The sequence below is a fragment of the Candidatus Omnitrophota bacterium genome (assembly GCA_030688425.1).
In the GTDB taxonomy this organism is placed as follows: Bacteria; Omnitrophota; Gorgyraeia; order Zapsychrales; family JANLHA01; genus JAUYIB01.
In genome coordinates, this window is the sequence record JAUYIB010000010.1 from 1 (window position 1) to 115,343 (window position 115,343).

Sequence of the window (115,343 nt, forward strand, 5' to 3'; positions counted from 1 at the left end):
AGCGCTTAACGGCCTCGGTAATCTTGCGCACCGCTTCGTCCTGGCCGCGGACGCGTTGTTTCAGCCCCTCTTCCATCCGCTGGAGCTTTGCCGATTCGCCCTCCAGCATCCGGGTCACCGGATTATGCGTCCAGCGCGCCACCACCATCGCCACGTCCTCGGGCCCCACTTCCTCGCGCAAAATCCGGCGCTCCGCTTGGAGCTTCTTCAATTTGCTTTCCTTAACTTTCAGCGCCTTGACCAGTTCGGGAATTTTGCCGTAGCGAATCTCCGCCGCCCGCGAGAGGTCGGCCTTCTGCTCGGCCTGCTCGGCTTCCAGGCGCAAGGCTTCAAATTCGGACTTGGTCTTCTTAATGTCGGCCACCAATTCTTTCTCGTTTTTCCAGCGGACTTCCAGCTCGCCGAACTTTTCTTTGAGCTCACCGACCTGCTGCTCAATTTCTTTAATCCGCGCCTTGGCGACGCGGTCGTCGTTGAGGGCGACTTCTTTTTTTAACGCTTCTTTTTCCACTTCCAGGCGCATGATGCTGGTCTGGGCCTCCTCCAGCGCCGCCGGCTTGTTTTCCAGTTGGAGGCGCAAAGCCGAGGCGGCTTCGTCCACCAGGTCAATCGCCTTGTCCGGCAGGAAACGGTCGGTGATATAACGGTGCGACATGGTCGCGGCCGCGATCAGGGCGGCGTCCTGGATCCGGACGCCGTGATGGACCTCATAACGTTCTTTGAGTCCCCGGAGGATGGCAATCGTGTCTTCCACCGTGGGCTCCTCGACCAGGACCGGCTGGAAACGGCGCTCCAGGGCCGCGTCTTTTTCGATGCGCTTGCGGTATTCGTCCAGGGTCGTGGCCCCGACGCAGTGCAACAGGCCGCGGGCCAGAGCGGGTTTCAAAAGGTTGGATGCGTCCATCGCGCCTTCGGATTGGCCCGCGCCCACGATCGTGTGCAATTCATCGATAAACAGGATGATCTCGCCGTCCCGCGATTCGACTTCCTTGAGCACGGCCTTCAGGCGGTCTTCAAATTCTCCCCGGTATTTCGCCCCGGCGATGAGCGCGCCCATGTCCAGAGTGATCACCTTCTTGTTCTTGAGCCCCTCGGGAACGTCCCCTGAAAGAATCCTCTGCGCCAAACCCTCGGCGATCGCGGTCTTGCCGACACCCGGCTCGCCGATCAGGACCGGATTGTTCTTTGTCCGGCGGGACAAAACCTGGATCACGCGCCGGATCTCGTCGTCGCGGCCGATCACGGGGTCCAGCTTGCCCTTGCGGGCCAGATCCGTCAGATCGCGCCCGTATTTGTCCAGGGCCTGGTATTTATCCTCGGGGTTCATGTCCGTGACCTTCTGTCCGCCGCGGATCTGTTTTAAAATATTCAGAATATCATTCTCGCGGATTCCGTTGCGTTTGATTTCCTGGCTCAAAACCGTCGTGCCGTCCTGCGACAACGCCAAAAGGATGTGCTCCTGCGAAACAAATTCGTCTTTCATCTGCGAAGCGATCTTCTGCGACTGAGACAAAACACGGCTGACGGTTTGGGACAGGAACGCCCCCTGGCCTTCGACCTCCGGCCTTTTCTTCAGGTCTGCCTCGATCTTTGCGCGGAGAGATTCCAGCGACAATCCCAAGCGCTCCAGCAGAAGGGGAACAACGCCTTCCTTGTCCTTCATCAGGGCATAAGTCAGGTGTTCAGGCTCAACCTGCTGATGCTTGAATTCCGTTGCCAGGTCAAGCGCCGATTGAATGGCCTCCCGGCTTTTTTGGGTAAACTTATCAAGTCGTAACATGAAGAATCTCCTCTCGACCTGTCGCGGGCGGAATCCCGCTGGTCTCGATCACAATATGGGGGAGGGGGTTGCCCCTCCCCCGTGTCTGCAGCCACTTTATTCGGCTTTGATTTCAATTTGTTTTGTTTTTTCTTTTTCTTTTTTTGGCAGGACCAGCTCAAGGACCCCGTCCCTGTAAGTGGCCCTGATCTTGGTCTCATCCACCGGTGTTCCGATGGAAAGACTCCGCTCAAAAATCCCGCAGGATCGTTCCACCCGATGAAAATTCTTTTCCTTTTTTTCAACTTCAGACTTCCGTTCCCCGCGGATCATCAGCACGTCATTGTCCAGGGAGACGCTGATTTCTTCTTTTTTTAACCCGGGCATATCCGCCTTGATGATCACGTTGTCCTTGTCCTCCGCAACATCAATGGCAGGGATCAGCTGTCCCCTCGTGCCGTTCCAGCCTTTGCCGGTGATAGGGAAAAGCGAATACCCCAGCAGAGGAGATTCAAAGTCGAAAAACTCTTTGAACGGATCGTTTAATCGTTCCTGTTTCCATTTCATCAGTTCCATGGAACACCTCCTTTTTTATTTGGTTTCTATGAAATGAACATCCGTTAGCACTGGGGCGGCACGACTGCTAATTATCAGCCAAAAAAATTTACAGGATATCCCCCATCTCCAAAATCACCCTGATCCCGCTGATGTTCACCCGCTTTTCCTCCATCAGATAATGAATATACAACAACATTTTCACTTGCCCTGAAGAATAGCAGCGGGTCTTTTTCCCGATCCGCTTCGGCTTTACAATATCCATGTCATCCAATTTACGTAACGTCCACACAGGGATGTGCACCAGCTCGCTCACAACGCTGATGACGTACACCGGGTCATTGGCGTTGATCTTGATCTCAAAGCCATCCAAAGCGTTGGATGTTTTGCGCGTGGCAGCCATAGCGGGACCTCTCAATCTCAACGAGAATATATCATATTGTAATTAAAATGTCAATATATTTTAACTATGATAATTAGATATTCTAACTAACGCCTTGCAAGGGGGGCCACGCTCATAACGAGGATTTTAAAAACTTTCCGGCCAGTTGGTGGGGCAAGGCGGCGTGCAGAAATATTTTGTCGTTGTAGTATTTCACGGAGAACACCTGACCTTCTTTATGGGCCAGATTAATCAGATCCATCCGCATGATCGGCAGCGTGACCTGGACGTCCAATATAAGAGAAGCCGTCATTTCGCCGATCTTCTCGAGCAACTCCGCCAGGCGCTCCCCCTTCAGCGCCGAAATAGAAACGCTGTTCGGGAACATCTTCTCCAGCTCCGGCAACGAGGACTTGTCTTCCAGACGGTCGATCTTGTTCAACACGGTGATCACGGTTTTCTCGGCCACGTCCAGTTGCCCCAGGACGCTGACCACGGAATCGTATAAATTGCGAAACTTCGGATGGCTGACATCCACAACATGCATCAACAGGTCGGACTCAACGACTTCTTCCAGCGTGGCCTTGAAGGCTTCGATCAAATTGTGCGGCAACTCATGGATGAACCCGACCGTGTCGGAAAGGACCATTTTCTGGTGATTGGGGAGTGAAAACTGCCGGGAAACGGAGTCCAGGGTTGTAAAAAGGCCGTCTTTTGTGACCTGCTCCGCCTGGGTCAGTGTATTCAACAATGTGGATTTGCCGGCGTTGGTGTAACCGACCAAGGAAATCAGGGGGATCCCCTGGTCTTTCCTCTTTTTGCGCTTAGTCGCGCGGGCTAAAGCGACGTCCTTAAGATCATCTTTCAGTTTCGCGACCCTCTCCCCGATGCGGCGCCGGTCCACTTCCAGCTTTGTTTCCCCGGGCCCCACGGTCCCGATTCCGCCGCCCAGCCGCGAAAGCGCGATGCCCTTGCCGACCAACCGGGGCAGAAGATACTCCAATTGCGCGAGCTCCACCTGCATCCGGCCTTCCTGGCTGGAAGCCCGGCGGGCGAAAATGTCGAGGATCAACTGGGTCCGGTCAATGGTTTTGGCCTTGATGATCTCCTCCAGGTTCCTCTGCTGACTTCCTTTCAATTCATGACTGAACACCACCGTGTCCACTCCCTTGGCGGCCGCAAGGGCGGCAATCTCGTTGACCTTGCCTTCGCCGATCAGAGAGGTGGCCGATGGTTTGTCAATGCGGCAAAACACCTTGTCCACAACCTCCCCATGGCAGGCCAGCACCAGCTCCTCCATTTCCCGGGCCGTGTCCTCAATCGTCCAGAGTCCGCCGTTACGCTTATATTCAACGACGGCCAGCAAAACTTTTTCTTTGGAATTGATAGTCAAATTCAATGCCGGGATCCTTTCTCTTTAAGAATATCGAAAATCCCCGTCTGGGACAATATGTATTCCACAACTTTTTCAACCCCCGGGAACTTATCGACATCTATCCATTGCAACCGTTTGTCCTTGCGGAACCAGGTCAACTGCCGCTTCGCCAGATGCCGGGTGTTGATCTTCATCAGATATTTCGCCCGATCCAGGTCATATTGGCCGTCCAGATACCCCCACACCTCCTGGATCCCGATGATCGCCTCAGCCGTCGGGCTCAACGGTTTGGCCCGGAGCCGCCGGACCTCGTCAAGGAGGCCTTCTTCAAACATTTTGTCCACGCGGGCATTGATCGCCTCATACAGCACCCGGCGATCCCGGTTCAAGGCGAACACGGAAACATCATGATCCTCCCACAACCCCCGGCGGCTTTTTTGAAGTTCAGAAATGGGACGTTTCGTCGAAGCATACACCTCCAAGGCGCGGATGATCCTGCGCCGGTCCCCGGGATGGATCTTCTGAGCGGCCGCCGGATCAACCCCGGCCAGCGCCCTGTGCAAGGCGTCCACTCCCTCTGCGTCTGCCCTTGCTTCCAGGTGCGGACGTACACCGGGGGCTTTGCCAACATCCTCAAAAATCCCATCCAGCAAGACCTGCATGTACATCCCGCTGCCGCCCGCGACAACGGGAACTTTTCCGTCAGCCAAAAGGCGAGAAATTTCCCGAACAGCGGCAGCCCTAAAAGAGACGACATCAAATTTCTGCTCAACCGGCACATGTCCGATCAAATGGTGCGGGACCGTTTTGAGCACTTTCGGGGAGGGCTTGTTGGTCGCGATGGAAACCTCCCGGTAAACCTGCATCGCATCGCAAGAGATGACCTCACTGCCCAGCCGCCGGGCCAAGGCAAAGGCGACGTCGGTCTTGCCCACGGCGGTCGGGCCGACGACGAATAAAATTTTCTGACGAGGCATATCAGGGATAGATGCGGGTGGGATAACCAAGATCTGCAAGCTTTTTTTGAAGGCCCTGCGCTTCTCCCAGGCCGGAGAACTGCCCGATCCGGACGCGGTAGAATTTCTTGCCGGAATAGTCTTTGGTTTCGACAATATAGGCATACTCGCCTTTCAGCTTCAAGTCGCCAATGAGCCCCTCGGCCCTGCCGCGGTCCAGAAAAGACCCGACCTGGACGGAAAAGAACTGCTTTTCTTCGAGAAGCTGCCGTGCCAGATGGGCTTCCATGCCGTCAGGGAAGTCCGCGATGATTCTCTCGAGATAACCGCGGGCCTGGGGCCAGTGGGCCATTTTCAAATGGGCCCGCGCGAATTTCAGATAGATCAATCCCAAAAATTCCGACTGGGGGCTGGCCTTCAGGAGCGCCTCTGCCACGATCAGGGCATTGGCATGATCCTCTCCCAGCAAACAGGCGTCAATCAACCCGAGATAGGCTTTGTCCAGCAGCGGTTGCGATGGGAACCTGTCGATCAGAAGGCTGAAGGTCTCACGGGAATCTGGAATCTGCCCCAGGTTCAATTGGCTCAACCCCAAGTAATAATAAACAGCGTCCAGCTTGGGATACTCAGGATGAGCGGAGATAAACCCCTTGGCCAGGGATTCCGCCTTTTTATAATCCTGTTCAATGATCGCGGTTTCCATGTCGGAATAGGGATCATTGGAAAACCCGGAAAAAACGAAAAACACACACAAACCGGCCAAGGCGGATCGGATAGATAAAAACATTTTCATGGCTGTTATCTTAACAAAAACGCGGTTTTTTGGCTATGAAATTATACCCTGCGCAGAAACAGTGCGAACGGTGAACGGGGAGGTCAATCAAAAAGCCACCAGCGAAATTACCGCCGTCTTGACGGCATAGAACGCTGATGGGAATCGCGATCCCGGATGGCCTTACGCAACTCCTGGCGCTTCTCGGGAGGAAGGGACTGCCATTTCTCGCGTTTTTCTTTCATCCGCTCTTTTTGCTCCGGCGAAAGCGACTCCCACCGCTGGGAACGCTGCCGGAGACGAGCCTTCTCATCCGGGGGGAGGTTTTGCCAGCGCTGGTAACGTTCCTTAATCGCGGCCTGCTGATCTTCAGGAAGATTCTTGAAACTCTGCCACTTCTTGCGGATCTCTTCCTGGCGCCCGGGGGGAAGCTTCTGAAACCGCTGATACCGATTTTTGATCTTCTCTTTGCGCTCGGGATCCATGGATTGCCACTTTTCGTGACGACGGCGCAGGCGCTCTTTCTGCTCCTCGCTGAGGCTCTGCCATTTTTTCAATTTCTCGGGATCGACGTTTTTTCCCCTCAACGCCGGAGGCAGGACTTCGTCCTCGGCCGCGGCAACCCCGGGAATCCCCACCATCGGCACCCCCCACAGGAGGAGCCCCGCCAACACAACCATCGTCCATTTATTTTTCATCCTTGTCCTCCATGGATTTCTGCGCGACATCATATTCTTCCAGAAACTCAACCTCTTCATCCTGCAAAACGTCCCAATTCTCCAACAGGTCCATATTCTCGATGACCGCCAAATCTTCCGGCTTCACGGTCTTCTCATCCCCGGCCGCCTGCCCGGAAACCGCCAGCAGCAGGCCCAACCCCAGAATCGGCATCATCCCGGCCGGTTTCATGACACGCCTTCGGCCGGGGTCCCAGGGACCTCCAAACTTTCAATAACATCCATGTCTTCCCACAGATCCATCTCAGCAACGATCTCAAAGTTTTCAGCCAGATCGATATTTTCCACCATTTCCATGTCTTCCCCGGAAAGCCTCGTCAAAACCACCTCAGTTTGGTAAGTCCTCACGGACAAACGCAGGGTCATCACAGCGGTCACCGCCAAAACGGCAATCGCCGCATAAACCGGGACAAAGCGGACCTGCAAAGCCAAGGATTTGACCGCATCCGCGGCCTGCCCCAACCACGACTTTTCCTGTCCCAGCTGCGTCCAAAAACGGGAGATATAGCCGGGATCCGGTTCGACAGCGGACCATTGTTTCAATACATTCCAGGATTTTTCATAGGCAAGGACTTCTTGACGGCAGGACTCACACGAGGGCAGATGGTTCTTAACTTCTTCCCGTTCTGCGGGTTTCAAATCCTCGTCCAAATAGGACGGGATCATTTTTTTAACATTTTTGCAATTCATGTCTGCCTCCTGGACCTTTCAACACCCCAAACCATTAAAAGTTTCTTAATATTTAATGACGCATGATTTGCGGAATCCCGCTGCCCAGGCAAGAAGCGGGATGAACGCAAATCAGAGCCAGAATTAACCCCAGCCGGTTTGCCCTGCTAAGCGATGAGGGCAGCTGGGGTCAATCATTGTTTCCCCTGCACATATTTTCCAAGGGCGTTTCGCAAATTCTCCTTGGCCCGATTCAACAGGGATTTGACCGCTTTGACGGAACAATTCATGGTCCTGGCGATTTCCTCATAAGAAAAATCCTCATACCGGCGCAGGATGACGGCCAGCCGCTGATTCTCCGGCAACGCGTTGATCGCCTCCTTCACAGCCTTGGCCGCGTCTTCTTTGACCAAGGCCGCATCCGGCCGGGGGATGGAATGGTCCTCAAATTGACGCCGGAGCTCACCGTCCGATCCCGCAATCTCCTCGTCCATAGAGAACGTCCGATGGCGATTTCTGCGCAATTCATTAAGGCTGAGGTTTTTGGCGATGGTATAAAGCCAAGTCTGAAATTTGGCCTGGGGCTTGTAAGAGGGCGCGGTCTTGTAGACCCGGAGAAAGACTTCCTGGGTGAGATCCTCGGCAATTTCTTTGGATCCGACAAAACGGTAAATAAAATTGAGGACCCGCGCGTAATACTTGCGCATCAGGGTCTCGAACGACGCGGGGTCGCCCTTCTGGAACGCCGACATCAAAAGGACGTCGGGGTCGGAAAGATAATTTCTCTGCGGATCCTGGGGGGAAGAAAAAAACACGTCAGCCGCACCGCGGTTGGAATGGGTTGGGAATGACATACCCCGCATGATTTGCTGACGCAAATCATGGCTGCGGGGCCTTCGGTGGTTTGGCCCCTCTGGGCCAAACCACCCTGAGCCTAGTCGAACGGGTTCGGCCATCAAACTTATATTCGCCTACAGCTCCATAAGTTTGGACCTCATTAAGGCTTCAACGCGTTGGCCAAATCGGCGATGAGGTCGCGCGGATCCTCGATGCCGACCGAGACCCGGATGGTTTCGCGGGTCATGCCTGAGGCTTTGAGGGCCGCCTCTCCCATGGACGAGTGGCTCATGCTCCAGGGATGCTCGATCAGCGACTCGACACCGCCAAGCGATTCGGCCAGTGAAAAATACTTCAACCGGCTGAAAAAGCGCCGGAGAGGGGCCTTTTTGGTATTCAGCTCAAACGCCAGCATGCCGCCGAAACCTTTCATCTGTTTCCTGATCAAGGCCCTCTGGGGATGGCTCTGCAACCCCGGGTAGTAAACTTTTCTCACGCTGGAATGGCTTTCCAGGAATTTGGCGATCGCCAGGGCGTTGTCCTGATGGGCCTCCATCCGCTGGGCCAGGGTCTTGACCCCGCGCAGGACAAGCCAGGAATCGAACGGCGACTCGGCAACGCCGATCGCGTTGACAACATACCTGAGCTTCTGCTCGATCTCCTTATTCCCATAGACAATGGCTCCACCGACCACATCGCTGTGGCCATTGATATATTTCGTCGTCGAATGGACGATGGCATCGGCCCCAAATTCAAACGGCTTTTGAAAGTACGGAGACAAAAACGTATTGTCCACGATCGCCCAAAGCTGCTTCGTCTTGGCCAGGGCGATCACGGCGTCCAGATCCACAATGTTTAACAGCGGGTTGGACGGCGTCTCGATCCAGATCATCCTGGTCTCGGGCCGGATCGCTTTTTTCACGGCAGAAAGATCGCGCATGTTGACAAAGGAAAATTTGATCCCCATCTTGGGCAGGACATAAGCGAACAGACGGTAGGTCCCGCCGTAGATGTCATCGCCCGTGACCACGTGGTCGCCGGATTCCAGGAGAAACAGGGCCGCCGTGATCGCGGCCATGCCGGTCGCGGTCACGGAACAGCCGGTCCCGCCTTCCAGTGCGGCAATGTTCTCTTCCAGCGCCGAACGGGTCGGATTGCCGCTGCGGGTATAGTCATATCCCTTGTTCTTTCCCAGCTCGTGGAAATAAAACGTGGAGGTCGGATAGATCGGGGTGGTGACGGAGTTATAACTCGCGTCCTTATAAATCCCCGTATGAACGCTGCTCGTCCGCAAACCGATTTTTTGATGTTTCTTGGCCATGCTATTTCCCCTTGCGCGGCCAGGACCCGGCGTCCCGGACGCTGTTATTCTTAAGAAAGAATAATATACCTTTATCCATCAAGATAGTCAATGAGGGAATTCCAGGGCCGGTCAACTGTTTTTGGTGAAAACAAAGCCCCGCACCCGCCCGGTTTCTTCATCCAAGGCCTTTGATGTCATCCGGGACCGCTGCTCCGCATCGCACTCATCCTCAAACCGGACCGCCAGTTTCCAGGTGGGACGGGACCGGCTATGGACCTTGGACACGGGCTCCTGGCCAAGGTAGCATCCCTTTGTGTAGGACACAAAATCGTCTTCACTGACATTCAAAGCGAAGTCGTCTTGATAATCCACCCCCGGCCATGGGATATTGTGCCGCAAACGAAAAAGCAAGAATTCTCCATCGCTGACCGGGCACTCCCTGTCCCGGCGGCTGACCAGCAGTTTGCCGTGTTTCTGAGGGATGGCAAATTCATCGTTTTCGGCGGGAATATTTCCCTCAAGGTCGAAATAAACGCGGTGATCCCTTTTCTCAACCGTCACACCGCTCAAGCGCATGTAACGATCCAGGTGGCCCAAAACGGCGTCGACAAGAGGCCGCTCGATCACCGCAAGGACCTCATCGTCATTGAGCACCCGCTGGTCGAATGTCGCAATGATCTTGCCGTGAATATTCAGAAATGCGTTCCATGGCCTGTCCATGGCGTTGGACGTGAGGCCGCCGAGAAAGGCCTTCGCGCCATTCTTGAAAATCAGGACGGTCTTGTCAACGCGATAAAGTTTCATGAAAAGATTGGGGGTTCGGCGGACGCCGCCGGGATGATGATCACCAGGGGATCTCTTTGCGGTCCCGGAAAAACTTACCCCGGGGACCGCCGTCCGGAAGAGTCGCCAGCCAGACCGCGGTGTCGGCACCCTGCTCAACGGAACGCGTGGCGCCGGGGCCGCCCATGTCCGTCTTGACCCAGCCCGGGCACATGCTGTTGACCAGGATGTTACGGTCCAGCAATTCGTCGTTCAGCATCCTCGTCAGGGCGTTGAGGGCGGTCTTGGAAATCCGGTACGCCGGGTATCCCCCGTTCATGTCGGTCAGCTGTCCCATGCCGCTGGACATGTTGACGATCCGGCCGTAATCATGTTTGATCATGAGCGGGACGATGGCCTGGCACAGCAAAAGGGGACCATAGACATTGGTCACCATGGCGCGGGTGATGGTTTCGGCCTTCCCGTGAAAAATGCTCGGAAAATCTTCGGCATCGGCGTTGCGGCTGTCGGGAAAAATCCCGGCGTTATTAACAAGGATGTCGCAACGGCCGAATTCTCTCTGGATAAAAATCTGAAAATCCTCGATGCTCCCGGGGTGATCCACATCGAGCGGACAATAGCGGATGGAAAGCTCTTCCTTATGCAGAATTTCACACGCCCGCAGACCTTGCCCCTCATCACGGCTGGTCAGCACCACGAGAACACCCTGCCGGGCGAGCTGACGGCAAATCTCAAACCCGATTCCGCGGTTACCGCCGGTGACAACGGCGATTTTCTCTTTGATCTGTGCCATATGGCCCCTCCATTTCTTGCCGGAATTATTCTATGGCAGAATCATGCCAAATTCAATTGTCCCATTCAGCCGGAGACATAGCTGAGTTCCCGGCCAAGAACGACCTGCGGTTTCGCCGCTCCGCGGACAGCCCTGAACGGATACCGGTCCGGCGGCTCCGTCGGAGCACTCAAGTCCCCTGCGATCAACCACCGCACTTTTCCCCGTTTAATCCAAGGGATCAAATCATATTCATGCGGGTCCGCAACCCTGTCCCATCCCTGGCGGCCGTCTTGCGCGCGGAACCGGTATTCCAGACGGGCCCAGGACTGGGTCAGTGATCGTGGCGGCGGTTCGATTTCAGAAAAATACGCGATTGGATAGGCGATGTAGCCGCAGCGCATCGGGACCGCAGACACGACCACGGTCATTTTCGGCAAATCCAGGATCCTCTGGATCACGAATGGCACATCCGGCCCCGGACGGCATTCGAACAGCCCGCCCTGAGGCGGCAGGCCGTTAAGGTTCACGGCACCAAGAAGCAGACGGAAATGCCCACAACTCGCCGGCTCCGGCCTGGAACGCTGCGTCCTGTCCATCCACCAGAACCCTCTCAGATCGACGGGATCAAAAAGCCGCCGTAGCGTTTCCCCGCAGAACGGGCAACGGCTCAAGAAAACCGGCGGGATCCAGTCCCAATACTTTTCCACTAACGGCTCGATCCGGACATACAACGCGTTGCGCTCTTTTTCCAGCTCCTTCCATCGAGGGCTGGATTCGCGAAGCAGATTTTCTATGTCCTTCTCAACCCGCCGCATCTCGAGGATCAGGGCCTGGTGTTCCTTGATAATGGCGTCACGGCGGACGATGGACTCAGGGTGAAGTGGAAAGACATCCATGGGGAAGCCGGATCCTGTGAAGGGTGAATTTACTTGGGCAGGCTGAAGGGCGTGGAAGCGATCCGCTCGGCCCCGCTTTGATCAACGGCCCGGATGCGGAACACCCAGTCCTTGCTGCCGCGCAGGGATTTTTGAACGTTGATCCGGGCGATGTGCTGGTGGATGTGGGGCTCGGAGAGCGGGCCGGCAACGGCTTCAAATTGCCCCGGATTTTTGCCTTTGCCGATCTCAACGAAGAACTCCTTAAATTGTCCGCGCGCGGTGCCAAAAACATCGACGGAGATGACCTTGTCATGGATGTCCCGGTTCAGGCGCAAGGTTGTGAACATGAGGACCAGTTTCTCATCCGCGTCGGCCCGCAGGGCGGACGCGGCATTGAGAAGCCCGTGACCGGTCATGCCGTCCCAGCCCGGCTCGTTCATATCCGTGGCCGTCATCCGTATCATATCCGCGACCTGCTGATGTGTCAAATTCGGATTCTTGGCCCAAATCAGCGACGCGGTCGCGGCCACCATCGGCGTGGCAAACGACGTCCCGTCCTGGCGATAGTACCCTTCCTTGCGGATGGACGGTAGGACGTGCTTGTTGTCCTTCGAGCACAGGGAAAGGATCTGCTCGCCCGGCGCCACCAGCCCTAAGTTCGGCCCCCAGTTGGAGACCGTCGAGCGCACGCCGCTCATGTCGATCTGCCCGACCGCCAGGCCGTGCTTGGAGGAAGCCGGGCCGAATTCCATCAAATTGTCATTGCTGTTGCCCGCGGCGATAAAGACCAACGCTCCCATGGCGCTCGCCCGCTCAATGGCCTGCTGCTCCAGTTTGGAAACGCTCCGGGAACCCAGGCTGACGTTGATGATCTTGGCGCCGTGATTGACCGCGTAATTGATCCCCCGGTAAATGTTCAGGCTGTTCGTCACGCCTTCGTCGTCGGCCACCTTGACCGGCATGATCACCGCGCCGGGGTTGATGCCGGCGATGCCGATCCCGTTATTGGATTTGGCCGCGATGATCCCGGCGACAAAGGTCCCGTGGCCGCGGACATCGGTGAAATCATGGTTTTCGTTCAGGAAGTTCCAGCCATGGATGTCGTCCACGAACCCGTTCTTGTCGTCGTCAATGCCGTTGTCCGGCGTCTCCTTCGGGTTCGTCCAGAGATACTGCGGCCCGTCGGGATGCGTCGTGTCCAGCCCGGAATCGATCACGGCCACGACAACGTTCTTTTCCGAAGCTTCGACCACGTTCCAGGCGGAATTCGGATCGGATTCATCCGTAAAGCCGATCTTGCGCAGGCTCCACTGGTCCTGGACGGCCTCGGCCTTTGCCTTGCGCATCTCTTCCAGAGGATCGTCACTCCCTGCGCCGACCTCGCCACCGCCCATGCGCATCCCCGTGCCGAGAGGACTGGCCGCGATCTTTTTCATCCGCTCCTTCACCGCGCTCTTTTTCTTCCCCGCGTCCGGAGACAAATACAGCGGATCGTTCGGGATGATAATCCTGGGTTCTTCTTCCTTCTGCCCCTTCTTCTTTTTTTGGGAAGCGGCCACGCCGACGGCCTGGTCAACCCTGGATTTGATCTGGGATACCTTGGCCGCGTAGGACTGCATGTCCTTGAGCGGAAGCCCCGTGAATTTTTCGATATACGAGGAGAAATCGATCCCGCTTTTCTGGATGAATATGTCGGTCAACTGCTGGGCCGCGCCGAGCTTCTCGGTGATGATGCCCGGGTTGGCCTTGAACATCGCCTGGGTGATCGTGTCCACCAGGGCCCCGCTGGCGTCGTAAATCCGCAAAACTTTGTTGCGGCCTTCGTTCCCGCACGCCACGATCGGCCCTGTCACGGCCGGGCTGCCGGCCTGGTCCGCTTTCTTCAACTGCTCCTCATTAATATTTTCGCTTTCACCTTTTTTCTTGTCGGCCTTGCGCGCCTTCCCGGTGCCGCCAATGTCCTGGCTGGTAGGCATCCCCTCGGCTTCCGCCTGCTTGTCAGCCTCGTCGACAACGTCCCCGAAGCAGTCCGAGCCATAACTCCCACCGCCGGACAACTTGCTCCCCAAAAGGCCGGACAGCTGGTCCATGCTCATTTTGCCGGTGGTGGTCATCCCCATCGGCCCCAGGCCGACGTTAAACCCGCCCAGGAAATCCGTGACCGCCTTATACTGGCCGACGGTGTTCTGGATCATCCCGCTCGCCTTGTCCACCTTGGCCAATGCCATGACCGAGGCCGGCTTAAAAGCATCTAACGGGTTGGCTTTCCCAAGGACAAACCGTTCAAACGGCGTTTCCACAATGATGATGACCCACGTGACCTCAATCGTTGTGACGCGCATGCAGGTGTAGCACTGCTGTGTGGAACCGCGCTCGCGGGTCTGGGCGGTCGGGATGACATCACAGGATTCTTTGTTCAAATCAATGGGGACACACGGCCCCTGCCGGCACTCCCCGCCGCAGTTCGGGTCGGACGAAAACCCGCACGCCTCGCAAAAAGGTTTCTCTTTCTTGGGCACGCAGTTGTGGCAACGATACTCCTTGCCGCCGTGGGTCTCGACATGCTCGACGCATTCCTCCTGGTCCTGGTCACAGGCGTGGCTGTCGCAGGGGCCGAGGGCGCCGTCAACGCATTCATGAAGGTCCTCGGGCGGTTTCTTGCACTGCCAGCAGTCGCGTTCAAATCCGGGGTCCGGCTTGCCGTCGCCGTCCTTGTCCCAATCCGCGATGGGCGGGACCTCGCCCGGCGCGCCGCCGGCCTCATCATGTTCTTTTTTCTTTTTCGCGTCCCATTCCGCGCGCTCTTCATCGGAGATCTCGCCGTCCTTATCCTTGTCCTTCTCTTCGAAATCCTTCTCTTTAAAACCAGTGACATTGCCGTTGGCGTCCGTTTCTATATTATAATCCGACCAGTCCTGTGGCCCCTTGTCGGTCGGATCGCCCATGAACCCCTGTTTTTTCTTGATCTCCTGCAGTCTCTGCTTATCGGCCTCTAATTGCTCCGGCGACTTCGGCTTTCCGTCAGCGGTTTTATCACCCTCCAGATTGTTGAGCATGTTAAAGCGCTCTTCCGCATCCTTGCCGGACTGGTCCATCTGGACCGACTGTTTCCAATCCTTGAACTCCTGACCGCCCTTGGCCTTCATCTCGAAATATTTCTGGGTAAAAGCGGACTGTTCCTGCTTGTTGCCCACGGACGGTTTTTTGGCATCACAGGGCGCGGCCAACATCAAAAAGGCACAGGAAGCAAAACACAGGGCATAAAAAGGCGCCCATCCCCTGCGCAAGGGCCTCAGGGAACATGCGGCCTGTGTCTTGTGATTTATGACTTTTCTGTTTCCCATAAAATTTTACCGCTTATCTCGGAGCCAACTTCTGAATTTCCGGCAGCTCCGCGGTTCCCAACGGATAGAACGCGATGTCTTTGGGGTCTTTGATTTTCATGGCGTCGGTATTGATCTTGTCGCCGAATTCTTTCATGATCTCGCCGCGCTCGGCCTTGGCGAAATTCTGTTTCATCCCGTCGCTGGCACTTTTAATGAATTCCGTCGTCCCCTCTTCATGAACGTTGATCCGCGTCTGAAGCGCCCTCGCGTTATCGGCCCTTTCCGCCAACGTTTTGCCTTTCATGGGAACGATGCCTCCGGGATCAAGCACGACCACGCGCCATTCATCTGTTGTCCCCTCGATCTTTTCAAATCCGTAATTACCGGTGTGGTTATCCAGCCACGCGTAGCCGCTTTTATTCAATTCCTCGGTCGCGTCAATGAACGCTTTCGCCTGACCGTCGCTTAATTTTCCACCCTGGCTGGGCAGCATTTTGTCGGCACTGCCTTCGGGCAGACGCTCGACCACTTCAACGACTTTGCCGTTCAGCGGAGAATTCGGATCCTTGACCGTAACCGGCTTGCCTTCTTCCACAATGCGGATCGGGCCGCCGGGTTTCTGGACGTTTTGGACCGCCTTGCGCCCGGCCTGGTCGAGTTTTACAGCTTCGGTGATCCCGCCTTTGCCGGGTTCGGTGATACGGATCGCCTTCTTGGGGTCTGTGGCATCGGCAAAAACCGTGCTGGTACTGCCGTGGCCAAGCTCATCGCCGACATTCAACGTCATTGGCTTGCCGTCCGGGCCCTTGATCGTAGTCGAAGAATTCGGCGGAATCCCGGCGCGCGGCGGTGTACCGGCGTCCGGCGCTTTTAAAACGTCATCAAATTTCTGTGTTCCTGATCCCGGCGGCTGTAAAACATCGTCAAACTTTTGTGTCCCTGATCCGGGCGGCTGAAGAACGTCATCAAACTTCTGTGTCGCTGATCCCGGCGGCTGAAGAACATCGTCAAATTTTTGCGTCGCGCTTCCCGCTGCCGGAGACGAACCGGGAGCGTCGATCGCCGTTTTAATGTCATCATCGAGTATCGAACCGGCTTTGGGAGGGGATTGGGCGGAGCCGGCTCCGGAAGATAAACCGCCTTTGGGGGACGAAGGAACGGCATCGGTGACGACCCCGCCGGCCTTTAACGCGTCGTCGCTGGCTTTCATCGCGGCGCCGGCGGCACCGGCCGCGTTATCAACAGACTTATACGGCCATTGGACGCCCATGACGTTCTCGTAAAAATCCTGCATCTCCGCTTTCGTCGTCAGGCGGACAGGCGGACGGCCGTCGGGGAAAAAGACCGTAACCGGAGGATCCGGCGGTTTGACGGGAACGTGGTCCGGGTCAGGGATCCAGTCATCCTGGCCGCCGTGCTGAATAAAATCTTTATCGCCGCCGCTGATCTTGTCGTTGAGTTGGTTTCGCAGGTTCCCGCCGGAAGTATCAACGCCGTTCGCGTCAAATTTATTGCCCTCGCCGAAGGAAACATGTTCCATGCTCCCGTCCGGGGCTTTACGATAGACACCATGCAGATCGTAATCGCCATGGACCGCCTTGAAAATCTCGTTGCCGTTGGCATCGGTGGTCTTCATGAGGACGCGGCCCGTGTCCGGGTCGACCTTATAACCGCTCTGAAGCATGTCTTCGCCGTAATCCGCCCAGGACTTGAGCGCTTTCTGGTGCGCGGCTTTCAATTTATTGAGCTCGGTGAAATCGCCGGTCTTGACGGCTTTCGCGGCGGCCTTTTTGATCGCGAGGTCCCATTCCGCCGCCTGTTTGGCGTGCGTCGGGTCCACGACCAGCCCTTGGTCAGGGCCGACCTTGGCGGTCTTGGCTTTGGAGGACATCGGTTTTGGAACTTTGTCGGCGTCGCCGAAATATTTGACGCTGTCGGGATTGCCGTCGCGCACCAGGAGGAAGGAGTCCTTGTCCTGGGCGAATTCGTGCATGCGCTGGGCATGGTCTTTGCGGAAGCCCTGCTTTTTCTCAATGGCATCCAGCGCTCCATCGGTGAGCTGGGTCGGTTTCTTCCCCGCGGCAGGGGGAGCATCGGGAAGCGGCCGGGCATTGTCATAAGCTTTCGGCGGAGGCGGCGGTGCCCGTGCCGGCGGAGGCTCAACCTTGGCGGCCGGCGGCACATCATCGGCTTTCGCGGCAGGACCCGGCTGCGCCGGCGGTTCGGGATCGGGCGTTTGCTTGGGCGGCGCATCCGCGGCGGCTTCGCGTGGTGGCGGCGCGGCATCATCGACCTTCCCTGCATCGGCGGCCCCATCGGCAATATCATCCGCCGGTTTAGGCTTCGGCGCGTCGGGGTCCGGGATCCTGGGCGGCGGAGGCGCGTCAGGCGGTTTATCTCCATCGGCGCGCGGCCGGGTGCTGTCGGGCCGGTCAGGCGCGTCGGGCCTGTCGCCGCGCGGGCGCGTGCCCGGGGCTGCAGGGCCGTCATCCGGTGTCCGGACAGTCGGGCCATCCGGCGCGTCGGGTGTCCCTCTCGGGCGGGACCCGGCGCCCGCGGTTGAAGGCGGAGCGTCCGGCGTCTTGGGCGGCTTCAAAACATCGGGGGTTTCGACGGGCGTTGTGTCCGGCACACCGCTGGTGCCCGAACGCGCGCGGGTTCCCGCGCGGCCCGCATCCGCGACATCATCGGCTTTTCCGATGACGCGTCCGGCGTCAACGGCATCATCGCCTAAACCGACAACCGTTCCCAGGGCCCCCAAACCTTTGTCCGTCAGCACTTCCCCGATGACCATACCGCCGACTTGCCCGCCGGCCCTCGCAGTCGCGGCATCGATATCGCCGCTGCGTTCAATCTCCTTGAGCTTCTTGTCAATGGCCCCGCCCAGGGCAACGGTGGCCTTGATGATCCCGTCAAAGTTCGCGTTCTCTCCGACGGTGGTCAGCATGCTGTTGAGCTTGTCAAAGGAATCGGTCTCGACATCAAACCCGAGGTTGGTCAGATGCATCTCGATGGTCAGGTCAATGGCCCCCGCGCCCAGCACGGCCAGGTCTTTGACCGCCGAACCGATGCCCTCCACCAGGCCGATGCCGAAATTCACGCTCTTTTTCAGGGCCACATCCGGCCGAAGATTGTGCGCCGCTTCCTCGGCCAGCGATTCGGCAAACAGCCGCGCGAACGATTTGTCCTCACCTCTGGTCTTCGACCCCTCCGTGTACCTTTCTGTTGAATTCTGGATATTGGCGGCGATGTCCTCGGGGAGCTGATACCCGTTCTTCATGGCGTCCAGCTTTTCCGTGATGCCGTCCCGGTTGCCCTTGAGCTGTTCAAGCTTGCTCCTTAAATTATCCAGTTCAACGACGTGCTCGCTGCCGTCCGCGCGGACGCTCGTGCCGATCTTCCCTTCCTTCCACTGCTGTTCCAGCTCAGCGATCCGCCGCTCGGTCGCCGCGATCTCGTTATCGATGATCTTGCCGTACTCGTCGAGCTTGGAGACAAGGCCGGCATCGTCGATGGGGCCGACCCCGTCGTCAAAGTTGTCATGATGGCCGGTCTGGTACATCCGCTCTTCGACGTTTTTCAGGCGGGACTCATAGTTCTTGTCCCAATCCTCCTTGCCGCGCTTCATGTTGTCGAGCTCTTCCTGAAGCCGTTCGGCGGTCTCGTCGTCGCCCCGGGCCTTGGCCGCGGCGATCTCGTCCTCCATCTGCTTGAACTTCTCTTCAAAGGCCCTGTTGCGCTCGTCGCGGCTCGCCTTGATATGCTCGCGCTCCTCCCAGAGAGAGTAAAATTCATCGATACGATTGGCCTCTTCCTGGCGTCGGGCCCGCTCATCGACCGCGTATAATTTCTTCAGGTATGTTTTTCTGAGCTTCTCGAGTTCCTCATTGGCCTGCCGCTGCGCTTCCTGCAACTGCTTGTTCAATTGATCGCGCAGCCATTTTTTGTGCTTGAGCTGGGCTTCGAGCTTCTTGATGGCTTCATCGGCGTGGCGTTCCTGGGTGGCCCCGGATTCCTTGGCATCCTTATGGTGCTGGATCTCGCGCTCAATCAGACCGATCTCCCTGTCTAAGCGGTCGACGTGTTCTCTTCGGCCGCCGAGCTGTTCCTTGATCTCCCGGGCGCGCTGGTTGAGCTGATCGATGGCGTCCTTAAGCTCCTTGAGCCGGATCTTGCGCATCTCCTCCGCGGGATCAGGCCAGCGGGTGCGCGTGGCGTCGCGTTGGCGCTGCGCTTCCGCCTGGCGCTGTTCCTCCTCCAGCGCCTTGCGCTGGCGCTCCAGCTCTTCGAGCTCTTCCTGCCTTAACCGTTCCTGAAGGTCCGCAAGTTCTTTCTCATAGGCTTCCTTCTGCCTCGCGGCCTCGGCTTTGGTCCCGTCGCCTTCGCGCGGGTCGGATATGATCTCCTCACGGTCCTCAATGATCTCTTCGGTCTGCCTGATCCGGGTCTTTAAGGACTGGATCTCGGCGTTGTCCGGAGGCGAAGGAGGATTGCCTTCGGTCACTTCCGGCTTATTGACCTTCGGTTTGTCCGGCTGTTCGGGCGGATCGGTCTTGGGCTGTTGCGGCCTTTCCTGCGTGCCATCCTGTTGCTGCGGCTGGGCTTCCTGGCCTTCAGGTTCTTTCTCGCCGCCGGCCACCTGGCCGCCGCCACCGCCCGGCTGTTCCGGCGTTCCCGTCGGCGGATTGGGCTTCTGCCCGTCTGGGCCACCGCCTTCATCGCCGCCACTGGAAGTGGTGTCGCCGCCCTCTTTCCCGCCATCGGCCGGCTGACCGCCGCCCGCCTGAGCGCCGCCCGGCTGGCCTCCGCCCGGCGGACCTCCGGCCGGCGGACCTCCGGCCGGCGGAGCCGGCGGTTTGCCTCCGACCTTCTTGTTGACTTCTTCGCATTTTCCCGGATCCGGGCAGTTTTTCTTGCAATCGGCTTCCCAGTCATAACCCCAGCCGAGCTCCTCGCACGTCGGAGGAGGAGGAGGGGTCTTGCATTCATAGCAATGAACCCACTCCAGCGTGCCGTCCCATTCGAATTCCTGATATTTGCCTTTAAAAACACACGTGCCGTTCCAGCAGCCCAGCTTGCAATTTGTGTAAGTCATCCCGCCGCCGGCTTTTTGCCAGCACATATCCGGACGTTGTTTGCAATTCGTGCATTGCAGAGGTTCTAAATTGGGGCCGGTCGCTCCAAACGGCGAGCAGTAAAGCATGGGGTCGGAGTGACAGATGCCGCCGGGCTGGCACCAGGGATGGTCGGCCGGCCAGGCGGGCGGGGTGAGATCATAGCAGGTATCCGGAGACCCGGATGGGCATTCGTAGCAGTCGCTGCCATCCGAGCCTTTCTTCTTCCAGCGGCAGACGGTGCGGCAACTTTTTGCGCAGTTTTGAAGCGTATCAAGACCCTGGACCTCTTCATCCTCGGTGCAGGCGTTGCTCTCCCCACCTTCAGGGGCCATTTCGATGCCGCCGCGGCCGCCCAGATCATCGCCCACCTTGGCCTTGCGGAAGTAATCCTCTGTCTCTTTTAAATTGGCCTTGGTGCTCTCAAGATCTTTCAGGACCTTCTCTAAATAGGCCTTGGCTTCAGTGATATATTTACGGACATCATCAATCTGCTTTAATTCGCTCTTCTGGATATAATCTTTAAGATCTTTTAAATAGTCCTTCTGATCTTTGAAAACAGCGGGGTCCTGCGACAGCTCCCCGGGGAAATAATCGTAAGGGTTCTGTTTCTCCAGGGTTTGGGCGAGCAGCTGATGCTGCTTGGTGGCCGCGTCGATCTGGCTCATCAGTTCATCGCAGAACTTCATGGCCGCGTTGCCGTCCTTGGCCATGTGGTCGACCGCGGCCAAAAGGCCGTCCAGGTCCTGGATCTGCGATTCAACTTTGTTGATCATGCCGCCGACAGCCTTCCCCATACCGGCGACACGCTCGGCCATGGCGTCAGAGGCGGCATTAAAACCAGAGGCGATTTCGGGGGTTATGGATTCGTACTGGTCAAGGCCGGCGTAATTCTGGTCGAGAGTTTTATATAGCGTATCGATTTCATTGTACATCGCATCGATATCGCCGTACGCCTGGTCCACGGGAGCGTAAACGCCGTCCACCGCGTCCAGCATGGCATTGACCCTGTCCGCCGGGACAACGTTACTCAATTCCTCGGCCCGTTGAACGTCCTCAATGATCGTCCCGGCCAGGCCGTTCATTTTGTCAAACAAAAGGACCTGGTCGTCCGCTTCCTGGGGAGCAAAATCGTTTAAACCGCCCGGCCGGAAGGATGGTTCGTGCGCGATCTGCTTAAACCCGCCGTAAGGGTCAAAACTCCTGAGCATGGCAGGCTGGTTCCATTCGCTCCAGGGCGTTTCCGCAGTTTCATCAATGCCGCTTTTGAATGAAGGGGCAGGGCTTTCCCCCTGTCCCGCAAATTGGAGACCGCGGCCGGTTTCGATCCCCGCACCGGTCCCTCCCAAATCGCCTCCCCGGGAAGGGCCGATCTGGCGGCCTTTCAGGACGGCAGACTCACCAGAAACCTCTTGAATGGCCGAGCCCTTGATGATTTTTTCAGCATGGATGGACGAGACAAAAGAAAAACTCAGGAGGACAAAAGTAAAAACGAATGGAAACGCTTTGATGGAGGGAACGGCATTCCGCGATGCGGCAGGCCGAAAATGATGTTTCAATTCTTTATAAAGAAAATTCTTCATCTGGCGGCAAAGAAAAACGGACTGTCAAAAGGGTGATCCATCGAGCGTGAAAGAATGGGTAAATTTTTCTTTAGAGAAGAAACAGCTTGGGAGGAAAGGCTTTTCAACAGAGTCGTCATCTTAAGGGTTGAAAGCTGAAAAATCACCTTTTTAAAATATAGCAAAACATGAAAAAGGTCAACAAAATTATCTGAATCAGGATAGGAGACTTATTTTACAAAAAAATATTCTCACGCCATCTGCGACAAACGCCGCAGGACAGCCATAGCTGAGTCTATGAAACTGTCATACTCCTGCTCTTCCTTAAAATGCCTGGGAACGGACAGTTTCATCTCATTCTTGATCTCCAGGCTGGGATAAAAGTCCTTGGCCAGCAACAATGTATGCTGGATTTCGCTGGTCAGGAAGTTGCGGACCATATGGGGGTCCGAGCCCTGGATGATGAACTCCTGGTCAAACGCGGGATGCCCGAGCTGAATATCCTGCAAACCTAAAACTTTGACGGCCTTGTGCAAAACACTTTCGCGGTAAACATGGATTTTATAACCCTTCGGAATGGGAAAACGAAAAAACGCGTGCGTTCTTGGAGGTGAGTACCGGCTGCCGGCGGTCAGGTGGATCCGGATCTCGCCCCCCTGATCAGGGATCAAAATTTCAGGATACGAGAACAGCGTCGCCGGCTTGACCCGCCCGCCGCGTTTCGCGGCCTGGGCCTGCATCCACCGAAAATGCCGCTGCGTCTGCCTCCGGTGATAGAGAACCGCCGCCAGTATGATCACGACGAAAAGGGCGACCTGGGCCGCCAGCATCATCGTGATCTGGTCCGAAAGATTGTCCATGCGGCCCTCCTACCTTCGTCTCCGGCGGAAAAATCCTTTCCGGCGGCGCGGGGCCCTCGCCACGGCGGCGGGCTTCTTCTCCGGGGCCAAAAGCTCCTGCCGGTAAAGCGCGATCCCCTCAAAATCCACAAACCCCCTTTGGGGGGAAACCTTGACAAGCTTCACCCGCACCTTGTCCCCCACGTCCATCCCGTCGAACCGGCGCACCACCATGCCTTCGGCCGGCGGGTCCAGCAGCCGGACAAAAGTTCCCTTCTCGGTCGCCCCGGTGACGATGGCCTCAAACACCTCCCCGACCCGCGGCTCCAGCAGGACGGCGGACGCGATCTTGTGAATGAACCGTTCCACTTTTTTAGCGGCTTGGTCCCGGTCCGTGCACCAGGACGCGATGTCTTTCAATTCCGTTTTCGTGTACGGCAGCGGTTTTTTCAAGAGGACGCATTTGAGGATCCTCTGGACGATCAAATCCACATACCGCCGGTTGGGCGCAGTGGAATGGGCGTAATCCTCGACAGCCAGCCCGAAATGACCCTCGGACTTCTCCTGCGGATACGTGAAGTCGTACTCCGCCTTGCCGATAAGCTTGATGACGGTCAGCGACAGGTCCGGAAACTGCGCCGGATGGATCTGCCGTTCGCGCTCCAGAAAATCGGCCAGCGCCTTCGGGTCGGGATCGCGCGGCAGTTTCACGCCCAGGGCCAGTGCGACCTCTCGGATCTTGGGCCAGCGTTCCGGCTCGCGGACGACCCGCTGGATCAGCGGATAACCATGCTGCTTGATGAACGTGGCCATGACCCCGTTGGCCGCGACCATAAAATTCTCGATCAAATGATGGGCCCGGTTATCGTGCCGTTCCTTGAGCCCCAGGACCTTGCCGTTCTTGATGACCGGAACAACTTCAATGGTCTCGAACTCCATGGCGCCTTTGGCCTTGCGCAATTCCTGCAGGCGTTGGGACGCCCGGTCCTGGAGGCGGACCTGCGCGGCCAGCGCCGGGATCCGGACGATACTCTCCGGCAGAGGCCCCTTACCCTCGAGCCAATCCCCGACGGTCTCATAAACAAGCTTGGCGTGATTATGGACGAGCGCCCGGTAAACTTTCCCGCCGTGGACCCCGCCGTTGCGGTCGACGGCAAAATCCATGACAACCGCCAGCCGGTCCTGGCCGGGATTCAAGGACGTCAGGTCCGTGGACAGCCGTTCCGGCAACATCGGGAACGTCTGCACGGCCGCGTAAACAGAGACACCGTTCTTGGCGGCATGGCGGTCCACTTCGGAATTCCGGCGGACATAATGGTCGACATCGGCAATGGCCACCCGGACCCGGATCTCGTCATGCGGCAGAGACTCGCAAAAAGCGAGCTGGTCAAGGTCCAGAGAGTCTTCATTGTCGATCGAAGACCACAAGAGCTTGCGCAAATCCTGGATCCCCGGCTCCCGCGCAGAGGCCACCGTGTCAACGAGGTTCTTGGCCTCGCGGTGCACACCCGACGGAAATTTCCACAGAAACCCGTACTTCGACATGGTCTCGTGGGCCGCGGCATACAAATCAACGGAACGATGGGGTCTCATAATTGACCTGCACAGACGCATTCGCTTCTGGTGAATGCCGACCATTTGAAATCCGATTCCAGATACCCGTTCACCGTGCAGTCCTGACGGCACTGCTGGGCCTTTTCCTCAAACTGCTGGTTCCGGATCACCGAGAACCAGATCAAATACCCGATGACCGGCGCGATCAACACAAAAAGGATGACCGTTTGCAGCGAACCCTTTGTACGATGTTTTTTCATAGAGCCTCCACTCATTCGGTCAGTGACTTACGTTCACTAACGTTCCGTAAGTCACGACCTCATTAGAATTATTGTCGTTTTTGCAGGACGCGGATCAAGATGTATATCCCCACAGCCACCGCCAAGGTGATGATCAGCGTCCAGGAATCATGCAAACCGGGATTTTGGGAACCCATTGTTCTTCTCCCTTGCTTTAAACGCGCTTCAAAACCTCACGGTAACGGAAACAATCCATCGTATGGTCGTTCACCATGCCCGTGGCCTGCATGTGGGCGTAAATGACCGTCGGGCCGAGAAATTTGAAGCCGCGCGATTTCAAATCTTTCGCCAGGGCCTCCGCTTCAGGGGTGACCGCCGGGAGCTCTTTCAGGGACTTCCAGCGGTTGACGATCGGCTTGCCGTTGACAAAACCCCAGATGTATTTGGAAAACGTCCCGAATTCCTTCTGCACCTCCAGGAACCGCCTGGCGTTGTTGATCGCGGCCTCGATCTTGGCGCGGTTGCGGATGATGCCGGCGTTCCCCAAAAGCTTCTCAACGTCCTTGGCCGTGAACTTCGCGACCCTGACCGGGTCGAACCCGGCAAAGGCCTTGCGGTAATTTTCCCTCTTATAGAGGACCGTGCGCCAGCTCAGCCCCGCCTGCGCGGATTCCAGGACCAGGAACTCGAAAATTTTCCTGTCATCGAGCACCGGGACGCCCCATTCATCGTCATGGTAACGGATGTAAAGCTCGTCCCCGACGGCCGGCCAGGCGCATCGGGATTTCTGCGCGGGATCACTTTTTCTTCGCGGCACGGGGCTTCCTCTCTTTCAGATAATCTGCAATGACCTTATTATGGTCAAACGCGTATTTCAGCCTGCGCAAATCCCTGTAAGGGACGATCTTCAACCCCTTGGCGTCGTCGCCGAACTGCGGCTTGCCCTTGCCTTTGGCGATGAAAACCGTGCTGACCGTATGAAACCGGGGATCGCGGGAAGGGTCGGAATAAACGCGGAACTGCCGCAGGCCGGCCAGATCCATATTTGTTTCCTCCTTGGCCTCGCGGGCCGCGGCCTTTTCCATGCTCTCGCCGTAATCCACGAACCCGCCGGGCAGGGCCCAGCCGTAAGGCGGGTTGGAGCGTTCGATCAGGATGATGCCTTCGGCAAGCTCGATGATGATGTCCACCGTCACATACGGTCCGATCCCCAGGTCTTCCTGGATGTGGCGGACATAACCGTTGACCTGCTGGTCAAAAACCTCAAACGTTTCCAGGTCATAAAGACACAGGACAATTTCCTGAAGAGAGCTTTTCGCGAAACGCCCGAATTTGAGAAACTCCTGGGCCATGATCTTGGCCGCGCCGATAGCCGGAAACCCGCCCGTGCCGATGCCCAACGCCGGCAGAGCCACGGAGCGAACCCCAAGCTCCGCCGCGCATTTTAACGCGCCGGCTGTAGCCTGGCGGACGGTCTGTTCATCCGATTTCAAATTTCTGTTCACCGTGGCGGCATGGATCACGTATTGGGCCTTAAGCTCTCCGCCGCCGGTCCAGACGGCCTGGCCCGGTTTGACCGGCCCTTTCAGAAGGGCCGTGGCCTCGATCGAATCCCCGCCCTTTTTCTTGATGACTCCGGCCAGCCCCGCGGACATCGTCAGGTCGCAATTCGCCGGATTTACGATGGCATCCACGTCCAAATCCGTGATGTCACCCTTCAAAACTTTCAGCTCGATATTCTTGATACGCATGTCGTTCCTTACGCTTTCTTCGCTTTCGGCCCGTTCTGCGCGATGCCCCTGGCCGCCGCCAGGGCGTCCTCGCGCGTGGCGACCTTTCCCGTGGCCTGCATTTCTTCAATCTCTTTGAGGATCTTTCCAAACAGCGGCGACGGCGTCAGCTTCAGTGCCTTGATCAAATCATGTCCGTCGATGAGCCGCACCAGCGGTTTGGCCTTTTTGATCTCAAAATACCGCCGGGTCAGCCCCAGGCAAATTTTCTCGTGGTGTCTCTGGTCGGCTTCGCTCGTCAAGGGCCCGCGGGTGGACCGCTGGTCGGCCAGCGACATCAACAGAACGCTGACCGCTTCGTCCTTCGTGTCACGAAAAAACCGGAACACGGATCTTTCGCTGGGCTGCTTGAAATTCGACAGGTAACCGGGCCGCAAATGCCACTGGATGATGTCCTCCAAAACATACCGCTCGCGAGTGGAGAGCTTGAGCGCCTTGGCCATGGGCCGCGCGATATTCCGCCCGACGTGTTCATGGCCGTGGAAAGAAATCCGGTCCACCTCTTTTTTGCGCGTTTCCGGCTTGCCGATGTCGTGCAGCAGGGCGGCCAGTTTCACAAGGGCGTAGCGCGGACGCGGGCCGGCAAGGCATTCGCCCATGTAGGCCGTGACATCCGGGTCATCCTTCATTTGCTCCAGGACGCCCTCGAACTGGCGGACGGTCTCCAGCGAATGCGGCCAGACATCGAGATGATGGTATCCGCCCTGATGAACGCCGTACATAACCGTGATCTGCGGCAGGATTTCGGACAAGAGGCCGCACGCGTCCATCGCTTTGAGGGTCTCGGCGGCGCGCGGCGAGGCCAGGATCTTGAAAAGCTCGTCCCGCACGCGTTCAAACGAAACCCGGCGGATCAGCTTGACGTCCTTCTTGATCTGCGCGAGCGTCTTTTTTTCAATTTTGAAACCCAGAACCGCGCGGTGGCTGTAGGCCCGCAGCAGTCGCAGGGGATCTTCGCGGAAGGTGCGGACGGAATTCATGCGCACCGACCTGGCCTTCAGATCTTTAAGCCCGCCGCGATGGTCCTTCAAAATTTCGTTTAGTTCCGCTCCTGGCTCCACATCCTTGATGTCCACACACAGGGTATTGATCGTGAAATCTCGGTGCAGGAGGTCCTTAGGGAGCGACGGGGCGCGAAAATCCGCGAAATCGTACGTCTGCGGCCCCCCCGGCCCTTTCTTCACGACGCGGCCGCAGCCGTGCTCCGCGTCCAGCAGGACAAAAGCGCCCTGAATTTTCTTGGCGAAAGCGCGGGCAAAGGCGACGGCGTTTTTCTCAACGGCGAAATCAAAATCCAGGCAGGGGCGTTTCAAGAAATGGTCGCGGAGAAAACCGCCGACAAGATAGACGCGTATTTCTTTCTGGCGGGAGATGTCCTGGATGATTTTCAGATACGGATGTTCTTCAGGAAAGGGCATGGGAGGAGTGGCTATGCGTCAGAGAGCAGATGTCAGAAGTGAGCAGGAGCAACGGTTGCCCTTCTGACAGCGAACATCTGACATCTGACTTCTCACTTCTGACTGTCTCAGTGTCCTTCAAAGATCACGGCTTTTTTAAGGACTTCTTCCTCGACAAAGATCGGCGCGTGGGCCCTCACCGCCATGGCCACGCCGTCCGACGGGCGGGAATCGATCTCGCGGATTTGACCGTCGGCGGCCTTGAGGACCAGCTTGGCGTGGAACGTGCTTTCCACCAGCTTGTCGATCACGAGCTTTTCCAATTTTGCGCCGAGCCCCTGGATAACCGCCTGCAAAAGGTCGTGCGTGAGAGGACGCGGCACTTCCATGTTGGACAGCTTCATCTTGATGCTGGAGGCCTCCAGGAACCCGATCACGATCGGAAACTGGCGCTTCCCGTCTTTCTCCTTGAGGACGATGATCTGGTCCTGGCGCTTTTCATCGATGATGATCTTGCTCAACTCGACCTGGACCAGCATGTGTTCGATCTTTTCCGGTTGGTTCATTCTTTGCGCTCCGCCTTGTCTTTCTCAAGGATGACCTTGAGCTCTTTCATGAACTGGTTGACGTCGCGGAATTGCCTGTACACGGACGCGAACCGCACGTAAGCCACCTCGTCCAGCTGGACGAGTTTCTCCATCAGCATCTCGCCGATGGCCGAGGAGTTGACCTCACGGTCATAACGCTTCTGGATCGAACGCTCGATCTCGTTAGTGACCTCATCGATCTTGTCCACGCTGACCGGGCGTTTCTCGCAGGCCTTGACCAGCCCTGAGATGATCTTGGTCCTGTCGAACGGCTGGCGCCGGCCGTCCTTTTTGACGACCATCAGCGGCACCTGCTCGACGTATTCATAAGTCGTGAACCTCTTCTCGCACTTCAGGCACTCTCTCCGGCGGCGGATGGAGCTCCCGTCGGTGTTCATGCGCGAGTCGATGACCTTGGTATCCTGATATCCGCAAGCTGGACACTTCATAGGCAAAAATCCAAAATCCCAATCCCGAAATCCGAAACTTTTGAATTTGTTTCTAATGTCATGTTTTTACATGTTTGGGTAAATAGGAAACTTCTTCGTCAACTTCAGCACGTCTTCCCGGACCTTGACCAGCGCCGGCAGCTCGTCTCTGTGTTTGATGGCCTCTTCGATCAGCCGCGCGACCTCTTCCATGTCTTTTTCTCTCATGCCGCGGGTGGTCAGAGCCGGAGTCCCGATGCGGATACCGCTGGTGACCATCGGGCTCTCCGGGTCAAAGGGGATCAGGTTTTTGTTGACGGTGATGTGGACCTTGTCCAGGACCGCCGAGGCGTCTTTGCCGGTGATCCGCTTGGGGCGCAGGTCCACCATGAACAAATGGTTGTCCGTGCCTCCGGCCACGATCCGGTAACCGAGTTTGATCATGGCCGAAGCAAAGGCCTGGGCGTTCCTCACGATCTGGTGCTGATAAAGCTTGAATTCGTCCGTCATGGCTTCTTTGAGCATAACGGCCTTGGCCGCGATCACGTGCATCAGGGGCCCGCCCTGGATGCCGGGGAAAATGTTGGAATCGATCTTCTTGCCGAACTCCTCGCGGCACAGGATCATCCCCCCGCGGGGGCCGCGCAGGGTCTTGTGCGTGGTCGTGGTCACGAATTCGGCGTAAGGCACCGGATTGGGATGTTCGCCGGCGGCCACCAGCCCGGCGATGTGGGCCATGTCCACGAACAGATACGCGCCAACGGAATCGCAGATCTCCCGGAATTTTTTGAAATCAATGGTCCTGGAATACGCCGAGGCGCCAGCCAGGATCATCTTTGGTTTATGCTCCTGGGCCAAGGCCGCGACCTCGTCGAAATCGATCATCTCGGTCTTGGGGTTGACTTTGTACGACACGATATTGTACATCCGGCCGGAAAAATTCATTTTATGACCGTGCGTCAGGTGCCCGCCGCAGGCCAGGTCCATGGCCAGCACCGTGTCGCCGTTGTTCAGGGCCGCCATGTAAACGGCCATGTTGGCCTGCGATCCCGAATGGGGCTGGACGTTCACGTGCTGGGCCCCGAAAATTTTCTTGGCGCGCTCGATGGCCAGGGTCTCCGGGACATCCACGTACTCGCACCCGCCGTACCAGCGTTTGCCCGGATACCCTTCGGCGTATTTGTTGGTCATGACGCTGCCCTGGGCCTCCAGCACCGCACGGGACACGATGTTCTCCGACGCGATCAACTCCAGGTTGTTCTGCTGGCGCCGGAGCTCGTTCTGAATGGCTTCATAAACCTCGATATCTGTTTTCTTCAAGTGTTCCATCATCCCCCTCTTTTCTACGGCCGCTGTCATGGTCAAAGGATTCATCATTTCCCCAGCCTATGCCTTGAATTCCTTTTTTTCAATCTCTTTGATCTGTTTCACGCGGCGCAGATGCCGGCCGCCTTCAAATTCACTGGAAAGCCAGGTCGTCACGATCCCGGGGATCCTGTCCTGCGGCGTGAACCGGGCCCCCAGGACCAGGATGTTCGAATTATTATGCTGGCGGGAAAAGGCCGCAGCTTCTTCAGTATAACACAGCGCCGCGTACGCGCCGCGAACCTTGTTGGCCGCGATCGAATGCCCGATGCCGGTCATGCAGACCAGGATGCCGCGGCTGCCCTTCGATCTCGCCACTTCCCGGGCCAGTTTGTACGAAATCTCCGGATAATCGCACATCTCCTCGCCATACGAACCGACGTCCACCACCTGATGCTTCAACTGCTTCAGCAGTCCGGTGATTTCCGCCTTCAAATGAAAGCCCCTGTGATCAGCCCCGATAAAAACTTTCATAGTTCTCCTCAATGAGCGCATGAGTTGCGGAGTCCCGCAAAGCGGGACGACGACAACTCATCTGCGCGAATTGATCCCGCCGTCTCCCCGCCTCGGGCGGGGTGGCGGGATTTCCACTGTACCCTTCGCTGCTTCTTTATTCCATAACTCCTGCGCTCATTACAACAACGTCAACAGCTTCTTGATGGAATCCTTGATGACCAGCAGGCATTCCTCGTAGGCCTCCGCCGGCTTGCCGATGGGGTCCGGGATGTCAATGTCCATGACATTGAGCGGCTCACTGGCGAACTCCCGCAAGAGATACACCCGGCTTTCCACCTCGGGGACACGTTCCAAGACCTGCTGGCGATGCGCCTTAGTCATGACCAGGATCAGGTCCGACTTTTTGATGATGATCGTGTTGAGCGGCCGCGACTGGTGCATCCCGGCGCCGATGCCTTCCTTGCGCAGGACGGTCAGTGTCTCGGCGCTGGCCGACGACATTAAAAATACGCTGGTCCCGGCGGACAACACTTCGATATCTTTTGCAGGACGGTACGGATCCGCCTGGAGCATGTGCTTGAGCAGGTATTCCGCCATGACCGACCGGCAGCTGTTGCCCGTGCAGACAAACAGCACGGTCTTGCGGCGCGTGATCTTGTCGACATCCTCCTGCGTGATCGCGCCCTGGCGGGTCACCGTCGGTTTCGGCTGGGTGAAATCCACGATCGACGACGACAAGCCCAGCGTCGCCGGCCCGCCGTCGATGGCGATATCGACCAGCCCGTCCAGGTCCCGCAGGGCCTCTTCGCAGGTCGACGGCGCCGGCTTGCCTTCGAAATTCGCCGACGGCGCGGCCACAGTGCACTGCGATTCCTGGACCAGCAGCAAGGCGATATTGTTTTGCGGCATCCGGATGCCGATCGTCTGCCCCTCATGCCGGGCCGGGACGATGATGGTCAGCGGGCCGGGCCAGCAGGCGTCGATCAGCTTGAAAACAACCGGGTCGTTCGTGGTGGAATAATTCGAGAGCAGCCCCTTTTGCGCGATCAGCACGGAGAACGGCTTGTCATCCGTGCGTTTCTTGACCTCCCGCAGACGGGCCATGGCCTTGGGATTGTTGAAGTCCGCGGCGATCCCGTAGACCGTTTCCGTCGGAAAAATGACCAGGCCGCCCTGGCGGATGACCTTCGCGCACTGGGCGACCTTGTCCAGTTCCGGAAATTCCGGATCCACTTTGATGATCTTTGTCTTCAAGCCGGCAGCCCCGTTAACAGAGAACTCACCACGAAAGCTTTGTCCCCAGGATCTTCTTGCGGTTCTCTTCCCGGTAATCCTCGAGCTTGCGTTCGATCACCTTGTCGGACAGCGCCAGGATGCGCAGGGCCAAAAGCGCGGCGTTCTTCGCCCCCGGCTTGCCGATCGCCACCCCGCCGACCGGGACCCCGGGCGGCATCTGGACCGTGGACAGCAAAGCGTCAAGCCCGTTCAGCCCCATAGAATCCATCGGCACACCGATGACCGGCCGGGTGGTGTGCGCGGCCACGACCCCCGCGAGAGCCGCCGACCCGCCAGCCCCGCAGATTGCGACCTGAATCCCCACCTTTGGAAATTGCTCCACATATTCCACCGTTTCTTTGGGCGTCCGGTGGGCGGACAGGACCCTCATCTCGCACCCAACCCCAAACTGCTGAAGGATCTTGGCGGCTTCGCCCATCACCGGGGCGTCCGATTCGCTTCCCATCATGATGGCAACTTTGACGTCACTCATGGCTGATCCTCCCTTTCATGCAGCCCCGGCTGCCCACTTACGGGGCAAGACGCCTGGGCGAACGGGTTCCGGCATTGATTTACGTCCGTAAGTCAAGCCGTCATTAGGCGTGGACTTTCTTCAGAGCCCTGGCCCCGATATCCCGACGAAAAAAGCAATGGTCAAAACGGATCTTCTCAACGGCCGCGTAGCTGTTCTTGATCGCGTCCTCGATGCCGTTCCCCAGGGCGGTCACCCCCAGCACGCGGCCGCCGGCGGTCACGACATCTTCGCCGGACTTCATGGTCCCGGCGTGAAAAACCATCGCATCCGGCTGCGCGGCCGCGTCCTGCAGCCCGGAAATCTTTTTCCCCGTCTCATATTTGCCGGGATATCCGCCGGAACACATCACCACGCACACGCACGCCCGCGGGTCCCACTCCAATGCCATCTCGTGCAAACGTCCTTCGCAGGCCGCCAGCATCACCTCGACCAGGTCGGTCTTCAGCCGCGGCAGGATGGCCTGGGTTTCGGGGTCGCCGAACCGGGTGTTGAACTCCAGGACCTTGGGGCCGCTGGAAGTCAGCATGAGCCCCGCGTAAAGGACCCCCTTGAACGGATGCCCGTCCTTGGCCATGCCGCGCACCGTCGGCTCAATGACCCGGGCGTCGATCAGCTTCATCATGTCCGAGGTCACCGCCGGGGCCGGGGAATACGCGCCCATCCCGCCGGTGTTGGGCCCCCGGTCGTCGTCAAAAATCCTCTTATGGTCCTGGGCCGCGGCCAGGATCACATAGCGCTCGCCGTCACAGATCGCCAGGACCGAGGCCTCCTCCCCGTCGAGGAACTCCTCGGCCACGATGCGGTTGCCCGCCCCCTGGAACACCTTGTCCTCCATGATCTGTTTGACCGCGTCCTTGGCTTCCTGCCGGGAATGGCAGATCATCACGCCCTTGCCGGCCGCGAGCCCTTCGGCCTTGATGACCAGAGGATAGTCGGCCTGCTCCACGAAGCTGAGCGCGTCCTGGCTTTTATCAAAAATCTTGTAACCAGCCGTCGGGATGTTCCGGCGGTGCAAAAACTCCTTAGTGAAGACCTTGCTCCCTTCCAGCTGGGCCGCGGCCTGGGAAGGCCCGAAGATCTTGAGGCCCTCTTTTTCAAACAGGTCCACGATCCCCGCGACCAGCGGGACCTCGGGGCCGACAACGGTCAGGTCGATCTTTTTCCCTTTGGCGAATTTCAGCAGGCCGTGGATGTCTTCGGCCTTGATCTCCGCGCATTGGGCCAGCTCGGCGATCCCGGCGTTGCCCGGGGCGCAATAGAGGTCCTTGACAAGCGGGCTCTGCCTGATCTTCCAGGCCAGCGCGTGCTCCCGTCCGCCGGAGCCGATCAACAGGATTCTCAACTTTTCCATAAAACTCCGATTCGATCCTGGATTTTCAATTTCCAGGATTCCCGTTACCCGCCAAAGATGATTTTCCGTTTCGGATCATCCACCACTTCCCCGATCCGGTACGAAACCGCGCCCAATCCGTTCAAATACGAGCGCACCGGCACGGCGTCCTCGGGCTTCACGACCAGGATCATCCCGATGCCCATGTTGAACGTGCGGAACATCTCGGAAGTGTCTATTCTACCCTTTTTCTGGATCTTTTGAAATATCTTTGGGACAGGCCAGCTGTTTTTGTCGATCAAAAAACATTTTCCCGGCTGCAGGATCTTGGTCATCTTCTCATAAAACGCGCCGCCGGTGACGTGGGCAAGGCCCTTGACCGTAAATTTCTCGAGCACGGCCAGGACTTCCTTGACGTAAATCCGGGTCGGCGCCAGGAGCTCTTTGCCCAGCGCCTTTTGTTCCTTGGGCGAAAAAACCTTGCGCGCCAGCGAATAACCGTTGGAATGCAGGCCGGTGGACGCCAGCCCGATGACCTGGTCCCCGGTTTCGATCGAGGAACCGTCGATGATCCTGGATTTGTCCACGACCCCGACCGCGAATCCGGCCAAGTCATAATCTTCCCTTTTATACATCCCGGGCATTTCGGCCGTTTCCCCGCCGATCAAACTGCATCCCGCCTGGCGGCAGCCCTCGATGATCCCCTTCATGACATCCTGCAAAACTTTCGGCTCAAGCTTGCCGCAGGCGATATAATCCAAAAAAAATAACGGCTTGGCGCCGACGCACAAAACGTCGTTGACATTCATGGCCACCAGGTCGATCCCCACCGTGTCGTGCCTGCCGATGGTCTTGGCCACCAGGAGCTTTGTGCCCACCCCATCCGTCGAGGACACCAGCACAGGTTCCTGATAAGCCGACTTGTCCAGCGCGAACAGCGAGCCGAACGCCGTTGTCCGGTTCAACACCGCCGGGACAAACGTGGACTTCACCATCGGCCCGATCGCCTTGACGAACACCTCGGCCTTGCCGATGTCCACTCCGCTGGTCTTGTAGGTCGCGCGCTTTTTCATGTTATGCTCCCGAAGCCCCGATGGGCTGTTCGCTCAAAAATCTTTCCCTCACGTACCTCACGCCGTTTTCAAAGATCTTCGCGCCGTGGCCGAAGCGGCCTTTTTTTTCCAGCCGGGTCCAGAACGGATGCTGGGTGAACAAAAAGTGGCGTTCCGGATGCGGCATCAGGCCCAGGATCCGGCCCGTGGGATCGGTGATCCCGGCGATGTCGTCCATGGAGCCGTTGGGATTATCAGGATACTGCGGACGCCCGCCGCCAGCCGAACAATACCGGAAAACGATCTGGCCGTTCTCCTCCCATTTTTTGAGCAGCGCCGTATCTTCAACGAAGAATTTTCCTTCCCCGTGCGCCACGGGCAGATAGATGATCTCCCCCAGCCCCTCGGTCCACACACAGCGGCCGCCGGATTTCAGGCGCACCCAGCGGTCTTCGAATTTGCCGGAATCATTGTTGGTCAATGTAGCGGCCTGGATTTTCCCGGGGCCGCACAGGGACAGATCCGGCAGGATCCCGGCCTTGACCAGGACCTGAAACCCGTTGCAGATGCCGATGATCAACTTGCCGTCGGCCATGAACTTTTTGACCTGCTCGCCCAGCAAAATGCGCAGTTCGTTGGCCACGATCCGGCCCGAGGCGATGTCGTCCCCGTAGGAAAATCCGCCCGGCAAGGCAAGGATATGATAATCGCCCAGGGCCGTTTCGCCGCGAAGGAGCTGATTGATGTGCACCAGGTCCGCCTGGGCGCCGCAGCTGCGGAAGGCAAATTGCGTTTCCATGTCGCAGTTGACGCCCGCGGTCCTCAGGACCAGGACTTTAGCCTTTTCGGCCATTGTTCTTCCTTTTGCCGTAAAAATTGCGGATGATGTGCAGGACGTGCTCGGGCTTGTCCACCACTTCCAACAGATCCATATCTTCCGGGCTGATGTTGCCGGCCTTGACCAGGGAATTTCTCAGCCAGTCCACCATGCCCTTCCAATACGCGCTGCCGAAAAGCACGACCGGGAACTTTTCGATGCGCCGCGTCTGGATCAGGGTCAGGCTTTCGAACAGCTCATCCATGGTCCCGAACCCGCCGGGAAAAATGACGAAGGCCTTGGCGTATTTCACGAACATGACCTTGCGGCAGAAAAAATAATGAAAATTGATGAGCGTGGTCGCGTATTTGTTGGGTTTCTGCTCAAACGGCAGGTCGATGTTGAGCCCGATGGACACGCCGCCGGCCTTGGTCGCGCCTTTATTGGCCGCCTCCATGATCGCCGGACCGCCGCCGGTGATGATGGCATACCCGTCCTTGGCCAAAAGTTGGGCGGTCTTTTCCGCCATTTTATACATCGGGTGCGTTTTCTTGGTCCGCGCCGAGCCGAAAATGCTCACCGCCGGGCCGATCCGGCCCAGCTCTTCGAACCCTTCCACGAACTCCGACATGATCTTGAACACCCGCCACGGGTCTTCCATCATCATGGCTTCTGCGGATTCTCTGTCGCGTTGATTCATTGGATCTCCTTGATAATTACCAGGACAGGGGCTTTTGCCACGCGTCCTTCAAATCGCCGATATGCGCGTTCACACACACCTCGCGATTGAGCCCGTGAACGATGAACTCCGGCGTCGATTCGACCCGGCCGATCATCCGGCAGGCCACACCGGCCATGGTCCGCTCAAACGCCTTCTGATGCTCCGGAGCGACCTCTGCCAAAAACCGCGTGTTCGATTCAGAAAATAAAATCTCGTCGTTGCGCTTTGTGCCCGAAGACGGGGCCTGGTCCAGGCGGACCGTCACGCCCAGCCCGCCGCTGAACGCCATCTCGGCCAGGGCCACGCCCAGGCCGCCCTCGGAACAGTCATGCGCGCTGCGCACAAGCCCTTTGCGGACGGCCCTGGAGAGCGCCTGAAAAATTTTTACGCCTGATTTAAAATTCACCTGCGGCACGCTCCCGCCCAGGAAGGACATCGTATCGTAATAGATCGAGCCGCCCATCTCGGGCATCGTTTTGCCGACGGCATAGATCAGGTTTCCGGATTTCTTAAAATCCATGGTCACGCACTTGGTGACGTCCTCAATGATCCCGATCGCGGAGATCAGGATCGTGCCCGGGATCGCGATGGACTTTTTCCCTTCCGTATACTCGTTGTACAGACTGTCCTTGCCGGAAATGAACGGCACGCCGTATCCGACCGCGGCTTTGTAGCATCCCTGCGCCGCGCGGACCAGGCTTCCCAGCCGGTCCGGTTTGTCCGGATTGCCCCAGCAAAAGTTGTCCAGGATGGCGATGCGCGACAGGTCGCCCCCGACCGAAATGACCTGGCGCACGGCCTCGTCGATGCAGGACGCCGCCATCCAGAACGGGTCGATCATACCGTAACGGATGTTGATCCCGTTGGAGATCGCCACACCCTTGACCGACCCCAGCCGCGGCGTGATCACGCTCGCGTCCGACGGGCCGTCGCAGGCGGCCCCGCACAACGGCTTGACCACGCTCCCGCCCTGGACCTCATGGTCATACTGGCGGATCACCCATTCCTTGGAGCAGACATTATAATGCGAAAGGCTGTCCAGAAGGCTTTCCGTCAGATCCGGCGGGCAGGCGAATTTAGGCTCTTTCACCTTCGGCTTGGCCCACACCGCCTGTTTGGTGATCTGCGGAATGCCCTCGTGCAGGAATTCCATGTCCAGATCGCAGACCTGGACATCGCCGAAGAACAGCTCCAGCCGTTTGTTGCCGGTGAATTCGCCGATCACCGTGGCCTCGGCGTTCTCCCCTTCAAAAATCTTCAAAAGCCGGCCGATATTCTTCGGCGGCACGGCCATGACCATGCGCTCCTGCGATTCGGAGATCCAGATCTCGGTATAAGACAATCCCTTGTATTTGAGCGGCACGGCTTCCAACTGCACCCGCGCGCCCAGTTCCTGCCCCATTTCCCCGACGGCGCTGGAAAGGCCCCCGGCCCCGCAGTCCGTGATGGCGGAATACAGATTTTCGTCGCGCGCCTGCATCAAAGCGTCGAGGACCTTCTTCTCTTCGATCGGGTTGCCGATCTGCACGGCCCCGGACGAGACGACTTCCGACTCATGGGTCAGCTCGCCCGAAGAGAACGTGGCGCCATGGATCCCGTCGCGGCCGGTGCGCCCGCCCGCCACAACCACCAGGTCGCCGGTCCGCGCGGCCTTCTTTTCCTTGCCTTTGGGGATGAGCCCGACGTTGCCGCAATACACCAGGGGGTTGGCCACGAAATGGTCGTCAAAGAGGATCGCGCCGTTGATGGTGGGGATCCCCATCTTGTTGCCGTAATCGCGCACCCCGCTCACAACGCCCTTCATCACGCGTTTCGGGTGCAGCGTCCCGGCCGGCACGCGCCCGGCGTCGTAATCCGGCGGGGCGAAACAAAAAATGTCCGTGTTGCAGACCGGCTTGGCGCCCAGCCCCGTGCCCAGGGTGTCGCGGATAACACCGCCCACGCCCGTGTTGGCCCCGCCGAACGGCTCCAGAGCCGACGGATGGTTGTGCGTCTCGACCTTGAAGCAGACGTTCCATTCTTTGTCGAAATCAATGACCCCGGCGTTGTCGTGGAACACGGACACGCACCAGGACTTGTTGATCTGTCGGGTGGCTTTGATGATCGTGGACTTCAGCAGACTGCGGATCAGGGTCTTTTTCACCCGCCCATTCTCACGGGAACGGTACAGAATATTGCCGCGGAAGGTTTTGTGATGACAGTGTTCACTCCAGGTCTGGGCGACGGTTTCCAGCTCGCAGTCCGTCGGATTGCGGCCGATCCTGCGGAAATAATTCCGGATCGCCTTCATCTCCTCGAGATTTAAAAACAACTGGCCCTTCTGGCTCAAATCCTTGAGCTGCTTGTCGCCCGCCCGGGCCATGTCCACCAGGACCACCTTGACTTCGCTTCCGGCGGCTTGGGTCGGCAGGCCGGCCTCAGCGGACTCTTCCTGCACGACGTGCTGGATCAGCTTGTTCATGAGGACCTTGTCCGCGATCCGCTGCGCGTCCGCTTCAGAGACCTGGCCTTGCAAAAAATATTTTTTCGACGTCCGGACCGAGCGCGCGCCCTTGATCCCCAGATCCCGGATCCCTTTCAGGGTCGAGGTCTCGACAGGATCCATGACCCCGGGATTGTAAGCGATTTCCATGACGCGGACACCGGGCTGAGGGAAAAGGGACGAAACGGCATCTCCGGCGCGGTGATAGGAGGATTCCTGGGTGATTTGATCGGTGAGGAGGTCTTCGCAGACCCTGCGGATCGCGTCTTCGGCGAGGTCGCCTTCGATGGTGTAGACCTGGGCCACGCGGACCCCGGAGACAGAACTGATCCCCAAGTCGTGGATGTCCTTGAGGGTCCCCTCTCCGGGCGAATCAAAAACGCCTTCTTTGTCTTTTATCTCGGCGCGCCAGATCATAGAAAGAAAAAAACCGTAATCCGCAAGCCCGGCGGAAAAAGGCAGGCGGGAAAAACGACGATAAGACCAGAAAACAATTACTTGGTGACGCGGCTCAGGACTTCCTGGTAGGCCTCTTCGATGTTACCCAGATCCCTGCGGAAACGGTCCTTGTCGAGCTTGCGCCCGGTCCCGAATTCCCACAGCCGGCAGGTATCAGGCGAGATTTCGTCAGCCAAAATGATCTTTCCCTTGTATCTCCCGAACTCAAGCTTGAAGTCCACCAGCTGAATGTTCAAACCGGCGAAAAATTTGGACATGAGCCCGTTGATCTTGAAGGCCAGTTCTTTGATCGTCTCAACCTCCTCATCGGTGGCCAGCGCCAGGGCCCGGATGTGGTATTCGTTGATCATCGGGTCGTTGAGCTTGTCCTCTTTGAAGCAGAATTCGATGACCGGGCAGGCCAGCTTGAGGCCTTCCTCGATACCCAGTTGGCGGCACATGGAGCCGGCGGCCACGTTACGGATGATGACCTCCACCGGGACGATATGAACCCGCTTGACCAGCATCTCGCGGTCGTTGAGCACCTTCTCCAAATGCGTCGGAATGCCGTTGGCCTTGAGATACTCGAAGATCTTGGCTGAGATTTTGTTGTTGATGACGCCTTTTTGGTCGATCGTGCCCTTTTTCTGGGCATTGAACGCCGTGGCGTCGTCCTTGAAATACTGGATCAACAGATCCGGCGAATCGGTTTCATAAAGGATCTTGGCCTTGCCTTCGTAGATCTTGTTGCGTTTTTCCATGTTTCGCCCACCTGAGTTACGGGTTAAAGGTTACTTCAGCCCAACCTTCTTGAAAATCAGGTCCCGGTGACGGGTGTAGTATTTAATGTCGAAACAGGCGTCGATCTCGCTGGGCCGCAGGTGCTTCCTCACCCGGCGGTCCCGGTACAGGACGTCCTTGAAATCGGAAGTTTCCTGCCAGACCTGCATGGCACAGTGCTGGATGATCTCATAGGCCTCTTCGCGGTTGAGCCCTTTCTTCATGAGTTCCAGCAGGACGCGCTGGGAATAAATGAGCCCCCGGGTCTTGGACAAGCTCAAGACCATGTTCTTCGGGTAAACCAACAGCCCGTCGATGATGGGGATGAATTTCTGCAGCATGTAATCCAGGGCGATGGTGCTGTCCGGCAGGATCACGCGTTCCACGGACGAATGGCTGATATCGCGCTCATGCCAGAGGCAGGTGTTCTCGAAGCCGGCCATGGCGTTGGCGCGCAGAAGCCGGGACAGGCCGGAGATGCGCTCGCAGGTCACGGGATTGCGCTTGTGCGGCATGGCGGAGGACCCGATCTGGCCCTTGAAAAACGGCTCTTCCACTTCCAGGACTTCCGTCTTCTGAAGGAGGCGGATCTCCGTCGCGAACTTGTTCAACGACGCGCCGATCACGGCCAGGGTATTCAAGAACTGGCAGTGAATGTCGCGCTGGATGATCTGGGTGGCGATATTCGCCGGCTTGAGGTTCAATTTCTGGCAGACATAATCTTCGACATGAGGATCGATGTTGGCGTAGGTCCCGACCGCCCCGGAAAGCTTGCCCACGCGGATGGCCTCGCGGGCGTGCTGCATGCGTTCGAGATTGCGGATCATTTCGTCATACCAGACCGCCAGCTTCAGCCCGAACGTGATCGGTTCGGCGTGGACGCCGTGGGTGCGGGCGATACAGTTGGTGTCCTTGTACTTTTTGGCTTTTATTTTCAGGACGGCCAGAAACCTCTGGATGTCGCCGATAAGGATTTCGCTTGCCTCGACGCACTGCACCGACAGGGCGGTGTCCAAAAGGTCGGAGGACGTCAGCCCCATGTGCAGGTACCTGGCTTCGGGCCCGAGATATTGGCCGACGTTGTTGATGAAGGCCACGACGTCGTGCTTGGTCTTGTCCTCCAGGCGGCGGATCTCATCCATGTCGAATTTGGCGTTCTTGCGGATCTTTTCCAGGGATTTCTTGGGGATCATGCCCAGATCTCCCATGGCCTCGCAGGCGAGGACTTCAATCTTCAGCATAATGGAAAACTTGTGCTCATCCGTCCAAATGCTGCCCATTTTCGATAACGTATAGCGGTCTATCATGTTTCTTCTCTCCTCTTCCTTAGGATTATCAAGGTCGTTTCAAAAGGAATTGACGGAAAACGGCATCGGCAAAAAACCTTCCCGGCCCGGGAGACGCTGCGGGCGGCCTGAAACCCCAAAATGAATGTGGGACATGGGAGTAAATGTTAGGAATAGCCGCGGTTCTATCAAAAATTCTGTTCCTGAAACGCAAATACTATATCAAAATAAATTTCTAAGGTCAATGAAAATTCAACAGGCAAGGGCCATAGATTTCTTTAGTAAGTCTGCAACATATTCACATATAACAACTTATGAGCTTACTGCACATTCCTATTTATTTATAAATTGATGGGCTTCATCGAGGAAGAGCACGGGCAGGAATAGGCAACGGACCAGAGGCGAAGGTCTCCAGCGAGCGCGGCCGCTGCCGCAGAACGCCCAGAAAACAGCCGGGGCGTCCGGCGTCATCGGCCCCACGGACGATTATTTCGCGGATTTTTTCTGCGGGACAGGGAGCTCTGAGGCGGATTGAGATTTTTCTTGAAAATACTTCGTCATCTCGGTCATCGTGTCGTTGACCAAATACGGCGTCGCGCTGAGGATTTTCTGCCCGACCGGCCCCCGGTAAAAGACGATCAATTCCTTGAGTTCGGCGCTCGTATAATACTTCGCATACAACGGGACCAGGCGGTCGATGACCTCCTCGCTCTTGAAAACCCTGCGGTAGGACTCGCGGGATTCCGGCGGGACGTCAGCTAGGAGCTGCTGAAACATGCGCCCGATGGATTCGCGCACACCGTTGGCCTCCAGGAAACGCAAGACTAACTGCTTCTTCTGGTCGGTCAGCTCTTCCGCTTTCCCTGTTTGCAGGGCCAGCATGGCCGGATCCCCTGCCTCGACCTTGTCCTTATCGCGCTCAACTCTCTCGATCTCGTTGATATAATAACTTTTATATGTGTCCCCAACCTTGATCTGGACGGAATAACCGGTGTCCTTGGTGATCTGCCCATCGATTTTCGTCCCGTTTTTCAGGTAGACCGTATCGGCGGACGCCGCACAGGCGCCAGCCAGTAAAATACCCGCAGTGATAACCGCGATCCGCGTGTTCATAAACGACCCCCCTCTAAAAAATTCAGATTGCCCGCTGATGCTTCATTCTATGCATTTCCCGGCGCCCCTGCAACGGTTATCTCTGAAACGTCCGGCCGGGCAAAAGGGAAACGATCCGAGGCAATGCTGTTGCGGCCTCCCGGATTGTATGCTACCATATCCACCATGTTTGACAAAATGATCCAGCGCATCGACCAGGGGCTCGGGAATTTCCTGGACAAAATCCGCACGGAATACCGTCTCCACCTCGTCGACCCCATCCTCTACAAAAGCATGAGGGAATTCGTCCTGCGCAAGGGCAAACGGCTCCGGCCGCTCCTCTTGATCCTGGGGTATCAGGGTTACCGGAAAAGTTCGTCCCCGATGTCTCCCTCCATCTATTATGTGTCCACCTGCATCGAGCTCTTGCACAATTTCATGCTCATCCATGACGACATCATCGATCGCTCCAGCCTGCGGCGCGGCAAACCGACCATGCACAAACTGCTGGCCAAGGCGGCCAAAACGAAAGAGAGCGGACGGCTGGGCCACGACCTGGCCATCGTGGTCGGAGACATCGTCTACGCCTCCGCCTTCGACGCCTTCCTCTCCATCCATGAGGACCCGGCCCGCAAAGAGCAGGCGCTGAAATATTTCATCCAGACCGCGGTCTTCACGGCGATGGGGGAGTTCATCGACACCCTGCACGGGATGAAAAAATTGGAAGAGATCGGGGAAAAAGATGTTCTGCTCAACTATTCGCTCAAGACCGCGCGCTACACCTTTGACTGCCCGCTCGTCGTCGGCGCCATCCTGGCGGGGGCCGGCAAAAAGGACGTCGCCCGGCTCGCGGAATTCGGCCTCCTGGTCGGCCAGGCCTTCCAGATCCAGGATGACATCATCGGGATCTTCGACACACAAAAAAACATCGGCAAGTCCATCCTGAGCGACCTCGCGGAGTCCAAGAAGACCATCCTCGTCTGCCACGCCTACCGGCACCTCTCCGGAAAACGCCGGCAGGAATTCCTCCGGCATTTCCTGAAAAACCGCAAGACCTACGCAGACCTTGTGGCGGTGAGAAGAATATTCCTCCAGACGGGAAGCCTGTCCTACAGCCTGCAGGAAGTCGAGAAACGGCTGACGTCGGCGCTTTCGATCATCGGGCGGCTCCAAATGAAAAAAAAGCACCGCCGGCTCCTGACAAAATTGACAATGACCCTCTTTAAGCCCAGCCGCGCCATGGCGGAAAAATACGGCGTTCCTTTCATCCTCTAATAAACACGCTCACGGACCGGATGACTTTTCGTCCGCGGCCTTGGCTTTCAAACCTTCCGCAGCCCTCATCAGATCGCCAAACCGCTGGTCCGCAGGGCTCCGGCGCAACCCTTCGCGCCAAATCTCGACCGCCTCGTCAAACTTCCCGGCATTGCCGTAAACCTTCCCCCATTCCAAATACGCCTCGGGACTTCCCGGACTGATCTCGATCGCCCGGGAATATAACGCGATGGCCAGCTCCCGGACAGGATGGGCGGCAAAAAGATTCCCGGCGCCCACCAGCAGCCCGGGATCCCGGCAGTCCCTCAGCATCGCCTGCCCCAACTCCACCGCCTCGGCCATGTCGCTGCGGGAAAGATAAAACTTCAAAAGCCCCAGCGAGGCCTTCGCATGCCAGGGGACCAGGGCGAGGATTTCCCGGTGCTGGCGGACAACGGACGCGGGATCATCGCGTTTCGCGTAAATCCCGGCCAGGTTCAGCCGCGGCTCGACCAGATAGGAGTTCAGCTCCAGGGATTTTTGAAACGCCTCCTCGGCCTTGTTCCCGCCGGCGCCGCTCTGCAGCAAGGCCACGCCAAGATTGTTAAAGGTGAGCGCGGAATGAGGATTCACCTCCAGGGCCTTCCGATAATGCCCCGCCGCCTCGCCGGGCCTGCCCAGCATCAGTTCCATGCTCCCCAGGTTCGAATAGATCTGCCAGTCGTGAAATTCATTCCGCAGGGACATCAGATAATAGGCCCGGGCGGTCTTAAAATCCCCCATCCGCAGATACGCGTCCGCCAGATAAGCACGAGTCATGGTCGGCGCCTTGTTCAACCAGTACTGGCAATACCTCACCGGGTGCCCCCACAAATGATTATAGACCATTGTGCTGGCCATCAGGATGAGCAGAAGCCCTCCGGCCAGGACCAGCCAGGATATCCGGGACAATGTCCGGCGCAGGGCCGTGAGCCCGGCGGCGGCCAGGAGGAAAAATCCGATGTTGGCGAAAAACATCCAATGCGGCTCGATAGCGAACCCTTCGTCCGGACGGAAAAGGCAGGCCGCCGTGACCGGCGCGAACCCGGCCAGTCCCCACAAAAGCGCGAAGGATTTCAGGTCCTTTCGCCCCCAGCGGAACAGCAATATAACGCAACCGGCCGCGGCCGCAGCCAGGGCGAAAATCCAAAGCCAGGCTTCCTCATGGACCGGCGGGGTCACCCAGATCATAACGATCCCGTTGAGCGTGACCAATCGCCCCGCATACCAGAAGACCAGTTTGGAAAAAGACGCCAAATAACCGAACGCGTCAACGCCGAACAGGGGCAGATTGTCGAGGACCCCGGACTTCAGGCTGGCCTGGGTCATCCGGAACGCCAGATACACCCCGGCGATCACCGCGTAAGGCAAAGACCTCGCCAGCGCTTCCCGGAATCCCTTGCCCATCACCATCCACAACAAGCCGAAGACATACAACGGAAAAACAAGCGATGTCTCATGGCAAAATAGAGACATCAAAAACAAAAAGAGACTGGCCAGCCGCAATCCGCGGCGGGCTGACTCCGCCGCTTTCCAGCAAGTCCACAAGCTGCCGGTCAAGGCCAGAATCTGAACGGCAAAAATGCTGGCCGTGATGTAATTGACGATCATCCCGTGGATCGGATGGACCGCGTACAGCGCAGCGGTCAAAAAAGCCAGGGCCGCCCGGCCGGTCATGCAGCGGACCAGGCCGTAAATCCCCATCCCGCAGAGATAAAAAAGCGCCAGATTCACCAGGTGATAGCCGACGGGATTTTCCCGGAACATCAAAAAACAGGCCGCCGGGATCAACCGCGCCAGGGGCCGGTAAACCGCCGAGGCCGGAGAGTCCTGGATATTGAGGACCTTCTCGGCGTCCGGGACGAACAGGTAGGGCAGAAAGGCCGCGTTGTGGACTTTGGTGTCGCTCAGGAAAATATCGTAGTCGTCGATCAGGAAATCGTTGCGCAGAGAATTGCCGTAAGCGGCCACAACAAGCAGGAACAGAAGGATGCCTGCGGTCAGCCAGCCGGGGGATTGCTTGCTATTCGTCGTCGATTCCATGATTGGCCTCACAAAAGCCGCGAAGAGATTTCGTCCAGGACCAGGCGCCCCTCGAGCGTCGCCCCGATCCGCCCGTTGTCCCGCCAGAGAAAACCGTCCCGGACGAACGCGTCGATTCTCTCTGTTCTATCATGCCCCAGGGCGCAGGCGAACCGGTTTTCCAAACTTTTGACATCGACGCCGGCGTTCATCCGCAGGCCGAGCAGAAACGTTTCCCAAAAGCGCTCGCCCGCCGCCAGCTGTTCGCTCCCGTCCTCCGGGGGACGGCCGTCCTTGAACCGCGCCAGGTATTCCGGCAGGCGCGAGACGTTCCAGGAGCGCCGCCCGTTCCGGTGGGAATGGGCGCCCACGCCCAGCCCGGCATAATCGCCGCCGGTCCAATAATGCCCATTGTGCCGGGATTCATGCCCCGGTTTCGCGAAATTGCTGACCTCGTATTGCCGCAATCCCGCGGCCTCGAGCCGCCCGGCCACGATCCGGTATTGCCGGGCCTGGTCTCCGCCTTCCAGCTCAACAATATGTTTGGCAAAAAAACGGCTGTTCTCCTCAACGGTCAAAGTATACAGGGAAACATGCTCGCTGCCCATCGCCGTCACCTGCCGGATGTCCCTCTCCAGGTCCGCCTCTGTTTCCTGGGGAAAAGCGAACATCAGGTCCAGGTTGATATTTTGAAATCCCGCCTGCCGCAGGATTTCATAAGCCTCTCCCGCGCGTTGGGCGTCATGACAGCGGCCAAGATATTTCAAAAAGGAATCGCGGAAGGACTGGACACCGAGGCTCACCCTGTTGATCCCCAAATTTTTAAGGCAACGCGCCTTGTCCGCGGTGATGTCTTCAGGATTGCATTCCACGGTCCACTCCGCGTCCGGCGGAACGGCGAAATTGTTCCGGACGATGGCGGCGAGGCGCTCCAGCTGGGCCGGGCTCAATCGGCTCGGCGTGCCGCCTCCCCAATACACCGTCCCGGCGTCTGTCCCGCGCCAGGGTCCGGCTTCCCGGGCCAGGCAGTCCAGATACTCGTCAACGCGCTGTTCCTGCCCGATCGCAACAACAAAAGAACAATACAGACATTTCTTCTGACAAAAAGGGATGTGGATATACAGTCCGGTCATGGCGACCATTATTTTACATGATTTGCCCCGGAGCAGCGGTGTTTTTTAATGAGCACATAACTTACGGAAATCCAGCGAAGCTGGACGACGCAAGTTATCTGTGCGAATTAATGAGCCCCCGGCTTACGGAGTCCCGCCCTTGGCGGGACGAACGTAAGTCGGCTGGGCGAACCCATTCGGCTTTGCTCAGGGTGGTTTGGCCCAGAGGGGCCAAACCACCGCAGGCCCCCGCAGTCTTGATTTGCGTTAGCAAATCATACAGGGGAAAGTCGCCATCCTGTTTTCGATTTTCTCCAAGTCGTGTTAGAATAAACTCCGTCAACTCCATCAAAGGATTCTCGTGATGCCCCTGAAATTTATCAAAGCCGCCGGCCTGGTCTACTTTTTGGGGATCCTCGTGGTCCACGGCATGGCGGCCTGCAAAGAGTTCCCGGAGGCCCGCCGGAAAGCCCTCCTTCCCCTGAAGGAACCCGGCCTTGAGTACGCCGATCTGCGGCCGTTCCTGTCCAAGGACAAGCGAGTGGGATACGCCACCGACAGGGACCTTTCGCCGGAAAATAACAACACTTATTATTTGCTCTCCGCCCAGTACATGCTCGCGCCCGTGGTCCTGGAAATAGAGGACGGATCGCAGGACACGGTGCTGCTGGACTACACGCATCCGGACGGGGCCTTCGAAGCCATCTGGCGCCTGGGCCTGACCCCGATCCACGACAACCGCTACGGGAAACTCCTGGCCCGACGACCATGACCAGCCCTTACACCGGTTACGCCATTTCCTTTTTGCTGGGGTCCCTCGTCCTGAAAACCATCCTGCGAGGCCAAAGGCTGCCGGCCGCGCTGTTCCTGTTCCTCGCCGTCGCAACAGGGCTGGGGTGGTCTGCCTTCCTCGGGTTCTTTTCGCTGCTGTTGTGCGACGGCTTTCATCCCGCCGGCCTCCTTGCCGCTCACGGACTTTGCATCGGCGCCCTGGGCCTGTGGAATGTCCGGAGCGGATGGGAAACGGCCCGAAAATTCCGCGTCCGTCTTCCGGCGCGCCTGCCGCTCCCGATGGACTGGCTCTATGCCTCCTGCCTGATCTTCCTGTTCGCTCTTTCCTCCGGGATCACCTACGCGTTCGCGATCCCGAACTGTTTCGGAGACTGGGACGGCTGGGCGGTGTGGAACACGAAAATGAAATTCATCCTGACCGCCGGCAGCCAGTGGGAAAATGTCTTCCGGCTGCACTGGCATACCCAGCCGGAATATCCCCTTCTGCTCCCTCTGGTCAACGCCTGGGGCTGGATATTCTTTCCCAAAAATTTTTATACCGTTCCTGTCAATACCGGCATCCTTGTCACCCTGTGCTCGATCGGGCTGATGCACGCCGGGTTGACAGGCCGCGTTTCGCGATGGAGCGCCCTGCTCGCGGCGGCCGTCCTCGCCCTCTTTCCTCAATTCACCATCCTGGGGGTTTCCCAATACGCGGACGTGGTCCTGGCCTTTTACCTGCTGGCCGCTGTCACGGTGCTGCTAAAAGCCCTGACGGCCCGGGACGAACAGTTCTTTCTTCTGGCCGGTCTCCTGATCGGATTTCTCACCTTCACGAAGAACGAAGGGATCATCATGGCCGCCCTGCTGGTCGGGATCAGCGGGATTCACATCGGACGCTCCTCCGGCATCAGCCGGAAACTGAAAATCCGAATGGGACTGTGCCTCGCCGGAGGGTGCCTGCTCACCTCCCTTCCGACGATTGTCTTGAAAACCGTGCTGGCCCCGCCCAACCGCGACATCCTGGTCTGGGGACATTCCCTGACAGGAACATTCTTCAATTGGGAAGGCATTGTCCTGGTCTGGCGGGCCCTGTTCAAAATCTTGACAGCCACGTATTACTCTTACATTTTTCTGGCCCTGGGGCTGCTGTTTGTCCTGCAAGCACCCCGCTATTTCAAAAAGGAGAACGCTGTCCTGACCGTTTTTCTTCTTTGCTACACGGGCATCCTTCTGCTGGTATATTTGACCACCATCAATTTTGACCTGGAATGGCGGCTCTCCCGGACCCTGGGGCGGCAGATGCTCATTCTCCTGCCTGTCTCGCTATTCCTTTATTTCTATGCCTGCTGGCCTGCGGTCCAGGACCCGGAACCCAACACCCCTTCCGCGGACAACCACAAAGATTGAACAATTTTATAAAAGTCAGGATATACTACTCCTTATGAATCGCGCCCCTTTCCTCAGAAAACTTTCCGTCGCCCTGCTCTTCGCGGCCCTTCTCTCCACCGCTTTTTTTGATGTCGTCTTCTTCAACAGGACGTTCAAGGTCACAACCGCCAATTCCCAGGCCTTTCCCTACGGCGCTTACCTGCAGGAAAACAACAAGCCGCCGTTCATCCCGGTCAACGGCACAGACACGCCGGTCATGGAAGAACCGGTCTACGAGTTCATTAAACGCAACCTCTGGAAAGGCATCCTGCCGTTGTGGAACCCCCACCAGGCCTGCGGATTCTCCCTGATCGGCATGATGGAGACCGCCATCTTTTTTCCCCTGACGTTCATCATGTACATTTTTCCGGAATATTACGCATGGGACCTGCTGATCCTGGGCCGTTTCTTTTTTGCCGGACTTTTGACATACTGGCTGATGCGCACCCTGCGCAACGGCGTTTTCCCGTCGCTGACGGCTGGCGTTGTCTTTATGCTCAGCGGGCCGATGGTCCTTTTGCAGTACTGGACCGCCAACGTGGACATCATGGCGCCGGTCCTCCTGATCAGCCTGGAATGGCTTGTCCAGCGGACGCGCCGGGACAAAACGCAAACTGAAAAGGTCCCCTTCCGGCCCATCGCATACCTGGCCATCACCATCGCGCTCACGTTCTTTGCCGGGCACCCGGAGCACGTTTTTCTCGTAAACGTGTTCGGCTTCGCATTTCTGGTCCACCGCCTGTTCGTATTCCGTAATGAGGTCGATTGGAAAAAATGCCTGCTCTCCTACGCGGCGGCCTGCGTCCTCGGGATCGGGATGTCGGCCATTGTCCTTTTCCCGTTCCTGCACACGCTCTTTTTCGAATCCTGGCACGGCCATCCGCCGGGAACGGGACTGCTCATGGAAGAACAGCGTCCCCGCGCCCTGACCCTGGCGCTGCCCCACTTTTTTCAAAACGTGCCGTTGACATATTTTTGGGAATTCTCCGGCTGGTGGGGCGGATATCTGGGGACACTCCCCCTCGCGCTCGCGGTCTTGAGTTTATTCAGCAAACAACGGCGGGGGATGAACTATTTCCTTGGGGCTGTCGTATTGATCCTGATCGGCAAACAATACGGGCTTCCTGTCATCAACTGGCTTGGCTATCTGCCGGTGTTCAACGTCTGCCGGTACGCCATCCATTCTCCGCACCTGACCGCCTTTTGCGTGGCCCTGTTGGCCGGCATGGGGGTCCGCCTGCTGGCCTCCCGACGCCGTGTTTTCCTTAACGGACTATGGTTCGCCGGCACCCTCGCCGCCATCACCGCAATTCACCTGACCGTTCTCAAGGCCTCCTCGACAATCGCTCTCGGATGGCAGGCCGCCCTGTTCGCCGCCGGTTTGCTGGCCGCGTTTCAGCTCATCCTTTTTCTGAAGGACAGACGGATCATCCGCCGTCAGGCCGCGGCCCTGTTTGTTTTTCTGCTTGTTTTCTGCGAACTGACAAGCTACATCCACCGCGAACGGCCTGCCCGCTTCGCGTCATTCCCCAAAATCCCTTATATGGACTTTCTGAAGTCCTCGCCGGAACGCGTGCGCAGTTACGGGATGTTCTGGGCGTTTTACCCCAACACCGCCACGGCCTTTGAGGTAGATGACCTGGGTTATTTCTTCGGGCTCGCCCCCAAGCGATACGTCGAATTTGTCAACCGGCTGATCCGCAAAGAACATTTCAAAAACGACCTGCGGCCGCCGGCGCTGCGCGCGGTCCCCCTGGAGGGCCGCAAGCCCATCCTGGATCTTCTCAACATCCGGTACATCGTCGCGCCGTCCAAGGACCGGCTCTCGCGGTTGCTGACCAATTTCGCGGAAATCCACGCCCGGGAGACCACCGTCTACAACGGGGAAGTCCTCATCTATCAGCGGCCCAACGCCTTTCCCCGCGCGTTCGTCGTGCACAAGGCCATCTTCACCCAGGACACCGACAAAACCCTGACTCTCCTCGAGCAGATCGGCCCGGAGCTGCGCCGCCTGGCCGTCATCAACCATGCCGTTTCCCCCATCATCAAAACCCTCCTGCAGGATGCGCCGGTCGAAGACGGATCCCGCGCTTCCATCACCGCCTACACCGCCAACGAGGTCCGGCTGGAAGCTGTTATGGAGAGTGCCGGCTTTCTCGTCTTGAGCGAGGCCTACCATCCTGGCTGGCGGGCCTATGCGAACGGCAGGCAGATCCCGGTCTATCAGACCAATCATCTTCTGCGCTCGGTGTTCCTGGCACCCGGCCGTTACGACATCAAATTCGTTTTCGCTCCTCAGGAATTTTTCGCCGGCGCGGCTGTCAGCGCAGCGTGCGCGGCCGCGGTCCTGCTGCTGGGCTTCCTGAGCCGTCCGCGCCGCAGAAAATAGCTCCTCCCCAAAACACAAAAGGCGGGTCACCTTTCGATGACCCGCCTTTTCAAAATCCCCCAAAATCTTTTACGCTTTAGAGACCCTTCTTCTTTTTCAACTTCTCTTTGCGCTGCTTGGCCTGCAGGGTTTCATACTTTTCCGGCATGTGGTATCTTACCCACCCCTCAGAGTACAGCGCCAGCCACTCGTCCGTCGCCCGCTCGACGCCGATGTTGTATCCGGCTTTCTGGCTCTCGATCCAGAGGTGACGATGGATTTCTTCGATGACCCGTTTGTCTTTCAATAAATCCCTGAGATCATGAATCTTCATAAAATCCTCCATTCCATTCTGACCAGTGCACTACGGGGTGAGGATGAAAGTCTCATGCGAAAGTTGTTAACTGCCCCAATTATATCCGAAAACGGCCCGATTTCAAGGCCATTCGGAATAAACTGGAACCGCCGGCGGTCACGCTAACGTTCACGGTTCCAGCTCGAGCCCGCAAATATTCTGGCGGCATAAACACCGGGAGGACGGGACCGCGCTGCCATCCGCCAAAGGGCCGTGGATAAAATTCTTACAGCTTCCGGAGCCGGCCGCACCCTCGACGAGCACGCAATCGTGATCGGCCATGCAATATTCCGGCCCCTGGAAATACTCAACCTCCGGATAACGGGAGATGATCCGGCCGTCGGCTTCATTGATCAAAAGGTGCAACCCCAGCCGGCCGTCATGAAGAATCCCGCACGCCTCCCCGACCGCGAACTGCACCACCCACGCGTGATCGATGCACGTCACCCAGTCGGTTTCGCAGGGCCGCAGGACCTTGACCTCAATGCATTGTTTCAAAGAACCGCCCCTAAGGCCATACAGGGCATGAGCTTCCGCCGTGGCTTCAGCCGTTTCCCGGGCCGTTTCCCGGGTCAGAGCGGTCGGCTCACCGGCCCGGGCATTCATGACGGAACAAGTATAGCATATCCAAACAAGGGTGAATGCCGTTGCCGGTAAAAATCGCGCGCTTCTCATACAGGGGTCTTCCGTGCGGGAAATTGCGTCATGAGGATCCCGACTTCATAAAGCGCAACCAGGGGCAGAGACATCAGCAATTGGGAGATGACATCCGGCGGGGTCACGACCGCGCTGACGATCAAAATCAGCACAATGGCGTAACGGCGTTTCTGGCGGAGGAATTCGGGCGTTGCAATGCCGATGCGCGCCAGAAACGCCAGCGCCAGCGGCAATTCAAACACGATCCCGCAGCCGATGAGCAGGGTGCCGACGTAGGAAATGTATTTCTCCACCGTGATCATGGCCTGCATCCTCGAAGAGGCGAACCCCATAAGGAACTGCAGCGACATCGGGATCAGGACAAACCACGCGAACACGGCGCCGGCCGCGAAGAACACGAACGACAACGGCCCGAAAACAGAAACAAATTTCCTTTCCGGCGCCGTCAGTCCCAGGGCGACAAATTTCCAGATCTGGTACAGGAGGACCGGCAAGGACAGAAAAAAACCGCCCAGGAAACACATCGTCAGGCGTGCGGTGAACGCTTCCTCCGGAGACGTGAAAACCAGATGACCGACGGGACGGATGACAAATTCCAGGACGGGGTCTGTCAGGGGATACGCAAAGATAACGCCGATGATGAACGCGAGAGAGGCCTTGATGATCCGGGCGCGCAATTCTTCCAGATGATCGAAGAACGATTGCGAACCGCCGGGAGAAGAAGAATGGAAAGGTGCGCCTGCCATGCCGGAAACCGGGCCTACGACCGCGGGCCCTTGTCCTTGTCGTCCAAAGGCTCTTTCACATCGCCTTCAATGTCCCTGGCCGATTTTTTGAATTCCCGCAGGGCCTTGCCGATGGCGCTGCCGATCTCCGGCAGACGTTTGGCGCCGAACAGGATCAGGACCACAACCAGGACCAAAAGCAATTCCGTGACGCCGATTCTTCCCATGGCAAACTCCCTTCAATATTGGCTTAAGCTCGTGCGCCGAAACCCTCTTCAGTCCCCACGCCCGGCAACACGCTGTATTGTATTCCCAAGAGCCGCACCGGACAAGGGAAATACCTCTCCTGTGTCAATGGGATCCGGACGCAGGAGCAGATCTCATTTGGCGGAAAGACTGCAACATCTCCCATTCCCTATCCCAGGCATGGTTATCCGGCTCCAGTTCCTTGCCTTTTTTCAACAGCTCTGCACACTTGTCAATTTCATAGAGCTGAAAGAATTTGGCCGCGTTCATGATCACCCTGGGATTGTCCGGAAATTTCTGCAAATTCTTCAGCCATAATTTCCGCGCGGTTTCATAGGTCTCTCCGTCGATCGCGGGATGCAACATTATATACGGGGACATCATCATCCCGCCCTCAAAACCCGGATGATTTTCGATAATCCAAAGAATGTGCTCCTGTTTTCGGCGACGGGAATCGTCGTCCTTCCTGAGAAAATAATAACCCAGAAGCTTGAAACGAGATTTCAGATCTTCCGGAACCGCAGCCACGCGTTTTTCCAGTTCCTGCGCCTGCGGGTCATCCACATTGGTCCCTCCAAAGGCCTCCATGGAGGTAGACATCTCTTCCATTTCGGACAGGCTAAAATTAAACATGGAATCCCTGCGTTGTGCGGTGTCGGGGAGAGCAAAGGCAAAACCTTTGGCTGAAAACGGGATGTCAGTTTCAATATCCGAAATTTCTTCGGTGATCTTCCCTTCCATATTCATACCTTCTGCCATTTTCATCTGGGTTGCCATCAGGGCCTTCATCCGGGACTTGTTAGCCTCCGTTACGTCCTCGCCCATGCTTTTCAAGGCCTCCTCAATATCCTGATCCGTGAGGTTTTCGGCTGCGCCACTCATTTTCCCCAACGGATATTCGCTCCGGAGGATCAGCAAGCGCTTTGTGGAAATCCAGAGGGTGATTTTCTGCTGCAGGGATTTGCTGTCCGCCGTGACGACATAACATTCCTCTCCGTTGACCGCCTCCTTTCTCTCTATATGGGAATTGGACAAATTGCCCAAGAGGCTCCGTTTATTGAAAAACAAAGGGGGAATCATATTGGTCGACCCGCCGGAAATCCCTGCCGCCGCCCCCAAAGCCATCTCTCCGCTCTTAAGCTCTGCATAAATATCGCCGGTCCCCATATAAATAAAGGTTCCTTCCCCGGCGTTCCAGGCCGAGCCCTGGTGTTTCTGACCGGCCGCCTCCTGGGTCCAGACGACCTTAAAAAAATCCGGCCGGCCCAGGGCCATCGTGTAATCCGTTTCCTGATCGTTTGATTTCCCCTGAAAAGTCATGCGAAACGACACCCGGCCCTTAGCCTGATAGGTCTTCAAGCTTTGGTATTGGACCTTGACCTTGTCCAAAATGACCTCCGCCGGAAGATCGGCGGACATCTCTGCTGGCTGTGCCGCCTTAGGCCCTTCCTCCGCCGCCCCGCAAATTCCGGCAGAGAAAACACTCCATCCCATCGTCATCACAACCACCAAATATTTTTTTAACATCACCCTTCCCCTTTTCAATTCTTCTGCCGCCGGGCGATGCTCCCAGACGACAGGTCAAACTTAAGAAAAAATATTTTCTAAAAAGACACAAAAAAATCTCTCTACATCCGTAAGCACGGAGACCAGGCGGTGATCCGAGGGCAAAAGGAACAACCGGGACTTGTGCTCCCTTGAAAAACGGATGGAATTCTCGACAGGGACGATATTGTCCTCCCAGCCATGCACGATATAGGTCAGCTGGGCCTTCGGAACCGGCGACTGAACGGCATATCCCGGGATGAAAAACGCCGGGGCCAGAAGGAACAGGCCGCTCACGTTCAAATGAGCCGAGGCCAACGCGGACACATATCCGCCCATGCTGGAGCCGACCAGGACCAAATTTTTACCGGCCGACGGCTTGAGCGCCAGCAGTTTTTTCACGCGCTCGTCCGGGTCCATCATCGTGGAATAATCCGGACTTTCGACGTGGAAACCTTTGTCCCGGGCGATCTTTGCCAGCGCCTGGATCTTGGTCCCCCACGGCCCGCTCTCCTTTCCATGGGCGAAATAAACAATATGATCGGGCATAAAATCTTTTACCATAATTTTCTGAATTGCGGACGGCCGTATTTATAAAAAGCCTGCGCGCAGGCCTGGCCCATTTCCCGGGTGTCGCGAAAGCCGTAGTCTTTGGCCAACTGATCGAAATCCCTGCGCCTCTGTTCGCCCTGCTGGGCATGCTCGGTTGACTCCCCGAACCCGGGGGCAAAAGAGTTGAAAACGACCCACACGACCTCCGCGCCGCAGATGTCCTGCATCTCTTCCTTGGACAGGGCCCGAATGTCCGAGGCCGGCCACACATAGACCTTGCGGACCTTTCCGGTCCGGACAAAGATCCCCCACATCATGATGCCGATCAGGAAAAACAAAAAAATCCTGCTGCCCATACCCGCTCCGGCTTAAAGGATTTCGTCCCTGAGGACGAAGAGATACCACAGATTTGCGCTGATGTGCGTACCCTGACCCTGCTCCGCCATCAAATATTTTTTGATCTCATCCCGCCTGACCAGGCAGACCTCGATGTCCTCGCCCGGCTCCAGGTCCTGGCGGGGGTCGAGGTTGGCGGGGTCTTTCTCATCCACCTCGATATAAACCGTCTGCCCGCTGTCGTCCACGATCGTGGACCCGGTCTTGAGCACCGGGCTGACGCTGACGATCCGGCCGATGTAGCCGGTCTCCTCCTTGAGCTCCACCAGCGCGTGGCGCGGATCGCCGTCGGCCAGGCCCGCCGGGAAACTCAGCACATACCCGCCGACCGCGTGACGGAACTGTTTGATCAGGATGAATTGCCGGGAAGGGACCAATTTGGCGATGATCACGACACCCGGGGTCGTCTTCTTGCGTTTGACGCTTTCCCAGGAGACGGGAACCCCGTTGCGGTCTTCATAAACCGTTTCATACATCGACAGCCATTGGCCCTGATAGAGGATTTTTTCAGAAATCTTTTTCATGTCATATTTTCACCAGGCGGCACTCTTCCTCAGCGGCACAGAGGGCGGGGGTCACGGAGACATTGTGAAAGACCGTCCACAACAACGACCGGACGGACGGGTCGACCGAAAATTCCATCATTTTTTCAATGGTGGTGATGGCCGTCCCCGGAATGGGCGTGGCCGTGAGACAATTCCTCGGGTGTGGCGTCCCGGCGGGTGACGATCTCCACCGTAAAATTCAAGCTCCGGCCGGCCATGGGATGATTGGCGTCAATGGTCACCGTGCCGTCTTTCACCTCCACGACCGTCACGAGCCGGATCGCGCCTTCGCGCTCAACCTGAAAAACATCCCCCTCTTTGACGTTCGGCGTCGGGAACTGCCCGGCGGGAACGTTGGCGATTAATGTTTGATCATAAGGGCCGTAAGCGTCCTCGCAGGCCACAAAAACGTCCTTCGACTGCCCGACCGCGAGCTCCAGCAGGGCCTTTTCCAGGCCGGGGATGATCTGCCCCACGCCTTCCATGAACGCCATGGGTTCGGTCCCGCGTGAGGATTCGATCATCTGCCCCTTATCATCCTTCAAATCATAATGGAACGAAATCACCTGCTGCGCCATCAAAGGCTCCTTTTAATGAGCACTTGACTTGCGGAGCCGATAGGCGACGCCAAGTCAACTGTGCGAATTAACCCTGCGAAGCGTGAACGAGCTTGCGAGTGAACGCCCGCGAAGCAGGGTGCGGTTAAAAAGAATTAATAAAAACTGCCCGTTTTCAGCGCCACCATTCTAACAGCTCCAATACTCTCTGTCCACTTTCCAGGAGGTCACCGAAATTTTCCTATATTTCTAAGCATGTCGCTTGCACTTTTCACTCTTTGGGGAGCGACACAGGAAAGACTAAGGATTAGGCCGACTGCTGCGCATATTAGTCCAATAATCAAATTTTTTGATTCCAATGCAAGAACAAACAGAAGCACAAAAATCAAAAGTCCTACGGACATATTATCGTCCCCCTTTGTTGCCACTGATCTTTTTTTCATCAAAATTCCCCCTCTTAAGAAGCACGTCCAAAATTGTTACCACAGGAATCTAAATGCTGCCAATCATGCAGGATGCAGGGCCCTCCAGTCCGAATAAACAAAAAACCCTATTCTTTTTTGGACACAAAGAATAGGGTTAAAATCCCGAAATCAGGCTTTTAACTTGTCTACTCTTGTTTGGCAACTGGCTGTCCCTCCGAGCTCCGGAACGGAGATCGAGTGGACCCTATAGCTTTGTGTCCCATCCTTACGAATGGTTTACCTTTTCAAACAAGAACATGAATTGCCAAGGGTTAATCTATCAAAAAACTACCCCACTTTCAACAGTTATTTTTCGACCAAATAAAGAAATTTCTCTTCCTCTTGTCTAAGGCCGACAAGAGGACTAAACTGGTAACGTATTACCCCATCGTTACGAGGTTATCCATGAAATACTGCTCCGAATGCCGGGTCTTTTTTGAAGAACAGACCATGTCCTGCCAGCGCTGCCAGGGAGGGTTGAGCGAAGTCTCGCTGACGGACGCGTTCCGGCTGACCGACCGCCAGGCCCTGGAGCGGAACATCCGCGGCAAAGCCAAAAAAGAGCTCCCGGACCTTTACAAGCAGTACCACATCCGCTGTTACATCGGCAACAAGTCCCTTTTCCTCGACTATGACCTGCACAAATACCGGTTAAGACACGGCCGGCGGCTCAAACGGTTTTTCATCGCCCCGGTGACCTTCTTTTCGATCCTGAATCTGCCCTGGTTTTTGTTCAACCTGGTCGCGACCAACCTGTTCCACCTCACCTACACGGGCTACTGCGAGCGTTGCGACGCCAAGATAAACCCCCAGGACCATACCCGCGCCGAGTGCGACTACAACATCGAATATTTCAGCGTTCTCGATGACATCCTCAACGGCCGGATCCTCGACCGCAAGCCGCTGTATGAGCAGTTCGCCAGAGAAAAACAGCTGAAAGGGCTGCGCAGCGCCTACCACGAATTGTTCCACCGCCTGGTCCGCTGGGAAATTTTCTGGGACGTGATCTCGATCTGGTTCTCGGTGCTGTTCTGGCTGTATGTGATCGTGTTTATCAGTTACCCCTGGGTGAAGGTGCTCTGGCAGATGATCCAGGGATGGGAGAGCCGGGAATTGTTGATGGAATAAGATAACGGGGAGACGATGAGAACAAAACGCCAAAAACTGATCAAGATCATTCAAATCCTGAGCATCGGCATGGCCGCGGGGGTGGTCATCCTGTCCGTGGAAAGACTGATGTTCGGCCAATCATTTTTCGCGGATTGCGCGCTGGGCCTGGCGGCCGTCAGCCTGGTCCTCGTCACCGGGATCCTGGCCTTGACCGTACGGTCCGAGGACTAACCGCTCACTCGCCCATGTAGTCCCTGGAGATCAACAGGACATCGTTGATCGGCTGCAGCGTGGACTTTATGTCGCTGACCTGGACCATGAACCTGTATTTCCCGCCCAACTTAAGGTCATCAAGCTTTTCCCCGTTTCGGGCAAAAACAATCAATTCCGTGGGGCCGACCTGCTCAAAATCATCGACGGTCTTGGGTGTCTCGGAGATCACGAACATGTCGGGCAGGCATCCTTTGCACAGAGAACCCGGCGCGCAGGGCGGGCAGAGATAGATCTGGGCCACATACCCTTCGGTGCGAAAAAGGTCCGTGGGCTGGGCCTGCAGTTTGATCCGGGAGATCGTCAGAAAATCAGGCTGCATGTCCGCTCTGACCACGGATCCACCGATAACCAGGCAAAACGCAACAACAGCAATCGTTCGGCGCAGCATTCTCCCCCCTAAGTTCCCCTATGTTTCTGCCGCATGTCGTAGTACTGCCAGCGGGCCACAAATTCACGGACAGCCTGGGCGTCTTTCCCGGATGAGCCCTCCGGGGCCAGGGCCACGGGGTTCAGGCTCCGGCAAGCCGGACAAGCCGGGATCAGATGGCTCACGTGTCCGACCTGCCCCACCGCGATATTGTCGAAACCGGTCTTCAGGAAAGCCTCCGTGTCCTTCAGGAAATCAAACCGGCAGTAGGCGCAGTAACCGCTGTATTTTTCCAGCGCATGCAGGTAAATCTCATCCGCACCGTGTTGATCGGTCATTCCCACCTCCCGAGTGGAATCAGTCTCCAAGGACTATGAACGGATACCCGTCCAGCGGATCAGGCCACGGGGCATCTTCGCCTTTCAGGGCAGGCGCGAAATGCTTCTCCAGCCGCTTCAAGTGATCATCCAGGTCAACGCCCATATAATACCTCGTCCTGGTCCGGACCGCCTGCAAATGCGCCACCGCCCCCTGGTACGTCAGCTCCATCCCGCGACGCTGGTGCAGGAACCATTTGAGAAACGCGGCCGAAACCTTGATCAGTCCCTGCAAAAACTGGCTCGTAGGATGATCCAGCGGCTGGAGCCGCCACAACCCCTCCCAGGCCTCGTGCGATTCCCACCAATAGGCATAGTTATAAAGATCGACGCCAAACAGGTATGCTTCATTCTGGTCCCAGGACTTGGGGGCCAGGACGGAAGGCGGCGGTTCCCGCCTGCCGAAAGAATGTCCCTGCGGATGCTCGGTCGGGTGCAGGGCAAGACCCTGGATATAACGGTACGAGGGAAACGATTTCTGCGAATAACGGGAAAAATTTTCTGAGGGGGCAGACGGAAGCGCTGGCTTACCCGGCGGCATCAAGGGGCCGTCTCGTCCACGGTCGCGTCGTCGGATGTCTTGCCGCCTTCAATCTTGACGCGATAGTAATCTTCTGTGAAATCTTCGATTTTCCGGCTCAGGGGCCGGGTATAGGAGATGACATCCATCGGGACTTCGACCAGGAGGGTGGCAACGGTCTTATCGCCGTCATAGACGGTCACGAGACTGCCCTTGACCAGCCCGTTCAGGACGCCCAGGGTGATGATAAAACGCGATTCCTCCCGGTCAACCCAGAGCAACCCCGTGGTCCGTCCTTTTTCCTCATCGCCGTAGATCTTGCGGGACTCCCCGATCAATTTCTCGATCTCGATGGAGCGGCCCTTGGCGTCTTCAAGTTCCGCCGCTTTGCCCTCGGCCGTCTCTTTTTCCGCGTTGATCAGGGCGACCTGTTCCTTTAACGTGCTGATTTCATCAAGCTTGGCGCGCTGCTCGCTGATGAGGGAATAAAAGGCGGCCACCGTGCACAGGACAGCGGCCAGGAGAAGGGAAATGCCGATCAAAATCTGGGTTTTGTTGGGGTCGCGTTTCATGGTCCATCACTTTTCTAACACGCGCGGAAGGAAAAGTCAAAAAGTATCCCACAATTCCCAACAACCGCGAAAAAAAATTAAAAAAGTTTGTCTTCCCCCCTTGTCAAGCGCGAAAAAATATGGCAATATTAAGTTATCAATAGGAGGATAGGAAAGATACCGCAAGGAAACGAAGGCCTATCACCTTATACGGGCGGCTCCCATAGCCGCTCGTATTTTTTATGGCTTCCCCTTAATTATTAATTAAAGTTTTATCAGGGAAGCCATAAAAGATACCCTGGCTGATTGTGGCCAGGTTTTTTTGGTTTAGTAGTCAATTTATCCGGGAAGCCCAAAAAGATACCCTGGCTGGTTTTGGCCAGGTTTTTTCAAGAGCTTCCACTTTAACTATTTAGAATAGCTCGCAGACCCCGAGCAGGCCATCCCTTGCAAGAGGTTGGTTCTTCAAATTTCAATAAAAATAAACAACCCCCCGGCCAATTTCGGCCAGGGGTTTTTAGTTTTACACCCAACAAAACCGGAAAGCTGGAAGGGCCGGGGCCGTATCCCGCGCGCAGTTCGAGACCGCTTTTCCTTGCTTTTGCATTTTAGAGAAAAGCGGGATCGCTGTTTGAGCACGGGATACGGCCCCGGCCCTTTGCTAACCACGCCTACTTCATCCCCAGCAACCCGAACATCTTCTTTTTGTAAGCCTCGACCCCCGGCTGGTCAAAGGGGTTGACCCCGGACAGGTAACCGGAAATACCGACAGCCTTCTCAAAGAGGTAATAAAGCTGGCCCAGGTGGAATTCATCGGCCTTGCAGATCTTCAGGGACAGATTCGGGATTCCCCCTTCATAATGGGCCATGGCCGTGGCGCGGAAGGCCTGCTTGTTCACAAAATCCAAATCCTTGCCCGCCATACAGTTGAACTTGTCCAGGTCATCTTCCTCTTTCGGGATGATGACGGTATGCCGGGGCTGGTCAACGGTCAAAAAGGTCTCAAAAATATTGCGCATCCCGTCCTGCATGAGCTGGCCCATGGAATGTAGGTCGGTTGAGAAAATCATCGAAGCCGGGAATATCCCCTGGCCCTGCTTGCCTTCGCTTTCGCCGAAAAGCTGTTTCCACCATTCGGTGACATAATACATGTTGTCGTAAAACGACGCCAAAACCTCGATCACCTTACCCTTGTGATAAAGCGCGTGGCGGATCGCCGCGTATTGATACGCGGTGTTGGCGTTCAGGTCCATCTTGCCGTACTCCTGCTCGCCCTTGCGCGCGCCTTCAACAAAACTTTTAATGTCCACGCCCGCGACCGCCAGCGGCACCAGGCCGACCGGGGTGAGGATCGAGAACCGGCCGCCCACGTCATCCGGGATCACATAGGTCCGGTGCCCCGTCTTCTCCGCGATCTGGCGCAGGGCGCCTTTTTTCGCGTCTGTGACGCAGATGATCCGTTTCTTCAATTCATCGCCCTTGTATTTTTTCTGCATGAACTGCTTCACGATGCGGAACGCCAGCGCCGGCTCAGTGGTGGTGCCGGATTTGGAAATCACGACAACCGTGATCCGCTGGTCCTTGAGCGTTTCCAGCAGATTGTGCAGATAATCCGCGCTCATATTGTGCCCGGCATAATAAACCGGCAGTTTGCCGCCGCCCAGATATTCGACCGTGGCCCGGATACCCAGATACGAGCCACCGATGCCGATCGAGATGAGCGCGTCGGAATCCTTCCGGACCTCATTTCCCAAGGCCTCCAGCTCTTTGATCAACGCGTCCGGGATCTTGCCAGGCAAATCCACCCAGCCGAGGAAATCATTGCCCTTGCCGGTTTTATTGTGAAGATCGTCGTGGGCTTTCTTGATCTTCGAAGCCAGGGCGTCGATGTCATTTTGCCCGACAAAACCTTTAAGAAATTCGCGATCCAGGGTGAGGCTCATAGGAGCATTCCTTTCCCAAACGCTTCAGTTAGAAAATGTTTTCACGATATGGCGCAAAATTCTTTCTCTTCGCACGCAACCGGTTCATCGATCACCGCGCCGCCCAGGACGACGTCGCCTTCGTACAGCACCACCGACTGGCCCGGCGTCACGGATTTCTGCGGCTCGAGGAAATCGATCCGCACACGCCCGTCCTCCAGGCACGTGACGTCCGCCGGGACTTCCGGAGCATTGTGGCGGATGCAGACGTTGGCCCGGATCGTCTCGCCCGGGACATCCATGCTCACCGGGTTGAACCGGCTCGCCAGAAGCCCCTTGGAATACAGCTTGGACAACGGCCCGACGTAAACCGTGTTGGTCTCTTTCTCGATCTTGTAAACATACACCGGATGCCCCAAAGCGATCCCGAGCTTGTCGCGCTGGCCGATGGTGTAATTCACGATCCCCTTGTGCTCCCCGACCACCTCGCCCTTCTCGTTCTTGAACAGGCCAGGAACAAACGCGGACTCGCCCACGCGGCTGCGGATAAATTCCTTGTATCCGCTGTCCGGGACAAAACAGATGTCCTGGCTCTCCGGCTTTTCCGCGGTATTGAGTTTGTAGCGGCGGGCCAGTTCACGCACTTCGTGTTTGGTCAGGTCACCCAACGGGAACAAAATCTTCGGCAGGGTCTCCTTGCGCACGCTGTAAAGAAAATACGACTGGTCCTTGCGCTCGTCATTGGCCTTCTTCATCTCATATCGCCCGGCCGCCGGGTTATGATGGATCTTGGCGTAATGCCCGGTGGCCAGATACTCCGCGCCCAGGCTCATGACCTTCGCGTAAAGAGAGCCGAACTTCAAATGCTGGTTGCACTCGACGCACGGGTTGGGCGTGCGGCCGTTCAAATACTCGTCGGTGAAGGTCTGGATGATGTGGTCGTTGATGTCCTTGGCGAAATCGAGGACGTAGTGCGGGATCTCCAGGATCTGCGCCGCGCGCTTGGCGTCCGCGATCCCGTCCACACCGCAGCAGGACGGCTTTTTGCTGTTGGGATGCGAGATGCTGAAGCACATGGTCACGCCGACAACGTCATGCCCGGCTTCCTTCATCATCCCTGCCACGACAGACGAATCCACCCCGCCGCTCATGGCGACGAAGACCTTCTTCTTGTGAGTATTTTGCGAAATCATATTTTCTTAGCGTCTAGCGTTTAGCGGATAGCGTATAGAAAAACTACCCGCTCTACGCTATCCGCTGCCCGCTGTCACTGTTTCAATCGCCCCATACGTGACATCCAGCAATTCGTCCAGTTCACTCTCGCTGACCGCCAGCGGCGGCATGAGAACGATCACGTTGCCCAGAGGCCTCAAAATCACGCCCCGCTCGCGCGCCAGGCGGCAGACCTTGACCCCGATCCGGTCTTCCCAGGAATAGGGCCTTCGGGTTTCGCGGTCCGCGGCCAGCTCGATGCCGGCCATCATCCCCTTCTGGCGAACGTGCCCGACATGGGGTAGATTATAAAACATCTTCAGCCGTCGGCTCAAGTGTTTTATTTTAGGCTGGAGACGGGACAAAACCCTCTCTTTTTCAAAAACCCGCAGATTCGCCAGAGCCGCGGCGCAGGCCAGCGGGTTGCCGGTGTAGGTGTGGCCGTGAAAAAAAGTTTTCTGGTCTTTGTAATCAAAGACAAAGCCGTCAAAGACCCTCTTCGTGGTCAACGTCGCGGCCAGGGGGAGATATCCGCCGGTGATGCCCTTGGCCAGACACAGAAAATCCGGGGATACGCCTTCATGCCCGCAGGCGAACATCTTGCCTGTACGGCCGAATCCGGTGGCCACCTCATCCGCGATCAGAAGAATATCGTATTTCCGGCAAAGCCGCGCCACGCGTTTAAGCACGCCCTCCGGCCAGACGATCATACCGGCCGCACCCTGGACGATCGGTTCAACCACCAAAGCCGCGATCGTGCCGCGCGACTTCCCGAATAATGCTTCCATCCGGTCGAGAGCTCCATCAAAATCCGTTTCGCGGTAGCCGTCCGGAAATCCGACCTTCACGGTCTTAAAGATCAGTTTCTTGTAAACATGGTGAAAAAGATCGATCCCGCCCACGCTCACGCTGCCCAGAGTATCGCCGTGATACGAGTTTGCCAGGTGCGCGATCCGCGTCTTTTTGCGGCGTCCGGTGTTCTGCCAGTACTGGTACGCCATCTTGATAGCGACCTCGACAGCTGTCGAGCCGTTGTCCGAATAAAAGACCTTCTCCAGACCCTTGGGCGCGATGCCGACCAGTTTCCTGGCCAGCTCAACGGACGGCGTATTGGCAAGCCCCAGCAAGGTGGAATGCGCGAGCTTATCGATCTGCGCTTTAACGGTCCGGTCGATCTCGGCCTTGCGGTGCCCGTGCACGTTGACCCACAGGCTCGAAACCCCGTCCAGATACCTGCGGCCGCGTGTGTCCTTCAGATAACACCCTTGCCCCTCGTCAATCACCAGCGGCTCGTCGTTCAGCCAATCTTTCATCTGGGTGAACGGATGCCAGATATATTTCTTGTCCCATTCCGCCAGCCGGTTCGCGTCCCGACGGGCAGACGAAGAATACAAAAGCGTCTTCGGGTCCAGCCGCCCCCGGCATTGCTTGAGAATATCAGCGGTCTTCAGAGACCTCAAACGCGGCAGAATGCCGAGAACCGGGACGCCCCCCAGCCGCCGGATCGCTTGCGGATTTGTCTTCTCCGGAATGCCGTGCGGCTTGCCAGCCAGGTCGTTAAAAATCACACCCCGCACCCGCAGCCCGCGGGAGCGCGCCTGCTCAATGGTTAAAAGCGTGTGATTGATCGTCCCCAGTCCAAGCCGCGCCACGATCACCACATCAAGATCCATCTCCCGGATCAAATCCGCCACGAGATACTCGCCCTGGAGAGGAACGCACAACCCTCCGGCCCCCTCTACCAGGACAATGTCGTGACGCTGCTGAAGCCGTTGATAGGCCTCCAAAATCTTCGGGACGCGGATGCAAATATTCTGCCGCTGAAACGCAATATGCGGCGACAACGGCTCCGGCGCCAGATATGGATTGATCTCAGCCAGAGAGTCCGCAAGCCGCAAGCCCTTTTTGAGGAGAGCGGCGTCGTTGCCCGCGCACTGCACGGGCTTCATCACGCCGACATCATATCCCTGCTCCTGCAGCAGGGTCCCGAGCGCCAGCGTGACAATGGTCTTACCGACCCCGGTGTCCGTTCCGGTGATGAACAATCCGTCACACGTCACACGATACACGTCACATGCCACATGTTTTGCGTGTGCTTTTATGACCTTGTGACCTTGTGACGCTTTCATTTTCTCGCCGTGATCCATACCACCTCGAAAGTCGCGAACACGCCCCAGCGGTCCTTGAAACGATCTTGATAATAATGCGCCGCGCGGTACAACAGGTCCCGCCCGACGAAGATGTCCCGTTCGCGGACGTTGGCGCCGATGTCCTTGATCCATTTGAGCAGGGCCATCATGTTGTCGAAATGCGTTTTGATGATCTCGTCCTTCAATTCGATATCCTGGAATCCGGCGGCGCGCAGGGCGGCCTCGATTTCGGCCCGACCCGCGAGCCGGCGGATGACCGGCGACGGTCTCGCGCCGTCTCCGGCCGCTGCCTCCAGCGCCTCGAACAATTCGCAAAACGTCTGCCGTCCGAACAATGTCGCGAACAGCGTGCCGCCGGGTTTCAAGCAGGACCACGCGCCGGCAAACGCCTGCGTCAGGTCGTTCGCCCATTGGTACGAAAGGTTCGAAACAACCACGTCAAAGCTGTTCTCGCAAAACGGCAAGGCCTGGGCGTCGGCCTGGACGATCGCCAGATCGCCGTATTTGTCCCGCGCCTGCCGGACCATCCCGTCCGCCACGTCAAGCCCTGTCACGGCCGCGTCCGGGAACCAGAACCGCAGGCGATCCGTCATCCAGCCCGTGCCCATGCCGACGTCAAGAATGGACGAGCACTCCTGGCGGTCCACAATCTTGCGGATGAGCTCGCGGCCGATCTCCTTCTGCAGCCCGGCCAGGACTTCATACTGCATGGCCGCGCCTGAAAAGGCCCGACGGATTTTACGGTCGAGAAGATTAAGGATCATAGGGATTGTTGCTCCTTACACACCCCGCCCTTGGGGCGGGAGTTCCATATCCCAGGGAGGAAGCAGCATAGTGCTCCCCCACGGAGGAATGAAGCCTTATCCGGATACCCGCCGCGGCTTACCGCGGGGAGTGAGGAGGGCTTCATTTTTCCTGCCGGGGAAGGAACGACGACAGAAAACGCTCGATGGTCTCGTTGAACTCATACGGTTTGGTCAAAAACGGGAAGTGCCCGCAACGGGGGAACAGGTCCAACGTCGCTCCCGGGATTGTCCTCGAGAAATACGTGAACAATTCCTTCGGGCAGATATAATCATCCGTTCCGTTGATGAACTGGACCGGCAGCCCGCCGCGCGGCATGTGCTCGCGCAGGTCTTCATTTTCCAGGACGTCCAGCATCTGCAGCAGGGCTTCCTTGTGGGGAAAATCGATATTTTGCCGGAACGTCTGGATCCACTTGTACCGGCGGCTGCCCCGCTCGTAATGCGTGAACAGCGAACGGAAAAAAATATTGACCATGCTCGGATAATCAGAATTAAGCTGGGCGGCGAGCTTGCGGATGCGCGACACTTCCAGCCCGTACGGGTAATCTTCGCTGCGGCTGAAACGGGGCTGGGAGCCGACAAACACCAGAAAACGCACCGCCTGCGGGGCGATGGCAAAAAGTTTCAGCGCCACAAGCCCTCCGAGAGAACTGCCCACGACGCCGACCTTCTCAAGGCCCAGGTCCCAGAGGACCTCGCGGATGTCTCCGGCGATCTCGGCCAGCGAAATTTTACGCCACTCCGTCTTGCCGTGTCCCGGCAGATCCACGGCAACGGCGCAGAACCGCGCCGAAAAATGTTTGACCTGCTGGCGCCAAATCCGGGAATCCACGCCCCAGCCGTGGATAAACAGGATCGGGTCCCCCTGCCCCTCGACTTCATAATGCCAGTTCATTCCCCGCTTGGTCTTCAAATAAGGCATAGCGCTCTTCCTGTGTTTTTGAGTTGTTCCGTCAAACGGTCCAGATCTTCGCGCGTGTGTGTCGCCATCACGGTCACGCGCAGCCGGGCGGTGTTGGCCGGCACTGTCGGAGGCCGGATGGCCGAGACAAAGATCCCGGCCTCCAGCAAACGGCGCGAGAACTCCACGGCCAGCCCGGAATCCCTTACAATGATGGGAATGATCGGCGTCCGGGTCCTGCCGATGTCAAATCCGAGTTCCTTCAAACGGCCGCCGAGATAACGCGCATTGTCCCACAGCGTTTCCCGGCGGTCCGGTTCATGTTCCATGATTTCAATGGCCGCCTGCGAAGCCGCGGCCACGGCCGGCGGCATGCCGGTCGTATAAATAAAACTCCGAGCATGGTTGACCAGATATTCGATCAACGTCTCCGAGCCGCAGCCATACGCGCCAAAGGAACCCGCGGCCTTGGAAAACGTGCCCATCTGGATATCCACGCGGCCTTCCAATCCGAAATGCTCCACAGCGCCCTTCCCGTTTTTGCCTAACACCCCGAACGCGTGCGCCTCGTCCACCATCATCATGCAACCGTATCTTTCCGCCAGGGCCGCGATGCGGTCCAGGGGCGCGATGTCGCCGTCCATGCTGAACACGCTGTCCGTGACGATCAATTTGCGTTTGGCCGACGACGGCTCCCGGAGCATCCCTTCCAGCGCGTCCATGTCGCTGTGCGGGTAGCGCTTAAGCTTGGCCTGGCTCAAAAGGATCCCGTCGATGATGGACGCGTGGTTGAGCCGGTCAGAGAACACAACGTCATCCCGCCCCATCAGCGAAGAAATGATCCCGACGTTGGCCATATAACCGCTGGAGAACACCAGCGCGGCTGGCGCGCCCTTGAACGCCGCGATCTTTTCTTCAAGCCGGCGGTGCGAAGCCATGTTGCCGCACACCAGCCGCGAAGCCCCGGAGCCGAACCCTTCTTTCTCCATGCACTCCGCCGCGGCCCGGATCAAACGGGGATCGTCCGCCAGCCCCAGATAATTGTTTGAACAAAAATTCAAGACTTCGCGCCCGTTGAGGACGATCGCCCGCCCCTGCGGTCCTTCCACGTCCCGCATCCTGCGCCGCAACTGCTGTTGTTCGAGCGCGGCGATGTCGTTCCCGAAAAAAACTTCCTTACTCATGCGGATTGTCCTCAATCCATTTCGCAAAAGCGGCAATGGCTTTTTGATTCTGCTCTGTCGTCGGTTGCCATCCATCGGATCCGTTATAATAACCGAAATAACTGCCCGTCAGGTTGTTCACGGCCTGGACGACATTGGAGTGCCGCCACTCTTCCATGGAGCCGTCCTTTAAAAGTTCCAGCAAAACAGGCGCGCAGGCCTTGTCTTTGATTTCCGCAAGCAGGATGGCGGCATAATACCTGACATCCCTCGCAGGATCGGACAGGACCGCGACCAAAGACGGCCTGACATCCGGCCTGTCTTTCTTCAAAATCATATACCCCATGACCACCGCCTGTTCCCGGACCTTGGCGGAGGGATCCCGCATTAAGTCCTGAAATACGGGAATCAGCGCCGCATCACCGGATTCGGCCAGCACATACACCGCTTTCCAGCGCTGCTCCTCGTCCTCCGATGAGAGCAGCTTGAGGACAGCCGGGTGCGGAGGATGTCCCTTGGACAGGCTCCGCATGGTCTCGAAAAATTCCAGCGGTTTTTCAGGATATTTGTTGATCAAATTTTCAATGACGCTAAAATCACCCAGTCTTTCCAGGGCATAGACCGCTTGCCGGATTTCATGATCGTCCCGGCTTTCCTTAAGGATTTTCAACACCTTCAGAATCATTTCAGTCACGGCCAGCTCTGCCGTCAAACTCAAGCCGCGGTCGCGATTCCAATACTCATCGTTTTCCAGATCGGCCCAAATCATCGGGACCACCAACTGCCGGTGTTTTTTCAAAAGCTCCAGACACTTTCCCCGGGCCGCTTCCTTTAATCCATAAATACCGTTGGCATCCCGGGCCATGATCATGCTGGCCAATTCCTCAGGAGAAAGCTGGGCGGCGTTCTCCGGCGCGAACGAGCCCGGGATCAACGCGTAATCACGGTCCTTCAACAGGGGATAGGCTTCCTGGTAAAGATACACCTCTTCCCCCTGCTGTTGCTCATAAGGAAGACGCGCGATCGATTCCACAGTCACAAAGATTTTCTTGATCCGTTCTTCATCCTCTTTTTGCCGTTGCGCCACCGCCTCAGGAGACAATTCTTCCTCCGAGGATTTTGCAAAAACCCGGCCATCCGTCACCAGGGACAAACAAAGGACCATCAAGAAAAAGATTGAAATGCTTCGCATGAACAATGCCTCCTATCCAATTTGCACCACATCCCCGGACATTTTTTTGATCAGCGTGCCCGCATCGCTGCGGATCACCAATCCACCGTCACTGGCCAAATCCAGGGCCTCGCCTTCCACCGTGCCGCCGGAATCGGAAATCCGGACGCGCCGGCCGATGGTCGCCGACAATTCCTTCCACTTATTGAGAACGGCCTCAAATCCTTCGGAGGACGCCTGAAAATACCAGCGCTCCAGGCGTCTCAGGACTTCCTGAAGCACGGCCACGCGGGCGGCGCTCTGTCCGCTCTCCAATGTGACGGACGTCGAATGCGGCGGCAGGTGGGCCGCGGACGTGTTCACGTTGATGCCGAAACCCACGACCACAAATTTCACCCGTTCCACCTCGGCGTTCAATTCGGTCAGAATTCCGGCGAGCTTGCGGCCGTTGACCAAAAGATCATTGGGCCATTTGATCGCGGCCTGCACGCCGGTGGACGCGGCCACGGCCTCCCGAAGCGCCACAGCGCACAACAGCGTCAATTTCGGGACGTCCATGGGGTTGAGCCGCGGCCGTAAAATCACGGAAAAATAAAGTCCTTTGCCCTTGGGCGACACCCAGCTGCGGCCCAGCCGCCCGCGGCCTTTGGTCTGGCTTTCGGCGATCACGACCGTTCCCTCCTCGGCGCCCTGAAGCCCCAGCCGGAACGCCTCGTCCATGGTCGAGGAAACGGCATCGTGGGAATGAACATGTCTCCCCATCACTTTTGTTCCCAGAACGTAACCGATCTCACGCGGCAGAAGCTTGTCCGGGCAGGACAGCAAGCGGTACCCGAGATGCGGGACCGCAACGATGTCGTATCCGTCCTCGCGCAATTCCTGGATGTATTTCCATATCCCGGCGCGGCTGACGTTCAGGGAACGGCTGATCTCTTCCCCGGACAGATAGGAATCACTTTTCTTAAGAAACTGGATGATCTGGTCCTGCATATCAAATCCTCAATCTTTTGACAACAGCCGGCAGCGTTTCCAGCAAGGCATCCACATGCTCCTGCGTTGTCCACCGGCCGATGGTCAACCGCAGAGAGCCGAACGCCAGCTCATCGGAAAGCCCGATCGCCCGCAGGACGCGCGACGGCTCCATGGCCCCGGCGGTGCAGGCCGAACCCATGGAAGCGGCGATGCCTTCCATGTCCAGGCTCATCAGCAGGGTCTCCCCCTGAATCTTGTCGAAAGAAAAATGAACGTTGTTCGGCAGGCGGCTGGCCGGATGGCCGTTGAGCCGCACGCCGTCAATGCGCCTAAGCACCTCGGCGATGATCCGGTCACGCAGGGCTGTTTGAGTTCTCGCTTCATCCGCCATTTTGCCGCGGCAAAGCTCGACCGCCTTGGCCATACCGACAATCCCGGCCACGTTTTGCGTGGATGCCCGGCGGCCGCGCTCCTGGTCACCGCCCATCAAATAATGCGTGACCTTCACGCCCTTGCGGATGTAAAGCGCGCCGACGCCCTTGGGGCCGTAAAATTTGTGCGCCGATAACGACAGCATGTCCGCGCCAAGCTCCCGAACGTCCACCGGAATGTGCCCGACGGTCTGGACCGCGTCCACCAGAAAAGGAATGCCGCGCTCCCGCGCGACTTTCCCGATCCCGGCGACCGGCTGAATGGTGCCGATCTCGTTGCTGGCATGCATCACCGCGATCAAAACCGTTTTGTCCGTGATGGCCTTGCGCACGGCCTCCGGGTCCACGAGGCCGAGAGGATCCACATCCACAGAGGTGACGCGGAATCCAAATTTCTCCAAAAAATGGGCCGGCTCGTGAACGGAATGGTGTTCAATACTGGAGATGATGATATGGTTGCCCTGGTCCCGATGGCTGAACGCGGCGCCCAGAATCGCGGAATTGTTGGATTCTGTGGCTCCGGAGGTGAAAACGATCTCCTCCGGCAGGGATCCGATGAATCCGGCCAATGTCTGACGGGCGTCCTCCAGGGCCTTCTGGGCCTCGCGGCCGAAGGCGTGCGGACTGGAGGCATTGCCGAAACGGTCATGGAAAAACGACTCCATGGCCCGGATCACTTCGGGGTCAGCCGGAGTTGTGGACGCGTAATCGAAATAAAAGGGATTCATCATATAAGGAAAAATTCCCCTGGAAGGGGATGAGTCATCATACCGAGTTTTCAGCCCATTGTCAACCGACTGCCGGCTTCCGGTTGACAATGAAAAAGGAGGCCTCCCGGCCGTGAAAGGTCGGATTGACAAAAAAAGGGGGGGATGCTATATTGAAGGACATTTTTTGATAATATATAGAGGTATCGGGGCTGTCCTTGGCTTCCTTTGATTAAAAAATCGGACAGGGAAGCCAGGGACTGGCCCCGTTTTCCTCTAAAATAAATTTGATCGTTTTTAGGTTATTGGGGCTGCCCTTGGCTTCCGTTGATTAAAAAATCGAACAGGGAAGCCAAGGGCTAGTCCCGATTTCCTCTAAATATAAATTTTGTTCATTAAGGAAAATCGGGGCTGTAGCTCAGTTGGGAGAGCACTTGCATGGCATGCAAGGGGTCAGGGGTTCAACTCCCCTCAGCTCCACAAATTTCTCATCAAGGATCGCTCGATTGAAACAATTTCGCGTCGTCCTCATCATCGGCATCATTGAAATCCTGATCGGCAGCATCTCCCTTTTTATCGTTTTCAGTTCTTTGATTCTCGGCACAAGCGCCAAGCCCCCCGGCATCCTGCTGTTCATTGTGGCCGCGGCCTGCATATCCACCCTGATCGGCATCGGCATCCTCAAGTTCAAAAAAGCCGCCTACAATGTCCTGCTGTATTTCTCGTCGGTCATCTTTCTGAGCAAAATCCTGATTTTCATGGACATCATCCAACTGAACGATGCGGTGGGCACATCCATTCCGGGTCATGTCAAAGACGCCATTTCCATGGCTTATCACGGATTCGTCATTTATTACCTAAAAAAAGACGACATCCGCAAGATCTTTCATTTGCACGTTGATTAATAAACTTGTTGGAGTGACGGCAATGCTGTTCCTCATCCCATCTGGAAAACAGCATTCTCCGCCACTCCCTATCAGTGACCACTGCTCTTTCATTTTTGTCGCTTGAAAAAACTCTGGAGTGACGGCAATGCTGTTCCTCATCCCATCTGGAAAACAGCATTCTCCGCCACTCCGTAGCAGTGACCACTGTTCTTTCATTTTTATCATTTAGAAAAACTGCTGGAGTGGCGGAACTGGTATACGCGCTGGTCTCAAAAACCAGTGACTTCACGGTCGCGAGGGTTCGAATCCCTCCTCCAGCATAAAATTTGCATCTCCGCACACGAAACTCAACTGCTCACAGGGGATCACCAGATGACCGAACTTCCTCCCCATGCTTTGGAAAACGCTGCTGCCTCGCGCAGGGGCAACCCAGTTCACAATCCCCAACCCCACAATAAAATAAAAGGACCGGCATGACATCCCACTCCTTGAGCCCCAGAATCCTCTACGGCCTATTTCTGCTCTCTCTCGTCACTTTAGTCTTTGAACTCTTGATCTCACGCGTCATGAGCGTCATTGCCTGGTACCACTTTTCATTCATGGCGATCTGCCTGGCCCTGTTTGGATTAACTCTGGGAGCCGTTATCGTGCACAAATACAAAGACGCCTTTCTGAAAAACTATTCCAGCAACCTCCGCCGGTGCGCTGCCGCATTCTCATCGGCGCTGCTGATCAATCTAACAATCGTCTGCCAGCTGCCGGCGTTCGTGAATTCTTCGGCGTCGGGAGACTGGCAAATCACCTACCGCTATTGGAACATTCTCTGGATCTTCGCCTCAACCGCCCTGCCGCTCATCAGCTCCGGGGTCGGAATTTCGCTCATCTTCACCCGTTATGCCGGCCATGCCAATAAGATATATTTCATCAACCTCTTGGGATCATCGCTGGGCTGCCTGTTATTCATTCCCCTCATCAACTCCCTGGAGGTCATCAATTCCTACTTTATCCTGGCGTTAGCCGGGGTCGTAACGGCCATTTTATTCGACGCTTCGGCCCCCGCGGCGCAGAGAAAAACAAAGCACCTGGTCGGATTGCTGCTGTTCCTGGCCATCGCCCTCTGCGTCAATCTGAGCACGGACTGCTTAAAAATCCGATGGACCAAGGGACAGCTGGTCAATCAGGCTTTTTACAAAAAATGGAATTCCTTCTCATATATCAGGCTCTTCGAGATCCCGGGTCAACCCGCGCCCATCGGCTGGGGGTTTGCCCCCAAAAAACAACAGGAGGTGTTCAGGAACCGCGTCAAGCAAATGTACCTTGACATCGACAGCATTGCCGGCACGCATATGACGGATTTCGAACAGCGAGATTTCCGAAAAATCGATTTTCTAAAATACGACATCACATCGCTCGCCCATTATCTTGTCACCGGCGGGGATATGCTGGTCATTGGTGTCGGAGCGGGCAGGGATGTTCTGGCGGGCCTGCTGTTCGGCCAAAAAACCATTACCGGGGTTGAGATCAATGAGGCGATCCTGAATATCCACAAAAAAGTCGTCCCCCACTTCACCGGCGACCTTAGCCATCATCCCAAAGTTACCCTGGTTCACAATGAAGCGCGCAGCTTCATCAACGCCTCCGACAAGAAATTCGATCTCATCCAATTGTCACTCATCGACACCTTTGCGGCAACTCAAGCCGGAGCTTATGCCCTAACAGAAAACAGTCTTTATACGACCGGCGCCTTTCATACGTATTGGGATCACCTGACGGAATCGGGGGTCCTCAGCGTCTCCTACTGGATGCCCCTCGAAAGCCCGGAACACATGCTCCGGATGCTGGGGGCAGCGACCGAATCTCTAATGAGGGACGGGGTCCTTCAACCCAGGGCCCATTTCGTCCTCGTCCACACCGACGGCCTGTTCGAAGGCCGGGAGGTTGGGACCCTGCTCGTCAAAAAGAGCCCCTTCTCTGCCCAGGAGCTGCATCTTGTCAAAAATTATTGCGAGACCATGGGATTTCATCTTATCCTTTCACCGGCGGGCTCGCACTTCCCGGCCTTCAGGGAAATGTCGGACCCGACGGGGGTGCGGGAATATCCCCGGCATTACTTCCGCAACATCACCCCGGCCACCGATGACAAGCCTTTTTTCTTCCTCTTGAGCCGATTCGATACATGGGAGTTCGTCAAACAATTGTGGCCACCCAATTTCAGCGCGGAGCACATTTTATTCTCTTTGCTGGGACTCATGACCATTTTAACCATCTTGTTTGTGATTCTGCCGCTCTGCAGAATGCAGCAGCCCATGAAATTGGATACGACGGCTATCCCCCTCACCGTCTATTTCAGCACGATAGGCATAGCTTTCATGTTCGTGGAAATGTCGCAGGTCACACGATTGAGCTCCTTCTTGGGACATCCTATCTACAGCTTGTCGATCACGCTGTTCTCATTCCTCCTGGGAAGCGGATTAGGAAGCTTCTTCTTAGGGAGGGTCGATACCCGGCGAGGAGTTACCGCATATTCGATGCTGTTTCTCACCATCGCCATAGGAACGGTCCTCTTTATGGCCCCGGCACTTTCGTTTTTCTCCCGCCACCCCATCGGCACGAGAATGATCGCCTCAATTGTCGTGGTCCTTCCCCTCGGATTCTTTATGGGGTCCTTCCTCCCTCAGGGGATTAGGATTCTCGATAAGAAAAACGGTCCTATCGCATTATTCTGGGGATTGAACGGGGCCATGTCCGTCATCGGCTCTATCCTGGCCATGATTGCGCAGATCACCTTAGGGCTGAACACGACATTCCTGATTGGCGTGGTCCTGTATGCTTTGGCCATCCACTTGTTGCTCAAGATGAAGTTTACCAATTGTTAACCCATAAACACCCTTGAGATTTTCCAACCCGTCGGTCATTTTTGTAAAGACATCCTCTTGCGAAGCCTGTCCTCCTTGTATTCTTAATCCTGCCATGAAACGATTGCCGTTCAAAAACGACAGCGTCTTCCTGCTGGTGGCATTAACCGTGATCAGCCTTTTCCTGCGTTTAGCCTTTTTGAGCAAAGGTCCTTATAACGTCGACTGCCTCGACTTCGCCATCAAATCCGAGGAGCTCCTGACAACGGGACGTCTTCAGACCAGCGGCCCCGGATATCCTCTCTTTATCCTGCTGGGAGCGGTTTTCATCGGTGCGGCGCGGATGTTTTCCATCCACGACCCGGTCATCGGGGTCAACGTGATGAGCGCGTTCTTCGGCGCGATGTCGGTGGGCGCCCTCTTTGTGCTCCTGCAAAACCTCTTGAACAGGACCGCCGCGTTTTTCGGGGCTGTCATGCTGTCCGTCTTCCCGATTTGCCTGGCGGAATCCACCTACGGTAAGAATCACACCGCGAGTCTTTTCTTTCTCCTGGCAGGTCTCGCGGCCCTGGCCTCTTTTCAAACAACAGGACGCAAACGAGCGTTTATTTCCGCTGCGACATTGCTGGGCGCGATGGGAGCCACTCGTATTCAAGACCTCCCCTGGATCATGCCGGCGGTCACCGTCCTCTTCTTCTGGCCTCCGGGCGAAACCGGCCGGGTCCCGGCAACCCCATTCCTCAACAGGCTCAAACTTTTCACGCTCATGATCACCATCGCCGCATCCGTGATGGCCGTCTTGCATCTTCCGTTCATCCTCGGCACAGGGCGCGGCAATTATCTCGGCTATTTTGCCAAATCCTGGGACATCGGCGTCACTGCGAATTTTCGCGGTCTCATATCGCCGTCCCTTCTCAGCAGTCTTGTCATCCTGGTCTGCGGCCTGACGCCGGTCGGGTTTCTCCTGTCGATTCTTGGAACAGGAAAACTCGCTGTTAAAAATCGAAGGGTATTCTATTTTCTTCTCACTTGGCTCGTCTTCACGCTTGGCTTTTTCGGCAATCTCGCCGGGACCACCTCGCGCTACCTCCTCATCCCGGCTGTCCCTCTCATCATCGCGCAAAGTTATCTGATGGGAACCCTCTGGCAAAGCCGCTCCCGGCTCATCCGGTACGGCGCCGGCCTAACATTCGTCTTCATCATCCTCCTGCTTTTCTCCCAGACCTATCCGATCCTGCAGTTCCGGCACCGGTTCGCGCCCATGGTGGACTTCAGTTATTTTGTCCGGGACAACACCGCGCCTAACGCGGTCATCATCGCGTCCGACGAAGGGTGGTTCATCAGATATTACGCCGAACGGGAGCCCCTGAAGCGGCCCGATTATCCTGCCCCCCCGGGATATCCAGGCCTTCCGCGCAGAATTGGACAGGGTTCTGGAGGCCGGACATCCGGTCTACACGACCCTTTCAGGAATTTACAGTTATGACCCCGGCAAGGAAATGTTGCGGATGCTCGACCAGGATTATGACCTCTATTACATCGGCGACCACATGACGGAACTCTGGCACAAAGGCGCGACAATCCTGCAGGTCGTACCGGAACGGCTCTTTCGGATCAGAAAAAAAGAGGCGGCTGACCATTTGCCACAGGTAACGCATTGACGGGCTGCCGGCCAAGTGTTACACTTTCGGTATGAAAAAGTCCTTTCCTTTATTCCTGTCTTTCCTCTGCGCCCTCTGGGCCTCTCCCTTGTCCGCCCAGACTCCGACGGCCGCATCCACCGCGGACAGCGATCTTCAGACCATCACCCTCAAAGATGGAACAGTCCTGAAAGGCAAACTGGCCCAGGTTGAAGGCGACAGCTATGCCGTCCAGACCCCCAACATGGGAACCGTCAAAGTCCCTGTCAGCGCCGTTTCCAGCATCACCACCGGCCAAGCCCCCGCACCGATGCATCCGGACGCGCAGGCCCTGCAGAATTCCCTCTCAGGACTTCTGGGAGGGCAATCCGCCGCAATGCCCCAGCTCGGGCAGATGGGATCTTCACAGCAAGCCCTGATGATGGATCCGGCGTTCCTGGCGGAAGTCCAGCTGATCCTGCAGGACGAAAACGTGCGCAAAATCCTCAGCGATCCGCAACTCCAAAAAGATGTCATGACGATGGACCCGGACACGATCCAGAACAATCCCTCCATTCAGCAATTGATGACCAACCCGCAAATGCAGGAACTCATGCAGAAAATGGCTGAAAAAATGGCCGGGGGAATGCAGGGTCCCGGGGCGGGCACCGGCGCGGCGCTTCCTCTTACAACCCCTTAAGTCCAAATCCCTCCGGCATTCTCCCTTGGCAAGCAGAGACGGCGAAGATCACTCAGAACAGCGGATTTTAAACGGATACACTGCGGACGAACGGCGGGACAACAGCCTGATTCCTCAGGCCTTTATTTCTTGTTCATGGCCTTGAACACCAGGACCTTATTCAAGGCCTCTCCGGCCTCAAGAATCCGGCCTTGGCGACGGTACTGTTCCAGGGCCTTGGCGAGATAGGACTGGGCTTCCTGATCCCGACCCAAATGCAGATGGATCCCGGCGAGATTATAATAAGCCTCGGCGAACTCAGGGTTCAGTTCAACAGCTTTCTGAAGACTCTGGATGGCCTTGTCAAACTGCCCCAGCGCCGAATAGGCCTGTTCAGCGGAAAAATAAAAAGCGGCTTCATTCGGCCGCATCCATATCGCCTCCTCCAAATACGTAACGGCCGAATCCATGTCCCCCCGGTACAAATAAACCACGCCGAGATCATGACGCAGGAGAGCGCTCTGGCGGTTGGCCCTGACCGCGGACTCGTAAATCGCGGCCTGGTCATGCCAATCCGTGTTGCGCAGCCATGTCCTGGCCAGATAAAATCCGGCGATCCCCGCCACCAGAACGACCACTGCCGTGCGTCCCCATCCCGCCGGCCGGGCCAGCCAGCCGGCATAAAGGCCGTAAGCCAACAAAATGCAAAAAGCCGCCGATGAAGCGTACGCGTACCTCTCGGCAAAATAAATTTGCCCCGGGATGATATTCGATGCCGGTAACAGCAGAATAAAAAACCAGGCCACGGCAAAAGCGACAAACGGCTTTTTCTTGCGCAGCGCCAGGGCCCCGGCCGCGAAAACAGCCAGGACAAGGATCGAAGCCATGGTCCAGGGGTCTTTCGGAGACTGGGACAAAACAGCCGCCGCGTTGAAATCTTTGGGCGCGAAGGAGAATATCCCGGGGGAGATGATGTGATTGTGCGTCAATACGGCGGGGCACAGCAGAATTCCCGCATATTTGACGGCGGCTTTGATAAAAACAAGGAACGTCAGATAAAAACTGTCATGCAAATAGCCGCTGCGAGTCCACTCGCCCAGGACCAGCCACTTGAGGAGCGCGTACGATAAAACCGCTCCGGCAAAGGGAGCGGCCCGCCGGCATAACGCGTTCCACCCTTGTGCGCCTCTCCGTACACATGCGTCAAAAATAAAAAACAGGACCGGCAGAGTCATTGCCAATTCGCTCGTGTAAACCGCCAAAAACGCAAAGATAACCGCAAGGACATACGCCTTTTGAGGGCGGGTCCCGCCGGCACTTTCGCGGAGAGCATGCCGCGCCTCAGCCGTTTTCATCACCGCCGCCTTCTCTCCAATTTCCCATTCCCCGCTGTAGGAACTTGAACGTATATAAAAATAAAAAGAGGCGAGCATCCAAACAACCCCAAGGGTGTCTGTGGCGGCGGTCATGTGAGTGACGGCCTCGGCATGGACGGGATGGAGACCAAACAACAAAGCCGAAAGAAACGCCACAGGCCTACTTCCAAGGAGGAGCAGGGCGATGCGGTAGACGAGAGACGTGGCCGCCAGGTGCGCGAGCAGGCCGGCCAGCTGGAAGGCCCACGGCAGTCCCGAACCAAGCTGGTACAAAACACAATGGACCACAGTTTTAAGCGGCGCATAAACCGCGCTCTGGCCGTCGGGAGGGATAAAACCGGAAAAAAATCTGGGGAGGTTGTGCCAGTCGCGGATCAGCGGCCAATTGGCGATATAATCGAAATCGTCCAGGGTGAATCCGTTCCAGAAAATGTTGCTGTACGCCAGCACCGTGACGGCAAACACGGCGAACAGAGCGGAACGCGGGTCCTGGATGATTGAGCGGATTTTATTCATGTCTTACGAAGACGCGGCAACGCCGGCCGCGTGCCTCAGCTGGCCGCAGGCGGCGTTCACGTCCCGGCCGCGCGGCGTGCGCACCGTGGCGTGGACGCCATGACGGAGCAGTTCCTGCTTAAACCGTGAAATCTCCGTCCGCGTCGGCGGGTTATGGTCAAATTCCTTAACCGGGTTATACGGGATCAAATTCATCTTACAGACGATGCCCTTGAGCAGTTGTCCCAGCGCTCCGGCGGCTTCGGGCGTGCATGTCACGCCCGGGATCAAAATGTACTCAAACGTGATCTGGCGCTTGGTCGCCTGAAAATATTCCCGGCACGCGGCGATCAGATCGTGCATCGGGTATTTCTTGTTGACCGGCATCAGGACCCTGCGGGATTCGTCGCTGTACCCGTGCAGGGAGATCGCGAGTTCGATCTGAATGCCCTCTTTCGCCATCCTCCGGATCTGCGGGATCACCCCGCAGGTCGAGACCGTGATGCGCCGGGCCGCGATGTTCAGGCCTTCGGCGGAGTTGATGATGCGGATCGCCTTGAACACGTTGTCGTAATTGTCCAGCGGCTCGCCGGTCCCCATGAAAACGATGTGAGACAGCGGCCTGTCCTGGGCCTTTTTCTTGGCGTAGAGGATCTGGCTCAGGATCTCGGCGCTGGTCAGGTTGCGCTGCCATCCGCCGATGCCGCTCGCACAGAAGCGGCAGCCGAATTTGCAGCCGGCCTGGGTGGAGACGCAGACCGTGGCCCGCTCCGGCGTGGGGATCAGGACCGTTTCCACTTTCTCGCGGTCCGGCAGGTCAAAGAGCATCTTGCGGGTCTTGTCCCCGGACACAAGCTCCTGGGCGACCTCTGGCCGGGCCAGGACAAACCGGTCTTTCAGCTCCGCCCGCAATTCAGACGGCAAATTCTTCATGGCGTCAAAATCTTCGGCGCCTTTTTTATAAATCCATTCAAAGATCTGCCGGGCGCGGAACACCGGCTGTCCGGACGACGCCAGGACCCCGCACAGCTCTTCAAACGACAAATTTCGGATATCCTGTTTGTCCATGACTGGTCAGGCGCTCTTGAAATTCTGCGGAAATACAGACAGGGCGTTTAGGCCGCGGCCGGGGCTTCCTTGAAATGTCCGATGCTGCGGAATTTCTGGTACCGGGCATTCAGGAGTTCGTCGTTGGACAGGCCGGACAGTTCTTTAATATTTTTCAGGATGAGTTTCTTAAGGTTGGCGGCCACGGCTTCCGGGTCGCGATGGGCGCCGCCGGGCGGTTCCGGGACAATGTCCTCCACGATCCCGAATTTGAGGAGATGCTCGGCGGTAAACCGGAGCGCGCGCGCCGCTTCGGGGGCCTTGACACTGCTGCGCCACAGGATGGAGGCACAGCCTTCAGGGGAGATGACCGAATAATACGCGTTCTGAAGGATGCCGACCCGGTCGGCCACGCCGATCCCCAGCGCTCCTCCGCTGCCGCCTTCGCCGATGACGGTGGCAACGATGGGTGTGGCGATACGCGCCATCTCCCGGATGTTGGTGGCAATGGCCTGGGCCTGGCCGCGCTCCTCGGCCCCGACACCAGGATAAGCGCCGGGAGTGTCAATGAGGATAACGATCGGCAGATGAAATTTCTCGGCAAATTGCATCAGCCGCAGGGCCTTGCGGTACCCTTCCGGATGGGCACAGCCGAAATTCCGGCGGATGTTGTCCTTGGTATCGCGGCCTTTCTGATGTCCCATGACCATGACCTTTTTTCCGCCGATCTTGGCAAGCCCCGCGACCAGCGCCAAGTCGTCCGCGAACAGCCTGTCCCCGTGCAGTTCGACGAAGTCCGTGGTCATCATGTGGATGTAATCCATGGTATACGGCCGGGCCGGGTGCCGGGCGATCTGGACGCGCTGCCAGTCCGTCAGGTTGGAATAGACGGTGTCCTTCATCTTCTCGAGCTTCTGCTCGAGTTTTTTGACCTCGGGCTCCAGGTTGATTTTCTTGTCGGAGCCGAAATTCTTCAATTCATTGATTTTGGCTTCAAGTTCCAAAACCGGTTTTTCAAAATCCAGACCTGCCATTTTTTCCCATCCGTGATTGAGTGTTGATGGTGTCGAAAATGAAGGAAGATCAGTCGACGACCACGACTTCCGTGTTCATGGGGATGAGGCTGTAGAGTTCCTCAACCTCTTGATTGCGCATGCGCACGCAGCCGGCGGTGACCTGCTGCCCGATGGTCTCTGGCTGGACAGTGCCGTGGATGCCGTAGCCGGGGATGTCAAATCCCAGCCAGCGGCTGCCGAGGACATTGGCCGGGCTCTCCGGCGGAACCACAACGCCGCGGTGGAACCAGACCGGGTCGACGAGTTTAGAAGTGACCTTGAACTTGCCGACCGGCGTGCTGTTGTTCTCGCCGGTTGAGACCTGGTAGACCTTCACCACATCGTTGCCGTCTTTGAGGATCAGGATATTCTGTGATTTGTCGACGAAAACATTGAAACTGCCGGTCCAGACGCGAAGCTTCTGCCCCAGCCGGATCACGTCGCTCTTCAAATTGTTGCTGCGCTGGACCAGCTCGACCGTCGTGTTGTATTTTTTGGCGATCTTGGCCAGGGTGTCCCCGGTTACGACCTCATGCATGACGGTCTTCCCGTCCACAACGACGCTGGAAAAAATGATGTCCAGATTCAGCGTTTCCAGCTCTTTTTGCACGCTGTCGATGTTCTCGGCCTCCGGATAATTGGTCATGATCTCCTGATAGACCTCACGGGCCTTCACCACCTCATTGTCCTTTTTCAGGGCGGACGCCTTGGACTGGAGCTCTTTGAGCTGGGCGCCGCTCGAGGCCTGGCCGCCCCCGGCTTCCACCCGGGTGGCCTTGCCCTTCGAAAGAAGGAACACCGTCAAAAGCAATAACACAACAACTGCCGAAATGATCGCGACTTTTTTATCCACGGGTGAGTCCTCCGGATAGGATACGTCCGATTTTTAAAACTGTCATTTAACCCAAAATCCGTAAAGAACGATGGCCAGGATGATGCCGAGCAACGCTCCGGCCAGAACCTGAATGGGGGTGTGTCCGATCAGTTCCTTGAGCCGTTCGGACTCGATCTTCCCCCGCCAGTAAATGTCATCCATGACCTTGTTTAGGATCTCCGCCTGTTCACCTGTCGCGCGGCGGACCCCCTGGGCGTCGAACATGGTGACAAGCGCGAAAACAGCGGCCAGGGCAAAGGGAACGGATTCAAATCCCAGCTGCATGCCGCAGGTGGTCGCCAGGGCTGAGGCCCCGGCCGCGTGGCTGGAAGGCATTCCCCCGGTGCCGATGAACCAGCGGAAATTGAACCGTCTTTCACGCACAACGCCAAACAACACCTTGAGACTCTGGGCAATGGCCCAGACCGTGAGCGTAATGATCAATATTTTGTTATGAAAGATCCCCCAAAAAGGATTTTCCGTCATTCTCCATCCATCTCTTCAAATCCGGTGATTGCCCCGCATGATTTGCTGACGCAAATCAAGACTACTGGGCTAATGGTTTGGCCCTCTGGCCAAACCACCCTGAACGGAACTGAATGGGTTCGCTCATCAAATTTACGTTCGCCCTCCGGGCTCCGTAAATTTGTGGCTCATTAGGAACTCTTTCCAGGCGAGGAAGATACACAAATTGACGATTCAGGGAATTTATGCTAAGGTGTATTATAGTTTCGAAGCCCTTAAATTGCAACATTTTTAACTCCTGCTTCGCGTTCCCTCTACCCCTCTTGCTCTGATCAGCCGTAAACTCGAGACATCCCTGAGTCGTCCCCTTTTCCCTCTGGCGGTTGTTGCGCCCCTCCCAGCCGCAGTTCTGTTTGCTCTTTAAACTGATGCCCAAACCCTGAAGCAAGGGATCCTCAACTTTTCCAAAACACTGTTTAAAGTTTGGGAGAACCGTTGATGAAGTTCCTTTGAGATGTTTGGGAAACCATTGAAAGGGGTGGAAGTTATGCTGGCCAAAGTCTTTAGCTACGGGATCTGCGGGCTTGACGCTTACCCGGTCACCATTGAAGTGGATGTGGCGCCGGGCCTGCCGTCCGTTGCCATCGTGGGACTCCCGGACAACGCCGTTAAGGAAAGCAAAGAACGGGTCCGCGCCGCCGTCAAAAACAGCGGCTATGAGTTTGCGGCGGACCGGATCACCATCAACCTCTCTCCCGCCGACATCAAAAAAGAAGGGCCTTCCTTTGACCTGCCGATCGCCCTGGGCCTCCTGGCCGCCACGGGACAGATCCCGTTGTCCCGGCTGGGAGACTACGCTTTTCTGGGAGAGCTGTCCCTGGATGGAGACATCCGGCCTATTCAGGGGGCCCTGGCTGTGGCGCTTTCAATCCCGAAAGGGCAATTCCAGGGACTTGTCCTTCCAACCGGGAACGGCGCCGAAGCCGCCGTCACGAGGCAAATTCCGGTTTACCCCATCCGTTCGCTCACACAAGCCGTTCACTTCTTAAGCTGTCCTGAACCGCCTCCGGCTCTGCATATAGACATCGCCGGACTATTCTCCCGGGCAAACCAATACCCGGTGGACTTCAGCGAGATCAAGGGGCAGAGCCATGTCAAACGCGGGCTTGAGATCGCCTGCGCTGGCGGTCACAACGTCCTGCTCGTGGGTCCGCCCGGCAGCGGCAAGACCATGCTTGCGCGGCGGATTCCGACAATTCTTCCGGATTTGACCGAAGAAGAGTCCCTCGAGACGACCCGCATTCACTCCGTCATGGGACTTGTCCCCCAGGAGATTGGGCTCGTGGTCACGCGGCCGTTCCGTTCGCCTCACCATACCTCATCGGATGTGGCGCTGGTGGGAGGCGGCTCTGTGCCGAAACCCGGGGAAGTGACGCTCAGCCACAACGGCGTTTTATTCCTGGATGAACTTCCGGAATTCAACCGCAGCGTTCTCGAATCCCTGCGCCAGCCGCTGGAAGACCACCATGTCACCGTGTCCAGGGCTTCGCGGACGAGTTGCTATCCCTGCCGGTTCATGCTCGTCTGCGCCATGAACCCCTGCCCGTGCGGCTGGTTCACGGATCCCAGGAAGGCATGCCATTGCAACCCTGCGCAAGTCCAGCGTTATCTCTCGAAGATCTCCGGCCCTTTGCTGGACCGGATCGACATCCATCTGGAGGTCCTTTCGCTCCCGCCCCAGGACATGCTCGGCAACACCGGGTCCGAATCCTCCCGGGACATCAAAAAACGGACCGTCCAGGCCCGGGGGATCCAGCTGGATCGTCTGCGAGGGTCGGGGATTTATACCAATGCCCAGATGAGCCACAAGCAGATCAGGAAATTTTGCAACGTTTCCGGAGAAGGGGAAAATCTTTTGCGCCGGGCCGTCGAGGAGCTCGGGCTTTCGGCCCGCGCTTACGACAAGGTCCTCAAAGTCGGCCGGACCATCGCGGATATGGAGGGAAAAGACGCCGTCCAGCCGGAACACGTGGCTGAGGCCATTCAGTACCGCTGCCTGGACAGGAATTGGTGGGGATAAAATTTACTTGGCCGGCGCGGCCAAGGTGGTGCCGGCCAGGGGAAATTCCTTGATAACGGTGAGATGGTATTTATTCAAAATGACTGTATCGCGCTTTCTATGTTCCCAAAGACCGGATTGATCCCCTGAAATAAGATAATAATAGTCAAAGGGACCGTCCGGATCACCCCATGCCGGCCATTTCAGCCATTCCATGCGGTATTTGGCCTTATAAAAATACAAACCGGGAGTCAAACTCCAATCGTTCCCGATTGAAAGCGCCGAGTCCTGTAAATTCTTGCCGGCATTCATGGCCGCCAAATCCCGCATCATCTCTTTGGTGGAGGCATCGTACCGGCAGATATAAAAATGGGACACATTGGCCGCGCTCACAAAATGTGCCAGGGTCAGAAAGGCCAACGCTATCCCAAAACCATGCCCCAACATAGAGAGCCACTGGCTGCGGGCCGACGACATTTGCTGCAAAAGGCAGATCAGCAAAAGCAGGAACAACGGGATGAAATACGCCCCGCGGCGTTGCGTCAGAAAAAGGGATCCCGTAACGTGGTGCTGAATAACAACCACTGTCGCAGCGACGACCACGAGCGCGAAGACGGCGATCAGGGACCGCTCGCCGGGAGTTAAAACCCTCCGGGATATCAACGCGCGGACCGCCAGCGCAACGGTTGTGCCGAGGACAAAAGCAATGAGCCCCCAGAGCAACGGCCCCCAGCTGGAATGATGCTCATACAACACCGCCCGCACAAGGCTGGGAACCGTATCTGCCCAAAAACCCGCGGTCCCTCCTTCAATGAACTGGTCGTTCCGGCCGGCCATCCGCAAAACCGGCTCGGCCAAAAAAGATACCAAAAAAATAACGCTCGGCACGATAAGAAGCAAAAAATTATGCCAAAACTTTTTTACGGTTCCGCCCCAAGACCCTCCGGGGATAGGACGTCCCAGGGAAAATATTTCCCACAGGAACAAAATTGCCAGAAAAGCCGTGTAAACCTGGATAAAAACCAAATACGACAAAATCGCCAGGACCATCAGGCCGGACAAACGCAGGACATCCATGCGCCGGGTTTCCTCGTCCGTTTCTCCCCGGAGGATCCGTAAATAATAATAGAGCGCCCAAGCCCAGAATCCCAGCCCCAAAGAATATCCGCGCGCGGCTGAAAACAGTTCAAGCATAAAAGGGCTCAACGCCATCAGGACCAGACCCGCTACCTTCAGCCATCCCCCGCCCAAAAGATTCAGAATCCTGACAACGGCAGTCAAATAAAGCACGTGGCCCATCAGCGCGGGGACCCGCAAGGCGAACTCCGAAAACCCGAAAATCCGGTACAGCCCTTCCATCAACAACGTGTTCAACAGATGATTGTTGGCCGGTGACCAGGTATCAAATCTGAGGGTTTGGGACAGCGGGCACCGGATGGCATCAATGATGGAGTACGCCTCGTCATGAAAAATGGAGATCCGCCAGGCGCGGACGGCCGTGTAGGCCAACGCGAGAAAAAGGACCGCCCCCATGCACAACTTGCCGGCATCATCCATTGAACGATTCATCTTCATATCAGCCGCGACGGGTCGCCCCCTCCCATTTGAAATCACAAAACCGGCTGCACAAAAACAAGACCAATGGCGGGACCGCCTTCATCGACAGCCGGCCAAACACTTCCGGGTAATACTGGACGATTTTGTCGGGCTCCTGCCAGCCCAATCCCCCCGCCAGACTGAAGACGAGAACGGCCGCGCCGGAGAACAGCAGGAATTGTTCCTCCCGGCTCCACCCCCTCGGGTTGCGCAATAAAAACAGCGCCAAAAACGCGGAAATCACGGCACAAAAATCATAGGAATACGCGGACAGGATGTGAACGCCGGTTGTTATCACTGCCGCGATTTTTTCACCGGAAAAACCGACATGAAGCTGGTCGAAGTGACATGGGAACCCCTGCAGCCGCAACCAGCCAACCCAGATAAACGGAATCATCACGGGCGCGGCAAACCATCCGGCGATCCTCAGGCGTTCGGCAACCGTCACCTGCCGCCGCATGGCCCATAAAACCGCGAGGCCAAGGATCACCGTCATGGCCGCTCCCTCGCCTTTCACAGAACACATTCCCGCGCACATCAAAGAGACAAGAATGAGCAGTATCCTGGGGCGCCCCTGTTGAAGCCAGGCCAGCGTCAACGCCGTTGCCGCTATAAAAAATGCCAGCAGAATATTTTCAGGTAAGCCCCAGGTGAACACGCGCCGGTTAAACATAACCAGGTGCCAGGCCAAAACGCCCCAGGCCATCCATGGCCGCAGGCGCATGAACTTCAAGCATAAGAGGAACAACATATAGAAACAGAACAGGGCCGCGATCGCGGCCCAATAGGCCGCCTTATCATAGCTTTCTCCTGCACAAAAGTACTGAAACGCCACATAGATGGGCCAGGCGGGGGGGTAAGAAGCGGCGGAATGATTAAAAGTCTTGATAAACTGGCCATCATGAAACAACATTTTGGCTCTCAACGACCAGTTGGACATCTCATCCCAGGCAAAGGTATGCCTCCCCGCCAACAACATCACCATCAGCAAAAAGAATCCCGCCATCATCAATAATCCCGCAGGCCCGGCTACTGCCGGCTCCCGGAGAGACGGGAGATCATTTTTTAAGCTCTTGCGGGCCATGAGACAACACGCCGCCAGGACCGACAAAAATCCGATCCCGCCCACGGAATAATTCGACAGCGTGCCGCCGGCCATCAGATATATCCACAGCGGCATGACGATTGCCAGGAATCCCGTCAGATAATATAGCCCCAGTCGTCCCGCGATGTGCGGCAGAAAACGGACGACACCCGCCAAACGGCAAATCAAAAAACCCAACGCCGCCGTCAACGCCGAGGACGCCATAAAAATCCCCCAAACAACACCAACCGGGTGCCGTTGGCTCCCCCTGTGACTTTCATCGGCAACTTCAGCGCCCGGCCTGACAAAAAGCCTGATGGGGCCGCCATCCTCGAACATCCGCCAGTCCGGCCCCGGAGGATTAAAGCTTTTCTTAAAATCGATGACATACGGGCTGCCCGGCTCAACTTTCAACGGGTATAAAAGCGTCCTGATGAAGACATCTTCCCGGGGATCGGCTTGGCCGCGCGGCCAGGAAAGGTCCACCGCGGCTCCGGAAGGCAGGATCCTTTGAATTTCATGGAATTCCGGGAAGGCGTCGCCCGAATCCGTGAGGAGCCGTTGCTTGATTGCGGAAGGATTGTAAAACAGCCGAAAAGCAGAAAAATGCTCAGCGAGAAACCGGCCCAGTCCCAGGAGACTGGCGGCGATAAAGGCCCCCATGAAAAAACTTAAAACCAATTTCTTCATTGTGGATACGGTAATTTTCAGTCCCCCGTCCATTCGTCAGAAATGATTTTTTATCGTATCACATATCCCGGGGCCAAACTACGGTTTTCGTTTAGACAATCACGGCGGGACAAACACGAAGAAAGGATTCCTGCGGAAAGAAAAAACAAAAGACAGACGGGAGACACTTTGTTGATTTTAGCAAGGGGGCTGGGATTTCCAACACTCTTCACGTCCAATCCGGGCCAAACAGCCGCTGCAGAAGGCGGGGAAGGGATTTCATGAAAACGGCCAGGGGTTATGTAAAACCGGAACACGCCTAACAACTTGGCGGAAACGACTTCCCGGATAAAAAACTACTGTTCGATACCTATCTCGATGGAAACGTTGTTCAATCTGGCGGTGGAGCTTTCCATGACGGCGGCTTGATGAAGCAGCATGTTCCCGTAATTGTATTTAAATGACGCTGGAGTTGTGCCCAACGTCAGGACCACCGCAGCAGCGATCAACATGGCAAAAATAATGAGAAATTCCACCGTGCTTTGGGCCTTGGCTGGCTGCATCTGCGGCTTCCGCTTTTCCCATGATCTGGACACTGAGATCACCTTCCTGTTATCAGCATCAATTATTGTCCAAAATTCTGTTCGTAATATCGTTGATGGTATTCACATTATCGTACATCGTCTTATTAAAATACTTCCCAAACAACGATTTCGTGCCGCCCAGAAAGGTTATCATGACGACCGTCACGGCCGTGAACAAGACCAGATAATCGATCATTGTCTGCGCGGCGGGCGGCCTCCCATGGTTTCTCCGCTTTATAGAATGCTTTTTCATGTCAAAGAATTAAAATGGTTGACAGGTCACCGACCGCGTCCAGAGACTTCCTGATGGTTGCCCGAAGGAGCCCCGATCCATGGCAAAATCCACGCAGGAAAGATTATCAGTGGGGCCGCATTTGAATTCCTCGTCGATCTCCCCATCGCAGGTATCCATCGACGAAGGATAGGTATTCATCAGGGGCGTCATCCAGCAACCCTTGTCCCACGGCTTATAGATAGCGCACGGCGGCGTCGGACAGGTGGCCTGACTAAGAGCAGCACAATCGCTCGGAGCATACTTTGTTGTACACTGGGAGATATCGTCAAACCGGTCACATTCAGGGGTGATACACCGATAATCTTTCATCTCGCAAAAAACACTGGGAGTCCCGGGGGGCACACCGTCATGGGCTGCACACGTGTCTGTCGCTACGGCCCGTGCTTGGCAGGCGGCCAAACTCATATAGTCACCCGCCTGCATGGCACGCCGATTTCTTTCGGCGAGTCGCCCTCCCCCATAAATAGGATTAATCCAGCAAGAGTTGGTCTGCCCGGCCGGGCAATTCCCTGAAGAGGGTGCGGTCCCCACAATAACTCTTGCGGCATTAAGACATTTACATTGACCAGTCCCGGAATAAAGATAGAATAATCCACTTTTAGTGCCATAGACATCCAGGTCCGACGCGCCGGGGACCCCTTCATCAAGATTCGTGGTGATGTGCCGGACGGGGTCGATCAACCCAACCCAGAGGGGAGACTGGTAGGTATGAATGGTTGGTGTCCAGCCATTATATGTGACCCACCACCTTTTCCCCGGCATCGCGAAAAGAAGAATAAAAGATATAACAGCGGCAAACAGGATCATATACTCCATTGTGCTCTGCCCGGGCTTGCGCTTTCTATTTTTCATGGGATCGGCCTTATCTATAATAAGGTTAGAAATAGCAGGACTTATTGAAAGTATAGCATAAAATTTACGCCTGATTTGACATTTTTAGCGTAAATGGCGGCGACGTAAGCCCATACAACTCTAAGCTTTGGGATCGTTATCGACTCCGCGCTAAAACTTCAAATTCATCCCCACTTCAAAACTCCGCTCCGGGGCCGGGAAAAAATCTTTCGCGGAACTGAAGGCGGACTTTGCAACGTAGATGAAATACGGCTCATCCAGCAGGTTCCGGACGGCCGCATACACCTCGTAGTTCTTCTTGCGGTACATCCATTTCCCGTCCAAAACATAGTAGGGCTTGACGGGGTCGGTGGCATTCAAGGTGTCGTTGACCGCGAAACGAGACCCCACGTAACGCCCGAGGAACGAGACCTGGTGCCCGCCGCCGAACCCCAGGCGCAGCCCGTGCCCGGCCTGGTGCCGGGGCACCAGCGGAATGTCCCTGCCATCGTAGCTCCCCTCGCGGAACTGCGGGCGCTGAAACGTATAATTGACATGGAACTCGCACTGGTCGAGAATCTGCCCGGGAATAAATTTCAAGAGATTCCAAACACCCTCCGTCTCAGCGCCGATCCTGCGCGTCTTATCATAATTGCTGTTTTTAAAGCCCACGGGATCGAAAAAGATCTCATTGTCGATGTCCATCATGTACGGCGTCACGCCGCCCTGAAAAACATCGCTGAAACGGTGTTTGATCCCGGCTTCATACTGGATCCCGGTCTGCTGTTTGAGGTCCGTGTTGAGCCCCGGCGTGATCCCGAAGTCGGGAAAATTCGCAGAACTGTACCACTCGTCGGTGGCCAGAAAGCGGAAGGTCTGCTGGACGTTCGCGAACAGGTTGGACCCGGGGCCGTATTCGTACTTGACCCCGCCCATGGAGACCCATTCGTCCGGGCTTTGCTCCTCCTGAACAATGACGTTGCGCTGGTCGAAATCGTAGTCCGCCCGGTGGTACCGCGTGCCGGTGTTGGCCGTCCAGCCGGGAGCGAATTCATAATCCAGATAACTGAATACTCCATATTCCCTCTTGGAGATGGTCAGGTCGTCGGGGTTGCTCCCTCCGCCCCGAATGTCGTTCTCATGGTCATAATAATCGATCCCGGCCACCAGATCCGCCGGACGTTCCCACAGATCGGCGGAAAACAGGTATTTGCCGGTGACGCCGTGCGTGTCGATCGAACGCTTGGTGGAATTCTCGCCGAAGCTGAAGAAGGCGTCATAGACATCACGGTTTCTGTAATCCAGGTCCAAAACAAACGAACCGCCCTCCCGTTCGCCGGGTGCGGAAGGGTTGGTCTCAAAACTCATCTGGATGTAGCGGTCCTTGGTCGAGGCGAAATCCTTCGGGTCGGCCGAGCCCCGGCGGCCCAGCGACTTCAGCTCGGCAGAGCTCAATCCGCCCGGCAGGCCCTGGTCGTCCTCGTGCCAACCCGTGACAAGGTCAACGGCGATCCCCTCCGGCAGGGTATAGCCGATGCGCGCGTCATAGTCCTTGGCTATCATATGGCTGTTGGTCCGGTAACCCTTGGTGTCGTAATACCGGGAATAGACATAATACGAGACTTCGTCATCCTCCCGTGAAGTGACGGGCAGCCGGTTCGCGCCCGAAACCTCGATATCGCTTTTGGACGTGGCGAAGCTTCCTCCGGCGTATCCGGCTCGTCCGGCGATGCCGAGGCGGCCCTTCTTGGTGATGATGTTGATCACCCCTCCGACGGCGTTGTCGCCGTAGAGCACGGAGCCGGCCCCGCGGATCATCTCGATGCGCTCAACCGCTTCCAAAGGGATCCGGGACAGGTCCGGCCCGGACACGTCGATGTTGTTGATCTTGCGGCCGTTGACAAGGACCAGGACATTGCGCGCCGCCGTGTCGCCGAAACCGCGCAGATCCAGGGTCGCGGTCTTGGCCGAACTGTTGTCGTAGACGTTCACGCCCAGGTCCTGGCTCAGGATCTCCGGGATGGACCGCGCGCCCGACGCCTGGATGTCCGCGCCGGTGATGACCGTGACGTTGGACGGCGCGCCCATGAGGTACTGGGCTTTCCGGCCGGCGGTCACGACGATTTTATCCAAATCCAGAGGTTCCTCGGCCCACGACGTTCCGGTTAGGATCGCAAAAATCAAAACTGACCAGTGCAATTTTAAAAATGTCTTCACGATAATTTCCTTTCTGGGACCCCCGGCTGCCTAAGGCACGACGGTGAGGAATTAACAAATACCTCGCCGCGCCATGCGCGCTCGGGATGTTTTTGTGCGCTTCTCTCCCGAAAACCGGGGTAGCGCACAAAAACAAAGCTCCCAACCGCTCCTTGATAAAACCAAGGACGATTGGGAGCTTACCCGTTGTTATTGTTCCCAAATGTATTGAGGCGATCCTGTCTCACGCAGGAGGCGTCAACCCTGACCTTATGAAAAATCAGGGCTTTAAAATACCGGCAGGCATTCTGGCTTCCCCGGGATGAACGCCCTTCTCATCCATCGTGGGTTACAGCGGCGGGACCGCTTCCGATTCTCACGGAATTTCCCTTTTTAGGCCTTCTGACAACTCCCATAAAAATACAGCGCAGGATAAGAAGACCTATGCTGGCAACCCCAAGCACCTTGCGGCGGGAAGCCAGCAGTCCCCGGATTTCACCGGGGAACCGGTATGGAGGATAAAGAACAGATTTCTGACCGCGTCAGGCCGGCAGAAGGATCCCGGCCCAGCGGGTCTTGCGAACGGCGGCGGCCGCCAGTTCGTAGGCTCCGAACAAAACTACGCTGGAAACGACCGTGCTGACCAGCGTGTGGTGAAAAAACGGAACGGCCGCGGCATAACACGCGCTCAACCCTTGCGGCGTCGGCGGGTACATCATCAGCCACGATCCGAAATTGGTCACAAGGAAAAACAACAGCGACGCGGCAAAACTGACGGCCACGGCAAGCCCCACGCTCCGCTGCGGCCGAAGGCCAAGCCCGATCAGCGAAATCAACAACACGCTTCCCCAGGTGAATAAAATCGTCGAATGAAATCCGATCGCTATATCCGAGACCACCATCAAAAGCACAGGGACCCAGAGGGCGTGCCGACGGGTCAAATAAAATCCGCTGAACAGGGCCAAGGACAGGACAGGGGTAAAATTGGGGGCGTGAATCACCCATCGGGACCCGATCCCCAGAATCAAAACGGCGAGTGGCAACATGCGGGGTTCTCCTTACAGGCGGGGTGATTGTCCCGCCTTTCTTTCAGTTGGTATCCTGACCTTTCGAAACTCATACGGCTGCAGCCAGGATTTCTCTGTGTCGCAGTTGAGTTTATCAATTTAACCGCGTTTGTCAAGGGCCATTATACAGCCTCGCGGCCAATTTGAGAACATCCATTTGTGTAATAATCCCGCGCAGGACCCGGTTCTCATCCACGACAAAAATACAACCGTATTTGTGACTGACCATCTGCTGGATCGCCTCCCCCACGCTGTCCTCGGGACGCATGGAAAACGGCTGAGGGATCATCACGCTGGAAAGGATAATGCCGTCCAGCATTTCGAGATCATAATACCACTCCCCGTCCATGAGCTTGTGCGGGGGCTGAATCTTGTACAAGTCTCTCTGGGTCATCAACCCGGCAAGACGTCCGCTGTTATCCACCACAGGCAGGTGACGGATTCCGTGCTCGTTGAATTTCTGCGGCACTTCCCGGAAGGGGGCATTGATATGAATTGTCACGACATGCCGCGTCATAATATCTTCAAGTTTGATCGTCTTCAGCAGGTTTTGAATTTGCGCCCTTCCGCTGTCCATTTCGTGCCATCGCTTTCCGTGCTGCTCATACCATGATATTGATAATCCCCTGGCCGCAGTTGAACAACGCCCCAGGCGATCCCGTCTTGGAGCGGGGGGACACCGGCTGAAATGCACGCGCGGATTTATCCTGCGGCAGGCCGTGTCGGTCTCAAGAACGCTGGGCTTGACGACTGCGATAGCGACGCCTTTCGGCGAGCAACATCACAAAAGCCACCGTTGAAGGAAAAGCCGTGAACGGAAGAATGACCAGGAGGAACATCGCGTTTAGCTCCATTTTCAGCACTATCGCAAAAACCGATAAATACCAGTACGAAACCATGCCGAGAAAGAAGATCGGCGCCAGGATGTAAAAAAACACACCCCGGACCTGCAGACAGGGCGGTAAAAGAAGCAGCACCGAATAAACAAGCGGCGTCAGGGATTCCCGGAAAGCCTCGACGCGCGTCATGGCCTTGGCGCCGGAGGATGGCAAAAGCTGGGGGAAAAAAACGACCAACAGGTGAACCGCCAGGCAACACACCGCGAATAAAATCACATAAATTTTCCCGAGAAGATACAACCGGTGGCGGTAAAGCTTGCGCCGAAGTTCCGCCTTTCGGCATTCCTCCGCCTGCCGGAGCGCCTCCTTTTCGTCCCAGCTGGGCGCCGGCGTGCCGGTCCGCACAGGATCAGGCGCCCGGTTCACCCCCGGCGTAAATTCCAACTCCCCCAGGAGGCAGCGGCGGCAATACTCCAGGGTCTCTCCGACGTGATGCCGGGAATCGGCATTGGAGATTTCCGTCAGGGCATAAACCGTTTTGGCGATGAGAGGATCCGAGCCGGAGATCGCGTCGAATTCCTTGGAAACGGCGGTGAGCAGCGCCCACTCGTAGATGTCTTTCTCGGGGATGCTCCGGTCCAAATACCCCTGGAGCTTTTCAAGGACCATCGGACGGGACATAGCCATAACGCGACAACCTATTTCCGGGCGGGCGAGGGCTCGCCGATCAGATCTTCCAGCTCGCGGATCCGGCTGTCCTTCTCCTTGAGCACCTTGTTCAACAATTCCATCTGCTGTTTCGCATCGCTCAACCGCTTCTCAAGAAGGACGGCGGACGCTTTTTCCTCGGCCAAAGATTCTTCAGCGGCCTTCATCTGGCCTTCCGTGCCGGCCAGTTGCTGCTTGAGAGATTCGATCTGAAGGGCGGTGTCGCGCCCGTCCTCGTTCTGAAGGCGGACGAGATCGCCCTTGGCTTGGACCAGGTCGCTCTTGAGTCGGGCGATCATCTCGTCCTGGCTCTTCACCCACGCGACCTTGTCGCAGGATTCCACGGCGTCCAGTTCCCCGGAATCCGGACAGCCCTGATCGATGACGCCCTGGGCGTCGGCAAGCTCCTGGCGCAGATTCGCCAGAGAATATTTCAAATCTTCGATGGTCCTGTCTTTTTCGACGGCCATGGTCTCGGCCCGGGCCAGTTGGGACTTGGCGGTTTTGAATTCGACCGCTGTCTTGCCCAGGGATGTCCGCTCCGCCTGGAGCTGGCGGCGCAGGGCCTCGATCTCCTCGCGGTCCCTGGCGTCGCTGTCCGAAGCCTTCGTCTTATAATCCAGATATTCTTTCTCCATATCCGCCATGCGGTCTCCCTGCCGGACCAAATCCTGCCGGCTTGTTTTTTGGGTTACGGCATGATCCTTGCGGGATGCTTTCAACTGGGCCTCCAGGTCCCGGATCCTGGCGTTTTTCCTGTCTATCAACTCAAGTTTTTTGACGAGTTTGGCCTTAAGGGCGGTCAATTCCCGGCTCAACTTCTTGGCCAGGCGGCTGTCAACAGCCGCCTGGGATTTGATGTCCTTGATCTGAATTTCATAGCCGTCCGCCATCTGGCTGGCCCGTTGATGGGCGGTCTGGACTTCAGATTCTTTGTCGCTCAAGGCCTGCCGGAGGGACTGTTTTTCCTGTTCGAGGGCGGCGGCCCGCTGTTCCTTATCCAGCCGCTCCTGTTCCATCGCGGTCATCCGCTGCTGATAATCCTGGATTTCCTGGGACATCTCTGTCACGGCGCCGAGATCGGTCTTGCCACGGCCGTAAATGCCTTTTTTGAGGCCGAGCTTTTCAAGCCCTTGCTGAGCTTCCTTGTTATCTGGGTCCGCCAACAAAGCTTTGCTGAACTGATGAATGGCGCAGTCCTGGTCGCCCCGGTCAAGGCATTCCTGGCCCGCGCGGACCAATTCGCGATTGATGAGGTCAGCGGCCGAGGCCGTCGCCGATAGAGCGGCGAGCCCGAGCGGCAAGAAAACGGAAAAATTAAAGATTATTTTTTTCGATGGCATAGGTGTGTCAAAAAAGTCCGGAGACTGCTCCGCATCCCGCCTTCGGCGGGAACCTGCGGGGCCCTGAGCGCAGTTGAATGGGTTCGCGCTCTAACTTATGTTCGCTTGCGCTCCATAAATTATGCGCTCGACCATTGCGACCCCGTATCCCGCTTTCAGCGGGAACCTGCGGGGTCAATTCGCGCTCTAACTTATGTTCGCTTGCGCTCCATAAGTTATGCGCTCATTGAAATTATATCACCATCTTTTCATCGGCTTCTATGAAAACATGATTTTTTATATGTCATCCCGCCAGGCCGCAAATCTTCTATTCCTCATTCCGGCGTTTTATGATATAAGTTTATAATGCCTATGGAAACTCAGACCCCGATGCTGCAGCAGTATCAGCGCATCAAATCCCAGCACAAAGACTGCATCCTGTTTTTCCGGCTCGGCGACTTCTACGAGATGTTTTTCGACGACGCCAAGGCCGGGTCCGATATCCTGGACCTGGTCCTGACCTCCCGCGGCAAAGGCACGGCCAACCACATCCCGATGTGCGGGGTGCCTTACCACGCGGCTGAGTCCTATATCGCCAAACTCATCAAAGCCGGACGCAAAGTCGCGATCTGCGAGCAGGTTGAAGACCCGGCCGCGGCGCAGGGGTTAGTCAAACGCGACGTGATCCGCGTGATCACCTCCGGCACGTTCCTGGATGAACTTTCCAGCGACGCGCGCTACCTCCTCTGCCTCAACCCCGGCAAAGACCGGCTGGGCATGGCCTTCATTGATCCCACCAACGGCACCATCCAGACCAACGAATATCCCAACCACCAGCGGGCCGTCGAGCTGATCTCGCGCCTGCCGGTTTATGAATGCGTTTATCCGGACCACGCTGAAGAAGCGGTCAAAAACCTCTTCCGCCATCCCCTGCTCAAAATCAAAAACATCGTGATGAGCAGCCATGAGGACTGGTGCTTCAATCCCGACATCGCCAAGAAAACCCTGTGCGAACATTTTTCCGTGATGAACCTGCGCGGGTTCGGCATCGAAGACCTGCACGCAGCCGTCGCCAGTGCCGGGGCCCTGCTGGAATACCTCAAGCAGATGAACAAACAGCCCCTGCGCCACATCGACAGGGTCGCGCTTTACACCGACAACGAATTTGTCTACATCTCCCCGGCCGCGACCTATGGGCTGGAGCTGGAAACCCTCTTCAAGACGATCAACCGGGCGTCCACCGCCGCCGGAAAACGGAAACTGCGGCTATGGCTGTACCATCCGCTGGTCCAGCCGGCGGCCATCCTGCAAAGACAGGCGGCGGTCACGCTCCTCAAAGACCAGACGAACATCCAGCGGCTCTTGGGCGAAATCCTGGGCCGCTTTCCCGACATTGAAAAAAATATCTCCCGGATGAGCTGCGGATATACTCACGCCAAAGACGTGCTGGCGATCCGCAACACCCTCACCCTTTTGCCCGATCTGATGGACGCGGTCTCCTCCCTGGCTGGAAAGAACAGATTGTTCGCGGTCGAAGACATCCCGGACCTGCGCAAACTCCTGGAAGACGCCGTCAACCCCGACATGCCGATCACCAACCCCGAAGGGAAGATCATCAACAAGGGCTACAACGCCGAGCTCGACGGGCTGCGGGACATCCAGGAGAACGGCCAGCAATGGCTGCGCGGATTTCAGGAACGCGAGATCAAGCGGACCAAGATCAATTCGCTTAAAGTGGGATTCAACCGGGTATTCGGTTACTACATCGAAATCACCAAATCCAACATTGGCAGCGCGCCGTCCGACTACATCCGCAAGCAGACGCTGGTCAACGGCGAGCGCTACATCACGCCGGAATTGAAAGAATACGAGGACAAAATCCTCACCGCCCAGGACAAAATCTACAAGATCGAAAACGAGATCCTTCTCAAACTCCAAAAGGAAATCCTCGACCATTCCGTTATGCTGCACGCCTATGCCCAGGCCGCGGCCACGATCGACGTGTTGCTGTCGCTGTCCATCCTTGCCCAGCAGCCGGGGTACACGGCGCCTCAGATCAGCGAAGAGCCCGTGCTCGACATCAGGGACGGCCGTCATCCGGTCGTCGAGAACAACCTGACCGACCACTTTGTCCCGAACGACACCTATCTGGACTGCGGGGAGAACCACCTGATCATCCTGACCGGCCCCAACATGGCCGGCAAATCCACCTACATCCGGCAGATCGCGATCCTCACGATCCTGGCGCAGACGGGCTCTTACATCCCGGCCGCCTCGGCCAAAATCGGGGTCGTGGACAAGATATTCACCCGCATCGGCGCACACGACGACATCACCAAGGGACAAAGCACGTTCATGGTCGAGATGACCGAGGCCGCGGACATCATCAACAACCTCTCGGAGCGCAGCCTCATCATCCTGGATGAGATCGGCCGCGGCACCAGCACTTTCGACGGGCTGAGCCTGGCCTGGGCCCTGGCCGAGCATTTGCAGAAAACCAGGGCCCGGACGCTGTTCGCCACTCACTTTCACGAACTCACGGCCCTGGCCGAACAGCACACAGGCGTTAAAAATTACAATGTAGCGGTCAAGGAATGGAAAGACGAGATCATCTTCCTGCACAAGATCGTCCCGGGCAGCACGGACGACAGCTACGGTATTTACGTCGCCAAACTTGCCGGGATCCCGAAAAATATCATCAACCGCTCCCGCCAGATCCTGACCCAGTTGGAACTGAAGGGCAATCTCAAGGAACAGATCACCGGCCAGCCGCCGGGGGAAAGCCAGCTCTCCCTGTTTGCCGGACCTGACCCGGTGGCGGAAGACATCAAGGCCGAGCTGCAAAAACTGGACATCAATACCCTCACCCCGGTTGAGGCGCTGAATAAGTTGCAAGAATTGAAGGAAAAACTAAATACCTGAAGATGGAAAATTGAGGATGGAGAATGGAAACGGCAAAAGCAGCAAATTAGCGCCGTTGGTTGAATAATCCATCTTCCCCCATCCATCCTCCATTTTCAACGATAATATGACTAAAGTCCACATCCTCCCCCCTGACATCATCAGCAAGATCGCCGCCGGCGAGGTCATCGACCGCCCGGCCTCGGTGGTCAAAGAGCTTCTGGAAAACGCCCTCGACGCCGGGAGCAGCGGCATCGAACTTCATCTGGAGGAAGCCGGCCGCACCCTGATCCACATCAAGGACACCGGGCACGGGATCGAACCGGACGACATCGAAACCGTGTTCCAGCGCCATTCCACCAGCAAGATCCGCAGCGTCGACGATCTGTTCAATATCCACTCGCTGGGGTTCCGGGGCGAGGCGCTGTACAGCATCGCGGCCGTCTCCGACGTCACCCTGCGCAGCCGCGCCCATGGGCAGGATTCGGGATGGGAGATCCACATGCGCGGCGGCGGGAAAAAGGACCTGCGGCCGGCCCCCATGGCGGTCGGCACGGACATCCAGATCAAAGAATTGTTTTTCAACACGCCGGCGCGCCGGAAATTCCTCAAGACGAACACGACCGAGCTCAACCAGATCCTCAACCTGTTCATCCCTTACACCCTGCTCTATCCGGAAAAACGGTTTTTGCTCACGCACCAGGGCAAGACCCTGCTCGACCTCGCGCCAAGCAAAAATCCGCTCGAACGTTTTGCCGCCACGCTCAACCTCGATGAGCATCACATCTTTGAAGTCCGGCACGCCGTCCCTGAAGCAGGCATTGCCCTGCGGCTGGTTCTGGGCGACATCAACATCGTCCGGGCGCGGCGCGATCTGCAGTTCATCTTCGTGAACAACCGTCCGGTCCTTCACAAGGGGATCTCTTTCCACATGAACGAGGTCTACCGGCTGATCCTGCCGCCGGGACGCTCACCGTTCTTCGCCGTCTTTGCCGATGTGCCGCCGGGAGACATCGACGTCAACGTCCATCCGACAAAGCGCGAAGTGAAGGTCAAGGACGAACACGCGCTGGTCTCCCTGCTCCGCCACGTCTGCGAACAGGCCCTGATGAGCTCCGGAGGCCCCAGGGAGGCCGGAGCGGCCGGAGGACAAACGCCGCCGGACACATCGTTTGTGGACAAATCCCTGCCGGGAAAAAAAATTTACACCTCATCGGTCGAGGAACTCATCCCGTCGGAGGTTTTTGAAAAACCCCCGGCCTTCGGCGCCCAGCCCGCGCCGACGGAACAATACGCCTTTCCCAAAAAGGAATATTTCTCCATGGCCGGCGAAACCCTGTTCGGGCAGAAACAGGACAACCTGCAGGGGAAACTCTCACAGGCGAGGTTCATCGGAATCTTTCTTAATAAGTTCCTGCTGTTTGGGACCGAGAAGTCCCTCCTGATCATTGACCAGCATGCGGCCCAGGAGCGCATCACGTTTGAACTTTTGATCCAGCAGATGGAGAAGGGTAAAATGGAAGTCCAGCACCTCTTGAGCCCTTATCTGCTCAAGCTGTCGCCGCAGGAATTTCTGATCTGGAATGAGATGCAGGAAAAATTGACCGAGATGGGCTTTGAAACAACGCAGTTCGACAACGAGACGGTGGCGGTGCACACCTATCCGGCCCTGCTGAAACAGCCGGACAAGGCCGTGAGGGACATCCTCGCCGGAGGCGACGCGGCCCGCTGCGACCACGAAACGCTCGCCCGCCGGGCCTGCCGGGCGTCCATCATGGCCGGCGACCCGTTAAATCAGAAACAGGCCGAGTATCAGCGTGAACAGCTGATGCGATGCCGGGACCCATTCACTTGTCCGCACGGGCGTCCCACGGTCATCGAGGTCAAGGAATCCTTCCTCGATAAACAATTCATGCGCTGCTGAACGCCCTCCCCCGGCAAGGCGCGCCGGCTCAACACGGCCCGGCATCGCCGGACGGACCATCCCCAGCCGGCAGAACACCCAATCCAGCAAAAAGACCTTTTGCCAATAGCCGCTCCAAAAGACCCCTTGTCTCTGCAGGCGTTCTTTTTCTAAAAAGTCCGCGCGCGATGACCGCGCCGCGTTTTCACGCATGCGTGACCGGACCTTCAATGTGACTTTGGCCCGGGGCCGCGGCGTCGGATATTCCTTCGGTTGAACGGTCACGTCCGGGTGCGCATGGACAAAGGACAGGGATTTGGCCGGCGGCAAAACCGGCAAGGGCAGAGGAGAAGGAATCGGCAGCAATATCAATTTGAGCGGGAAAGGAAGGAATTTCCCTGGTAATTCCCAGGGTATTCTCAAATACCAGATCACATAAGGATAAAGTTGCTCCCAAGCCGTGGCCGACGGCGGCGGGGCCATATAAATCGTCGGAGGAAGGCCCAACGGCTGCAGAGGAGTATATTTGAACTCGCACGGCAGGGCCGTCAAGCGGATTCGCCCTTGCCAGGGAGTGATCCTCATGGCCGGCAGGGAATAAATTCCTAAGGCCGGCCGTCCTGCTCCAAAGAGAAATGCTGCCTGGGCAAGCATCCATCCCATCACGCCCGTGAGAAAGAAAAGTTCCCGCCAGGGGCGGGGAAGATACCACAAGACGCCGGCCCGCGGCGGCGGTCCGAATCTTACGCGATCCAGATCAACGGAGGGCACCAGCGGGAAGCCCACCGGCTGCGGCGCCGGGGGATTCAGATCATTCTGCGTATTGAGACCGGCATACGTCAACAACGCGCGACCCAGCGCCTTCGACGTGCGGCCCAGCGTCAACGGCGCGCGTTTGTTGAAAACATTGTAAACCATGTGCGTCAGGGCGTTGCCCAGGGCCGCGGCCGCGAACGGCACGACGATTTTCAAAATCATCCCGACCGGGAAGAGAACGGCGACGAGGAACCCGGTTGCCAACCCCACGAACGTCATCCAGCGCATCCAGCGGATGCCAGCCTTGCGCCGCGCCTGCCGCCATATCCGGTTCGGATCGTACCCCTCGCTATCCTCGGCAAAGGTGTGGCGCTTGAGATAATTGCTCCGCAGTGAAGCCGGGATTTCCCAGAACGGCGCGAACCCGATCTGGATAAAGCGCCTCGATGGCCGCCACGCGCCGAACGTCAGGACACCGCCGATCCATCGCGCCGCCGCGTACGTTTCCGGAAGGGTCAGCTCATCCTCATCTTCGTCCGCTTCTTTCTCGCGCGGATGTTCCGCCTCCTCGCCCTCCTCATCATCCTGCTCATCCCGCGGTTTTTTCTCTGACCGTTTCATGGCCGCGCCCGCCTTCAGAAGATACCGCATGTCCTGGGGCAAATCGCCGCTTGGGATCTCGCCCCTGGATATCAATTCCGCGAGGGCCTTATCGATGGCCGCGGAAACGACTCCCAGGGCACGGAATAGCACCACGCGCGGAGCCTGGATCCCTTTCGTGCCGGCTAACCGGACCAGGTGGCGGCGGAGCAGCGGCATCAGATCGTCCTCGCCGGGATTGCTGTAATTCTCTTCCAGGAATTTATCCATGGCCGTGTCCCCCGCATAGATCAAAACGCCGCGCAGGTCCTCGGGACCGCGATGCCCGAGCAACTTCATCCGCCGGTTAACGGTGGTCTCCACCAAGTTCTCAATTCCGGAATAAACCTGTTCGACGACCGCCTGGCGCGGATCATCGGCAAACGCCGAAACCACCCCTTTCGTTTTGCGGGCGGGGGGATGGTCGTCAGCGGCAGGCGAAACTCCAGCCGACCGGCGACGGCGGGGATCCTGGCTGAACAACAGCTGATCGCTGGCGGATTTTGGGGCGACCGGCGAGGGCGAAGGCGACGAGTCATCTTCCTCATCAGCCGCAGGCGCGTTTTGCAACAGAGCTTCGATAAACCTCTGCTGAGCGGCTTCAACAGCGGATGTATCCGGCACGGGCGGAGCGGCGGACGCCGGAGTCGGGGCCGAGGGAGACGGTTTCTTCACGGGGACCGCCGGTTGGGCAGGCGCCGACGGCAGGATCGCCGGCCGCGCGGCAGGGACCAGCGCGGCAGCCGGACGCGCGACAGGTTTCTGGGCAGGGGGCGGCTGAACAGGGTTATCCAAGGCCGATTGCAGTTCTCCGGCCTGGGCCGCCAGTCCCTTGCGTTTGAAAAGGTCCCTCACCGCCGTCGCGCCGCCTTTGTCCTCACCGGCAAACTGGGCCAAATCCGTGGTCGCGTACTTATACAGCGCCCTGACCAAAACGCCCGTATCCATGGATACCTGCACGAGATCGCTTTGGCCGACCACGATTTTTGCCCTCAACCGTTGCTCTTCCTTCACATTCTGTTCAGCCTCATCGCTGGATTCGCCTTTCCGCCAGGCGGCGAGGATGGCATCCAGCCGTTTTTTCTGTTCGGCCACGGCTTGCGCCGGCGACGGCTCCAGCCTGGCAGGTTGCACCGCCGGAACCGGGCGGCTGGACGCAGCAGGAATAACCACAGGAACCGGCGGCGCGGCAGGGGCAGCCGGCGTCGGCTTGGGACGAGGAAGAGCCGGCGCGACGGCAGCTGTCCGAGCGGTCTTTTGCCGAGACGGGACGTAACCCTTCACATTCTTCAGAAACTCTTTGGCCGCATGCCGGACCAGCGCTTTGAAACGCCCGTCGAAATCGGCAAACGGCCTGACCTGATCCGCAAAACCGATTTTCTGATCCGGAGTCAGAACGGCGTTCAGCACCATGATCACAGCGGTATTGGTCAGGGCATAACTTGAAATTTTGATGTTGAGCGACAGGTGCAGGGCCAGTTCACGGCAATTGTCAACCGTCCGTTCGCCCTGCGCCTTGAGCTCCTGCGCCACCTGTCCCAACAGCAGATCCTGCGGTTTGTCAGCTCCCACCGCCTCCGCCAGCCAGATGATCTTCTGCCATAAATGATTTTCGACGAATTGATGAGGACCCGTTGGGGCTTGCGGCTCAATCGGAGCCGGCCCAACCGTGGCCAACGCCGCTGGTGTTGCGGGCACATTGTCGGCTGTCGGTTCCGGCCCGGCAGCTACACTTGCAATCTCCCTCGTTTCCGCTGCCGTTGCTTCAACAGGATGTCCCGGTAACTCTCTTCCCTCAATCACCGGCTGAGAATCAGCAGATCCAGGAACCGCCTCATCTCCCCCAATTTCCTGTTCCGAGAGAAGCTGGGCAATGATTTCCTGAGCGCCTGCGCCGGCCAACGGAGAATTACTTCTCAAATCACCGAGCCGGCGTTGCGCTTCCGGCCATTGCAGACGTCCCTGGACGATTTCGTGACGAACAACAATCAATTTATTGGTCGTGGTCCCTCCCTGGTTCCTGGCTTCCGATGAGATATCAATCAATCGCTGCCACAGGTCCAAATCCTGGGAATGCGGCAATGGCAAAACTTCCGCCGCCGCAACCGGAGCCGCCGGGGGAACCGTCCCTCCGGCCGCGGGAACCCCAACGGGAACGATGGCCGGCCCGGCCGAAGACGGTTGTTCCGTTTTCAATTCATCCTCGCTGATTTCATAGTCATGGATTCTGTCGTACAGGGCCTGGTAACTGATCCCCAGCCGTTCGGCGGCCAGGCGCTTTTCATGGACCTCCTGCAGCACCCGGACAACAGCCGCGCGCTCGATCTTGCGCCAACCGTCGGGGTCAGCCCGCATCTGATTGCGGATGACTGTCGTGCAATAAATCCACACTTCCCTCAATTGGGCCTTCAGCGTCCCGTCTTCGCATCCTTTCTTGAGCTGAGCCAATTCCGCCCGCAAAGACAACGCGGTTTCCATGGGGTTCGGCCGTCCGCCGATGCCCTGAAGATCCTGCATGGCCTTTTCAATCCTGGCTTCCACGCTGTTTTCGCCCCGCGGCGCAGGACCAGCCCCGCCGGCAGAAGGATCCACAGCTTCCGGCTGCGGGATATGCCTCAATACTTTGGCGATGATCTCCCGCTCGCGGTGCAGGGATTTTTTCCCGGATTCCCAGCCGCTGATCCTTTGCATGACGGCGCTGAGCGTCCTCTTGTTCGCGGCCGGGAGTCCGGCGTTGACCAGTTCCCTGGCAAAATCCTCCTGCCGCCATCCGCGCCGGAGCCGCAGGACCTTAACCGTCTGTCCGTAATTCAGGGGCTTTAAGGCCCCGGCCAGCGGTTTTCCCAAAAGGATCAGAATCGGATCGACATGCAAGGCTCTCGAAGCCTGTTGGACCAGGCGGGGCAGCGCGTTTTTCCGTCCGCATTTCTCATAGTTGTCCCGCCGGACCAGGTGCGAGAACGAGGTCGCCGGGATTTTTCCCGCGCGGCAAACGTCGGCGGCCTTCATCCCCCTCAACGACGCCAACCGCTGGACCCGTTCTCCCAGCGTGAGCGACGGCAGGGCCTCCAAAACATCCCGCTCCACCGGCCAGAGCTCAAACCCCAACTCTTCATCGAAATTTTTTTCATCCCCTTCGAAATCATTGACGGCTTCATACCGCGTCCCCGCCATCGGTCTCAGACGGAACGTTTTCAGGACTTCAAACCGGATCACTTCGCGCGGCTTCAGGGGATCATCGGAGGCGTAAAACCCCAGACGTATCTCAAGGGGGGCATACGTTTGCTGGGGGTTTTTGCCCTGCGGCCCATAAACGACCTCAGCTCTCAATGAGGGTTCCCCGGCAAGCGCGGATGATTTTTCGCCTTTTGCTTTCATGAAATCGCGCACCAGGGAATGAACGTATCGGCTCAACGCCAAGTGGAAGTAGATCTGCTGGCCGCCGAGCGAGAAGCACAGCGCCCCTCCCTCGTTATGGACATACGCGGGCTTCAGGCGCGTGATCACCAGATTTCCTTTTTTCTTCGCGGCCTGGGCCAGCGCAAATGCCAGCGCGTCGCTCCGGAAATCCACGTAATACGATCCCAGGACGCGGATCATCTCGCCGGAGGGAGAACGGATTTCCAGCCGTTTCAGGAAATACCGGAGATCCGGCAAGGCATCCGTCCCGTCCCCCTGGGCCGCCATAAACACGGGGATGCCGTCGTCGCCGATCAACAATTCCACCGGCCGCCCCGCGTAAGCCATCGGGATGTAAAATTGCTGACGCCGGAAATCATTCTCCTCGGGCGTTTCGCCTTCCCCCTGCCATTTGCCGATATGGACGGCCGCCGTTCGCGCGCCTTTCCCTTTGAGTTTGACGGCTTCAAATCCCGCCAGCCAAAAATACCCTTCCTCACGGAAAATCTCGCCCAAACTCTCGACCGGGAATACCAGGTGCGATTCGATCCATTTTTGGACAGCGCCGTCCCCGCCCTTCATGACCGCCATCTGCGTTTTCAAGGGCGCGGGGTCTCCCGCGAACATCAGTTCTGTCACAAGGCCCGCGGCGTTGACAGACGCCCAGCTCAAGGCCCCGCCCTTGCCCGGCAAAAAGAATTTCCCCAGCCGCCGCCCGCCCTCCGGCCGATACGACGCGACCACCAGATGCCCCGCCGCCGGCACCTTGGAACAGACCGCGACAGCGCCTTTCTCTTTGATCAATTCCAACAAGCGCTCTTGGGTCCTCGTGACATCAGCGTCGACCACCCGGCGCCCGGTGTCAAAGACAAGGCTGACCTTCTTCTCGACCCCGCGGCCGGAGATGTTCACGGTCACAGGGATCCAAAAATCAAACTCTGCAAAACGTTCCCAAACGATCCTGGCCGGATGATTTCCGCTGATTTTGCCGCAAAGGACCCTCCGGCCGATCAGGCCTTCGGGGATATTGCCGTCGATCACGGCCGGCAATCCCTCCGCGCTGAACTCCAGCCAGCCTTGATCAAGGGCCGCGGCTTGCTCGACAAATTTCGGCAGGGCGTCTCCGGCTTCTCCGCCGGAATCGGACGAGGAAGGATCTGAAGCATTGCGCTGCCCCGCGCCGGTTTCTCCACGGACCGTTTCGCCCTCATGACCAGCCACAGGAGGCTGCGGACCGGCCGCCGGGGAACCCGGAAGGGCCGGCGGGGCAGCATCCGGCAAGGCCGGGAGCTCGATGTCCTGCTCACCTTCGCGGACCAGCTGCGCCTCGACGTCTAACCCCAAGCTCAGGATGATATCCGCCAACAGGTTGCGGGCCTGTTCGCCGTAAGTCCGGCCGTAAAATGGATTCACATTGAGTTTTAACGGTTCACGCTCAGGGTCAGCAACCAGGATTTTGATGGCATCGACACGGTCTTCCCTCTTGCCTGATTTGGCCAGAATACCGGCCTCGAGAAGATATGCCGTGCGCTTATCGCCTTCGCGATTGGCCGGGAATGTCAGGCGATCTTCGTGATACTTGATCAATCGCAACGCCTCTTGAACATGCCGCCAACTGACGTCGAGGTCACGGACCCCCTTGATTGTCTGGTTCCTCTCAAGATAGATCCGGGCCAGATTCAGTAGATCAACCAGCCGGTTAATGTTCTGCCGGCCGCCCCTGCGCTCAATATCCGCCAGGTGATGCTCGTAGCGTTCTTGATGTTCCCGGAAAGGATCTTTTTGCCGGGCCATGGCGAAAACGCCTTTCTTTGCGCGATAAATTTTCCAGTTGTGCCGGATATGCGCTCCCACGGCGCCGAACAGCCAGAACTTCCGGTACGCGGCGTTGCGCCGGGCGCGGAAGGCAAAGAGCGCGATCCGGTCCTCCGGGGTCGCCAGCCGCCATTGTCCTTCCTTAATATCAAAGACCCATCCATGCCGCCACACAAACTCGTTATCTGTCCAGCCGGACAGCCATGATCCTATTTCCTCAAAAACCGGCGCTAAAATCAACGCCACCAGCCAGCCAAGATAAACTTTCGACAACGGCCCGTACAACCATGCCCAGAACGGGAGCATAGCAGGCGGAACCGACGCGTCGGACAAAACAACCGGTGACCGGCTGCCCCGCGTCTTTTCTGCAAGATCACGGATGATCTCGGCATTGAATCTGACGGCCAATCGCGGATCAATAAAGAGGTATATCCCCATCCCCCCGCCTTCCGCGACTTCGTGTTCCGAGCTGTTGAGCAGGAAACACACGTCGCTACGCTCGGCCACGGAAACAAGATGAGACTTCTCCCGCTCAAACGCCGCCAGGGACATCGGGAAGCCCTGGTCTCGATTTTCGTCCGTCACCAGATCGATATCCAGATCAAAAACCCCGCCCCGGATGTCCTGGCCGGCCAGCTCTTCCAGGCCGTACTCCTCGACGGACATGCCCAGGTCATGGATCGTCATGCCGGTTCTCTGCATGGCACGAATCCTCTGGAGCCGTTTGGCAATCATCGTATTGAGCGCCAGATGGCCCAGGTAATTCCCGCAGGCCAAACCGTTGACGCCGCGCTCGATCTCCCGGCGCCAGTCCAAAACCGGGAACGTTTGCGGCCGGGGCAGATACTCGTATTCCCCCAGGTCTTCATGGGCGTCCAGATGCCGCCAGACCACCCCGCCCCGCGCAATCATCTCGTTGACTTTGTCGCGATAATGCTCAAAGAAAAAGGCGTAAGAGAGGTTGTGCTCTCCGGCCCAGTAAATCTTTTTACCGTTGGCCAGCGTGATGACGAGATAATAGCCGTTACCAATCAAATATGCGTTGCCGTTGATCGCAACCTTGATCACGGGCTGGATCGTCGCCCGGACCGTTTTCATCTCATAATGCCTTTGTTCAATGACGACGCCCGGGATCGGAGGAAGTTCCGGCAGTTCAATCACATGCCTGGGATCAACGGCCGGTGACGGCTTCAGACGATCGGTGAGCGCCGGGGACATATTGCCTTCCGTGGCGAACAGGACCACGGCATCGGCATCACGCAACGCGGGAACACCCTGCCCAAATGACAACAGCGCCTCAGCCGTGATCGCGGTCGTGCCTCCGACTTTCACATCATCCCCGCTCTCCGCCAGATCTTGATACAGCATCTGCGCCGCGACATCATAGGCGTGACGCTCGCTCACGCTGACCGCGGCATCCACATACGCCCTGGCATAAGCAACCGCTTCTTCGCCCTCGGGGCCGTCGGTGGCAACGCCCGAGGTGAACTCCATCGGCACGGTTAAATCTTCGGCCGGGATCACGGCCAACCCGTCGCCGTTCTTACGCATGACCCCGTCGCGCAGGGTGCGGACAAAGGCGTTCCAGCGGTGCGGCTGGACCATGACGACCGTCACGTTCTTGCGGAACGCCTTGAGCGCCGCGCCGATGCCGATCGGTCCGCCGGCGCCCGCCGGAATCACCAGAACAACTTTCTTGCTTTCATCGATACCCGCGGCGGTTAACTGCTCGTTGATTTCAATCCCCGCGCTGCCGTGACCGGTCATGATGTCCACCCCGCCGTGCGTGATGTAGCGGGCTGTTTCCCCATGCTCCGCCATAAAGGCCTCCCGTGCTCGAATGGCGGCGTCGTAATCCGGGAAGGAGTTTACAATCATCCCTCGCGTTTCATCCCCCACGGTGTCCCGGTACTCCTGCAAGGCCGTCCGGATATCGCGCCACTTCACGTTGCAAACATCCTGAATGGCGAACAGCACCGGCTGGATCCTCCGGATACCCGCGACAAGCTCAGGGTCATCACGGTATTGTTCAGAAAGGACTTTGATCAAATGTGTCACCGCCCGGATCATGGCGATCCCGTGGTTACCCGTGGACTGGCTGACGATGGAGAGCCCCTGGTTCAGGATCCGGCGGCCGTTCACAGGGTCTTTGACCACGCTCATGATCGTCCGGTAGACGACCCAATACACGCCGCGCGCCTTGAACGATCCTCCGACCTGCCGGGAATCGTCTTTCAAGAACACCGTCTTGCCGGTCGTTTCGCTGAAACGGCTCAACCGCTGCAGCGGCGTCTTGCGGACATATTTACTGACAACCGCGTATGCCTCTTCAAATGATTGTTTCGGAATCGAAGCCGGAGACGCCGCGCACATCCCCAAAAGGCCGAACGCCAGGATCAACAGCGATCCCTGCCAAAGGTATTTCACTCCCGCGGCACCGAACAGCGCCGCACCCGGCACGTACAACTGGACCAGGCCCCAGAGCAGACCGAAATAAACGACCCCGGCGGCGAACACAATGGCAAGAAACGCCGGCTTATGCGCAAAGATCCAGTGCAGGGGCCGGTACCAACGGGACGGCAACAGCGGTTTGTGACGGTTCACGATATAGGCCGACAGCGGCGCGCTTTCGACGTCGCAGAGCTGTTCCGCCGGCACCCGGTAAATCGGGGCGACGGCCGCAAGGATGGCGGCGGCCTTCGAGCCCGCCCACATGACCTTGAACAACAGCAGGTCGAAGAACTTCTCCTTTTCCCTTTCCCATCGATAGCCGGGAGCTTTGGAAATTTTTCTGGCCGCGGTCATGACCACCCAGTTGACGGCCGTGATGACCGTGCCGGCGGCGATGATCACGTTGAACTTCAGGAAATATCTCAGCCAGCCGGGAAGCTGCGGGAACCAGGGAAATGCTTTCGGCAGCAATTCCAGCCCGTTGTAAAGCATGTGGGTCCCCATCTGGCCGAAGCCGCAGAATATGGCCACGATCCACAGCTGGCTCGCCCGGAACTTGTAACGCCCCTGGAACAGATACTGGACCAGCCCGTCGGCGATCAGCCAGGAAACCATGCCGGTCAACACGTCGAGGACGGCGGTTTTGGCATAAAACAACAGCCCCGACGCCAGCGCCGCTTTTTTCAGGGCGAAATAGGCGGCGAACCACCCGAGTTCAAACATCGCCACAAGGACAGCGGCCAGCAAGACCGTGACAACGACAACGCGCGCCAACCGCCTGAAAAATTCCCGGCGGTGGAGGTCCGGCGGGGCGTATTCCGCCTTCTTCAGGGTGATGTCGTGCCCGGTGGCCTTACGGAACAGCTCCTGCTGAAAAGCCAGCAGGCGGCCGGCTGTCCCCTCGTCCGGCGAATCCACGAAGAACCGGATCATGCCTTTTTCCGTCCCCGACAGAGCGAAGGCGATAAAATGGGAGCGGTTCTGCCGGTCCCGCAGGGTGATTTTAAAAACCCGGCTCCCGATCCAGTAGCTGTGCGACGGGAAGGCCTCGTCGGCATGGCCCCCGGCCAGTCTCAAGGCCTTCTGCGGGGCTTGCGCGTCTTCGGCCAATGAACTCTCGAAATCACGTTTCAGCAAGGCGGCCAGAGCCTGCTGGGACATTTCGCGGCCGTCCTGCAATTCAAAATTGTTCTGGTACGTCGTATTCTGCGGAAGCAGTTCCAGGATATCGGGCAGCGTCCGGGCTTTCCGCGCGGCCTTCTGGTCCGGGCAGGCGGCCCTTAACCTTGCCATGACTTCCGGGTGAGAAAGCAGCAGGCCGGATAGAAGCATGGTCATGACACCGTCACGGACCTCGCCGCCCTTCAGGACGGTCCCCGCGTTCGGCCCTTCCACGCCGACGGGAACGAAATATCTTTCCCCCTGTTCGTCGCCGGCCGTCTCAAGCTCGTGCATCCGGGTGACGACATTGATCTCCCCGATCTCGGCTTCGAACACCCGGACGCCCACGCCGCTGCCGTTGCGCTGGGTCAGGATATGGCAGAACTCGGCGATCTGGCCGCTGGTTTCGTCGTTGATCACGACGCCCCAGCGGGAATTTCCGGCCTCGGGGAAGCGACCGCGGTGCGACATCACCCAGGCGAGCATCCCGGCCACGTTGAGATACGCGACCTTCTGATGGCTGATATCCACGACTTCCGTCAGGCCGTTACGGTATTTCAGGACCATCCTGTCGGCGTCTCCGTCGAAGACGCCGCCCAGGTCGGCGCCGGCGCGGAGCATAAAGGCCGTGATGTCCTCAAGGGCCTCGTCCTTGGGCTCCACCCGGTGGGCCGCCGTCCCCCGCCGGGAATTGATCTCCCTGACGCGGAACCCAAAAAATCTCAAGACATCCGCCGCGCAGCCGCAGGCCGCTCCGCCGTTGGGATCGATGGCCATGAGGATCTTCTGATTTCTTTTGCGCAGGGCCGGGAGGTCCCTCTCCGTGATCCCGAAGGACGCCATGATGAACCGCAGGTAATCGTCGAGAACACGTTCATAAAGGTACCGGACCCGGGCAAAGGCGGTGCCGTCCAGCATCTTTTCAAAAACGGCCGGGTCCCCGTTTAACCGGGCGATGAGCCCCCGCAGGCGCGGCCCGTCGTTCAGGAGGATCTTCGCGTTCTCGATGACCCGGCCGGCTTTGGGCATGCTCAGCATACCGCCGTTGGCGTTCAGGACATCGCCGCCGGGCTCTCTTTTCCCCGTCATGAATTTCCAGCCGTTGTCCTCAAAAGGATTGTGCGACGCGGTCACCATGATCCCGCCGTCCGCCTCAAAGGTCCGGACCGCAGATTCCACCATCGGTGCCGTGGCCACGCCGATGTCCAGAAGCTCAATGCGGTCCAAGGCCATCCCCATATCCTGGGCCGCCATCAGCAGGCCGAGGACCTGGATCCGCTTGATCGCCTTGCCGGTGAAGCGCCCGTCACGGCCCAGGACGAACCGGAACAATTGTTTGTCCGTCCCCCAGCGGCGAAAGACGTTCCGGCCGAATTCATAGCCGTAAGCGAGGGCCACGGCCTTGGCTTCGTCGGGAACGGCGGGATTTTCCCCGCAGGTGAAGCGGATGCCCGAGACCGACTCCACCAATTGCGTCGTCTTGCTTAAGTTTTCATAAGAAATGACGCCCGGCAGATCGGGGAGGTCGATGGAAAGAAGGATTTTCCATGCGATGCGTTCCGCCGACCGGTGGGACTTGCCGGCGATGGCGGCGATCTCATGGATAACGGTGGCGGGGAGTTGTTCCTCAAAATCGGGATTAAGGACGACGAATCCGTTCCAGTTGAAACCGAACAGCTCGATGCCAAGCCAGTCAAAGACTCTGAACAACCAGGCCGGCCCCGCGCGGATCCGCCCCTGGCTCCTGACCACGTCCGCGTAAGGCCGCAGGGACGGATCAGACACCAGCCGTCTGAAAATCTCATCCGGAAGAATATCACTGATGCCGACGCGGCGGAAGCCAAGCCCGCGGAACCCGAAGCTCGCGGCATAAGCAAGCTGCACGAGCCGCGCCAGTTTCTTTTCCTGTAACGGCCCGAGCTCCTCGCCATTGCGCGTGCGCGTGAGATCCGGCCTGCCCTCTCGCTCATGCTGAGGGCCCGCGGCCACAAGCCTGCGGACACGCTCCTCTGTCAGATCAATGAACAAACGCCGGAATGCCGCGGGAACGCTCCAAACCTTCGGGCCGATGGCGACCTGTTGAGCAGGATAAAACGCGTTCATCTCCCGGAAGTCGTCAAAATTTGATTTCGCGCCCAGATGATGGTTCGGGTTGAGCAACACAACCGCCCGGGGCCGCCCGCGGAGAGTTCCTCTGAAACGGCTGGCCTGGACAGGAGTGGCGGACGGGGTCCACGCAATCAGGGGGATGTTCTCGAATTTCGCGATTTCCCCGACCGTATATTGGGCCCTGGTCATATCCCCGGAACTGTGGTCAACCATGACCAAAGTTGTTTCCCGGTTTTTCAAAAACCGAAAGATAACGTCGGTGACGGGATTTTCTTCGGCCTGATGGATCTCTTCCGCCGAACGGAGCTTCGTTCTCACCAGCAAAAATCTCGCCGACCGGGGCCATGAGCCCCCCGCCAAATCATTCGGCATCACCTCATGGATCCCCAGCCAATGCCGGACCTGGTCCGTCATCACCGGGAAATAAATTCCCGTCCGTTCATTCTGCCAGATCAGGACCGGTTGATCGGCCCGGCCGCTCTCATCCAGGATGCGGCGGATTTCCATCAACCGCTCAACCGCAAACAGCGAGTCCCGCGTTTCCTGGCGGACGATCCTGGCAACCTTCTCCTGCGTCAGGAAAGAACGGTTGCGCATGACAAACTTTCGGGCGAATTCATCGAAGGACGCAAAACAGCATTGCGGATCAAACAGCCGCTCCAGCCGCTGCTGCACGGCCGGGAATTGCCGGGCCGTTTCCTGCTCGGATCGCCGGTGCGCCGCGGCGGGGCTCATCGTCTGCATCAGCTGCAATTCACGGCTCTCATGGAAAACAATGGCGTTTAACGCATCGGCGAGGTCTGAGGGGAAGGCGGACAAAAGTCTCTCAACGATCAGGCGGGATGAAAAATAAACAACCAGCGTGTCCCCTTCGTAACGGGCCCAGACGAATCCTTCGGGCGGAGCCCGCGTTATGGGCTGCGTGAAAATCCGGAACGCCACCGGCTGTCCCTGGAAGTCCACAAGGGCCCCGCTCAGTCTGCGGAGCGGACTTTCCTCCAAATCTTCGAGATAAAGTCCGTGACGTCCCGGCCTCCTCTCTTCTATTTCAGAAGGGCCGGGGCTGTCCTGTTCCCACGTCCCGGCGTCCGCCATCCTGGCCGCTTCCCGGCGCAGACGGTCGTTCATATTGCCTAAAAAGCCGGCTGACCCTGTTCCACCATCTCCCTGTCTGCCCAACTCTTTGACCCAGCCATGGAGCAGGAACGGCACGCCGTTGGCTTCGAGTTCAAGATCTTGCGGTTGATAATCGGCGCCCGGCTTACCGTACAATTTGTCAACGATATGATCATTGACGCTGATCCCGCTGATTCTTCTAATATCCTTCACTCCCCTGCTGGACAGAATGGCCAGCACAGGGATACCCAGAGTTTCCAACTCCTTCTCAAGCGTGGCAATCGCGTTGCCATACCAGCTGTACCGGTAACCTTCCGGCCGTCGGCTCGCGTTGCGTCTGGCATCGTACCGGTTCTGTATTGCGTTCGGCAGGCTGCTCCAGCCGTCTCCGGTCTGGATGACGCTCACAAGAAACACGATCCTCCCGTCCGCCGTCCGGAAAAACCCGCCCGACAACTGGCCGAACGTTCCCTCGAGAGAAATCTTGCCCAGCGAGCAATCGTAAAGCTTCGACAAATCCGGATAGGACGCCAGTTCCTGTTCGGAAGGAAACACATGGATTTTCACCGTGGC

At 57.3% G+C, this 115,343-nt stretch carries 89 protein-coding genes, 1 tRNA gene, 1 other RNA gene, 1 pseudogene and 2 riboswitches (1 of these 94 running past the window's edge); of the genes and pseudogenes, 15 read left to right on the plus strand and 77 right to left on the minus strand.

All coding sequences use genetic code 11. The features are described from left to right. The 36 genes from Q8Q08_00460 to Q8Q08_00635 form a co-directional block, all read right to left on the minus strand. Window positions 1-1,780 (minus strand): Clp protease N-terminal domain-containing protein (locus Q8Q08_00460; GenBank protein ID MDP2652484.1); only part of this gene is annotated, 1,780 nt, incomplete at its 3' end. A gap of 96 nt (window positions 1,781-1,876) precedes the next feature. Then, on the minus strand, window positions 1,877-2,335 hold the full coding sequence (locus tag Q8Q08_00465) for an Hsp20/alpha crystallin family protein (protein ID MDP2652485.1): 459 nt from the start codon (window positions 2,333-2,335) through the stop codon (window positions 1,877-1,879). 88 nt (window positions 2,336-2,423) lie between these two features. Further along, the gene (locus tag Q8Q08_00470; GenBank protein ID MDP2652486.1) at window positions 2,424-2,717 is read right to left on the minus strand and encodes a MerR family transcriptional regulator; all 294 of its coding nucleotides are present in this window, start codon (window positions 2,715-2,717) and stop codon (window positions 2,424-2,426) included. A gap of 112 nt (window positions 2,718-2,829) precedes the next feature. Then, the gene (gene hflX, locus Q8Q08_00475; protein ID MDP2652487.1) at window positions 2,830-4,095 is read right to left on the minus strand and encodes a GTPase HflX; all 1,266 of its coding nucleotides are present in this window, start codon (window positions 4,093-4,095) and stop codon (window positions 2,830-2,832) included. Next, window positions 4,092-5,048, minus strand: a complete 957-nt coding sequence (miaA, locus tag Q8Q08_00480) for a tRNA (adenosine(37)-N6)-dimethylallyltransferase MiaA (protein ID MDP2652488.1) — start codon at window positions 5,046-5,048, stop codon at window positions 4,092-4,094. The genes hflX and miaA overlap by 4 nt, the downstream gene beginning before the upstream one ends. 1 nt (window position 5,049) lies before the next feature. Next, window positions 5,050-5,820, minus strand: coding sequence for a tetratricopeptide repeat protein (locus Q8Q08_00485; GenBank protein MDP2652489.1), 771 nt, complete (start codon window positions 5,818-5,820; stop codon window positions 5,050-5,052). Between the two features lie 107 nt (window positions 5,821-5,927). Next, the gene (locus Q8Q08_00490) at window positions 5,928-6,497 is read right to left on the minus strand and encodes a DUF3106 domain-containing protein (protein ID MDP2652490.1); all 570 of its coding nucleotides are present in this window, start codon (window positions 6,495-6,497) and stop codon (window positions 5,928-5,930) included. Next, window positions 6,487-6,708: a hypothetical protein gene (locus Q8Q08_00495; protein ID MDP2652491.1), complete on the minus strand. Its 222-nt coding sequence runs from the start codon at window positions 6,706-6,708 to the stop codon at window positions 6,487-6,489. Before Q8Q08_00495 ends, Q8Q08_00490 begins: the two co-directional genes overlap by 11 nt. Then, entirely contained in the window at window positions 6,705-7,226 is a 522-nt protein-coding gene (locus Q8Q08_00500) for a zf-HC2 domain-containing protein (GenBank protein MDP2652492.1), read from the minus strand. The genes Q8Q08_00495 and Q8Q08_00500 overlap by 4 nt, the downstream gene beginning before the upstream one ends. Window positions 7,227-7,399: 173 nt before the next feature. Continuing rightward, window positions 7,400-8,059, minus strand: a complete 660-nt coding sequence (locus tag Q8Q08_00505) for a sigma-70 family RNA polymerase sigma factor (GenBank protein MDP2652493.1) — start codon at window positions 8,057-8,059, stop codon at window positions 7,400-7,402. Between the two features lie 143 nt (window positions 8,060-8,202). Then, window positions 8,203-9,363: a PLP-dependent aspartate aminotransferase family protein gene (locus tag Q8Q08_00510; protein ID MDP2652494.1), complete on the minus strand. Its 1,161-nt coding sequence runs from the start codon at window positions 9,361-9,363 to the stop codon at window positions 8,203-8,205. Window positions 9,364-9,474: 111 nt separating this feature from the next. After that, window positions 9,475-10,149, minus strand: a complete 675-nt coding sequence (locus Q8Q08_00515) for a hypothetical protein (protein MDP2652495.1) — start codon at window positions 10,147-10,149, stop codon at window positions 9,475-9,477. 40 nt (window positions 10,150-10,189) lie between these two features. Further along, window positions 10,190-10,921 carry an SDR family oxidoreductase gene (locus tag Q8Q08_00520; GenBank protein ID MDP2652496.1) on the minus strand — a complete coding sequence of 244 codons (732 nt, stop codon included), beginning with the start codon at window positions 10,919-10,921 and terminating at the stop codon, window positions 10,190-10,192. Window positions 10,922-10,986: 65 nt separating this feature from the next. After that, window positions 10,987-11,799 (minus strand): hypothetical protein, encoded by an 813-nt coding sequence (locus Q8Q08_00525; GenBank protein MDP2652497.1) that lies wholly within the window; start codon window positions 11,797-11,799, stop codon window positions 10,987-10,989. Between the two features lie 29 nt (window positions 11,800-11,828). After that, window positions 11,829-15,011: a S8 family peptidase gene (locus Q8Q08_00530; protein MDP2652498.1), complete on the minus strand. Its 3,183-nt coding sequence runs from the start codon at window positions 15,009-15,011 to the stop codon at window positions 11,829-11,831. Window positions 15,012-15,138: 127 nt separating this feature from the next. Further along, window positions 15,139-21,804: a hypothetical protein gene (locus Q8Q08_00535; protein ID MDP2652499.1), complete on the minus strand. Its 6,666-nt coding sequence runs from the start codon at window positions 21,802-21,804 to the stop codon at window positions 15,139-15,141. Window positions 21,805-22,034: 230 nt separating this feature from the next. Then, a complete protein-coding gene (locus Q8Q08_00540; protein ID MDP2652500.1) occupies window positions 22,035-22,643 on the minus strand; it encodes a hypothetical protein in 609 nt (202 codons plus the stop codon). 9 nt (window positions 22,644-22,652) lie between these two features. Next, window positions 22,653-24,215, minus strand: coding sequence for an RNB domain-containing ribonuclease (locus Q8Q08_00545; protein MDP2652501.1), 1,563 nt, complete (start codon window positions 24,213-24,215; stop codon window positions 22,653-22,655). Continuing rightward, the gene (locus tag Q8Q08_00550; GenBank protein MDP2652502.1) at window positions 24,212-24,436 is read right to left on the minus strand and encodes a hypothetical protein; all 225 of its coding nucleotides are present in this window, start codon (window positions 24,434-24,436) and stop codon (window positions 24,212-24,214) included. Before Q8Q08_00550 ends, Q8Q08_00545 begins: the two co-directional genes overlap by 4 nt. Window positions 24,437-24,629: 193 nt before the next feature. Further along, window positions 24,630-25,232, minus strand: a complete 603-nt coding sequence (locus Q8Q08_00555) for a DNA-3-methyladenine glycosylase I (protein MDP2652503.1) — start codon at window positions 25,230-25,232, stop codon at window positions 24,630-24,632. Continuing rightward, window positions 25,213-26,166, minus strand: a complete 954-nt coding sequence (locus Q8Q08_00560; GenBank protein ID MDP2652504.1) for a macro domain-containing protein — start codon at window positions 26,164-26,166, stop codon at window positions 25,213-25,215. The genes Q8Q08_00555 and Q8Q08_00560 overlap by 20 nt, the downstream gene beginning before the upstream one ends. Before the next feature lie 8 nt (window positions 26,167-26,174). After that, window positions 26,175-27,623, minus strand: coding sequence for an HD domain-containing protein (locus tag Q8Q08_00565; protein ID MDP2652505.1), 1,449 nt, complete (start codon window positions 27,621-27,623; stop codon window positions 26,175-26,177). Between the two features lie 107 nt (window positions 27,624-27,730). Beyond that, window positions 27,731-28,168 (minus strand): bifunctional nuclease family protein, encoded by a 438-nt coding sequence (locus Q8Q08_00570; GenBank protein MDP2652506.1) that lies wholly within the window; start codon window positions 28,166-28,168, stop codon window positions 27,731-27,733. Next, window positions 28,165-28,638 (minus strand): transcriptional regulator NrdR, encoded by a 474-nt coding sequence (nrdR, locus tag Q8Q08_00575; GenBank protein MDP2652507.1) that lies wholly within the window; start codon window positions 28,636-28,638, stop codon window positions 28,165-28,167. Before nrdR ends, Q8Q08_00570 begins: the two co-directional genes overlap by 4 nt. 66 nt (window positions 28,639-28,704) lie before the next feature. Further along, on the minus strand, window positions 28,705-29,946 hold the full coding sequence (glyA, locus tag Q8Q08_00580; protein MDP2652508.1) for a serine hydroxymethyltransferase: 1,242 nt from the start codon (window positions 29,944-29,946) through the stop codon (window positions 28,705-28,707). A gap of 57 nt (window positions 29,947-30,003) precedes the next feature. Continuing rightward, complete coding sequence (rpiB, locus tag Q8Q08_00585) at window positions 30,004-30,456, minus strand: ribose 5-phosphate isomerase B (protein ID MDP2652509.1); 453 nt, start codon at window positions 30,454-30,456, stop codon at window positions 30,004-30,006. Window positions 30,457-30,615: 159 nt separating this feature from the next. Continuing rightward, a complete protein-coding gene (locus Q8Q08_00590; protein ID MDP2652510.1) occupies window positions 30,616-31,692 on the minus strand; it encodes an L-threonylcarbamoyladenylate synthase in 1,077 nt (358 codons plus the stop codon). Between the two features lie 25 nt (window positions 31,693-31,717). After that, a complete protein-coding gene (gene purE / locus Q8Q08_00595) occupies window positions 31,718-32,206 on the minus strand; it encodes a 5-(carboxyamino)imidazole ribonucleotide mutase (protein ID MDP2652511.1) in 489 nt (162 codons plus the stop codon). A 103-nt stretch (window positions 32,207-32,309) separates the two neighbouring features. After that, window positions 32,310-33,590 carry a phosphoribosylamine--glycine ligase gene (gene purD / locus Q8Q08_00600; protein ID MDP2652512.1) on the minus strand — a complete coding sequence of 427 codons (1,281 nt, stop codon included), beginning with the start codon at window positions 33,588-33,590 and terminating at the stop codon, window positions 32,310-32,312. A 53-nt stretch (window positions 33,591-33,643) separates the two neighbouring features. Next, window positions 33,644-34,651, minus strand: coding sequence for a phosphoribosylformylglycinamidine cyclo-ligase (gene purM, locus Q8Q08_00605; GenBank protein MDP2652513.1), 1,008 nt, complete (start codon window positions 34,649-34,651; stop codon window positions 33,644-33,646). A gap of 1 nt (window position 34,652) precedes the next feature. Next, complete coding sequence (gene purQ, locus Q8Q08_00610) at window positions 34,653-35,483, minus strand: phosphoribosylformylglycinamidine synthase I (GenBank protein MDP2652514.1); 831 nt, start codon at window positions 35,481-35,483, stop codon at window positions 34,653-34,655. Next, a complete protein-coding gene (locus tag Q8Q08_00615; GenBank protein MDP2652515.1) occupies window positions 35,467-36,147 on the minus strand; it encodes a TIGR00730 family Rossman fold protein in 681 nt (226 codons plus the stop codon). Before Q8Q08_00615 ends, purQ begins: the two co-directional genes overlap by 17 nt. Before the next feature lie 16 nt (window positions 36,148-36,163). Next, on the minus strand, window positions 36,164-39,067 hold the full coding sequence (gene purL / locus Q8Q08_00620; GenBank protein ID MDP2652516.1) for a phosphoribosylformylglycinamidine synthase subunit PurL: 2,904 nt from the start codon (window positions 39,065-39,067) through the stop codon (window positions 36,164-36,166). 77 nt (window positions 39,068-39,144) lie between these two features. After that, entirely contained in the window at window positions 39,145-39,849 is a 705-nt protein-coding gene (locus tag Q8Q08_00625) for a phosphoribosylaminoimidazolesuccinocarboxamide synthase (GenBank protein ID MDP2652517.1), read from the minus strand. A gap of 30 nt (window positions 39,850-39,879) precedes the next feature. After that, on the minus strand, window positions 39,880-41,175 hold the full coding sequence (gene purB / locus Q8Q08_00630; GenBank protein ID MDP2652518.1) for an adenylosuccinate lyase: 1,296 nt from the start codon (window positions 41,173-41,175) through the stop codon (window positions 39,880-39,882). A 465-nt stretch (window positions 41,176-41,640) separates the two neighbouring features. Then, window positions 41,641-42,267, minus strand: a complete 627-nt coding sequence (locus tag Q8Q08_00635; GenBank protein ID MDP2652519.1) for a DUF2059 domain-containing protein — start codon at window positions 42,265-42,267, stop codon at window positions 41,641-41,643. Between the two features lie 165 nt (window positions 42,268-42,432). Between Q8Q08_00635 and Q8Q08_00640 the strand changes: the two genes are divergently transcribed. Then, on the plus strand, window positions 42,433-43,521 hold the full coding sequence (locus Q8Q08_00640; GenBank protein ID MDP2652520.1) for a polyprenyl synthetase family protein: 1,089 nt from the start codon (window positions 42,433-42,435) through the stop codon (window positions 43,519-43,521). 9 nt (window positions 43,522-43,530) lie between these two features. Here Q8Q08_00640 and Q8Q08_00645 read toward each other — a convergent pair whose 3' ends face one another. Next, window positions 43,531-45,594: a tetratricopeptide repeat protein gene (locus tag Q8Q08_00645; protein MDP2652521.1), complete on the minus strand. Its 2,064-nt coding sequence runs from the start codon at window positions 45,592-45,594 to the stop codon at window positions 43,531-43,533. Further along, the gene (gene hemW, locus Q8Q08_00650) at window positions 45,591-46,694 is read right to left on the minus strand and encodes a radical SAM family heme chaperone HemW (protein MDP2652522.1); all 1,104 of its coding nucleotides are present in this window, start codon (window positions 46,692-46,694) and stop codon (window positions 45,591-45,593) included. The genes Q8Q08_00645 and hemW overlap by 4 nt, the downstream gene beginning before the upstream one ends. A 343-nt stretch (window positions 46,695-47,037) precedes the next feature. Here hemW and Q8Q08_00655 point away from each other — a divergent pair, with 343 nt between their 5' ends. The 3 genes from Q8Q08_00655 to Q8Q08_00665 are packed head-to-tail and all read left to right on the plus strand — an operon-like array spanning window position 47,038 to window position 51,264. Next, entirely contained in the window at window positions 47,038-47,445 is a 408-nt protein-coding gene (locus Q8Q08_00655; protein MDP2652523.1) for a hypothetical protein, read from the plus strand. Then, a complete protein-coding gene (locus Q8Q08_00660) occupies window positions 47,442-48,854 on the plus strand; it encodes a glycosyltransferase family 39 protein (GenBank protein ID MDP2652524.1) in 1,413 nt (470 codons plus the stop codon). Before Q8Q08_00655 ends, Q8Q08_00660 begins: the two co-directional genes overlap by 4 nt. A gap of 34 nt (window positions 48,855-48,888) precedes the next feature. Then, window positions 48,889-51,264 carry a YfhO family protein gene (locus tag Q8Q08_00665; protein MDP2652525.1) on the plus strand — a complete coding sequence of 792 codons (2,376 nt, stop codon included), beginning with the start codon at window positions 48,889-48,891 and terminating at the stop codon, window positions 51,262-51,264. Window positions 51,265-51,340: 76 nt separating this feature from the next. On the opposite strand, the gene Q8Q08_00670 is transcribed toward Q8Q08_00665, so the two are convergent. The 9 genes from Q8Q08_00670 to Q8Q08_00710 form a co-directional block, all read right to left on the minus strand. Next, entirely contained in the window at window positions 51,341-51,577 is a 237-nt protein-coding gene (locus tag Q8Q08_00670) for a hypothetical protein (GenBank protein MDP2652526.1), read from the minus strand. Between the two features lie 150 nt (window positions 51,578-51,727). Then, the gene (locus Q8Q08_00675; GenBank protein MDP2652527.1) at window positions 51,728-52,204 is read right to left on the minus strand and encodes a hypothetical protein; all 477 of its coding nucleotides are present in this window, start codon (window positions 52,202-52,204) and stop codon (window positions 51,728-51,730) included. 65 nt (window positions 52,205-52,269) lie between these two features. Next, window positions 52,270-53,001 (minus strand): twin-arginine translocase subunit TatC, encoded by a 732-nt coding sequence (gene tatC, locus Q8Q08_00680; GenBank protein ID MDP2652528.1) that lies wholly within the window; start codon window positions 52,999-53,001, stop codon window positions 52,270-52,272. Between the two features lie 14 nt (window positions 53,002-53,015). Continuing rightward, window positions 53,016-53,207: a twin-arginine translocase TatA/TatE family subunit gene (locus Q8Q08_00685; GenBank protein MDP2652529.1), complete on the minus strand. Its 192-nt coding sequence runs from the start codon at window positions 53,205-53,207 to the stop codon at window positions 53,016-53,018. A 124-nt stretch (window positions 53,208-53,331) separates the two neighbouring features. Continuing rightward, window positions 53,332-54,753 carry a hypothetical protein gene (locus tag Q8Q08_00690; GenBank protein ID MDP2652530.1) on the minus strand — a complete coding sequence of 474 codons (1,422 nt, stop codon included), beginning with the start codon at window positions 54,751-54,753 and terminating at the stop codon, window positions 53,332-53,334. A 60-nt stretch (window positions 54,754-54,813) separates the two neighbouring features. Next, window positions 54,814-55,320 carry an alpha/beta hydrolase gene (locus tag Q8Q08_00695; GenBank protein ID MDP2652531.1) on the minus strand — a complete coding sequence of 169 codons (507 nt, stop codon included), beginning with the start codon at window positions 55,318-55,320 and terminating at the stop codon, window positions 54,814-54,816. 8 nt (window positions 55,321-55,328) lie between these two features. Continuing rightward, window positions 55,329-55,679, minus strand: coding sequence for a hypothetical protein (locus tag Q8Q08_00700; GenBank protein ID MDP2652532.1), 351 nt, complete (start codon window positions 55,677-55,679; stop codon window positions 55,329-55,331). Between the two features lie 12 nt (window positions 55,680-55,691). Then, window positions 55,692-56,243, minus strand: coding sequence for an NUDIX hydrolase (locus tag Q8Q08_00705; GenBank protein ID MDP2652533.1), 552 nt, complete (start codon window positions 56,241-56,243; stop codon window positions 55,692-55,694). Window positions 56,244-56,368: 125 nt separating this feature from the next. After that, window positions 56,369-56,842, minus strand: coding sequence for a peptidylprolyl isomerase (locus tag Q8Q08_00710; protein MDP2652534.1), 474 nt, complete (start codon window positions 56,840-56,842; stop codon window positions 56,369-56,371). Between the two features lie 598 nt (window positions 56,843-57,440). After that, window positions 57,441-57,537, minus strand: a riboswitch (cyclic di-GMP riboswitch). A 153-nt stretch (window positions 57,538-57,690) separates the two neighbouring features. Here Q8Q08_00710 and Q8Q08_00715 point away from each other — a divergent pair. Next, complete coding sequence (locus Q8Q08_00715; GenBank protein ID MDP2652535.1) at window positions 57,691-58,413, plus strand: hypothetical protein; 723 nt, start codon at window positions 57,691-57,693, stop codon at window positions 58,411-58,413. Window positions 58,414-58,428: 15 nt separating this feature from the next. After that, window positions 58,429-58,626: a hypothetical protein gene (locus Q8Q08_00720; protein ID MDP2652536.1), complete on the plus strand. Its 198-nt coding sequence runs from the start codon at window positions 58,429-58,431 to the stop codon at window positions 58,624-58,626. A gap of 4 nt (window positions 58,627-58,630) precedes the next feature. On the opposite strand, the gene Q8Q08_00725 is transcribed toward Q8Q08_00720, so the two are convergent. The 14 genes and pseudogenes from Q8Q08_00725 to Q8Q08_00790 all read right to left on the minus strand — a co-directional run bounded on the left by Q8Q08_00725 (window position 58,631) and on the right by Q8Q08_00790 (window position 71,939). Continuing rightward, window positions 58,631-58,987 carry a hypothetical protein gene (locus Q8Q08_00725; GenBank protein MDP2652537.1) on the minus strand — a complete coding sequence of 119 codons (357 nt, stop codon included), beginning with the start codon at window positions 58,985-58,987 and terminating at the stop codon, window positions 58,631-58,633. Window positions 58,988-59,064: 77 nt separating this feature from the next. Next, window positions 59,065-59,373 carry a hypothetical protein gene (locus tag Q8Q08_00730; protein ID MDP2652538.1) on the minus strand — a complete coding sequence of 103 codons (309 nt, stop codon included), beginning with the start codon at window positions 59,371-59,373 and terminating at the stop codon, window positions 59,065-59,067. Window positions 59,374-59,392: 19 nt separating this feature from the next. Continuing rightward, complete coding sequence (locus Q8Q08_00735) at window positions 59,393-59,953, minus strand: DUF309 domain-containing protein (GenBank protein ID MDP2652539.1); 561 nt, start codon at window positions 59,951-59,953, stop codon at window positions 59,393-59,395. Beyond that, window positions 59,953-60,504 carry a hypothetical protein gene (locus Q8Q08_00740; protein ID MDP2652540.1) on the minus strand — a complete coding sequence of 184 codons (552 nt, stop codon included), beginning with the start codon at window positions 60,502-60,504 and terminating at the stop codon, window positions 59,953-59,955. Before Q8Q08_00740 ends, Q8Q08_00735 begins: the two co-directional genes overlap by 1 nt. A gap of 650 nt (window positions 60,505-61,154) precedes the next feature. Further along, entirely contained in the window at window positions 61,155-62,426 is a 1,272-nt protein-coding gene (locus tag Q8Q08_00745; protein MDP2652541.1) for a glucose-6-phosphate isomerase, read from the minus strand. A gap of 41 nt (window positions 62,427-62,467) precedes the next feature. After that, window positions 62,468-63,598 (minus strand): tRNA 2-thiouridine(34) synthase MnmA, encoded by a 1,131-nt coding sequence (gene mnmA / locus Q8Q08_00750; GenBank protein MDP2652542.1) that lies wholly within the window; start codon window positions 63,596-63,598, stop codon window positions 62,468-62,470. 57 nt (window positions 63,599-63,655) lie between these two features. Next, complete coding sequence (gene bioA / locus Q8Q08_00755) at window positions 63,656-64,975, minus strand: adenosylmethionine--8-amino-7-oxononanoate transaminase (GenBank protein MDP2652543.1); 1,320 nt, start codon at window positions 64,973-64,975, stop codon at window positions 63,656-63,658. A 96-nt stretch (window positions 64,976-65,071) separates the two neighbouring features. After that, a pseudogene (bioD, locus tag Q8Q08_00760) lies at window positions 65,072-65,746 on the minus strand (dethiobiotin synthase). Then, a complete protein-coding gene (locus Q8Q08_00765; protein MDP2652544.1) occupies window positions 65,743-66,531 on the minus strand; it encodes a methyltransferase domain-containing protein in 789 nt (262 codons plus the stop codon). The pseudogene bioD and the gene Q8Q08_00765 overlap by 4 nt, the downstream one beginning before the upstream one ends. A gap of 142 nt (window positions 66,532-66,673) precedes the next feature. Then, entirely contained in the window at window positions 66,674-67,495 is an 822-nt protein-coding gene (locus tag Q8Q08_00770) for an alpha/beta fold hydrolase (protein ID MDP2652545.1), read from the minus strand. Next, window positions 67,483-68,658 (minus strand): 8-amino-7-oxononanoate synthase, encoded by a 1,176-nt coding sequence (gene bioF / locus Q8Q08_00775; GenBank protein MDP2652546.1) that lies wholly within the window; start codon window positions 68,656-68,658, stop codon window positions 67,483-67,485. Before bioF ends, Q8Q08_00770 begins: the two co-directional genes overlap by 13 nt. Beyond that, complete coding sequence (locus tag Q8Q08_00780) at window positions 68,651-69,829, minus strand: HEAT repeat domain-containing protein (GenBank protein MDP2652547.1); 1,179 nt, start codon at window positions 69,827-69,829, stop codon at window positions 68,651-68,653. The genes bioF and Q8Q08_00780 overlap by 8 nt, the downstream gene beginning before the upstream one ends. 12 nt (window positions 69,830-69,841) lie before the next feature. Then, a complete protein-coding gene (locus Q8Q08_00785) occupies window positions 69,842-70,798 on the minus strand; it encodes a biotin--[acetyl-CoA-carboxylase] ligase (protein MDP2652548.1) in 957 nt (318 codons plus the stop codon). 1 nt (window position 70,799) lies between these two features. Then, the gene (locus Q8Q08_00790; protein MDP2652549.1) at window positions 70,800-71,939 is read right to left on the minus strand and encodes an IscS subfamily cysteine desulfurase; all 1,140 of its coding nucleotides are present in this window, start codon (window positions 71,937-71,939) and stop codon (window positions 70,800-70,802) included. 187 nt (window positions 71,940-72,126) lie between these two features. Here Q8Q08_00790 and ssrA point away from each other — a divergent pair. The 7 genes from ssrA (at window position 72,127) to Q8Q08_00825 (ending at window position 77,979) form a co-directional block, all read left to right on the plus strand. Continuing rightward, window positions 72,127-72,401: a transfer-messenger RNA gene (gene ssrA / locus Q8Q08_00795) on the plus strand. Between the two features lie 23 nt (window positions 72,402-72,424). After that, window positions 72,425-72,823, plus strand: a complete 399-nt coding sequence (locus tag Q8Q08_00800; protein MDP2652550.1) for a hypothetical protein — start codon at window positions 72,425-72,427, stop codon at window positions 72,821-72,823. Window positions 72,824-73,041: 218 nt separating this feature from the next. Beyond that, window positions 73,042-73,125, plus strand: a tRNA-Leu gene (locus tag Q8Q08_00805). A gap of 153 nt (window positions 73,126-73,278) precedes the next feature. Continuing rightward, on the plus strand, window positions 73,279-75,681 hold the full coding sequence (locus Q8Q08_00810) for a hypothetical protein (GenBank protein MDP2652551.1): 2,403 nt from the start codon (window positions 73,279-73,281) through the stop codon (window positions 75,679-75,681). Window positions 75,682-75,775: 94 nt separating this feature from the next. Then, window positions 75,776-77,146, plus strand: a complete 1,371-nt coding sequence (locus tag Q8Q08_00815; protein MDP2652552.1) for a DUF2723 domain-containing protein — start codon at window positions 75,776-75,778, stop codon at window positions 77,144-77,146. A gap of 13 nt (window positions 77,147-77,159) precedes the next feature. Beyond that, entirely contained in the window at window positions 77,160-77,321 is a 162-nt protein-coding gene (locus tag Q8Q08_00820; protein MDP2652553.1) for a hypothetical protein, read from the plus strand. Window positions 77,322-77,352: 31 nt separating this feature from the next. Then, the gene (locus Q8Q08_00825; protein MDP2652554.1) at window positions 77,353-77,979 is read left to right on the plus strand and encodes a hypothetical protein; all 627 of its coding nucleotides are present in this window, start codon (window positions 77,353-77,355) and stop codon (window positions 77,977-77,979) included. A gap of 122 nt (window positions 77,980-78,101) precedes the next feature. Here Q8Q08_00825 and Q8Q08_00830 read toward each other — a convergent pair whose 3' ends face one another. Genes Q8Q08_00830 through Q8Q08_00850 form a run of 5 tightly spaced genes read right to left on the minus strand, consistent with a single transcriptional unit; the run spans window position 78,102 to window position 83,291 of the window. Then, the gene (locus Q8Q08_00830; protein ID MDP2652555.1) at window positions 78,102-79,850 is read right to left on the minus strand and encodes a tetratricopeptide repeat protein; all 1,749 of its coding nucleotides are present in this window, start codon (window positions 79,848-79,850) and stop codon (window positions 78,102-78,104) included. A gap of 3 nt (window positions 79,851-79,853) precedes the next feature. Then, a complete protein-coding gene (gene rlmN, locus Q8Q08_00835; protein MDP2652556.1) occupies window positions 79,854-80,897 on the minus strand; it encodes a 23S rRNA (adenine(2503)-C(2))-methyltransferase RlmN in 1,044 nt (347 codons plus the stop codon). A 47-nt stretch (window positions 80,898-80,944) separates the two neighbouring features. Continuing rightward, window positions 80,945-81,910, minus strand: coding sequence for an acetyl-CoA carboxylase carboxyltransferase subunit alpha (locus tag Q8Q08_00840; GenBank protein MDP2652557.1), 966 nt, complete (start codon window positions 81,908-81,910; stop codon window positions 80,945-80,947). Window positions 81,911-81,959: 49 nt separating this feature from the next. Next, a complete protein-coding gene (locus Q8Q08_00845) occupies window positions 81,960-82,784 on the minus strand; it encodes a L,D-transpeptidase family protein (protein ID MDP2652558.1) in 825 nt (274 codons plus the stop codon). A gap of 42 nt (window positions 82,785-82,826) precedes the next feature. Next, the gene (locus Q8Q08_00850; protein MDP2652559.1) at window positions 82,827-83,291 is read right to left on the minus strand and encodes a divergent PAP2 family protein; all 465 of its coding nucleotides are present in this window, start codon (window positions 83,289-83,291) and stop codon (window positions 82,827-82,829) included. 526 nt (window positions 83,292-83,817) lie between these two features. On the opposite strand from Q8Q08_00850, the gene Q8Q08_00855 reads away from it, so the two are divergent. After that, the gene (locus Q8Q08_00855; GenBank protein ID MDP2652560.1) at window positions 83,818-85,350 is read left to right on the plus strand and encodes a YifB family Mg chelatase-like AAA ATPase; all 1,533 of its coding nucleotides are present in this window, start codon (window positions 83,818-83,820) and stop codon (window positions 85,348-85,350) included. A 3-nt stretch (window positions 85,351-85,353) separates the two neighbouring features. Here Q8Q08_00855 and Q8Q08_00860 read toward each other — a convergent pair whose 3' ends face one another. The 10 genes from Q8Q08_00860 to Q8Q08_00905 form a co-directional block, all read right to left on the minus strand. Beyond that, entirely contained in the window at window positions 85,354-86,904 is a 1,551-nt protein-coding gene (locus tag Q8Q08_00860) for a hypothetical protein (GenBank protein MDP2652561.1), read from the minus strand. A gap of 1 nt (window position 86,905) precedes the next feature. Next, a complete protein-coding gene (locus Q8Q08_00865; GenBank protein ID MDP2652562.1) occupies window positions 86,906-88,699 on the minus strand; it encodes a hypothetical protein in 1,794 nt (597 codons plus the stop codon). 335 nt (window positions 88,700-89,034) lie between these two features. After that, on the minus strand, window positions 89,035-89,274 hold the full coding sequence (locus Q8Q08_00870) for a hypothetical protein (protein MDP2652563.1): 240 nt from the start codon (window positions 89,272-89,274) through the stop codon (window positions 89,035-89,037). 25 nt (window positions 89,275-89,299) lie between these two features. Further along, window positions 89,300-89,515 (minus strand): hypothetical protein, encoded by a 216-nt coding sequence (locus tag Q8Q08_00875; protein ID MDP2652564.1) that lies wholly within the window; start codon window positions 89,513-89,515, stop codon window positions 89,300-89,302. Window positions 89,516-89,524: 9 nt separating this feature from the next. Beyond that, window positions 89,525-90,409, minus strand: coding sequence for a hypothetical protein (locus tag Q8Q08_00880; GenBank protein MDP2652565.1), 885 nt, complete (start codon window positions 90,407-90,409; stop codon window positions 89,525-89,527). Between the two features lie 150 nt (window positions 90,410-90,559). After that, a complete protein-coding gene (locus Q8Q08_00885; protein ID MDP2652566.1) occupies window positions 90,560-92,605 on the minus strand; it encodes a TonB-dependent receptor in 2,046 nt (681 codons plus the stop codon). A 259-nt stretch (window positions 92,606-92,864) separates the two neighbouring features. Beyond that, a riboswitch (cobalamin riboswitch) is annotated at window positions 92,865-93,015 on the minus strand. Between the two features lie 111 nt (window positions 93,016-93,126). Further along, on the minus strand, window positions 93,127-93,630 hold the full coding sequence (locus Q8Q08_00890) for a hypothetical protein (protein MDP2652567.1): 504 nt from the start codon (window positions 93,628-93,630) through the stop codon (window positions 93,127-93,129). A gap of 133 nt (window positions 93,631-93,763) precedes the next feature. After that, entirely contained in the window at window positions 93,764-94,168 is a 405-nt protein-coding gene (locus Q8Q08_00895; protein ID MDP2652568.1) for a CBS domain-containing protein, read from the minus strand. Window positions 94,169-94,379: 211 nt separating this feature from the next. Then, window positions 94,380-95,177: a hypothetical protein gene (locus tag Q8Q08_00900; GenBank protein MDP2652569.1), complete on the minus strand. Its 798-nt coding sequence runs from the start codon at window positions 95,175-95,177 to the stop codon at window positions 94,380-94,382. 11 nt (window positions 95,178-95,188) lie between these two features. Then, entirely contained in the window at window positions 95,189-96,541 is a 1,353-nt protein-coding gene (locus Q8Q08_00905) for a hypothetical protein (protein MDP2652570.1), read from the minus strand. Between the two features lie 351 nt (window positions 96,542-96,892). Between Q8Q08_00905 and mutS the strand changes: the two genes are divergently transcribed. After that, entirely contained in the window at window positions 96,893-99,442 is a 2,550-nt protein-coding gene (gene mutS / locus Q8Q08_00910; GenBank protein ID MDP2652571.1) for a DNA mismatch repair protein MutS, read from the plus strand. 1,768 nt (window positions 99,443-101,210) lie between these two features. On the opposite strand, the gene Q8Q08_00915 is transcribed toward mutS, so the two are convergent. Beyond that, on the minus strand, window positions 101,211-115,343 hold the final stretch of the coding sequence (locus Q8Q08_00915; protein ID MDP2652572.1) for a pyridoxal-phosphate dependent enzyme. The gene runs 100,857 nt beyond the window's last position; only the last 14,133 of its 114,990 coding nucleotides appear in the window; its start codon lies off the right edge, out of view — the gene reads right to left on this strand; the stop codon is at window positions 101,211-101,213.

Excerpts from the sequence above, each read along its gene's own strand:
- Q8Q08_00790 (MDP2652549.1), bottom strand. The coding sequence starts at position 71,939 with ATGAATCCCTTTTATTTCGATTACGCGTCCACAACTCCGGCTGACCCC.
- Q8Q08_00700 (MDP2652532.1), bottom strand. The coding sequence starts at position 55,679 with ATGGGCAGCAGGATTTTTTTGTTTTTCCTGATCGGCATCATGATGTGG.
- Q8Q08_00530 (MDP2652498.1), bottom strand. The coding sequence starts at position 15,011 with ATGTTGGCCGCGCCCTGTGATGCCAAAAAACCGTCCGTGGGCAACAAG.
- Q8Q08_00890 (MDP2652567.1), bottom strand. The coding sequence starts at position 93,630 with ATGTTGCCACTCGCCGTTTTGATTCTGGGGATCGGGTCCCGATGGGTG.
- Q8Q08_00860 (MDP2652561.1), bottom strand. The coding sequence starts at position 86,904 with ATGAAGATGAATCGTTCAATGGATGATGCCGGCAAGTTGTGCATGGGG.
- Q8Q08_00640 (MDP2652520.1), top strand. The coding sequence starts at position 42,433 with ATGTTTGACAAAATGATCCAGCGCATCGACCAGGGGCTCGGGAATTTC.
- Q8Q08_00865 (MDP2652562.1), bottom strand. The coding sequence starts at position 88,699 with ATGAAGAAATTGGTTTTAAGTTTTTTCATGGGGGCCTTTATCGCCGCC.
- Q8Q08_00900 (MDP2652569.1), bottom strand. The coding sequence starts at position 95,177 with ATGGCTATGTCCCGTCCGATGGTCCTTGAAAAGCTCCAGGGGTATTTG.
- Q8Q08_00560 (MDP2652504.1), bottom strand. The coding sequence starts at position 26,166 with ATGCGTATCAAGAATATCGAGCTGAAAGTTTTGAAGGGTGACATCACG.
- purM (MDP2652513.1), bottom strand. The coding sequence starts at position 34,651 with ATGAAAAAGCGCGCGACCTACAAGACCAGCGGAGTGGACATCGGCAAG.
- Q8Q08_00765 (MDP2652544.1), bottom strand. The coding sequence starts at position 66,531 with ATGATCCTTAATCTTCTCGACCGTAAAATCCGTCGGGCCTTTTCAGGC.
- Q8Q08_00570 (MDP2652506.1), bottom strand. The coding sequence starts at position 28,168 with ATGAACCAACCGGAAAAGATCGAACACATGCTGGTCCAGGTCGAGTTG.
- Q8Q08_00730 (MDP2652538.1), bottom strand. The coding sequence starts at position 59,373 with ATGACCGATCAACACGGTGCGGATGAGATTTACCTGCATGCGCTGGAA.
- tatC (MDP2652528.1), bottom strand. The coding sequence starts at position 53,001 with ATGGCAGGCGCACCTTTCCATTCTTCTTCTCCCGGCGGTTCGCAATCG.
- Q8Q08_00615 (MDP2652515.1), bottom strand. The coding sequence starts at position 36,147 with ATGAATCAACGCGACAGAGAATCCGCAGAAGCCATGATGATGGAAGAC.
- Q8Q08_00625 (MDP2652517.1), bottom strand. The coding sequence starts at position 39,849 with ATGGAAAAACGCAACAAGATCTACGAAGGCAAGGCCAAGATCCTTTAT.
- Q8Q08_00535 (MDP2652499.1), bottom strand. The coding sequence starts at position 21,804 with ATGAAGAATTTTCTTTATAAAGAATTGAAACATCATTTTCGGCCTGCC.
- Q8Q08_00825 (MDP2652554.1), top strand. The coding sequence starts at position 77,353 with ATGAAAAAGTCCTTTCCTTTATTCCTGTCTTTCCTCTGCGCCCTCTGG.
- purL (MDP2652516.1), bottom strand. The coding sequence starts at position 39,067 with ATGATCTGGCGCGCCGAGATAAAAGACAAAGAAGGCGTTTTTGATTCG.
- Q8Q08_00665 (MDP2652525.1), top strand. The coding sequence starts at position 48,889 with ATGAATCGCGCCCCTTTCCTCAGAAAACTTTCCGTCGCCCTGCTCTTC.
- miaA (MDP2652488.1), bottom strand. The coding sequence starts at position 5,048 with ATGCCTCGTCAGAAAATTTTATTCGTCGTCGGCCCGACCGCCGTGGGC.
- Q8Q08_00815 (MDP2652552.1), top strand. The coding sequence starts at position 75,776 with ATGAAACGATTGCCGTTCAAAAACGACAGCGTCTTCCTGCTGGTGGCA.
- bioF (MDP2652546.1), bottom strand. The coding sequence starts at position 68,658 with ATGAGTAAGGAAGTTTTTTTCGGGAACGACATCGCCGCGCTCGAACAA.
- purB (MDP2652518.1), bottom strand. The coding sequence starts at position 41,175 with ATGATAGACCGCTATACGTTATCGAAAATGGGCAGCATTTGGACGGAT.
- Q8Q08_00500 (MDP2652492.1), bottom strand. The coding sequence starts at position 7,226 with ATGAATTGCAAAAATGTTAAAAAAATGATCCCGTCCTATTTGGACGAG.
- purE (MDP2652511.1), bottom strand. The coding sequence starts at position 32,206 with ATGAGTGACGTCAAAGTTGCCATCATGATGGGAAGCGAATCGGACGCC.
- Q8Q08_00485 (MDP2652489.1), bottom strand. The coding sequence starts at position 5,820 with ATGAAAATGTTTTTATCTATCCGATCCGCCTTGGCCGGTTTGTGTGTG.
- Q8Q08_00495 (MDP2652491.1), bottom strand. The coding sequence starts at position 6,708 with ATGAAACCGGCCGGGATGATGCCGATTCTGGGGTTGGGCCTGCTGCTG.
- Q8Q08_00660 (MDP2652524.1), top strand. The coding sequence starts at position 47,442 with ATGACCAGCCCTTACACCGGTTACGCCATTTCCTTTTTGCTGGGGTCC.
- Q8Q08_00515 (MDP2652495.1), bottom strand. The coding sequence starts at position 10,149 with ATGAAACTTTATCGCGTTGACAAGACCGTCCTGATTTTCAAGAATGGC.
- Q8Q08_00740 (MDP2652540.1), bottom strand. The coding sequence starts at position 60,504 with ATGAAACGCGACCCCAACAAAACCCAGATTTTGATCGGCATTTCCCTT.
- Q8Q08_00705 (MDP2652533.1), bottom strand. The coding sequence starts at position 56,243 with ATGAAAAAGATTTCTGAAAAAATCCTCTATCAGGGCCAATGGCTGTCG.
- nrdR (MDP2652507.1), bottom strand. The coding sequence starts at position 28,638 with ATGAAGTGTCCAGCTTGCGGATATCAGGATACCAAGGTCATCGACTCG.
- Q8Q08_00830 (MDP2652555.1), bottom strand. The coding sequence starts at position 79,850 with ATGAATAAAATCCGCTCAATCATCCAGGACCCGCGTTCCGCTCTGTTC.
- Q8Q08_00710 (MDP2652534.1), bottom strand. The coding sequence starts at position 56,842 with ATGGCGCAGCAGGTGATTTCGTTCCATTATGATTTGAAGGATGATAAG.
- Q8Q08_00470 (MDP2652486.1), bottom strand. The coding sequence starts at position 2,717 with ATGGCTGCCACGCGCAAAACATCCAACGCTTTGGATGGCTTTGAGATC.
- Q8Q08_00465 (MDP2652485.1), bottom strand. The coding sequence starts at position 2,335 with ATGGAACTGATGAAATGGAAACAGGAACGATTAAACGATCCGTTCAAA.
- Q8Q08_00690 (MDP2652530.1), bottom strand. The coding sequence starts at position 54,753 with ATGTTAAAAAAATATTTGGTGGTTGTGATGACGATGGGATGGAGTGTT.
- Q8Q08_00895 (MDP2652568.1), bottom strand. The coding sequence starts at position 94,168 with ATGACGCGGCATGTCGTGACAATTCATATCAATGCCCCCTTCCGGGAA.
- Q8Q08_00780 (MDP2652547.1), bottom strand. The coding sequence starts at position 69,829 with ATGCGAAGCATTTCAATCTTTTTCTTGATGGTCCTTTGTTTGTCCCTG.
- Q8Q08_00840 (MDP2652557.1), bottom strand. The coding sequence starts at position 81,910 with ATGGCAGGTCTGGATTTTGAAAAACCGGTTTTGGAACTTGAAGCCAAA.
- glyA (MDP2652508.1), bottom strand. The coding sequence starts at position 29,946 with ATGGAACACTTGAAGAAAACAGATATCGAGGTTTATGAAGCCATTCAG.
- Q8Q08_00685 (MDP2652529.1), bottom strand. The coding sequence starts at position 53,207 with ATGGGAAGAATCGGCGTCACGGAATTGCTTTTGGTCCTGGTTGTGGTC.
- Q8Q08_00525 (MDP2652497.1), bottom strand. The coding sequence starts at position 11,799 with ATGGATGTCTTTCCACTTCACCCTGAGTCCATCGTCCGCCGTGACGCC.
- Q8Q08_00490 (MDP2652490.1), bottom strand. The coding sequence starts at position 6,497 with ATGAAAAATAAATGGACGATGGTTGTGTTGGCGGGGCTCCTCCTGTGG.
- rlmN (MDP2652556.1), bottom strand. The coding sequence starts at position 80,897 with ATGGACAAACAGGATATCCGAAATTTGTCGTTTGAAGAGCTGTGCGGG.
- Q8Q08_00820 (MDP2652553.1), top strand. The coding sequence starts at position 77,160 with ATGTTGCGGATGCTCGACCAGGATTATGACCTCTATTACATCGGCGAC.
- Q8Q08_00550 (MDP2652502.1), bottom strand. The coding sequence starts at position 24,436 with ATGAAAAAACATCGTACAAAGGGTTCGCTGCAAACGGTCATCCTTTTT.
- Q8Q08_00880 (MDP2652565.1), bottom strand. The coding sequence starts at position 90,409 with ATGAAAAATAGAAAGCGCAAGCCCGGGCAGAGCACAATGGAGTATATG.
- mutS (MDP2652571.1), top strand. The coding sequence starts at position 96,893 with ATGGAAACTCAGACCCCGATGCTGCAGCAGTATCAGCGCATCAAATCC.
- Q8Q08_00565 (MDP2652505.1), bottom strand. The coding sequence starts at position 27,623 with ATGCCCTTTCCTGAAGAACATCCGTATCTGAAAATCATCCAGGACATC.
- Q8Q08_00875 (MDP2652564.1), bottom strand. The coding sequence starts at position 89,515 with ATGAAAAAGCATTCTATAAAGCGGAGAAACCATGGGAGGCCGCCCGCC.
- Q8Q08_00505 (MDP2652493.1), bottom strand. The coding sequence starts at position 8,059 with ATGTCATTCCCAACCCATTCCAACCGCGGTGCGGCTGACGTGTTTTTT.
- Q8Q08_00715 (MDP2652535.1), top strand. The coding sequence starts at position 57,691 with ATGAAATACTGCTCCGAATGCCGGGTCTTTTTTGAAGAACAGACCATG.
- hemW (MDP2652522.1), bottom strand. The coding sequence starts at position 46,694 with ATGACCGGACTGTATATCCACATCCCTTTTTGTCAGAAGAAATGTCTG.
- Q8Q08_00670 (MDP2652526.1), bottom strand. The coding sequence starts at position 51,577 with ATGAAGATTCATGATCTCAGGGATTTATTGAAAGACAAACGGGTCATC.
- Q8Q08_00510 (MDP2652494.1), bottom strand. The coding sequence starts at position 9,363 with ATGGCCAAGAAACATCAAAAAATCGGTTTGCGGACGAGCAGCGTTCAT.
- Q8Q08_00540 (MDP2652500.1), bottom strand. The coding sequence starts at position 22,643 with ATGGACAATCTTTCGGACCAGATCACGATGATGCTGGCGGCCCAGGTC.
- Q8Q08_00855 (MDP2652560.1), top strand. The coding sequence starts at position 83,818 with ATGCTGGCCAAAGTCTTTAGCTACGGGATCTGCGGGCTTGACGCTTAC.
- rpiB (MDP2652509.1), bottom strand. The coding sequence starts at position 30,456 with ATGAAAGTTTTTATCGGGGCTGATCACAGGGGCTTTCATTTGAAGGCG.
- purQ (MDP2652514.1), bottom strand. The coding sequence starts at position 35,483 with ATGGCCGAAAAGGCTAAAGTCCTGGTCCTGAGGACCGCGGGCGTCAAC.
- Q8Q08_00520 (MDP2652496.1), bottom strand. The coding sequence starts at position 10,921 with ATGGCACAGATCAAAGAGAAAATCGCCGTTGTCACCGGCGGTAACCGC.
- Q8Q08_00635 (MDP2652519.1), bottom strand. The coding sequence starts at position 42,267 with ATGAACACGCGGATCGCGGTTATCACTGCGGGTATTTTACTGGCTGGC.
- Q8Q08_00545 (MDP2652501.1), bottom strand. The coding sequence starts at position 24,215 with ATGAGACCCCATCGTTCCGTTGATTTGTATGCCGCGGCCCACGAGACC.
- Q8Q08_00770 (MDP2652545.1), bottom strand. The coding sequence starts at position 67,495 with ATGCCTTATTTGAAGACCAAGCGGGGAATGAACTGGCATTATGAAGTC.
- Q8Q08_00725 (MDP2652537.1), bottom strand. The coding sequence starts at position 58,987 with ATGCAGCCTGATTTTCTGACGATCTCCCGGATCAAACTGCAGGCCCAG.
- Q8Q08_00675 (MDP2652527.1), bottom strand. The coding sequence starts at position 52,204 with ATGAATGCCCGGGCCGGTGAGCCGACCGCTCTGACCCGGGAAACGGCC.
- Q8Q08_00745 (MDP2652541.1), bottom strand. The coding sequence starts at position 62,426 with ATGAGCCTCACCCTGGATCGCGAATTTCTTAAAGGTTTTGTCGGGCAA.
- mnmA (MDP2652542.1), bottom strand. The coding sequence starts at position 63,598 with ATGATTTCGCAAAATACTCACAAGAAGAAGGTCTTCGTCGCCATGAGC.
- Q8Q08_00735 (MDP2652539.1), bottom strand. The coding sequence starts at position 59,953 with ATGCCGCCGGGTAAGCCAGCGCTTCCGTCTGCCCCCTCAGAAAATTTT.
- Q8Q08_00695 (MDP2652531.1), bottom strand. The coding sequence starts at position 55,320 with ATGCCCGATCATATTGTTTATTTCGCCCATGGAAAGGAGAGCGGGCCG.
- Q8Q08_00720 (MDP2652536.1), top strand. The coding sequence starts at position 58,429 with ATGAGAACAAAACGCCAAAAACTGATCAAGATCATTCAAATCCTGAGC.
- Q8Q08_00655 (MDP2652523.1), top strand. The coding sequence starts at position 47,038 with ATGCCCCTGAAATTTATCAAAGCCGCCGGCCTGGTCTACTTTTTGGGG.
- Q8Q08_00850 (MDP2652559.1), bottom strand. The coding sequence starts at position 83,291 with ATGACGGAAAATCCTTTTTGGGGGATCTTTCATAACAAAATATTGATC.
- Q8Q08_00905 (MDP2652570.1), bottom strand. The coding sequence starts at position 96,541 with ATGCCATCGAAAAAAATAATCTTTAATTTTTCCGTTTTCTTGCCGCTC.
- Q8Q08_00785 (MDP2652548.1), bottom strand. The coding sequence starts at position 70,798 with ATGCAGGACCAGATCATCCAGTTTCTTAAGAAAAGTGATTCCTATCTG.
- Q8Q08_00810 (MDP2652551.1), top strand. The coding sequence starts at position 73,279 with ATGACATCCCACTCCTTGAGCCCCAGAATCCTCTACGGCCTATTTCTG.